We start from the raw sequence: 115,343 nt of genomic DNA on the forward strand, positions 1-115,343 counted from the left end.
AACAGTGTATATCGAGAATCGCACTGGTTTCACAATCGATGAGCAGCGTCGTCTTCACCGCCTCGAACGTGTAGTCCGTCCGTTTTGCGTAGTGCTGGCTGGCCTGGACGCGATCGACACCGGTTGCGTCGATCGCCTGTACATTACCGAGATCATACAGCTCGACGGACTGATCGAGGATCGCACGCCACTGCTTCATCGGAATCGCCTGTTTTCGTGTACATACGGTCGAGAAGTGTGGGACCGTTTCAGGCGTCAGTCCGAGTGATTTCATCACTCTCGGTATCTCACGGAGGACGTCCATCAGCTTCCGGTACGGATGGCCGAGATACTCCTTCAACCCCTGAACGGCAAGAATCACCCAATCAGCGTAGCCTTCTTCTCCCGGACGGTAGGCCGGAACTGGCGGACCAACGACGGCTTTTTGGGCGAGCGACACAACCCTCTCTGTGAAGCGGGAGGTCTTCGTGTGCACAACGAACCCGTCCCGCTTCACTTCCTAGTAGATGTGGTATTTTCACCGAGCTACTAGCACGGCGATATGAGTTCGGTCGATTCTACACTGCAAACGTTTGAGCGTCTAAACGAGGCCCATCCTCTGTATTCAGCACACCGTTTCTGACAGCTATCGGAGAGATTGATGATTTAGCCGATCGTGAGACTGACGGCGCGCGCGACGCCGGCCACAGAGTTCCGCTAGGAAAACGAGGGGTGATCCTCTCACTCTAACCTACTGCCACAACTCGTGGGGATCCTCACTCTCAGGCCCTGCAGCTACAGCCCGTTCATGGTATTGTCAAAAAAATGATAAGAGCCTAGGCCGGGATTTGAACCCGGGCTCTCATGACGGACGCAGAGAGCCGCTAACAGGGGCTTGCGCCAATGTTGCAGGCTGTGTTGGAAATCATGAGTCTGAAACCAACACCACCGCACGAAGCTAAGAATAGATTCCTCAGCGACAAGAAGCCGGGCGTCACCAAGAAGACGATAAAGAACTACCGAACAACCCTACGACAATTCTGCGACTGGCTCGGTGAGCAAAATTTGACGGATCTGAATGAGCTGGACAGTGAATTGATCCAGCGCTACAAGGAACACCGACTTTCCAAGGTCAAGGTTATCACGGCGCGACAAGATATGATGACGATCAAGCAGTTCATAGAGTTCTGTGAACATATTGCTGCGGTTCCCCGAGGTATGTCCGATATGGTTCGAATTCCCCAAACCAGTGAGAATGATGAGATATGTGACGACCTACTTACCCGGGAAGAAGCTCTTGAGTTGCTCGAATTCCTCCAAAAGTACGAGTATGCGACGAACCGTCACGTCACTCTGCTAATTTTGTGGAAAACAGGAATGCGAATGAGCGGTCTTAGAGCGCTTGACGTTGAGGATTTTGACGATGGACGGCCAGCCTTGAAGCTCCGTCACCGACCCACGACAGGAACGCCGCTAAAGAACAAAGAGAAAAGTGAACGAGACGTGCTGATCACTTCTGAAGTGGCTGGCGTTCTTCTGGACTACATTGAGAACAGTCGGGATGATGTAACCGATGAACACGGGAGAAAACCTCTTCTCACGTCTAAGAGTGGTCGTGTAGTGGAAACTACGATACAACGGTACGTCTACACAGCAACTCGTCCCTGCTATTACAACGGTGGGGAATGTCCGTTCGACCGGAAGCCCGAAGATTGTGAGGCTATGTCTTGGAATGCCTCGTGTAAGTGTCCGGGTTCAGTCAGCCCACACGCCCTTCGTCGGGGCTACGTCACGGCAGCGCGGAACGCAGGTCAGCCTAAGGATGTGACTGGAGAACGGGTGAATATGAGTGGGAAAGTGTTGGACAAACACTACGATAAGGGAACAAATGCAGAAAAAGCGGAGAGAAGACAGGGTTACTTGAGGGATATCTAATAGCCTCTAGAACCGTCTAAGAAGTGGAAGCATTTTCGATGATTACGAATAGCCTCGCAGGAAGTAAAAGGATGGCAAAGAAATAGTGCGAAAGGGAGAATACTAAAACTGCCGAATAGAACCTCGAAAGCCACGCTATCGTCTGAAATGCGAGTGATGAGAAGTAACCCCCTACAGACAAGGCAACAATTAGAATTCCGGCAACTATTAGATACATAGAGATATTCCGTGTTTGGTCTATGAGGCTTTCAGAAGGATTATTGGTGTCACTGTATCGAAGTAAGAGAATTACTGAATTGGTTAGCAGACCCACAAAGAATGAGAGAGCAGTGATTATTAGGCCCAACGCATCTTTAGTCACCATGAAATCTGAGAAAAACATGAATAGCGAGATTATCGCTGGGAGCCAATAGACGAAGAATCTGAACTTATAGGGGGCAGTCTCTTGCTTTAGCGGCCTGTGGAACTCCCTCCAAACCCCAAAGAGACTATACATTTACTCTAGCAGACTCTCTGTCTCAATCGTCTCTAGGTCATACTCCTCAAGTTGTTCATTGGCAAATTCTCGGGCTGCCTCACCAATGGTGTGCATTTTCGGCCGATGTGTTATATCGTCGTACTCAATGTCTTCATTAATCACCCTCTTCATCCTAACTTGGTCCTGTTCCAGGTCTAGTTTATTACTCCCGTCTGAGTCAATATGAGCTTGTATTTTGTCTATTTCATCTGTGTCTACTTCTGAAGGGAATATCTCAGCATATGGATAATCGCTATCCTGAATTTTGGATACTAGGGTGCGCGCTTTTTCTTCATCTAAGGCGATCTCCATATCGGTATCAATTGTGAATCTCGCTTTCGCATCTTGTGTATCACCCAGAATATTACTACTGCTTCCATAAGCAGAGGTGGGTGTATTCCTTTTAACGAGTTCAAAGCCGTGAATGTTAACTTCAGTTAGTCTTTCGACTAAGTCTTTCGAGGCGATAGGGTTTATCGAGAAGTTTAGCCCGCGATCGTCTTCAGAACCACTCTCTACATAGTCGTCAAGTAGTGGCTTCTGTAACGCGCGGTATAGCATCCCTTTGATACCTGATTGTCCCCAAGCGTGAAGGATTAGAATACCTCGGTTCTGCTTCCCTTCTGGGATGTGAAATAGGAAATACAGGCGACGGACCTCTGCTGTATTCTGTTGTCGTGCATTTGGCTGTCGAGCGGCACTGGGTGGAAGTTCTTCCTGTAATTTTTCGATATTTAGGTGATCTGCTGAACGTCCAAATTTACCATAGCCGAATACACCTTCCACAGTAACACTATCATGGTCCTCGCTGAAACTGGTAGCCTCTAATTGTCGAATCGTGAGCGATTTTTCAATATTGTCGTCAACGTAGCCACAATCTCTGAGGTCGCATAATCTGAATAAAAGCATTCCAAGAAAGGTGTCATAGTTCTTAAATCCGGACTCTGGTGACGGTAAAGAAGTTAAATTAAAATAATCCGACTCATTCACAGCAACTCCCGGTTTGTTTTTAGTCCTTAATCTAACCCAATATGGGGCCAACTTATCGGTTACCATAGATTGAGGTGTTCTACGAATGCATTATAATTTGTGGAGTTACACTAAGCAAGAACTGATATACCCCTTATTTGATTGGGCGCTGTCCTTTCCATACGAAGGACTGCTGTTGATAGCTCGTAACGACCGGAAGGGGGCATGGATACTACTAAAGATTGGTTTTCGTGAGATACATCCATACGAGAAAGGGGATAGTATTACATGTGATATCGGCCTGCTTACTCACAATGCTTATCACCACTGCGATTACGGGACTTTTTGGCATCTCAGATGTCGCATCATATCTTCGAAATTGGTCTGACTCAAAAAGAGTACAAGAGTTAGAGTCAAGCCTAAGAGAGGAATTTGAAGGACGTGAATTCGGGAAAGGTGAGAGACCATATTTCCAAATTAGCTCCTTGTCATTAGACGAATCTGGTGATAGAACGTACCGTTTTCTGCAACTAATTCCGACAGTCTCGCCAAAGGGGCATTCAATAATTCGTATTCAGTGGGTCAATGGTGAACCACCACATCCGGATGATTGGAATCATGTGGTTAGGTATATTTCAACTCATCTCTCAACCCCAGACAGAAATGACAATATTACAGTGGAATATCGGGGTCAACAGCCTAGCAGCAGTGGAATGATCACAGAAATTGAAGTGAATACCTTTGATAAGGATACTTTGAATTGGTTGTTCGCAGGGTTTCCGGGTTATATTGATCGAGTGCAGTCTACATGATGTACAATCGTCATCGAAGGAAAGCTATCTACGCAAAGGACTGCTGCCAATAGTCTTTACCAGCGGGAAGGAAGAATGATAGGGAGTTAGAACATTGACAACCGTAACCGGCAACCGTCCAAAAGCAACTCGCTCGCAAATTTTTGGGTTTTTTGAGAGTGGAAAGCCGAAATGAATTGTGAACCCAGAGAATGCATCGTGAATAATGCTGCTCAGATTGATCGGGTGAGATAAGCCATGGGTCATGTTTATAGAAGAAATCTCATAGAGGTCATTAGCACGAATGCTAAGAGGGTTAGAACTGATCTTGTGATGGGATCCGTGCTTCCGCTCGTTGCGGTGAAGTCATCTGCTGCTCCCTTGTCTTCGACAAAAGACAGGCTTGGGATGCGGTGAAAGGATGGTAGGGCTATGGGCGGTTGAATGAGAGAGAAAGGAAAGGGGACTATAGGGGATAGGATAGGGAGAGTTTGAATGATCTTTCTTTGAGAGGGGAAGGAAAGGGGATTACAGGGAAAGGAAAGAAGAGAAAGAAGGGGAAGGAAAACAAGCCTACCAATCTGTATGGTCACCAATTCAGTGCTGTGGTGACCGGCAGCATAACATGGTAGAGAGTACGTGAGAAGAATGCTGCTTATGCTGCTTGGTCAAGATGGGTATTGGGTCAGGTTAGCCTAACAAGGCTGATTAGACAACTTGTGAACGATCCTAATGAGGTCAGAAACAGATTCTAACATAGATGCCACCAGTAGTTTCTAAGTAGCTTCTGAAAGCTGGAAGGTGCAAACCTTCATTTTCCTTCCAAGGCTCCTAAAAGAGATCTCTGTTAAGCGGGAAGGGACTGGCTCACCCTTCCAGCTTTTGAGGTCTATATTGAATGTCTTTCAGGGAACTATGCTATTGAATACCACGATTTTATCAAATTGCAGAACGCCCCTTACTGGCACCCTTCAGCCGCTCTTGCTTGGGACTCTACCTAAGAGATGATACCATATCTGCGAAACGGCTACCTTTGGGTTGTATTCCCCAACATTGCCTTCAGATATGGCCTCTCACCATCCAATCGCAGCGGAGCGAGGTGTAGACCCTGTGGATCAACACCATGACCTAATACAGGTATTTGCTTAACTCACAAGTGAGGGAAATCTTGTAGCCAATAATGGTGTGAGCAACCACCGAGGCTCTTTATCCTTCTCCCTCTCTTACAAAGAATCCATAGTCTATTAAAACTTTCGATATTATGAATGTGGAAAATAAGGAGCAAGAATGTTCGTGCTAATAATGCCTATCAATCTTCATCAAGAGATGAGGTATGCCTCTGACTTTACTTACTAACTTGACCAAACCACTTGCTAAGAATCTTCTTGGTAGTCAGTTGTCCAAGAGTGGGTGGCCGGCTGGCTGTCGCCTTCCAGTCGAATGAGTACCACTGCTCTAATCAGATCTATGCAACTCGCACGAGGTGGCTCTTCGGCCCCAAATTCAGATCCGTACAGATATGGTCACCAACCAACGTGCCACAAAACTCGATCCCATTATATGATGAGTCTGAGTGATTGGTTAGATCAATAAGGATCCATCAGGCTATTGCGAGTCGCATTTTTATGTTTGGATTGAATCAATTGTCAAACTTGGATTTCCAATTGGTTCATAGCCGTCATTTATACAAGAATCGCGGAAAATAGTTGTTGCTTCATAGACATTATTTGTATTTACTTTCATTTCTACCCTTGTTTGTTTCCCATCCTGTCTTTTTACGTCACCACTCACAAGAACTGTCACAGATTTCTGATTAGGAACTTTTCCACCATCTGGTGAGGTTGTTCTACCACCTGAACCAGATTCAAGCATATAAAGTATGAGCCCAAGTGCTGGAAAAAGCCCAACGACAATAAACCAGAACGCCGGTGTTCGACCTATAGTTGGATTTGTTTTCGCGTCATTATAGACTACGTAGGCAAGCAGAAATGATAATGTCCACAGTAGAAAGATGAATTCAAACACTATACCTTCACCCCTTTATGAGAGTTCTTCATATCAGCACCTTATTTTCCCGTCATATATCTATTTTGGCTCATCAACACTTGCTTCCAGAGAGTTAGAAAACATATTTGATCGTTTAGAAAGGGCTAATAGCCCAACGAAGATTATGAGTATTCCAGCAATGGTAGCGGTGGACCATGATCCGCCAATTGTGAGAAATAGCCCTATCCAAATAACTGCTACTAACATAACGAATGCCGCCATTATTAGAAGGAAATATCGCAGAAATGTAATTCGTGGGCTACCTCTCTTAAGAGCATGAATTCCATCTAACCGAACAGCAGTCACCTCAACAGCAAGCTGCAGACCAATCAATACCGATAGTACAATGAGAAGTAATACAGATGCCCCATCCGACACATATACGTTAAATGGCTTTAAAAGCAGGTCCGACAACATTAGCAAAATGGAAAAAGATAGGATCATAACTGGGATTCCGAACAAAATAACAGTTCCTATGTACATTAAAACTGAAATACCTCCTGAGTGTGATTGGGACGCCATATTAACCGATAATCATCTAATGTATTATGTTTTGTGAATGAAAGTCTCTGTTGAAATTCCTCTTGCTGTCTTGTGGTTTCGTATAGAGGCCGATTTCTACTTTATTCCTCGTGAGTTGCTAGGGGAGTGCTTCTACTAAATATCAGCTACGAAGGTATTCAGCAGGGCTAGATAGAGAGTCTTTTTGAAGGGTGGGAAATACCATGAAGGCTTTCGCCTTCCAGCTTACCACAGTTGGCTAATTCCCTCTCATTTTCGAGAATTGCTTCCCCGCGTCGGGGGATTGCTCGCGCGGGTTTCCTTTATCCCGCTGCCGCACCGGTAAAATCACCCTCAAAACGGGTGCCCTTCCAGCTGAAAACAGCCGTAAAAACTATGCAAGAGCGCCGCTGTATGGGAATTACGGTCTGCGACGAAGGAGCAAGCCTAGGCCGGGATTTGAACCCGGGCTCTCGTCCTTACCAAGGACGCGCTTTACCGCTAAGCTACCCAGGCGCGCATCTTTTCGTTGACCGGAGTCGTCTTTATGGGTTTCGATTCGGTCGGGCCGTGCGTCGGGTTGTCTCGGCCCCGTCCCGCGGTCCCGACCGGCGATCAGGGATCGGTCGCCGACGTCGCGCGATCGGTCGGACCCTCCTCGAGCGAGCGATCGCGGGTTCGTGCGTCGAGATCGCCGAGACAGTCCGCAGCCGCGGGAAACGAGGCGCCGACGAGGTCGGCCAGGTCCTCGGCGACGGCGAGCAGGCGCGGCGATGGCGTTTCGCCGACGGCGACGGCGCCGGTGAGGACGGCGAGTTCGAGCACGTCGCGCTCGAGGTTGGCGTCGATCGCTGCGGGATCGCCGTCGGCGATGGCGGTGCCGGTCTCGAGATCGGTGCGGCGGGTCTGATCGCGACCGAACGACTGGACAGTTCGGACGGCTTTGCCGGCGGCGTCCGTGCGAGCGAGCAAGTAGAACCCGCGGGCGACGAGGATGTCGGCGGCGAGGATCGCGAGGTCGCCGTCGCTCGCGTCCGCGTCGGTCGCCGTCCACGGTTCGTCGTGGGCGAGCGAACGCGTCAGGCGGAGCCCCTCGTAAATGAGCTGGACGCCGGCCGCGTGGGTGACGACGCTATCGGGTTCGGCATCGGCGTCACCGCTGGATGCGGTCTCGCGGTCGGCCTCGACGGCGTCGGTCGGTCGTGAGACGTCCTCGAGAACGGGTCCATCGGCCGCCGTCGCTGCGGCGCTCTCTATGGTGAGCGTGCCGGGGACCATCGACGCTCGATCGAGAACGGATTCGAGGTAGTCGTGTAGCTTCGGTGGTTCGACGTCCGCGACGGCCTCGACGGCGGCACGCCGACAACTGTCGGCCTTCTCCATTAGCGGGGGGTTACGACGGGGGAGCCAAAGACCTTTGGAAACGCCCGATCGACTGCTGCCATGATCGACGTTGACACGAACGGATCGGTTCGCACCGTCACGATCGACCGCCCCGAGGCGCGCAACGCGCTCACCGTCGACGGACTCGAGGCCCTCGAGGCGGCGATCGACGACGCCGAGGAGCCGGTGGTCTATCTTCGCGGACACGGGCCGGCCTTCTGTGCGGGCGCGGACCTGAACGAGGTCGCGGCGCTCGAGGGGGACCGCGACCGCGCCGCGGAGTTCGCGCGCCTGGGCCAGCGCGTCGCCCGGACGATCGAGGACTCGCCCGCGGTCGTCGTCGCGGGAATCGACGGCCCGGCCCGCGGCGGCGGCCTCGAGCTCGCGCTGGCCTGCGACGTTCGCGTGGGCACGCCGGAATCGACCTACGGCGAGCCGGGCGTCAGCTTCGGCCTGTTCGGTGCCTGGGGCGGCACCGTCCGGCTGCCCCGCGTGCTGGGCGAGGGCGACGCCCTCGAGTTCGCGCTCTCCGGGCGGTCGATCGACGCCGAGGAGGCGCTGCGGATGGGGCTCATTTCGCGGCTCGAGAACGAGCCGCGAGCGGTCGCCGAGGAGATCGCCGATAACGCGAACGACGCGCTCACAGCCCTCAAGCGGCGGATCCGAGACGACGGGGAGCGCGCGACACAGGAGCGACGCGAGGCCGAGGCGTTCGCCGACCTCGTCGCGGCCCACGCCGACGATATCGACGCGCTGCTCGAGTGAGCAGCGGTTCGGCGTCGCTCGACGGCGGGAGAAACACTATATTCGGTGACACGTACTGGGTGAGTATGCCCGGACCGGTGTTTCTCGAGGCCGACAGCGTCACGCTGCGGCCGATCGAGGAGGAAGACATCGAATTCCTGCACGCACAGGTCAACGACCCGCGAATCTGGCGAGCGATCGGCCGCTCGAGGCCGATGAACCGCGAGCAAGAGCGCGAGTTCTTCGAGAACGACGTCTGTGGCGACGACACTATCGTCCTCATGATCGTCGCCGATTCGACGCCGGTGGGGACGGTGGGGCTCCACTCGTTCGACTGGGAGGCGGGGCGCGCCGAACTCGGGTACTGGGTCGCGCCCGAGCACCACGAGCAGGGCTACGGCTCTGAGGCGGCCGAACGCCTCGTCCAGTACGCATTCGACCAGCTCGGTCTCCACCGGATCGAGGCCCGCGTCTTCGAGCTCAACGAACCGTCGCGACGGCTACTCGAGTCGGTGGGGTTCACGCAGGAGGGCGTCCACCGCGACGTCGAATTCATCGACGGCGCGTACCAGAACGCACACTGGTACGGATTGCTCGAGACCGAGTGGCGAAGCGGACGCCGTGAGGGCGGCGACGATTAGCCCAGCGGCTCGGGCGCTGGCGGCGCGTTGCGTTTGTGGTCGCTGCGTTCGTACATGCCGCGGACCCGTTCGACGGTCGCCTCGTCGACCTCGAGCAGCCGGGCGGTCGCGGCGACCGACAGCGGGCCGTCGATATGAGTCGCCAGAATCGAGTCGAGGGTGTCGTAGCCGATCCCGAGTTCGTCCTCGTCGGTCTGGTCGGCCCACAGCTCCGCGGTGGCGGTTTTGTCGACCAGTTCGTCGGGAACGCCCATGTACCGGGCGAGCTGGCGGACCTGGCCCTTGTAGAGGTTTCCGATCGGATGGCAGTCGACGGCGCCGTCGCCGTACTTCGTGAAGTAGCCGACGGCGGCCTCACTGCGGTTGCCGGTTCCCAGGACGAGTCGGTTCTCGTGGTTGGCGACGAGGTAGTTCAGGACCGCTCGAGCGCGGGCGCGTGCGTTGCCGACGGCCTCGTGATCGCCCTCAGCTTCGGGATAGGCAGTCAGTAGCGAATCGACGATCGGCTCGATTTCGATCACGTCGTAGGTGATCTCGAGGTCCTGTGCGACCCGTTCGGCGTCACTCATGTTGCCGTCGCTGCTGACAGTCGCCGGGAGGACGAGCCCGTGGACGTCTTCGGGGCCGAGAGCCTCGACAGCGAGGTTGCCAGTCAGCGTGCTGTCGATCCCACCCGAGAGCCCGAGTACGACACCGTCTGCCCCCGCAGCGTCAACCCGATCGCGAATGAACTGCGTGATGTGATCGCGCTGTCGCGCCAGTTCCCGCTCGGAAAAACGAAGGTCGAGCATGGATCATCCTAGGGCGGGCGTGACCTAATACCCTCCCCCTACCGAAGAAAAGTGACCGTGCGTTCGATCGTCGGCCGCTCGACGATCGGTACAGCGGTGGTCGGGCGATCGTCCGAGCAAACGAAAACGAGGTCCGGGTGCGAGAATCGAACTGCGCGTCTCAACCTGCACAGGTTGAAGGATGGCCACTACCCCAACCCGGACACTGACTGCGTCTCGCCGCAGCTATCGATAGCACGGACGACCCGTAATAAGCACTGAGAGTCTGCAGGAATGCAACTCGAGGCCGGATTCATAGCCGTCGCACGAGCGATGATCGCTCGAGAGCGCTACGTTGAAGTGAGATGGGCGGGTATCCTCGAATGTCGACGCGAGCGAACGCGGTGAGTGAGCGCCGGTGGTGAACAGTTCCTTCGGAACTGCGATCCTCGGCGCGCGAGGAACGAAGTGACGAAGTGCGCCGGTGGTCCAGTGGTAGGACTCGAGCTTCCCAAGCTCGCGGCCCGGGTTCAATTCCCGGCCGGCGCATATTCTCGCGCGAGTAACTCCGCGAGCGCGAAATGTCGTCAGAGGGAATTGAATCACGCAAGACCGAACGCAGCGAGGTCTTGCCACCAGGTTCAATTCCCAGCCGGCGCATCCCTGCTCAGATACCCACGAGTCGTGACTGTGCCACGAGCGCCGCGAAAAACGAGAGCACGCGATTCGGACGGAGCGCTCGAGGGCGCTAGTAAATGCCCATCGCTTCGATCTGCTCCTGATACCGGTTCCGGATCGTGACCTCGGTCACCTGCGCGACGTCCGAGACCTCGCGCTGGGTCTTCTTCTCGTTACAGAGTAGCGAGGCGGCGTAAATCGCGGCGGCGGCGTAGCCGGTCGGCGACTTGCCCGACAGGAGCCCCTGTTCGGTCGTGGTGTCGATGATTTCGTTGGCTTTCGCCTGAACTTCCTCCGAGAGTTCGAGTTCGGAGCAAAAGCGGGGGACGTACTTCTTCGGGTTGACCGGTTCCATCTCGAGGCCGAGTTCCTGGGCGACGTACCGATAGGTGCGGCCGATCTCCTTGCGCTCGACCCGGGAGACGGCGGCGACCTCCTCGAGGCTTCGCGGAATGCCTTCCATCCGGCAGGCGGCGTAGAGGGTGCTGGTCGCGACGCCCTCGATCGAGCGGCCACGGATGAGGTCCTCGTCTAACGCGCGCCGGTAGATGACACAGGCGACCTCGCGGACGGAGCGAGGGATGCCGAGCGAGGAGGCCATGCGGTCGGTCTCGGAGAGCGCGAACTGGAGGTTTCGCTCACCGGCGTCTTTGGTACGGATCCGTTCTTGCCATTTTCGCAGGCGGCGCATCTGACTGCGCTTGTCCGAAGAAATCGAGCGACCGTAGGCGTCCTGATTTTTCCAGTCGATGGAGGTTGTCAGCCCCTTGTCGTGCATCGTCTGTGTCGTCGGCGCGCCGACGCGGGACTTGTTCTGCCGCTCGGAGTGGTTGAAAGCGCGCCACTCCGGCCCGTGGTCGATGTTCGTCCCTTCGATGATCAGCCCGCACTCGTCACAGACGAGTTCGCCCTGATCCTCGCTCTTGACGAGTGTCCCGCTCTCACACTCGTCACACGCCCGCTCACGCGTTTGTTCCTGGGTTTCGTCAGTCGTTTCAGGGGTACGTTCGCGCTGGCGGGGTGGGCTTGCCATATCATGTAGACAACGACGGTGCAAGGACTTAAGGTCTCGCCACAATTGAGGGGAGGGTTTTGAACCAGATCCAGTTCCGGTCACGCAGCGAAGCGACGCCACAGTACCTCACAAGTGGCCAAAGAGCGTTCCAGCGAGCACCACTACCCACAGTGCAGTGCCGACCAACAGCATATCGTTGACCTTCGAATCGCGCGCCGCGCGCTTTGCCGCGCCACCGGCGATCAGGCCGAGCGCGACGACGACGAGCATTCGCTGGACGATGACCTCGACGGGGAGCGCGTCCACGCCGAGCATGCCGTAGTCGAGCCAAATCGCGACCGCGAGCGAGCCCGCGGCGACGACGGCGGCGTCGAGGCGGCGCGTGAGTCCGCATGCGATAAGATAGGTCGCTACCGGGATGCCGACGCCGATCATCGGATAGAGCAGCGCGGCGATCTGATGGGGCGTGAGGAACGTCGCCTGTCGCTCGAGGTAGATGCCACCCGCCCGGACGCCGAGCAACAGCGCAATGATGGCGACCGCGAGCAGGAGGTGGCCGGCCTCGAGACGGTCGTAGGCGGCGGCGATTCGGCGACGGTCGACGTCGGTCAGGTGATCGTCGATGGCGGCGGGCGTTCGTTGGCCGACCCGCTGACCGGCCTCGCTCGAGGCGCTGGCACCGCGTCGGCCGGCGCGAACCCCGACGAGGGTCGGGAGGACGATCAGCCCGGCGAGTTCGACGAGGGTCGCCCAGCCGTCGGCGTCGGCGGAGTTGCTGTTGTCGAGATAGATGCGGCTGACGTCGTCTTGGACGTCGATCGCCGGATGGGCCATGAAGTTGGACTCGACTTTCTGCTGGGCGGCCTGCGAGCCGTGGACGCGATGGCGGAGGGTGAACCAGTCGAAGTGTTCCGAGTGCGTCTGCATGGCGACCCAGTCGTCGTCCGCGTTGGGGCTCTCGTAGAGCCGAATGTGGTAGCGCTGGCCGTAGTAGGTGCCGTCCTCGAGCTGGAGCGTCTCGGTCGTCCAGTAGCCGCTCTCGTTCGGGCCGGGGTCGACGTAGGCGTAGCGGACGCCGCCGTCGGCTTCGCCCCAGTCGAGGTCGGGAAGGCGGCCCCTCGACGGCTCCGATTCGGTCCGATTTTCGTCGGTCGCGTTGGCCGACGAGTCGTTCGTCTCGTTCGGCAATGATTCGTTGGCGGCCGTTCCGTTCTCCGCCTGCGTCTCGTTATCGGAGGCGTTCCCGCCGAAGAGGGCATACGTATCGGGACCCGCGGCTTCCTCAGATTCGTTGATTTCGGACCAGTTGCCGCCGTCGGCCTCTGTCAGAACGCGCTCGATGTCCGCAACGTCGCCGCGAACGACGACGTTGATCGGACTGCGCTTCCGGAACTCCTTACTGGGGCTGAGATACTGCCAGAAGCCGCTTTCGGAGTCCTCGAAAGTGACGAGGTCGGGCGCCGGCTTGTCGGTCGTGGAGGGAGTCGTCCCCGGTCGCTCGGTCGCGGTCTGGCCGGTCGACAGCGACAGCAGCATCGACGGCCCACCGACGAGTACGAACGCGAGGACGAACAGGACCGTCCCGATGACGAGCGAGCGACGCATCTCCCGGGAGTTGTGACGGGATACACATCAAACCGTGTGTAACGAGTTCGACAGAGCGGCTCGAGACGAGAACGACGGCCGATACGGGTCGCTCTCGATTCGGGTGATTCGGCTCGGCGAGCGGGGTCAGACGCTCGGGCCGACGGTGGTGACGGGGACGGGTGCCTCGCGGACGACCCGCTGGGAGACGCTCCCGACGACGTTGCGCTCGTACTCGTCGCCGCTGGTGCCCATGACGATCAGGTCGGCGTCGCCGGTCGCAGCGTAGTCGACGATGCACTCGGCCGGGTGGCCGGTGTCGACCGCGGTCGTCGTCTCGACGCCGCGCTCGGCCGCACGGGTCGCCGCCTCGTCGACCGCCTCGCGGGCAGACCCCTCGAGGTCGTCGCGGACGCGCTCGACGCGGTCGTCGTCGAGGACGAGAAACGCGCGGTCGTCGACGACGGAGAGGACGTGGAGGGTCGCGTCTCTGGTAGCCGCGACGTCGATCGCGTGCTCGGCGACGGTCGCCGCGTGGTCGCTGCCGTCCGTTGGGAACAGGATCGTCTCGTACATCGCTGTCTAGATGGGACTCTCGAGCGGACGCAAAAGGGTGTTCGCTCCGTTCTTCCCCGGTGGGAATTCGGCGCGCGTTGGGTCGAAACGGGGGGAGCGGTCAGATGCCGGGAATGCCGAGCGCGTCGGGCGTGACGAGACCGATCACAGCGAGCGCGTACAGGATCCCGACCGCCACGATCCAGGCGACGAATCCGATCGCGGCCGCGGATCCCCAACCGCCGGGATACCGCCAGTTGATGATGCCGACCCAGATTATTAGCATCAACAGGACGCCCAGGATCGGAATCCAGCCGACGAAGAAGCTCGTGATCGCCCAGGCGGCCGCGCCGATCAGAGCGGTCACCGCCGCGTTCACGAAGCCCGCATCTCTATCTAATACCAGCCGTGCGCCCGCGAGGATGGCGATCGTCCCGACGAGTAAACTCAGGACGAAGATCAGAATTGAGTCCGCGGCAGCCATGTTAGGGTTTCCAGCTCAGTTCGATCTCGACTGTCTCACGGTTCCCCCGAAGCATCGAGGAGCGTTCGACGGTCTCGACCGAGACGTCGATGTTGTGAGGTGGGTTGAGCGATACGTTCTTGTTCCCGACCCTGACCGAGACCTCCTCGCTCTCGCCCTCGAACTCCGTCGCGAGCTCCTGGAGATACGCGGCGAGCTCCTCTCGAGGCAGTGTTTCGTCGGCGGTCGTCCGTTGCGCCATGCGGTCATATGGCAGTCCTGCCCGCAAAAGTATGGGCAGCGAACGCCGTCATAACCCACTGTTACCCCCTCGAGCGGTCCTGTAACGTTCAACTGACCGAAACTGAGACGAGAACTGACGTTAAAACAGGTTCGCCTGTTGATAGACCGAGATCCCCTCGCCCGTGATCTCGTAGGGCTTTTTCTCCCGGGAGTGGTTCGCGTCGCGGATCTTCTGGATCTCGATCGCCAGCCGGGTCTCGCGGAAGTCGTCCGGCCGAACGTACTGCAGGACGAAGACGGCGTCCGTGAGGTACTCGACGATGCCGTACCGCGAGGCGTAGGGCGTCTCCGGCGAGACTTCGCTCGTCAAGAGGGCGGTGACGCCGGCTTCCTTCAGGCTCCGCCCGAAATCGTAGATTTCGTTGCGCCGCTTCGCCCGGTCTTCGTACATCATCTCGAGCAGGGAGACCGAGTCCAACACGAGTCGCGACGCGCCGAACTCCTCGACTAGCGTAGGGAGCTCGTTGCGGATCGACGCCAGGCTGTTGGCCATCTCGATGGGGTCGACGTCGACGACGGCGAGTTGTCCCTGGGCGACGTACTCGTCGAAGGCGTACCCCTTCTCCGTCGCGCTGTTGATGACCCGCTCGCGACTCTCCTCTAAGGTGATGCAGACGCCGCGCTCGCCCTGCTCGAGACCGCGATTGAGAAACTGCAGTCCGAAGGTGGTCTTACCGGTCCCGGCGCTGCCCATCGCGACGATGAGCGAGCGCTCGGGGACGCCGCCCTGGATCATCCGGTCGAGCCCCTCGATTCCGAGGTCGACACGCGGGAGTTCCGAATCGATCTCCTCGTCGAAGTCGGGTTCGTCGCTTCCCAGGACGAAGTCGAGATCGTCGAACCCCTCCGGCTCGGCGGCCGGGACGGCATCGTCACCGCCGACGTCGACTGCCGGCGCGCTGACGTCCTGGAGCGCCGAGCCGAAATCGTCCTCGAACAACGACTCGTCGTCCGCCGACTCGGGGCCGTCCGTAGACGAGTCGGCATCGAAGCTCGAGTCGGGATCCTCCGGCTCGGCCTCCTCCGCGTCGTCTCCTTCGCCATCGAGGGCGCGTTCGAACCAGTCGTCGGGGTCGTCACTCACGGCGACCACCTGCGGGCCGACCGGGCTGGACTCGCGCCCGAGACGGGTTCGATGGGATCGAGCGCCGCGGAGAGCCGCGGCTGACGACACCGCGGCGACGCGACGGGAGAGTACTCGAGTGGGCGAACGCCATACTGGCCACCGCGACGGGGTCGTCGCGGAAGTTCACGTGTCCGGAGTCGTTCCAGCCCGATTAACTTTGTTGCCGTCGGCCGGACAAGCGTGGCTTTTTGACGACGGGGCGGGTAGCCGCCGTCGATGGACGTCGCCGTCGGAATCGTCGCCCAGCGCGACAACGAGCGTGCACAGGAACTCGCCGCGAGTCTCGTCGACGCCCTCGAGCGCGAGGGCGCGAGCGTCGTCGTCGACGAGGCGACCGGCGGGGCGATCGGGGCGACCGCCGTCCCGGTCGATGCGATGGCCGGTCGTGATATCGTCGTGAGCATCGGCGGCGACGGCACGCTGCTGTTCGTCGCCCGCGAGGTCGGGGCCGCGCCGATCATCGGAGTCAACCTCGGCGAGGTCGGCTTTCTCAACGCCGTCGCTCCCGAAGACGCGCTCGGCGTCGTCACCGAGGTCGTCGCGGACCTCGCGGAGACGGGGACCGTCGAGGGGCGCGAACTGGCGCGTCTACGGGCGACGGGCGTCGACGACGACTGGACGCTCGAGCCGGCGCTCAACGAGGTCCTCGTCCACGGACCGCGGCGGGGTCACGGCGGCGGCGCGACGATCGAGGTACGTGTCGACGGTCAGAAGTACGTCGAGAGCCACGCCGACGGCGTCCTCGTGGCGACGCCGACGGGGTCGACGGCCTACAACCTGAGCGAGGGCGGCCCGCTGGTCCATCCGACGGCCGACGCCCTCGTCGTCACGCAGATGGCCGCGACCGAGGCGATGCCGCCGCTGGTCGTCGAACCCGACAGCGAGATTACCCTCTCCGTTACCGGCACGGATACCGGCTATGCGATCAGCGACGGCCGCAACCGGCAGCGCCTCGACCCGCCCGCGACGGTGTCGGTCTCGCTCGCGGCCGATCCCGTCACGCTCGTCGGCCCGCAAGCCAACTTCTTCGACGGCCTCGACAAACTCGAGTGAGCGGTACTACTGCCCGCCTTCGACGAGTCGCTCGAGGTGTTCCGGCGGCACCGCGCCCCGCGCGACGTGGCCGTCCGAGACGAAGGTGGGAACGCCGGTGACGCCCGTCTGCTGTGCCTCGGCGAATCGATTCTCGAGCTCCGCTCGGATGCCGTCGTCGGCGATCGCGTCGCGGATCTCGTCAGTCGGCAGGCCGATCTCGGCAGCGAGGTCGGTCAGGACGTCGACATCGCCGATGTCACGACCGTCCTGCCACAGGGCGGTATAGATCGCCTCGTCGAATGCCGCCCACTGCTCGGGGTACTCCTGTTTGACGTACCATGAGGCGACCTGGGCGTCGAACGAGTCCACGTCGGTCGCGATCTCCTGGGCCATCTCGACGTCGTACTCTTCCTGTAGCCGGCGGACGTTCTGTCTGGCCTGCTCGTAGTACTGATCGTCCTTGCCGTCCTCGGCGTCGTGATCGATCGAGCCGTCCGCGTTTCGCTTCCCGCGTCGCAGGTCGAAGGGGTGCCAGTCGACGGCAAGCGGCGCGTCGCGGCCCTCGCGGTACTGCTCGAGCGAGCGGGTTCCGAGATAACAGAACGGGCAGACGTAGTCGGCGTAGATCGTGATTCGGTCGCCCGTCGTCGGCGCGTCGTCGGCGTTGGTGTCGGCGTCGGCCATAGCAGCACTAGGGATCTGGAACGGAAAAGTCGCCGCCAACCGGCAGTCGGATCGAGCGGGGTGGCTCGAGACAGGGGGGTGCGAACGGGCAACGATGTGCCGCTAGCTCTCCGAGCCGGTGGCCGCCGCACCGTCGGCGTCGGACTCCGTCACGTCCGGCAGGTTCGGATCTCGGTAGGGATTGCGGCCGTAGGCCGGCAACTCGTCCTCGAGTTGGTCCTTCAGGACCCGGCGCAGCCGGTTCAGGCTCGTCGTATCGAGGCCGTAATCGGCCGCGAGCCGCTTGAACGTCGGCTCGTCGGTGATATCGTGGGCCCGGTACTGAGCGAACAGCTCCTCCATGCGGTCGGCCGACAGCTCCTGGGCGTCGATGTCGTCGAGTCCGAAGTACTGCTGGCGGTCGACGTCGACGACGTGGCGGATGGCCACCAGCGCGACTTTCTCGATCGCGCGCTGGCTGCCGAACTCGGTCAGGTCGATCTCGTCCATGACCCCCAGCGCCAGATCGCGCTGCCACGGCGTCACCTCGAGGGCGTTACACAGCGCCTGCGTCGTCCGTAGCCGATCCAGGTGATGGGCGCGCTCGCTGTAGCCCGGCGTCGCCGCGTGCTGTTCGTCGTGGAGACGACGCACGCTCTCCGAGAGGTCCGCGTCGGGCGACGTCGCGCGGCCGATGACCGTGGCACTCGGCGTGACGACGCCCCACTGGCGGACCGTCGAATCGCGCTGGACGTCCGCCCGGGAGAGCGACCCGGAGCCGGGCCGCGTCTCGAGGCGGCGCTCGCGTTCGGGGTCGTACTCGACGCCGTCCGCGGCGGCCGCGTCCCCCTCCGGGAAGCGACTTGGGTCGGCACCGTCGTCTTGCATCGTCTGTCGCTCGGAGGGGGAGCGTGAAAAAGGCTCGCTCCATACACGATACGTTTCAATCGGACTGACAAGGGTTCTAACAGGTGGCGGCGTGCGATCGGCCGAGTCGAAAACTGGCGGACGGCGAAGCGATCGCTCTCCGGTTGGAGATCGGTCCGCGAAATGCCCTTCGTAGCTTCACCTTGTGACCAGAGGCACTTAAAGAACTGATCGGAATTGGGACGGGTTCGACACGGATTACTGGACCGCGGCGATCAGTTCGTCGATGAACCCGTCCAGACGGTCGGGATCGGGGCCGGCTCGAGCGTGCCGGTCTGGATCGATCGCGTCCGGCGGGTGTGCAAAATCGCGGCCGACGGCGTCGGCGATCTCGACCTCGCCCTCGCCCGCCCGTTTCCGCTCGAGCAACTCGCGGGCCCGGTCGATTCGATCGGCGTCGAAAACAGCGGGCGCCTGCTCGCGCAAGAAGGTCTCGAACTCGAGGGCGGGCAGCTCGTGTGCGCCTCGCTCGCCGGTCGCCTTGAGGTAGTACGCGGACATGGCCGCCCTGAAGATCGTTAGATTTCGCTTTACCGTCGGTTTCGTCTGGGTTTCGGTGTATCGCTCGTCGTCGGCCGCGACCGTCATCGTCCCGTCGTCGGTTTCGACGACGTACCCCTCGTCGCCCGTCTCGAGGATCGGGAAGATCTCGTCGTCGGTCCGGACCAGATGATGTGAAATGTACTTCCGATAGTTGCTCGTCGCGATTCCGCGCCACGCGTGATAGAGGTCGATCGGATTGTAGCTCCGTTCGACGTACGCCGCGAGGTCGACCGGATCGTACGCGACGCGGTAGCGGATCGGGCTCCGCAACAGATCGATCGCGCCGTCGTTCGAGTCCGCGAGCAGACCCGCGAACGTCCGCGCGTCCCAGCCCTGATACTCGAACTCGCCGCGATCCTCGACGATCGTTTCGGGCGGCTGCTCGAGGTGAGCGTACCGGCGAAGATCCGTCGGCGCGTAGACGAACCCCACGTCGTAGTCGCTGTCGGGACTCGCCGCGCCCCAGGCGTGGCTGCCGCGGGCGACCGCCAGCGCGACCGCCACGTCGTGCCCGCGCTCGAGGTCCGTCAGGTGGTCGTCGACGGTCTCCCGGACGCTGTTCGGTACGGCAGTCATAGCCGGGGCTCGAGGAAATCGAAGTCGAAACCCGAGAAGGCCGGGTGACGAATGCCCTTCGTAGCTTCACCTTGTGACCAGAAGCACTTAAAGAACGCGCGGTCTCGGACCCGACTCGGGCTCGAGTCGTCCCGTCCGTCGCTGCCGAGAGATCGCGTCGCTGCCACTCGATGTTCAGACGTTCGGAACGGCGGAGAACGACGACTTCCCGTCATAGCTCTACCTTGTGACCAGAGGCACTTAAAGAGCGGACGGCTCGAGTCGTCTTGGTTCAGGTATCAGTCCGCTACCATTACAAGCGATGCCGACGACTGTGAGCAGCATGACCGCGCTCCGCTCCGCACTGCTCGAGTGGGACCTGACTCGAGCCGCGAGAATCGTTACCAGCGGGCTAGCTGTCTTTCTCGCGCTGCGCGTCACGAACGGGTTTTCACCGGAATCGGTGCGACGCTGCTCTTCCTGTTCGTACTCACCATCCCGTGGGAAGTAGCGGACCGCCTCATCGACCGATCGAACGATTCGTGAGAGGAGTACCACGAGCCGGGTCGTCCCCTCGTCGATAGAGAGGCAAGGAGCCGTGACTACCCTCCAAGAAAGCTGCAGAACGGCGATTTCCCTTCGTAGCTCTACCTCGTGACCAGAGGCACTTAAACAAGCGACGGCTCGTGCGGGTCCGCACAAGCGACTCCCGGTTCCGAAAGGTTGAATCGCCCGCTGCCCTGAATGCGGCCAATGAGTCATCAGCTGCCGGACGTGCAGGCGACGTCGCCCGACGTCACCGTGGGTCTGAGCCAGGTCGGCGTCACCGGCGTCGACAAACTCGTCAAGCTCGCTCGCGAGGGGAAGCGTCCGATCGTCCTCACCGCCGAATTCGAGGTCTTCGTCGACCTGCCCGCCTGGCGGAAGGGCGCGGACATGAGTCGCAACATGGAGGTCATCGACGAGATCTTAGAGGACGCGACCCGCGAGGAGGCCTACAGCGTCGAGGAGGTCTGCGGCGAGGCCGCCGAACGGCTGCTCGAGAAGCACGACTACACGTCGAAGGCGGAGGTCTCGATGGAGGCCGAGTTCATGCGCCGGGAGCAGACGCCCGCGAGCGACCGGGAGACCCAGCACACCGTCGACATCGTCGCCTCGGCGACTGCCACCGACGAGGGGACCCGCGAGGAGATCGGCGCGCAGGTCACCGGCATGACCGTCTGTCCCTGCTCGCAGGGGATGTCCACCGCCCGGGCGAAACAGACGCTCGAGGATCTCGGCGTCGAGGAAGAGACGATCACGGAGTTCTTAGACGAGGTGCCCCAGCCGGGTCACTCCCAGCGCGGCCACGCGACGCTGACCGTCGAAGCGAGCGGCGATCCGTCGGTCGATCTGAACGACATCATCGACATCGCGCGGGACTCGATGAGCGCGCGGATCTACAACCTCGCAAAGCGGCCCGACGAGGATCACATGACCTACGAGGCCCACGCCGACGCGAAGTTCGTGGAGGACTGCGTACGCGCGCTGGCCGAGGGCGTCGTCGACGAGTTCGACCACCTGGCCGACGACGCGGTGATCGCGATGTGCCAGTCCAACGACGAGTCGATCCACCAACACAACGCCCACGCCGAGCGCGTCGTCGAGATGGGGACCCTGCGCGACGAGGTCGGGAACTAGAACTCGAGGGGCTCCGCCTCCTCCCACCGCGGAGCGAACTCCTCGTGGACGTTGGCGGCGAACTCCGGATCCTTGAGGTCGATCATCCCGAAGGCTTCGCCCGAGGACAGCGGGTTCGGCACCTGGATACAGACCTCGACGCCGTCGATGATGTTGAACGAGCCCGTGATATCGTCGTTCGTCCGGACGTTGTAGTCGTCGCGCTGCTGTAACGTGCTCTGGTAGCGCCGACCCACGTCCTCGGACAGCGAGGCGACCATGTCGCGGGTCATCAAGACGTCGACCGAGACGCCCCGGTCGAGCGCGTCCTCGAGCTGGGCGTTGACCTCCTCACTGACCGATTTCATGTCCCACTGCGGTGACGGATCCGCCGACACCATCACGATGTCGCGATCGGCGGCCGCGAGTCGCTCTAACATGAGGTCGACCGTTTCCTCGGGGCCGACGGCGGCGGTCCAGAACTGTTCTTCGACCGGCTCGGCCGCGTCGAGTTCGTCGGCCAGATCGTCGACGATCGACTCGTACTGGTCTGCCTTCTCCTCGAGTTCGCGCTTCTTGTCCTCGAGCAGTCGGTCTAACGCCGTCGACGGCTCGACGGCGACGTACTTCTTCGGCCGGCTCGCGGTCTGGCTCCGTACGAGGTTGTACTGCTCGATGCTGTTCAGCACGTCGTAGATCCGCCCCATCGGTACGTCGCTCGCCCGCGACAACTCTTTGGCCGTTGTAGGGCCGGTGCTGAGGAGCGAACGGTAGGCTCGGGCTTCGTACTCGGAGAGCCCGAGATCCCTGAGACTGGCCATGGTAGGGACTGACCAACCGAAGAAACATAAACACTGTGGTAGTTTTGCACGATATCGTCGACAGCCGGTTCGGGCCCGAACGTCAGTCGAGAACGGCCTGGACGCGCTCGCTCAACTCGTCTGGAGTTTCGGCACGGTTTGACATGCGGGTGCCTCGCTCGACCCGCGCCGTGCCCGCCTCGAGGTCGTTCGCGTCGGGAACGACGACCTTCTCGTGATCGGCCATTCGAAGCGCGGCGCGGTGGAGGTCCGAGCCCGGTTCAGCGGCGAGCCGGATCACCAGCGGTCCCTCGAGCAGTCGAGAAACCGCCGTCGCGTAGCGGGCGATCTGGACGCCGAAGCGGTCGCTCGCACCGGCGAAGGCCTCGAGCGTCTCGCGTGCGTAGTCGCGATAGCGGTCGTCGCCGGTCAGGACGGCGAACTCGAGCAGCGCGTCGGCGAGCGTGACGTTCGAGTCCAGCGGCCGTAACGGCCGGTCGCAGAGTCCGACGCCCGCGGCGGGACCGTCGAGGAACGAGTCCTCGTCGTGGAGCCGATCGATCGTCGCGTCCGCGACCGCCGTCGCGTCCGTGAGAACGTCCGTCTCGAGCGTGCTCGCGGCCGTCGTCAGCGCGGCCAGCACGCGCGCCTGATTCGCGAGGAGGGGTGTATCGTCGTCGACATCCTCGAGCCCGTGGACAACGACGCCGCCGGCGAGCAGGTCCGCGCGGAGGGTCTCGAGTGCGCGTTCGGCGTACCTACGCGCGCGGTCGTCGTCGGTGTAGGCGTAGTAGGTCAGCAGGCCCTCGATCGCCAGCGCGTTCGGCCCGGCGAAGACGCCGTCGTCGACCGGCGGCTCGTCGGCGGTCGCCCGGTCGGTGGCGTCGAGGCTGTGGGCGTCGTCCTCGCCGGGGGCCTGACTGTTCGCGAAGGCGTCGAACTCGTCGTTCCACAGCGTCGTCGTCAGGTACTCGACGGTGCGCTCGGCGGGTTCGCGATACTCGTCCTTGCCGGTCAGCAGGTAGGCGTTCGCGAACGCGCGCACGAGCGCGCCGTTCGAATCGAGGAGCTTCTCGCGCTGGAGGCCCGACCAGTCGCGCTCGGTCGCGAAGCGGTAGAAGCCGCCGTCGTACTCGTCTAACAGGTTCGCACCGACCGCGTCGTAGGAGCGCAGCGCCATCTCTCTGTCGCGCTTTAACGCGAACTCGAGGGCGTCGGGCAGCGGGAACTTCGGGCTCTCTCCCCAGCCGCCGGCGACCTCGTCGTAGGTGTCGGTGAGGTGGCCGAGCATCCCCTGTTCGATCTCGGCCGTCAGCTCGCCGGCCGGCGGGTTGTCCTCTCGGAGGGGACGTGGAGTCCGTGCCGCGCCGCTGCCTTTGGTCTGCCACATGGTCCGGACGCTGTCGAGAACCTGGCGCATCCCGTCGGGGCCGAGATAGCCCGCGCCGGTCAGGACCTCGCCGTTCGGCGCGAGAAAGACCGTCGACGGGAAACCGCCCATGTTGTACCGATCGCGGACGCGCGGGTGGCGGTCCACGTCGACCCGCACGGGCACGAAACTGTCGTTGACGTTGGCCGCGATGCGGGGTTCAGCGTAGGTCTCGGCGTCCATCTCGTGGCAGTGATCGCACCACGTCGCGGTCAGCGAGAGCAAGACGGGGACGTCCTCGGCCGACGCCTCGTCGAAGGCGTCCTGCCCCCACTCGCGCCACTCGACGCGGGTCGTCTCGTTCATATCGGAGCGACGGGAGTCGCCGGCGTAAGCCCTTCGTTCGGCCGCGGGTTCAGCCGGGCCGGCCTCGAGTCACGGGCGGCCGCAATTCCGGCACTGGAACGAGAGTAAAGGATTTTCACCCTTCGGGCGCTAGATCAGGATATGCTCCGGTGGATCCTCGCGCTGTTGGTCATCCCGTTTCTCGATGCCGTACTGCTCGCGGTCATCGTCACCCAGTTCGGGTTCCTCAGCTGGGTCGGGATGGTGCTGCTCGTCGTCCTGACGGGACTGGTCGGCATGCTCCTCGTTCGGGCCGAAGGGCGGCGGACGATCGGCAAGATGCAACGCTCGATGGCCCAGGGCAAGCCGCCGACCAACGAACTGCTCGACGGGGGGCTGCTGATCGCCGCCGGAGCGTTCCTGCTGACCCCGGGGCTGGTGACCGACGTCATCGGGTTCCTGCTGGCGATTCCGGTGACGCGGATACCGATCCGAGCCGCCCTCAAGCGCTTCGTGATCGTCCCCTACGCGGACAAGAAAACGGGCGGGTTCGCCAGCGGCAACGTCTGGACGTTCGGCTTCCCCGATCAGGGTGGAGCCGGCGGAGCCACGGACTCGAGCGACGGCGGCACGTACGATCTCGGCGACGACGCGTACAGCGTCGACGACGAGGACTCGTACACGATCGACTTCGGCGACGATCGGACCGACGACGCGAACGACGATGGGGACGACGATCCCCTCGCCCAGTAGCGGTTCGCACGGCTCCAAGAGAAAGAAACGCTTAAACGTTCCACCGAGCAACTACCGAGTGCGAAGCGGGCCAATAGCTCAATTAGGTTGAGCGCCACTCTGATAAGGTGGAGGCTCTCGGTTCAAATCCGAGTTGGCCCACTCAGCTTCTGAACGGTTCTTAGACGTCCGGTAGCGCCGGTTTTAGCGTTCGACAGTTCCGTTCACGGCATTCGAGGAAATCGGTGCCCCCTCGATTTCGCCGCTTAGTTGATTCACTTCTGAACGCGGGTCGCCTCCGTCTCGGGATTCCGATTAGCCCATACAGTTGTCGGGATGACAAACATAGGGTGAACTAGTTGGTTATCTTATATTTGAGATAACGGAGCTCGTGCTACAGCCTCGAGCGCGTCGACCTCGTCAAGAATCTCGATGATATGTTCGTCAGTGTCTCGGAACGCGTCGATGAACGTGCTGGTCGTCGTCCCATCTCTCGAGAGGTGATTGCCGATCCCTGAGTCATGGGCGAGTCCGTGGAGCACCTCGGTTTTCGACGAGCCGGACATACAGTTCCAGTAGGCCCGGCGCACCCCGAACGATTCCGCTCGAAGCGAGCGAACCATTTCGGGACGGCCGTCGAGAAACGGATGGCCGAGAAGCGTCGGTTCGAACTCGAGCGGGCCAGCTGGCACGATGCGAGATTCGGGAACGGAACGCCGGTCGAGATCAAGAATACGATGCACGAGCACGCGGACGGCCAGCCCGGAAACTGGAAGGCCTATCGAGAGTACCACGAGAAACTCCGGTGGCACGGCGGCGGTGATCATCGAGGAACTCAACAGGCGAAAATCTCGATCGATGCTATATTTTGACAGAATGGGGTGTATGGCCTTCGGATGGGAAGTGGGGAAGAGGAGCCAGAGGCTGTTTGTTGTTTCTGGATATTTCTATTAATTATTTCAGGTGATACCATACATCCAATAATGTTATGCCGACATGATCCGAAGGGCGAGGTGGCGAGGAGCGGATTCCGTTGACTACCGACGGAATCTATCCGACTTCGAGACAGACGGACCCTCGCCACCCTGGGATCGTTCCAACGTGAAGCCAATAGCCACATTGTCTCACTCGGTCCCAGACTCATCCGGTCAACAGATCACCTTCGGATGGGGGCTCAGACGCCGGCCCCAGCCGGCGTTTCTCGAGAAGACAGACGAGAAGTGACTGCTGTCGAGTATGATCTTCGACCGTAATATCGCATTTCCTGACCATCAGAAAGTTTTGTGAAAACTGTTCATGGCCAGTTGTCTGACGCACGTCATTAGAAGAACGTCCGGTTTTATATACAAACTCCTGGCAGCGGTGCGTGTGAACATGAGTGAATCACTCAGTCTGAAAATCGTCGAGGAAATCGCCAAGCGCGAAGGGGTCCATCCGGAAGAGCTCAGCCCACCGATTCACTACTCGATCGACACGGACGCGTTGGACTCGCTTTATCAATCAAGCGACGGTGAGCGGAGTCCGTCCAAAGTCGAATTCGTCTACAAGGGCTATACGGTAACCGTCGAGAGTACAGGCGATGTAAATCTCGAAAAACAGGCGGCAGCCTTGGATCTCGATAAAGCGTCAGTGTAACCTCGATGGGCCTGTTAAAACCATCAGGTGTTGACACGGACCGGGTGCTGAATACAGAGGCTGTATTCAGAACTCAGGCTGAGAGGACAGCCAGGAGTGCAGCACCGAACGCGACGAGGGCGGCAGCGAGCAGGAGGCCCCCGTACTCGACGCTCCCAGCAGCCGCGAGTCCGGCGAAAGTGACCGGGCCGGCGGCTCGCCCGGAGAAGATCGTACTGTTGCGCAGGCTAAACGCCCCGGCGCGGTACTCCGCTACGACGCGGTTGCTCACGGCGGCGTCGACCGTCGGAAGCAACAGGCCGATCCCCGCTCCAACGATTACAAGGCCGCCGGCGACCGCGAGCGAATCGGGCACGAACCACGTGGCGAGAAACCCGATCCCGTAGCAGGCGAATCCGAGGGCGATGAGCCGGCCGTTCGAGATAGACGGCATCGTGCTGCTCGGACTGGTGATTTTCGAGGAACTCGTCGCCGATCGAACGACCTGAGCCGTGTCGAAGAGTGTCGCCGGGGGACGGTCGACGACCTCCTCTCCTCTATGCCGTTGCTCGGCCCGTTCTCCATTCGACGTCGCAGTCTCGTCAAGCCGATCCCGTGTGCCGCGCCTGGCCTGCCTGTGGTCGCCCGCGACGTCGAACCCGCCCGTCCTTACTGAGCAAGTGATCCGAAGAGGCCACCGATTTTTATTTTTAGTCCTCGTAGTGTGGCGACATACCGCAAGAAATAGACAATGACGAAAAGTCAAACCCGCTCCCCGATCCCGAAGAGTACCGATGACCGTCATCGCTGACATCACTGTCCCTGCAGACGCCTTCGAGTTAGGCCGCGTCCTGCAGGACTTTCCGAACGTCGAGGTCGAACTCGAACGGATCGTGCCACTCCAGGAGAGCATCATTCCACTGTTCTGGATCTCCGGCACCGATACCGTAGAGATCGAAGCGGCATTGACCGAGAACCAACATACGACAAGCGTCACACAACTCACCACGGCCAACGACGAGACCCTGTTCGAAGTCCGCTGGACGGACCAGATCAACGGGATCGTCGAGGCACTCATCGATACACGGGCCAAGATCCTCGAAGCGAGCGGTGAGGCCGAAACGTGGGACTTTCGATTGCGGTTCGAAACCCGCGAACAGCTCTCCGACCTCAATATGTCGCTCACTGACGCGGGCATTCCAGTTACACTGCGACACATATACAATCCGTCCGTACCGGAGGACGCATCGACGCTCTCGGAGGAGCAACGTGAGGCGCTCCTGCAGGCATACCGACGCGGATTTTTCGAGATACCCAGAGGGGTCACACTCGCCGAGTTGGCAGAAGAGATGGGAATCAGTGACAGCGCGCTTTCTCAGCGTATGCGGCGTGGCCTCGCAGTCGCCGTCGAACAGGTCGTCGTCTCCGAAGCTCTCTCCTGATGACAAACCCCAATAGCTCTGGACCAAGAAGCTCGAAGAGGGGTTGAGTGTCCTGTTCCTGTCGTTCAGAGAGTCTACCGTTTGAATCCGGCGGCCGATGGGGCGTGTTTGGATACACCGGGGACCCCGGTGAGTGGTGTGAGAGAAGCTACAGAGGCGGGGATGCGATATCGAAGGCTCTCGACGAACGGACGGTATCCTGTGGTTCGGTTTTCACGGTCGGTGCCCACGGTTCCATCGACAGGACTGAAGGCAACCCAGATCTCCCTCGCCGACTACAGGACAGTGAAGAATGTTCTCAATGAACAACTACGATACCGCGAGCGTAGCGAGGCCGAACGCACTCGTTCCACAGCGACCCGACTGTGCACAGCACAGAGCGCTCGTCCGCGCGCGATACGGAGGGGAGCAGTGATGAGTCACGAACCGAGGGGCCGGCACGCGTCGCTGTCGGAGTTCGAACCTGGACTCCAGTTAGACGAGGCGATCTGGCGAGAGGCAGAATGGGGAGAGATGCGCGTCGGATTCGAAACCTATCTCCAGGATTTCGACGACGCACCGCTTCTGAAGGGACTCCCGAACGACCGGTGTCAGTGTCCCCACTGGGGCTATCTCCTGTCGGGGCGAATGATCGTCCGGTACGAGGACCGGGAGGAAGCCGTCAAGGCGGGCGACGTCTACTACATGGCCCCCGATCACACGATAGCTGTCGATGCGGGCACGGTTCTCATCGAGTTCAGCCCGAAGGAGAAATTCCAGGAGACGGTGGCGGTCGGCGAACAGAATCTGGCGGAACTGGAAGACTCTCCGTAGTACACCCATGGAAACCACAACGGAGGGCGGAGAGACGTGACGGCCGTAACGAAAGCGTCGCCGTACGACGCGATAGCGGATCTGCCCCTCGAGATCGAAGAGTACGACGTGGAATTCCGGAAGCGGGCCTGTGCCGGTGACTTCGCCCGGATGAGGACCGTACTTGGATTGCAAGCGGTAGAGCCAGACAAACCCGGGTACACTCGGCCCTGTACCCGGTTTTCCAACCACGGGGACGGAGCGACCGGTGTCGGCGAAGACGTCACCTACGAGATCGAGGACCACCAGGCACTCGACGACAGTCCGATCGACCTCCCGCCGACCGGGTCCTACACCGTCGATTCCTTCTCCGAGGCACTCGACGGGATCGACCTCTTCCCCGGGGTGGACCCGGGCCGGGAGGCCTCACGGTCCTACAGGCGGTGGGGTATCGAGAGCGCCGCGCTCGACCTCGCGCTCAAACAGGCGGACACGGACCTCGCGACAGTGCTCGATCGGGAGTACGATCCCGTCAGGTTTCTCGTGAGCACGCGTCTCGGGGAGCCACCGACCCTGGAGCGGGTCGAACAGTGGCTCGAATTCACCCCGGAGACGGAGTTCAAACTCGACGCGACCTCCGCGTGGACGCCGGAAATCATCGACGAACTCGTCGCGACAGACTCCGTCCGGATAGTCGACCTGAAGGGGCACTACAAAAACACCGACGTCGATCAGTCGGCGGACGTCATGCTCTACCGTCGCATCATCGAAGCGTTTCCCGACGCACTCGTCGAGGATCCACGGCTAACAGACGACACCCTGCCGCTGTTCGAGGGGCACGAACACCGAATCACCTGGGACGCGCCCGTCACGGACGTCGCGAGCATCGAGGCGTTGCCGTTCACGCCGGAGTGGCTCAACGTGAAACCGTCGCGCTTCGGCAGTATCGAGAACCTCTTCGAGACGATCGAATACTGTCTCGACCAGGGGATCGGGATGTACGGTGGCGGGCAGACGGAGTTGAGCGTGGGCCGCCAGCACCTCCACGCGCTCGCGTCGCTGTTCTACCCTGCCGCCCCCAACGACACTGCACCCTGTGCGTACAACGACCCGGATCCGGTTTCCGGCCTCCCGAACAGTCCCCTGTCGCCACCGTCGAACCCGCGAGGGCTCGAGTGGATTCCGAACTGAAATTCTGAGATTGTTTAAATTACGGTTGGATTCGGTCCAATCGCGTCTCAGGCGGCCATCGCGCTGGGCGCGTCCGCAGTCTCCGGGTTACCGTCCGAGCCGACGATCTCCCCGGTCTGCAGGTGGGTGTCGAGTCCCGCGAGGATGTCTTCTGCCAGGTCACGGAACTGGCGCTTCATCATCACCTTGATCATCAGCCACCCTACTGGGCCGTACTTCGGCGCGAACGAATGGTAAACGTGACCTCGGTGCTGTTCTCGTCGAACGGTGGGTGCAGTACGACACGTTCGGCCTCATGCAGCAACTCGGGGCCGTCGACCCGCCCAGAAAATAGATACCGAAATAACCCCGCCGAACACATCGCATCAGAGGTACCGACGAACGTCATTCTTGTACTCGCGGTAGCCGTCGCCGAACGCCTTCTCCAACGAGCGTCCTTCGCGCCTCACGGTGATGTGAGTCGCGACCAGGACGACGGGAAGCAAGATGAACAGCCAGGCCGTATTGACGACGAATGCAATCCCCACGTACAGTGCCGTCCAGGCGATATACAGCGGGTTTCGGCTGAACGCGAACGGCCCTGTAGTCACCAGTTCGGACGGACTTTCGACATCTCTGTTCCCAACCGCCCCGACCGCCCACGCTCCAAGGAGGATACCGGCACCGATCAACGGCCAACCTGCAATCCATAGGAACTGCGGGTTCGTGGTGACTTGCCGAGGCACGAACGCGTGGAGAGACGCTCCCACAACTAGTCCTGCTACGTGAGCCTCGGGAACCGGGACGTTTCTCCATCGCCACGTGTCTGCTCTATTCCTCATCTTGTCACGACGGTTCCCGGAAGTCCAGTAGATCTCCTTTATTCGAATACGTATCCGTGCAGCTAACCACCCTTGAAACGGCCCTCCTCTGGGGATACTGGCTGGTGGATAGTGACGTGGCAGCATCCGCTAGCGTCCCACTAGGAGAGAGCGGCCGCGCTCCATTCCCGACCGAACGAGTGCCCGGCTGACGGTGATGGGGTGGGACAACGCGTCAACAGCTGGCCCCTGATCCCGTCGGGTTCGTGGAACACGCCAACCTGTCGGAAGACCGTGGCGCGGTCGTAGTAGATCCGTTCGCTCGCCAGTTTCCCGGCGTCGTCGAACGAGTAGACGGCACACAGAGGGAACGAGACGTGGCGACCAGTCGGCGGGAGTCCGTGGTAGTACCCCTTGTGCGTGCCGCTGATGACGACCTCGAGAACGATCTCGTCGTCGGTGACGTGTCGGTTCTGTACGTCGATCTGGAAGTCCGGTAGCGCGGTCAACAGCGACTCGTAGTACTCGCGGACCCCACCGATCCCGTCGTACATGGCCCCCCAAGATTCGTCCTCGTAGCGTGGGGCCTCCCCGAACGTCTCGAGAACTCCCTCGAGGTCGTGGTCGTTCTCCATTCGAACGTGTTCTTCGACGAGTCGAACACGATTCGCAACTTCCCGGCTGGTTTCAGAACTGGCGGCCATTTTTTCTCGTGCTCTGTAGGCGACGTGAACGTATATCTCGTTCTACCGGAATTGCGATTAAATTCGAAGATGAGACGGACAATCTTAGGGTGTTACAACGAATCCAGCTTTCGATACCAAAAGATGACGGGGACATCGCCGGCACAGCCGGGTTCGATGTCACCTCTCGTCTCCTGACAGCCTGGAGTCGAAACTGAAGGCAAAGATCGTGTCCCATCTGATCCTCTCATAGAGAAGCCATGAATGAAATCACTACCGAGGTCGAAATCGATGCGTCACCTGCTGCCGTCTGGGAGGTACTGACCGACTTCGAGAGCTATTCAGAGTGGAATCCAAGCCTGGAGATCGATGGGGAGACAGACGAGGGGAGACAGACGAGGGGAGTCAGCTTGGAGTCACGTTCACGTATCCGAACCAGCGCCCGACCACGGTGCATCCAACGGTCCTCGTCGCAGACGAACCCACCGAATTCCGGTGGCGAGGTCGATTGTTCGTCCCTGGACTCTACGACGGGGAACATCGATTCGTGCTATCCCCACTCGACGACGGAACCCGTACGAAGTTCGTACAGGCGGAAACGTTCCGAGGGGTGCTGGTCGGCTTCATCAACCGTCGAATCGGGAGCGACGTGGAGGAGGGGTTCGTCCAGATGAACGGGGCCCTGAAACGTCGCGTCGAGAATACCGACGATGGGGCGTCCAGGGAAGACGTGCAGGAGACGAAACCGGAGTGACCCTCCTCATTCCGAGCTCTGTCAAATAGTATCTGGGATACAAACGGCTCGATCGCGGGAGTACAGGGGGCCGAAGTAGGCCACCGGGCGTTTCTACCCGTCCTTTCGCCCTGCGGACGCACTCGTAGGACCCGTGCAACAGCACTTCGATACCGAAGGGAAACGGGCGAGATTCCGACACGCCCGGGTTCGATATCCCGTCTCGCCCCCCGACCGCCCGGGGTCAAAACCGAAGGCAAAGACTGTGTCCCGTCCGTGCGTCTCTCAGCCGAGTGATCGAATTGGTACCAGACCACGTACTCGACCGAACGTAGACTCCAATGTCATTAAAAAAGAAACCGATAGCGGACAGAGAGATCGACGAATTCGCGGGAACACTCCGGGGGAAGCTCCTCCAGCCGGACGACGAGGGCTACGACGAGGCGCGAACGATCTGGAACGCGATGATCGACAAACGCCCGGCACTGATCGCCCAGTGTGCTGGCGCGTCTGACGTCATCAGCGCAGTAACCTTCGCAAAGGAGCAGGACCTCCCTGTCTCGGTGAAAGGGGGCGGGCACAACATCGCCGGCAGAGCCGTCGAGGACGACGCGCTCATGATCGACCTCTCGCCGATGAAATCGGTGTGCGTCGACCCGGACGCGAAAACTGCCCGCGTCGAACCGGGCGTCGTACTCAAGGAACTCGACCGCGAAACCCAGGCGTTCGGGCTCGCCACGCCAGTCGGCTACAACTCGACGACCGGCATCGCCGGGCTGGCGCTCGGCGGTGGCTGGGGGTGGCTCTCGCGGAAGTACGGGCTGACCGCCGACAATCTCCTGTCGGCCGACGTCGTCACCGCAGATGGCGAACTCGTCCACGCGAGCGAGGACGAGAACGAGGACCTCTTCTGGGGGATTCGCGGCGGCGGCGGCAACTTCGGCATCGTCACCTCTTTCAAATTCCAGTTGCACGAGGTCGGCCCCGAAGTACTGGCGGGACTGGTCCTCCACCCATTCGAGGACACTGAAGCGGTGCTCTCGGCGTTCCGTGACTTCACCCAGGAAGCACCCGACGAAGTGACTGTCTGGAGTGCCATCATCCACGCGCCACCGCTCCCAGTTGTGCCCGAGGAGTGGCACGGGGAGAAAGTCACTATCTTCGCCACGTGCTACGCCGGCGCCATCGATGACGGCGAGGCGGCGCTGCAGCCACTGCGCGACATCGGCGACCCTATCGTCGATCTCATCGGACCACAGCCGTACGCCGACTGGCAACAGACGTTCGACGGTTCGGCCGAACCGGGTGCACGGAACTACTGGAAGTCCCACAACTTCGCCGAACTCACCGATGGAATGATCGACAACTACATCGAGTTCGGGGAGAAGCTCCCCACTGACGCCACGGAGATGGGGCTCATCCACATCGGCGGCGCAGTGAACGACGTTCCCGTCGACGCGACGGCCTACCCCCACCGCGACACCGAGTACATCATGAACCTGCACACGCGGTGGGAGGACCCCAAGCAGGACGAGGAGTGTATCGGGTGGGCACGCGACATGCACGAGGCGATGGCTTTCTACGCGACCGGCGGAGTCTACGTCAACTTCGTGCCCGAGGAGAGCGGGCAACAGCAAGCCGCCTACCGCGAGAACTACGACCGGATGGTCGAGGTCAAAAACGAGTGGGACCCCGAGAACCTGTTCCGCCTGAATCACAACGTCGAACCGACAAAATAGGCACATAATGAATCTATCGAATCGGGTGAGTGAAATCGAGACCCGGATTGGCAGCTCCCCGTGGGCCGATCACGAGTACGTCCGTGGCTACTCGGTCATGGTGGCACCGTTCTCCTCGGGCGACCTGCTTGGGCTCCGAGTCTGGTCACAGAGCGACTTCGGCCCGTATGTGTCCGTCTGGCACCGATCACCCGACGGCGATTGGTCGATATACAGCGATGGTCCGTCTTTGGAGACCACGTGCTCGCGGTACTGGAATCCGGCACTTCAGCAGGCGAGCCTTACCAACATTGACGTCACGTGGACCGGGTCGAACGAGTTACGCGTCGAGATGGAAGAGCCACAGTTCGTGTGGACGATGACGATCTCCGCCCCGCTGTTTCTCATGGCCCTGAACGCGGTGAGTTCGAAGCTCCCGCTCTGGTCGTGGAAACCCGGTCTCTTGCGGTGGGGCCGGGAGTGGATGGCCAAGCGCTTGCTCGGCATGGGTGATATCGACTTCTCGTTCACCATGCCGAGCGGTCAGGACACCATCATTATGCCAGAAGAAGTGTTCTTCATCGACGATTCGGACGCCGAACTGGACGGTCGCTCTCTCGGTGACCCGGTTCGGCTGAAAACGAACCCGACCATCGGTGGCGTTCCGCTGCCGACTCGGCCGACCTTCGTACTCGGCCAGGCACACATGGAAACGACGGACCCCGAGGAATACAGGCGAACACGCGAGCAAGCTCAGCAGTCGGGAGCTTCCTCCTCGACGCCGACAATCGAATCAGCCACTGAATAACTCCAGTGAACACGACAATGACATCCGAAACCCAACCGACCGACACCGTACTGACAGAAAATCAAACCCATGCCCTGGGAGAGCGAATTCGTGGTGGTATCCTCACTCCAGACGACGACGGCTATGACGAGGCCAGAACCATCTGGAACGGGATGATAGACAAACGTCCCGCCCTCATCGTGCAGTGTACCGGGACGGCGGACGTCGTCGCCGCGGTCGATTTCGCCCGCGAGAACGACATGGAGGTGTCGATCCACGGCGGCGGGCACAGCGTCGCGGGCAAGGCCGTCACCGACGGCGGCCTGATGATCGACCTCTCAGAGATGGACGGCGTCCGCGTCGACCGCGAGAATCGGACTGTCCGCGTCGGCGCCGGTGCGCTTCTCGGTGACGTCGACCACGAGACACAGCTGTTCGGGCTTGCCACGCCGCTCGGAGTCGTGACGGAGACCGGAGTCGCCGGACTGACACTCAACGGTGGGTACGGACACCTCGCACGAAAGTACGGCCTCGCCGCCGACAACCTGACCGAAGTCGACATCGTGACGGCGGACGGCCAGGTACGGATGGCCAGCGAGGACCGCCACGCGGACCTGTTCTGGGCGGTCCGCGGTGGCGGCGGGAACTTCGGCGTCGTGACGTCCCTGGAATACGAACTCCACGAGGTCGGACCCGAGGTGTACCAGTTCTTCGAGTGGTACCACGGTGACGAGGCTGCCGACCGACTGGCCGCCTTCCGCGAGTCGGCCGACTCGGCGCCCCGTACCGTCGGCGTCCTCCCGTTCGTCGCTCACGTGCCCGAGATCGACGAGTTCCCTAAGGAATCCTGGGGCGACCCAGCGCTCGTGTACTTCGGATGCTTCTGCGGCGATGCCGAGAGAGCCGACGACGTACTCGCATCCCTCACGGGCGGTGGCGAACCCCTCGCAGACCTCAGCGGTCCAACGCGCTACGAGGACCTCCAGGCCGCGCTCGACGAGGACTACCCGGACGGATTGCGGTACTACTGGAAGTCGATTTACCTGAACGAACTGACGGACGAAGCGATCGATCTGATGGTGCAGTACAACGACGCGGCCCCTTCCCCACTATCGACAGTCGACCTCTGGTGGCTCGGGGATGCCGTCGCGGAGGTTCCCCAAGACGCCACCGCGTTCTGGCACCGGGACAAGCCATTCATGATAACCTTCGAGGCCAACTGGGAAGACCCAGCTGACGACGATGCGAACGTCGAGTGGGCCCGCGACGGGTTCACCGCGTTCGAGGAACTGCCGGTTGCAGGCGGCCGGTACGGCAACTTCCCGGGCTTTGTCGAGGACCCGACGGACATGTTGTTCGGCGACAACTACGACCGCCTGGTCGACGTGAAGACGAGATACGACCCGGAGAACCGCTTCCACGTCAATCAGAACATCGCACCGCGAACCGGGGACGACTGATGAACCCGCACTCGCCAGACGACGATGATTCATCGGAACCCTCGACAGTGGAGCGAAACGAGCAACTCGTCCGGAAGTACTTCGAGGCCGTCTGGAACGAGGGGGACCTGTCGGTGTTCGATACGGATCTTGTGAGCGATGACTATGTCATGCACCACCAGTCCGACGTGGAGTACTCGCTTGCGGACCTCCGAACGGCGTGGACCGACTGGCACCAGGGGTTTTCCGACCTCTCGAACGAGACCGAGGACCTGATCGCGACCGAAGACCGTGTCATCATCCGGTACCGGTTCTCGGGGACGCACGACGGGCCAGTCATGGACGTACCAGCGACGGGCAGACGTGTCGAAACCGTCGGGATGGTCATCTTCAGAATCGAGGACGGACAGCTCGTCGAGGAATGGGCCATGGACGACATCTTCGGTCTCTTAGAACAGCTCGGCGAACTCGGTGAAACCACCCCCTCAGTAATATGATCAATCATCATAACGTCGTCGTCATCGGGGCGGCCAGGCGGGGCTGGCGACGAGTTACTATCTGACGGAGGCCGGCTGTGACCACGTCGTCCTCGAACGGGATCGGATAGGAGAGCGCTGGCGGAGCAAAAAGGGACTCGTTCACGTTGGTGACGCCCAACTGGATGACCGGACTCCCCGGCTTTCCCTATGAGGGCGACGATCCTGACGGCTTCCTCTCCCGCGAGGAAGTGATCGCTGTCGTCACCCGTCCGGACCCGGCGAGCCTCCTCGACCCAGAGCTCGTCGGGAAACTGTTCTTTTTCGCTGGCGTGGTCATCGTTCAACTCGGGGCCGTCCTCGTCCGGCGGAGCGGGACGTCCATGCCGATCCCGGCACTTACCGGTTGGGCGATGGTGCTCGGCGGGACCGTCCACGTCGTTCTGGCTGTCGGGATCGGCGAGTCGATCGCGAACATCCAGGTGACCCCGCTATCAGTAGCGATGGTGGTCTATCTTAGCGTCTTCATCGGGGCATTCGGGCTCGTGATGTATCTCGTGCTGATGGGCGAGGTGGGACCGTTGAAGGCGAATATAACGACATATCTCACCCCCATCGTCGCCCTGGTGATCGGGTGGATACTCCTGGGCGAGCGCATTCATCCACTCACGCTCGTTGGCTTCGGGATCATCGTTGCCGGGTTCGCACTCCTGGAGAGCCGGGAGATCAGCGCCGAAATCGTCAAGTACCGCAGCCTGTATCGGTGATGGAATTGGCCCGCTGGTAGCATCGTCGACGAGGAACCAACGTCCGTCTGTGAACCGAGCTAATGAGTTAGGTACCACCGACTTCGTCCATGATGAGTATGCAAGATACGCGCTTTGTATTCAGCACGACTCTTTGAAGAGATACGCTGATTGGTAGGAATCCTAGCGGTCGATAAGCACATGTATTGAACAGGATGTTCGGAGAAGTCGAGGGAGAATAAAGCGTCCTGCTACCGTGGGCACGAGGGATTTCCACGCCCTCCCCAGCCGATTTCTGCTCACGGGCGCTGCGGGACGGTTCCACCGTCCCGACAGTCGCGGCGCGTTGCGCCGCGCACTGCCCGTTCGCATGGTTCGCGGGACCGTCGGTCCCACGCTAACGTTCGCTCCCTACGGTCGCTTCACTCATCCCTCGCGCACCGTTGGGCCGCGGCGAACCGATCGGTTCACCGCGGCACAGCGTGCGCCACCCGGACCGGCTACTGGGGGTTGAAATGATACGTACCGTCCCTGTGCCGTCCTGTTATAGAGGTTTCCCCACGAAGACCCAATCGGGACTGTGATTCCCGCCTCGTGGGATTCTAGAGCAGGAGGATATATTCCGGGCACGTATTTCTGAGTATGGCAACCGATGATTCGCTCGTTCGGACGGTCTTGATCGTCATCGCCGCAATCCTGCTCCTGCCGGTTCTCATGATGGTCGTCATGATGCCGATGATGGGACTGTGGGGATGGGATCACATGTGGACCGGGAGCGCATGGGACGGAACTGGAGCGACGTGGATGTGGCTCGTCATGTCGCTCGTTCCTGCACTCGTACTCCTCGGTATCGGATACCTCCTGTACAGTGTGACTCGCCAATCGAGTACCCAACAAAACGACCCGGCATTCGAAGCGTTGCAGACTGCCTATGCTCGTGGCAAACTCTCCGACGAAGAATTCGAAGAACGGAGCGAACGTCTCCAACGCGGGGTATAAACTGTAGCTTCTTTTTTATCAGTAGTTGGTAGCACGGTTTCTTTATTCAGCCATACTATTGAAACTGGGTCGGTCGGTTGGGTAACTGCATGCGCTTACTGTGAAGTTTTCCAATCTACGATGGATGAAAGAAATACCTTCTGAAGGGTTGTATGATGCCCTCATATCGCTGTGCTCCCATGAAGTACGGCTTTGGACTCCAAAGGAGTGCTCCGACAGAAGTACAGCTTCAACTGACCTCACAATACCAGCCAGAATTACCAAATCACTCTCGATTTCCAAATTGAACTCGGCCATAAACCTCAGCATCCAAAATCAATGCCGAGAATATGAAGGACTATTGAGCGGAAACTGCAATGAAAAATGTCCCCGTATCACTAGACAAGATGGCAACATCGGACAACGATGCGTCTCTACGACAGGAGCAACAGCAAGAAACCGATCTTACAGTAAGTGCAACTGGTGTCGCTAAGACCTACGACTCTCGAATCCCATTCACAAACTCCGTTACCGTTCTAGACAACGCAACTCTAGAGGTGAAGCGTGGAGAGGTCGTCGGCATCATGGGCGAAAACGGGAGCGGCAAGTCAACGCTCATGCAAATCCTCGCTGGCGTCCTTGAGCACGACGCCGGCGATGTGAGCCGTAGCGGCACAGTTGGGTGGTGCCCTCAAGAACCACGTCTCTACGACCGACTGACCGTCGACGAAACGTTCGAGCTATTCGGACGCGCCTACGGGATGGCCGACACCGAGATCGAAGATGCACGCAACTGGCTGACCGACGTGCTCGACTTCAAGAAATTCCGCGACCGGCAAATCCGCAACCTAAGCGGTGGGAACCGGCAGAAGGTGAACCTCTCAGTCGCACTCATGCACCAGCCCGACCTCCTCTTGCTAGACGAACCATACACTGGGTTCGACTGGGAGACATTCCTCGCGTTTTGGGATCTCACTGAAGAACTGCGTGAGCGCGGGGTCGGAGTCGCAATCATCTCACACATCATCAACGAACGTGATCGGTTCGACGTCATTTACGAACTCCACGACGGCCACCTCCACCGACAGGAGATCGGTGAAGACGTCACTGTGAACCCGGAACCGACGGCTGATGGTGTCTCCTGTGAGCGGACGGCAACGTTCTTCGACCGGGACGAAGCAGCCGGCTCCGGCCAGCGCGCCGCAAACACGGAGGAGATGTAGATGAGTACGAATCGACGAGTCCTCGCGGGCATCCATGCCAGCACGCTATCGTTCTTCAGGGAACCACTCAACATCGCGCTGTTGTTGATACTGCCTGCGTTGTCCATCCAGATTTACGGCGTGAGCCTTAGCCAGTTCCCGGACATCGGGATGTTCGCTGCCTCGGGGTCACTCACGACGACTGGGCGGATTACCGGCGCTGTCTTCGCCACGGGAGCGCTTGCAGGCGTCCTCGGCCTCTTCCAAATGATTAGTGCACGGAACGCGGACCACCGGCTCGTCATCTCTGGGTTCCGCCCGAGCGAGCTGGTCGTCTCACGATTCACCACCCTCCTTGTCGTTAGCCTTGCCATCAGCGCAATATCAACAGCCACGCTCGCCTGGTTACTTTCGGATACCTTTGGAGCGCCTCTTCTCGTATTCAGTGGTCTCGCACTCGCAGGCGTCATCTACGGGCTCTTGGGGATGCTCGTCGGGACGATCCTCCCGCGAGAACTCGAAGGGTCACTTCTCCTCGTAATTCTCGCAGACATGGACAACGTGTTTGCGAGTGGCCTATTCAACATCGATGAGAGCATCACTCGGTTCGCACCGCTCTCTCACCCCCACGAGATCGTTTCTCACGCCATCATTGATGGGGCACTCGCAACAGCCCATGTCCTCCCAACAATTGCGTTTATCGTCGTGTTCGGACTGCTGAGCGTCGGAACGTACTCCTACACCGTCAGCGGAGGTGACGCCTGATGGAGCGACGAACTACGACTGCGGTCAAGATGAGTATGCATGAGTTCGCCCGAACACCCGTCTTGATTGCATTGCTGGCGTTCCTTCCCGTGTACATGATCGGCGTGTTCGTCTGGCTCGTTCCAGATTCGACCATCCCCCTAACGATTGGTGGAACAACGGTGACTGCTGAGATGTCAGCGTTCGCAGCAGCGTTCATGACGCCAGTTACCGTGGCCGTCCTTTCCGGGATTGTTGGGCTATTCCTCATGCAGACTTCGCAAATGGCCGATAGTCGCTTACGACTTGCAGGTTATCACGCCCGGGAACTGGTCACCGCCCGGATCGGACTGCTTACCGTTGGAAGCGTCATTGTGACTGGTGCGTCGCTGACCGTTGCACTCGTCGTATTCACTCCTGAAAACGTGGCGGCGTTCGCTGGGGCAGCAGTTCTCACGGGGATAACCTACGGTATCTTAGGCGTTATCGTTGGAATCGTCCTTGACCGTCTCCCGGGAGTTTACGTCATGCTCTTCGCACCGATGGTTGACATCCTCATGTTCCAGAACCCGCTCGCAACGGAGTCACCGACTTGGACGACGGTTCTTCCAGGCCACTTTGCGACGAACGCACTCATGGATGCCGCGTTCACATCCGGGGGCGGCCTCAACGATTTTCTCGCCGCAGGCGGGTACGTCTTAGTGCTCCTGTCCGTCGGGGTCGTCGTCTTCTACCGGGCGACGATGACTGACTGAAGCCTGCTGTCAAAAGAACCGATTTGGCTTCCGCCATCGCGCCTCCTCTCCACATGCCAGTAGCACGATCTCCAGTGGACCGGGTCAGTTACGTACTCCCAGATCTCTTCGGGACTGGCGTCGATGACGATTTCCGCTTTGTCGGTGACGTACATGGTAGTGTCTCCAATCTTACTCTGCTCTCATCGTTCGAACGCGTTGTACAACACGCGAAGGCGTACACGAGAACGAAACTAATGACAGCTGCCTCTACCATGCCCGCCACGGTTCCGACGACAGTCGGTTCGAAGAACAGGTGCCACTGTTCCATCGCTTCGACTGCACCCTCATAGATACCGATCGCTCCGAACACACCGAGCAGGAGCATCACGACGGCGGAGTACAGCTGCAGCTCCGGCGAGCGCCAGCGCGTCGAGGCGCATCCCACTGGCAGTGGAGTCCATTTCGTACGTATCTTGGTTTGTGGTATTAGTACTCATGACTAGAGATATGCTCGACTCCTTCATACGGATTTCTCTTAGGAACTTTAGGGCCGTGAACAGCCTTGACCTACTGAACTAGACTACTTCCGTGACGTTGGAGGGGCTAATGGGCTCTTTGCCCTTGTCCTCGCCATCTCTATCCTCATTCATGTTTTGTGTCATAATCTGATTTGATTGATCCTAGTTCCGCAGATTCGAGATACGAGCGTCGCTGCTCTAGCTTTACCTCCTCTGATCGTCGGTCGTAGTGCTTATCTAGGATTTTTCGGCTGACATCCATCCGATCCCCGACGACTTCGGTCGGGACGTCCTCTGTTAGAAAGTGAGTGATACTTCCTCTCCGTACAGCGTGAGGCGTCACCGATTCCGAACACTTCGCCTGGGTTCCGCGCTGACAATCCGGGCACTCCAGATTACGGAAACAGGGGGCAGTGACGTCGTAGACGTACCGCCGGACGCTACTCTGAGAGAGGCGAACCTGACGACTTGTCAGCAGCGGTTCGCGGCCGAAATCGTCGGTCTGTTCGGGGCGCGTGTTCTCCATGTAGTCCTCCAGCAAGTACGCGAGATCGGATGAAATCGCTACGAGTCGTTCCCCACCAGCGCCGTTCTTCAGTGGGGTACCTGTCTCTGGTCGATGCTTGAGGGTCAAAAATTGATCCTCCAGATCGATGTCTTTCAGATCGATGGACCTAGCAGCACCGATCCGCATACCCGTCTCCCACAGCAACGCGAGTAGGACGTGTTTGATCGACGCGTAGTGGAACTCCGAGAGGTACGCGAGGATTTCCTCTGCGCGGTCGGCTTCGAGTAACTCGTCGCGTTGTTGCTCCTCCGGCGGCACTTGCGAGACCATCACTTTGGTGTGGAGGTCCGGATCAACCGCCTCGATGGATCCGCACCAGCGGAGAAACACGCGGATCGTACACATCTGCGTCTGGAGTGACACGGTGTTGAGGTCACCATCCTCCTTTCGCCAGAGGCGATACTCGTGAATGTCCCGCCCCGCGAGGTCGTTCATGTTGTCGATGTCCGTCTCGTCGCACCAACGGACGAAGTGGTTCGTCCGGTAGCGGTGGCCGCGGACCGTCCACTCCATCGACTGCGTCTCTTTGCGGTCGAGGTACAGTTCCTGCGCAGTGCGCGGATCGATCAGATCGAGATCGTGATTTCCGTCTTTCGACATGGTTTTCCTCGGAACCCCAATACAGAGTAAACCACCCGACTGCGGCATCTTACAGAAGCGTTCAGCCACTGAACGGACCTATAGTCCGTCTGAACCATTTCCGAGTTGGCCCACGTGTTGCGGAGCAGCGACTGTGATCGACGCTACCGGTGTTTCTCGTCGAGATTTACCGAGATGTTTTTCGTCTGGAGATACGATTCGAGCGCTTCGACACCCTTCTCGCGACCGATCCCGCTCTTTTTCGTCCCGCCGAACGGCGTTTCGATCGAACCGCCGAACCACTCGTTTACGTAGACGCTCCCCGCGTCGATATCGCGAGCCAGACGCAACGCCTGCTTGATGTCTCGAGAGAACACGCCACCCGTGAGTCCGTACTCGGTGTCGTTCGCAATGCTGATCGCCTCCTCGCGATCGGCGAACGGGATCACCGAGAGCACGGGACCGAAGATTTCCTCCCGAGCGATTCGCATCTCCGGCTCGACAGCGGTGAAGACCGTCGGCGGAAGGAAATAGCCGTCTCGGTCGAGCGGTTCGCCACCGGTCTCGAGGGTAGCCCCTTCGGTTACGCCGGTGTCGACGTAGTCCAGAACGGTCTCGAAGTGGTCGGCGTGGTTGAGCGGCCCCATATCCGGATCGTCGACGCCGGCGTCGAGCGTATACGACTCCGCTCGGTCGACGAGTCGGTCGACGAACTCGTCGTAGACTGATTCGTGAACCAGGGCTCGATCGGCCGCCGAGCAGATCTGCCCGGCGTTGGTGAAGATCCCGGTCGCGACCCAGAACGCCGCCTCGTCGAGATCGGCGTCGGGCATCACGATCGCGGGATTCTTGCCGCCTAACTCGAGCGTCACGGGAGTGATCGTCTCGGCGGCAGATTTCATCACCGCCTCGCCCGTGGGAACGCTTCCGGTGAACGTGAGCTGGTCGACGTCGTCGTGCGACGAGAGCGCGGCCCCGGGTTCTGCGCCGCCGGTCACGACGTTGACGACTCCGTCCGGAATGCCCGCTTCCCGACAGAGTTCGGCGAAGTGCAACGCGGAAAGCGGTGTCGTCGGCGCCGGTTTCACCACGACCGCGTTCCCGGCGACGAGCGCGGGTGCCACTCCGCGGGCGGTGATACTCAGCGGGAAATTCCACGGGGTGATCTGCCCACTGACCCCGTAGGGCTCGCGGCAGGTCATATCGAACGTCTCCGACCCCCTCGGGACGCTCTTGCCCTCGAGTTTGTCGGCGACGCCCGCGTAATACTCGAAGTAACGGACCGCGTCGTCGACGTCGCTGCGTGCCTGATCGAGGGGTTTTCCCTGATCGAGACTTTCGATTCGCGCGAGGTCGTCGGCGTGCTCTCGAACGAGCTCCGCGACCCGGTGCACGATACGACCGCGTTCGACGGGGGAGTTCGCTTGCCACGCCGAAAGCGACTCGCGAGCCGCCTGGACCGCACGATCGACGTCCGCGCTGGTCGCCGCCGCGAACTGCGCGATGGGAGTACCGGTCGCCGGATCCGCGGTCGTCATGGATTGCTCGGTCGATGCCTGAACGAACTCGCCGTCGATGAACAGCAGGTAGTTATCCTGGGCTTTCATCGTCATAGATTCATTACTGGCATTGTATTTCGGATTTCTTCCGAAATAGTTCGCCTGTAGTCGATCGAATGAACAGGGAGACAATAACGCTGTTCATACTCGTCCGTCGATAGTAACTAGAGATGGTTTCAAAGCCGCGTCGAAGGGGGGTAATTGTGGGCGAATATAGTTACCCACACGTCGCTTCCGAGAGGGATAGCAGGTCACACGCCGCCGTTCATCGCCCCCGAGAAACTCGGAAAGACTTCGGTCCGGAGCACGTCGCAGAAGACCTCTTGATCGGGGCTGTGGCTCTGATAGACGATGTGATCGAAGCCGGCATCGACGTACTCTGACGTCACGTCGATGATGTCTTGGGGATCGGTCGTGATGGTCATCCGGTCGGCGAGGTAATTGGGATCGACCATGTCCCCGTGGCGCTGAATCGTTCGCGGGTCGGCGACGTCGGCTTCGAAGAAGATGTCCAGCATCGTCCCCCGCCACGGGAGGCAGGGCTCGAGCGCAGCGGTCTCGCTGTCGGGATCGTAGGAGACGTGGAGGTGGATCGAGCGATCGAGGTCCGACAGCGACTCGTTGCGATCGGATTTCTCGATCCCGCGCTCGACGGCCGGAAACAGGTCCTCCCGGACGCGGTCTGGAGACTCGTAGACGGTGACGTAGCCGTCGCCGAGGTCGCCGGCCATCCGGGCGAACGTCGGTCCGTTGCTCGCGATGTAGATCGGCGGGGCCTCGTCGGGACCCGTGTAGAGGTTCGCCTCGTCGAGCGACCAGAACTGGCCGTCGTAGTCGACGAACTCCCGTTCGAAGAGCGCGCGAATTATACGAACCGATTCCGCGGTTCGTCGGGCACACTCGCCGAATTCGGGCATCGGCAGGCCCAGCGGGCTCTCGTTGAGCGCCTCTCCCGATCCCAGTCCGAGGAAGATCCGGTCGGGATAGAGATCGGCCAGCGTGGCCAACTGGTGGGCCACGTTGGCGGGGTGATACCGGTGAATAACGGCACTGACGCCGGTGCCGATCACGAGGTCGTCGGTCCGCTCGAGCGCGGCGGGCAGCCACGCCCAGCAGTTCCCGCCGTTGGCCGGCGAGCCGTCCGCGAGGTGGTCGAACCAGGGGTGGAAGTGGTCGTTGACCCACGCGGTGTCGAAGCCGGTCTCCGCGGCGAGTTCGACTTGGCGGAGACACTCTGCGGGCGAGAACTCCTCGAGCGAGGCGAACCATCCAAATCGGACCATATGCGTACTATATGCCACCGCCTTCTATACATAGTTTCCGTGGTGAAACTAACAACAGAGGTAGTAACCGTCCCGGAGCCAGATAGCGAGTAGCAGTCACAGAATAGATAGAACTACCCATTCTATATTATACCATAGAATCAGACATTTTTCAAAGTTCGTTTCGATAGCTAGAATGGTAATAGTTATCAACAATAGTCGGCATTCCAGGCTCTATCCCAACATTTCGGGCCGTATTTCGTTTATCGAGCGACGCGATCGACGAGAGTACCGATGTGTCAGCCTCGAGAACCGCTCTATCCCGGAATCCGTCTTCGATGCCTGGAGCCGGCGAAATTGTGCATTCTGGTGCACGGAAGAGAGCGAACACCGATCATCGCCGATCATCGAATTAATTATCAAACTATAGGTAGTAGATCCAAACAGACTAATTCTATATCTTTCCTTTGTGAACCAAACGGTAGCAGGTACCGACGATTCGGCTGTCGGAATCGATCGGGCGACGCCGACCGAGCGCCGGTCAGTGCGGAACGAGCTGTTTTCGAGCGAACGGTCCGCCCCTACTAGGATTACAGCGATATGAATGTAATCCAAAGTCGAGCTCCACCGCCACTCGAGCAGCGTCCCGAAGAGGGAGCCGGATACCGACGGCCGATGCGTCGGCCGTCACGGCTCCGAGAACTCGATACCGTCGACCTGGATGAGTTCGGCCTCGACGTCCTCGAACAGCGCACCCCACGCACCGATCGAGACGATTCCGTCGTCGGTCTCGAGAAAGAGCGTGACCTGCCCGGCGAGGTCCGTGTAGGTGGGATCGCGCGGAGGTTCGAGCTGGCCGCCCCACGTCGCCCGAACGAGGTCCCCGCGAATATCGACTCGCTCTCCGGTCTCGATCCAGCGACCGATTACGTGTAGGGTCATCGTCGCGCCGTCGCGAAGAAGCGACGCGGCGTCGTAGACGAACCCCTCGATGCTCACGTACGTTGGGGCCCAGTCACGGTCGAGGGCGAGGCGCTCGTTATGCGCTCAGAGACACGTCCGGAAGTACCAGTGCATGATGAACGAGAGGATCTCGTCGCCGATCGTGATCCCGTAGGAGCGGTCGCTGTGGACGTTCGGGGCGAAAAACGCGTACCGACGGTCGACGATCGCCAGAAACGGTCCCGGGATGGGGCAGCGACGAAGTTCGAGAGCGCCCTCGATATCGGGGATATCGGCGGTACCAGCGTCGTAGACGGCGATCTGGATCACCACGTCGTTCTCGGCGGCCGTCTCGAGCGTCGGTCGGAGCTCCCGGAGCTGGGCTGGCGTCGCGGCCAGCGCGATGGAGACGGTCGACTCGGCGATCGCATCCGCTGTACTTCGGAGAACGGTTTCGGTCCGCTTGAGCACGCTAACCCGTGACTCTCGCGGATCCGGCCGTTCCCAGCGGTCTTCGATCTCGCCCGCGGCGTCCGCGAGCAGTTCGCTCTTCTGGCGCAGTCGGTTGAGCACGTCGACCGGTTCGCGAGGCCGAGCGTGCAATCGATCGCGCTCGAGCGTCTCCACGAAGCCTTCCTCCTCCAGCGAACGGACGACATCGTAAATCCGAGACGAGGAGACCGACGACTGCTGGGCGATTTCGACGACGGGCGACGACCCCGCTTCGAGGAGCGTCAGGTACGCCTCCGCCTGCTGGCCGGTCAACCCGGCGTCCTCGAGCACCCGACGGAGCGTTTCGTACCCATACTTGTGACTTCTTCATGATCGGACAAAAACGTATGTCTGCGAAGTAATCTCGACAATAATTCGATAATTTCAAACACATAATTGTGCTATGTGTTTTCCGTTCGAGGAGTTTCCGGTACCTCGATTGTAGTCTATCGATTCGTTGTTCACGTGATTACACACAAATAGAACGTCATTTTTCGCACGCCGACTGAGTCGGAACACAAGTCGATCGATCATCGAGCCGCTGACTCCCTCTCTCCTCGGTGACTCGGCCACGACGAGTGGCCGCTGAACGGAGTGGCGTAATTCGAGTGACAGTCGCCGGTTAGCGGCGCTCGCCGGAGCGCTTGACGGTGACCGTCGTCGAACGCTCCTCACAGGAGAGTTCGAACGTGCCGGGTTCGACCCTCGTTCGGCTTCGGGAGTTGGTCACGGCGAGCGCATCGGTGGGAACCGTCACGTCGACGGTGATCGACTCGCCGGGCTCGAGGTGGACCCGCGCGAAGCCGACGTGTTCGCGGACGGGTCGGACTCGCGAACTCACCTCGTCCCGCAAGAAGCAGTCTACTGCTCGGGTTCCCGACCGGTCGCCGACGTTTTCCACGGTGATCGACGCAGTGATCGATTCGGCGGGACCGATCCGCGACGCGTCCACCGACAGGTCGGAAACCGAAAACTCGGTGTAGCTCTCGCCGTGACCGAACTCGTAGCGGGGGTCGTACGTGCCGGGGTGTTCGTCGGCACCGATCGGCGTCGGATGAGCGAAGTGGTTGAACGTCGTCGGCAGATGCCCCGACGACCGCGGAACGCTGATCGGCAGTCGGCCCGACGGATTGTACTCGCCGAACAGCACGTCCGCGATAGCTTCGCCGCCTTCGCTTCCCGGATAGTACGAGTAGAGCAGCGCATCGGCGTTATCGGCGGTCCAGGACAGCGCTAGCGGTCGACCCGCGATCGTTACGACTGTCAACGGCGTTCCGGTTTCGTGGACCGTCTCGAGCAGTTCGCGCTGGGCGTCCGGCAACTCGAGTTGCGATCGGGTCGGAAAGCTTCCCGTCGGGCCGCCGAGCCGCTTCCGCTTCGGGCCGAACTCGTGGTAGTACCAGCCCTCGCCGACGCCGACGACCGCCGCGTCCGCGTCGGCCGCCGCGTCCGCGACCGCATCGAGATCTCGCCGGTCCCGAACGGTCGACCCGAGCTCGTACCGGACGGTCGTTCCGTCGGAGACGTGTGCCCTGATCCCGTCCAGTACCGTCGTTCCGGCCGTCGACTTCGGCTCCTGAACGCTCCACCCGCCGTACTGGTTGCGCAGGGAGTCCGCGGTCGGCCCTGCGACGAGGATCTCGTCGAGATCGTCCGAGAGCGGCAAGGCGTCGCGATTCTCGAGGAGCGTCTGGGACTCGCGGGCCGCCTGCAGAGCCGCCGCCCGGTGGTCCGGCGCGCCGACCGTCGTCCGGACCGTCTCGACGTCACACTCGAGGACGGTCAGCGTCGAGTCCAGTTCGTTGCTGAGGTAGCCGACACTCCCGTCGGGGGCGAACGCGAGGTGGCGCGGTCCAGCGCCGTCGTGGATTTCGATCGTCGGACCGAGAGCCGGATCGAGCGTCCCGCGTTCCCGGTCGAGTTCGTAGCGTTCGACGCGATCGATGCCGAGATCGGGGACGAAGACGGTCCGGTCGTCGGGTCCGGGAACGACCGAGTGGGGATGTGGACCCGTTTGCCACTCCGGGTGAACGCTCGAGCCCGCGTGTTCGGCTACGTCCGTCGGCGTTCCGAGACGGCCATCGGCCTCGATCGGGAGGGCGGCGACGCTGCCGCCCGTATAATGAGCAACGAGAACGAAGCTGCCGCTCGCGTCGACGGCGAGGTGACAGGGGCCAGCGTCGCCGCTCGGCTGCCGGTTCAGCCGCTCGCGGGAGCCGGTTTCCCGATCGAATTCGAACGAGACGACGGCTCCGTCGGCCGTCTCGGAAACCGCGTACAGAACGTCCCGATCGGGGTGGAGGGCCAGAAACGACGGGTTCTCCGCAGCGGCGACGTCGCAGTGAACCGCTTCGTTCCGGTCGATGTGCTAACTCGAGAGTCCTGTCGCGCCGTCGCCCGTGTACGAGCCGACGAACGCGACGAGTGACGCGGTCATGACCGTCTGTTCGCGATCGACGCGCTTTGTTTTTTCTCCTCGACGCGTGGATCGGATGCCGGTGGCGATCGTCTCGAGACGGGCCGTCTCGGTCAGGGCAAGACCGGAGCCAGTAACGGTTCGCGAGACAATAGGAGTACGACGTTGTTACTCGCAAAGAGCGCATAGAGGACGACGACGGTGGTCACGAAGGCTATGTCGAACGGTTTCGAGAGGACGTAGCCGATACCGATCACGAATCCGGCATAGATGAGGGCGGCGAGAACGACACCGGCGAGACCGAAAATGTCGTGGAGAAAGACCGTGACGGGATTTATTTCGGTAGCATATGGGACCACAAAGAACAGGACCGTGGCGACGAGATCGATGAACCAGAAGCTGAAAAACGTGGCCCGTAACCCGGTGGTACCCGGCAAATCGAACCGCGTGTCGTGTCCGATTGCGTTTATCATAGAATCTAGCACGGGTTTGCGAGGGTTAGGAGTGCTACTTGCGGATTATGGCAGTGTTGGATGCTACTCATCCCCAAGAAGTAGCCGATCCGCTTGCCGGCGTCGGCACGAAATCAACAGTCGGTAGAACTCGAGGTACCGCTCGCGGTCAGCGACACGTCGGACTGCCCGCTCGCCGACGCGGGCGGGCCGAGGTCGGTCCGACAGGCGACCGTGGCTATGCGTCCGATGATCGCACCTCCGAGACGACCGGTTCGTCGGCGCGTGTTCGGTACGGTCGTAACACGAGAGCACGAGCACAGAATGTATACCGAACTGAGGTTTCCGAGTATATGTTACTTCCAATATTAGAATTAGCGAGATCAGCGAACGCCCGGCAATTCAGACCCAGCAACGTCAAGTGCCGTACTCTGGAGTTGTAGTCCCGATCTCGAGCGAGTTGGATCAGAAACGCGGGATCGAGCACGCAAAATAACCCTTCTCGCCGTGTGTTACTGCAAATATACCGTCTGAAGGAGTGTTTACCACCAATTTCGTTGAATTATTTATGGTCCCACTGGTCACTGTATCAGTTCACTGGTCGGAGCGATTATCAAATAGACCAATTACATCGTTATACGATACTACTAGGGGTATATCACTGAAAGAATCAGAACGACGAACGGGACGGAAGAGGAACGCATGACAACAGTACGGTTGTTACGGCTTTCGGACGAGTACGTCGGCGTACTCGAGGGCGGACGTTACGAGTCGTAACACTCGCAGGCACCACTCTCGAGCAGTGCCGCCACGTCGTACTGCCGGCCGCACTCCTCACAGAGGACCTGCACGTCGGCGAGGACCCGATGGGAGCCGAGCCGCAGCCGATCGGTGTCGCACAGTCGGTCGAGTTTGCTCTCGGTGACGGCGACCGTCCGCTGCCGGAGCCCCTCGATGGCTTGCGAGTCCGTCTCCCGGCTGTCGTCGTCCGTATCCGGGAGCGACGCGTTTCGGTGGCCAGTAAGGTACGACCTGATCGCCCCGTAGGAGACGAAGTCGTCCGTCAGCGTCTCGACGTCGAGCCCCGCTCGCTCGAGCCGACGGCGGGCCGCGGTCTGTTCGCCGCGGCTACCCGCGTCGCCGTCGAGCAGCGCGTACAGCCGACTGACGTCGTCGGTAATCGTCTCGACGTCGGCGTCGGCCAGTGCGGCCCGAAGGAGTCGTTCGTTGAACGCGTCGGCGAGCGTTCGCAGGCTCGTTCGGTCCTCGGGACGGGTCCACCGCTCCTCGAGTTCGTCGCCGACGCCCTCGAGGTCGTACTTTCGGATGAGACGCAGTACTTTCGGGTCCGGTCCCGGTCCCGTAGATCGCTCGTTCATTGTACGGAAATGCGACGGATCCGGGAAAGAAATTTCGGAGACGATCGATCTCAATTTCGTTCAGCGAAACTTCTCGCCCACATGCCGAACGGATCGTCCCGAATGAAGATGTTTCCGCCGACGGATCGCGCGCAGACATCGATCCGTCCGATGTCGTTTCGATCGGCGAAACGGTCGGGGCAGCGGTAGACGACGGACGTCGTTCGAAAGGAGCGGCCAGCAATCCCGTCAGCCGTACGCGAGCGTCACTCTGATCTCGCCGGCCTTGTCACGAAGGCGAGTCGGGAGGTCGTCGTGAACGTAGTCGTCGGTGAATCGGCTGGTTGGCCCGAACGCGGCCAGCGCGCCGAGGAACTCGTCGTCCGGCGTGTAGACGGGGACGGCGACGCCCCGGAGGCCGTCCATGTGTTCCTGATTGTTGACCGCGTATCCGCGGTCGCGAATCACGTCGAGTTCGTCGAACAGCGTGTCGGCGTCCGTGATCGTGTTCGGCGAGATCGCTTCGAGACCCACATCGTCGACGTAGTCGGCGACCGCGTCGTCGTCCCACTCCGCGAGAATGATCTTGCCCGAAGCCATCGAGTGAAGCGGCCGGCGCTGGCCGATCATCGTGTTCGAGAGGCTCCCGTATCGGTGGACGTAGACGGCTTCGTTGTCCTCTTCGACGATGAAGACGGCGCGCTCGTCGGTCTCCTGACCCAGTTCGAACACCGCTCGTTTGGCAGCCGTGTATCCCACCTTCCGGGAGCGTGCCTGTTCGCCGAGTTCGACGAAGCGAAAGCCGACGTAGTACTGGCCGTCGCGCTCGATCACGTAGCCGAGGTCGGTAAGCGTCTGCAAGTGGCGGTAAACGGTACTCTTGGGGAGATCGGTTCGCTGGGTGAGCTCCGCGATCGTGATCCCCTCCTCGGCTTTGAGCGCCTCGAGGAGTGCGAACGTCTTCCGCGTCGTCGAGACGCCGCCCCGATCGGTCTCGGATTCGTCTCGATCCGTGTCCATACTCGATGCTGTTCGTAGGACGCAATTAATGTTCCGGAAGATGGGACGGTCGTATTGACAGTCGGAACGGCTCTCCCGTGCTCGAGCCGACAGCGAGAAAAAGAGTAGCGAACCGTCGGCCGCTCGTTACTGGTACGCCTGCAGCCCGGTGAACTCCTCGCCGAGGACGAGCGTGTGGATGTCGTGGGTACCCTCGTAGGTGTAGACCGTCTCCATGTTGGCCATGTGGCGCATCGGCGAGTAGTCGGTCGTGATGCCGTTGCCGCCGAGCATCTCGCGAGCGACCCGCGCCTGATTGCGGGCCATTCGGACGTTGTTTCGCTTCGACATCGAGACGTGCTGTGGTCGCATCTCGCCGCGCTCTTTGAGCTCGGCGAGGCGGTGTGCCAGAAGCTGGGCAAGCGTGATCTGGGTCCCCATCTCCGCGAGCTTGCGCTGCTGGAGCTGGAACCGACCGATCGGGCCGCCGAACTGGTCGCGGTCCTGGGCGTACTGGCGGGCCTCTTCGAAACAGTCACGCGCCGCGCCGATCGCGCCCCAGGCGATACCGTAGCGGGCCTGGGTGAGACACGACAGCGGGCCCTTCATACCGGAGACGCCGGGGAGGACGTTCTCCTCGGGGACGTACACGTTGTTGAGACCGATCTCGCCCGTGATCGAGGCGCGCAGCGAGAGCTTCTCCGTGATCTTGTTCGTCGAGACGCCGTCGCGGTCGGTCTCGACGAGGAAGCCCCGCACCGGCGAGTCCTCGGCCGACTGGTCGCGCGCCCAGACGATCGCGACGTCGGCGATCGGCGAGTTCGTAATCCACGTCTTCGAGCCGTTCAGGACGTAGCCGTCGCCGTCACGCTCGGCGCGGGTCTCCATCGCCGACGGGTTCGAGCCGTGTTCGGGTTCCGTGAGGCCGAAGCAGCCGATCGCCTTGCCCTCTCCCATGTCCGGCAGCCACTCCTCTTTCTGTTCCTCGCTCCCGTAAGCGTGGATCGGGTACATGACGAGCGCGCCCTGGACCGACGCCATCGAGCGGAGCCCCGAGTCACCGGCCTCGAGTTCCTGCATCAGAAGCCCGTAGGCCGTCTCGGAGACGTTCGGCGAGCCGTAGCCCTCCAGGTTCGGGGCGTAGAAGCCGAGTTCGCCCATCTTGGGAATGAGCTCTTTCGGGAACGTCCCGTTCTCGAAGTGTTCGCCGATGTCGGGTTTGACGTGCTCTTCGACGAACTCCCGGGCCGTATCCCGGATCATCCGCTCTTCCTGGTCGAGATCTTCCTCGAGCTGAACGAAATCCAGCATACCTAGACCTATTCGAATGGCACAATAGGCGTTGCGATACAGGTTGTAACATAACCAACCACTACGCCGAGACGAGGAGCCGTGCTGAGCACCCGTGGGGTGTTCACGTGTGGTCCGGACGACAGCCAAGATGCTATCGTGGCGGGCCACGGCAACGACTCGGTGTCAACGTAAGGACGGCACGACGGGTCCCTGTCGCCGTTAGTGAAAAACATCCTTCACTATGGTAGTCAATTTACATATATTTTGTCAGAGAATATGCTCTAAATAGCGATTACAGCGCGTCTCAAGCCCCATTTCGGCAGGGCGGGAACAGTTACCTTGGATGAAAGAGTTTATCATGGGTTACTGTGAACGGAGTTTCTATGTCTGGAAGCCATGACAACAGCGGCAGCCGTCGGCGAACGTTTCTGAAAGGCAGCATCGGTGCAGTCGGCCTCACGTCCCTCGCCGGCTGTTTCGAGAACTCGAGCACCTCCGGCGGTAACGGGGGATCGGTGCCGGGTGAGGACGGCGAGATGATCATGACCACGTCCTCGGAGACGACCGCGGCCTACTCCATGAGCCAGGTCATCGCCAACGCGGTGTCCCAGAACTCCGACCTCGAGGTGCAGGCCCGGCCGAGCGAGGGCACGAACGCCAACATCGGTCGCCTCCAGCGCGACCAGTCCGACATCTCGTACATCCAGAACTGGACGGCGAGCAAGGTCGCGAACGGGGAAGACCCCTTCGGCGATCTCGACTACACGCCGTATCAGGTGTTCCACCTGTACGACCTCGCGTGGTTCCTCTGTACCGCCAACGACGACTGGACGAGCATCGCCGACATCGGATCGGGTGACCGCATCTCGCCGACCCCGAGTGGCTCCGGGACCGCCGAGATGCTCGAGTACGCGCTGAGCTTCGTCACGGAAGGCTACGAGCGCGTCAGCATCGACTACGGTAGCCAGGGCGGTGCCATGAGCGAAGGCCGCCTCGACGCCGGTGCGGGGACGTTCATCAACGGCAGCGTCGAGCCGGGGTGGCTCCAGCAAATGAAAGGAACGGTCGGCCTGCGTCTGCTCCAGTGGCCCGACGACGCCGTCTCGGAGCTCGAAGAGGACCCCGCCGTCATCATGAACTCGGTCGACACGACCGGACTCGACAACTACGAGTACGCGCCCGACACGCTGAACACGCCGGGCCTGTCGTACAACTTCGTCGTCCGCGACGACTTCAGCGGCGAGACGCTGAAGACGTTCCTCAACACGCTGTGGGAGCAGCGCGAGGGTCTGGGCGAAGAGAACGCGCTCCTCGGCTCGATGGCCGAGGGCGACCACTGGATGAAAAACAGCTACACGACCCTGCCGTTCCACCCCGCCGCCGCGGAGTTCTACCAGGAGAAGGGCGTCTGGAACGACGAGTACGAGGTCGGCGAGTAAGACGAACCACAGCGCGAGAGCACAACCGACCACCGTCCACAGTCTCCATCGTTTCACCACATCATGAGCGAAACTTCGACAGAGCCCGACGTACCACAACCCAGAGAGGCGTTTGCCGCGTTCCGGCAACGACCATCTATCGAACAGCTACTGGTCGCCGTCATCACCGCGATGGGCATCGCACTGACCACCGGGACGCTCTATTTCGCCTACGTCCGTCCGATCGTCCGGATCAAGTTCGCGGTCCTGTTCTTCGGCGTCGGCATCTGCCTCTACTACCTCTCGCAGTCGCTCGCGCTGATCGAGAACCCGACGGACGCGAGCGCCCGAAGCCGCATGACGGACTGGATGAGCGACCGCCAGTTCGGCCTGATTCGGCGAATCGATGCCGTCGTCTGCGTCGTCTCGGCCGTCGCGGGATTGGCTGCGGGCTATTACACGTACAGTAACTACATGCGGCTGTCCCAGGACGCCATCGTCTTCGGGTTCAACAACACCGATCTCTACGTCGGCCTCGTGGTAATCGCGCTAACCATCGACGCGACCCGTCGCGCGTACGGCTGGTCGATCTCGCTGGTCGCGCTGGCGTCGGTGCTGTACGCGCTCTACGGTGAGTCGATGCCCGGTTTCCTCGCGCACCCGGGTTTCTCGCTGACCGATATCGTTACGTTCGGTGCGATGCGCATCTCCGGCGCGTTCAGCTTCATCATGGAGGTCGGGGCCACCTGGGTCGCCGTCTTCATCATGTTCGCTGGGCTCGCCCGCGCCTACGGTGCGCTCGACTTCATCCTCGGCCTGGGAGAGAAGCTCGGCAACAATCTGCGAAGCGGTGTGGTCCACATCGCCGTCATCTCGAGCATGGCGATGGGGTCGATCACCGGTAGCGCGGCGGCCAACACCGCGACAACCGGTTCCTTCACGATCCCGATGATGAAACGCCAGGGCGTCCGCAAGGACTACGCCGCTGCCATCGAGAGCGTCGCCTCCTCCGGGGGACAGATCATGCCGCCGGTGATGGGTGTCGCCGCCTTCCTGATGGCCGACATCATCGGCGTCTCCTACGTCCGAATCATCCAGGCGGCGCTCATTCCCGCCGTCCTGTTCTACTTCAGCGCCGGCATCGCCGTCCAGTTCGCCGTCCTCCGGTTCGGCTGGACGACCGAGCGAGTCAACGAGGGCGGCATCCTCGGCTCGTTGTTCAGCCTCGAGACGATGACGTCGGTGTTCTACTTCGCGCTCGCCGGCGCCGGCTTCTATTTCCTCCGCATGGAAGGCGCGCTCGTGCTCGTGACGGCGGCCGCCACGGGCCTGACGCTCGCCGTCGTCCGCTTGTTGCAGGCGGTCGCGGCGACCAGCGGCGAGAGCGTCACCGACGAATTCTTCGGCGCCGTCCGCTCGTTCTTCGGCGGCGCGCACTTCGGCATCCCTATGGGTGTCCTGCTGGTGACGCTGGTCGTCCAGCGGCTCTCGCCGATGGCCGCCGGGCTCTACACCATCCTGGCGCTCGTCGGAACGATGATCGTTCGCGACCAAGCGCTCGTCCTCGGTCGGGCGGTTCGCGGGTCGGACGAAACCGACGGCGAATCCAGCGCCGACGAGCGGTCCTCGAGCTATCCCGAGGAAGCGGTCCGGAAGTTCGCACTGACGGGATATACGACGCTCAAGGGCTTCAAAGACGGCGCGCTCGACATGACGCCGCTGGTGGGCGTCCTGGCCGCGATGGGGGTCATCATCTCGATGTTCACCCAGACCGGACTCACCTCCGAGATTAGCGTCCGGATGGTGTCGCTGGGCGGCGGCGTGTTGCTCGTCGTCCTCATACTGGCGATGATCACCAGCATTCTGTTCGGGTTAGGGATGCCGACGCCAGCGGCGTACATCCTGGTGGCGACGCTGCTGACCGCGCCGCTGCAGGACCTCGGCGTCGCCGAGATCACGGCTCACCTGTTCGTGTTCTACTTCGCGATGCTGTCGGCGATCACGCCGCCGGTCGCGGTGGCGGTCGCCGTCGGCTCGCGCATCGCCGACAGCGGCTTCATGTCCGCCGCGAAACAGGCGCTGCGCATCGGCGCGGCCGGCTTCCTCATCCCGTTCGCGCTGGTCGCCAACGACAGCCTCGTGAACTGGTCGCTGACGGCCACGCCGATCGCCACGTTCGCCGTCTTCGTCGGCGTCGTCGCGCTGACGGCCGTCACGATCGGCTACGACGGCTGGAACGTGCTCAGCCTGCCGCGGCGATTCGTCTACCTCGTCCTCTCGTTCACGGCGATGTACGCGCCCGCGCTGAGCTACGTCCTCGGCGATAGCATGGCGATCATGGTACAGGTGGCCGCAGCGGTCCTCGCACTCGGCGGATTCGCGATCTCCTATATGGGCCGATCGCCGGCCGCGGTCGCGTCAGCCGCACAAGGTAGGGAATAGCTGACGCGGAATCTGCTATTATTCCCCTGTCACTGACGTTGGCCGTAACGACGATCGAGTCCGAGGGTGCCCAGTTTGTATCTAGACCGCAGTATCTACGTCGCCCCTCGATCAATCGCACTGTCGACCGTTCCGAGTATAGTTTCGAGGAGAACGCGTCAGCGGACTCGTAGCGAAACCGAGATGGGCTTCTCCTTCTTTCCCGCGTAACGGCGATTAACCGAATTCGATCGGAGATTCAGCCGTCGGTCGCCGGGTCGAACGAGCGAGGCCAAATCGACGTCTCGCCGTTCGAGTGACCCCTCAGAATTTCTGTACAGCATTCGTCCGCTTTAATTTTCAATTGGAAGTTCATTTCGCCGTTTGCCTTCCATCGTTAGCGTTATTACCCCTCGTCAGAGGGATTCATATCATGGTAGATGACAGCAACCGCATGCAAGAGTTCACGAACCGTCGCACGTTCCTCGCAGCCGGAGTCGGTACTACGGCTGCGATGGCGGGCTGCCTCAATTCCCTGGACAAGAGTCTCGGTGAGGGAAGCGACGGCTCGAATCTGACGATCGTCACCGCAGCGTCGGAAACCGGAACGTACGCGGCCAGTCAGGGAATCGCTGCAACGGTGGACAAACACGCCGAACAGATCACGGTCGAAGCACAGCCGAGCGAGGGAACCGAGGACAATATCGGTCGACTCGGTCGGGGCGAGGCCGACATCGGGATGATCCAGCACCGCTCCGCTCAGAAGATCCTGAACGGTCAAGAACCGTACGGCGATCTCAGTTACACGCCTCAGCAGATTTTCCATTACAACGACCTGCCGTGGTTGTTCGTGACGAACAACGACTGGACCTCGCTCGCAGACGTCGAATCCGGCGCTCGGATATCACCGACACCGGGCGCGTCGGGAACGCGTGAGACCCTCTCCGAAGCGCTCGATACAGTCGTCGACGATTACGAGCAGATTAGCGTCAGCTACGGCGAGCAGGCCGGAGCGATGCAGGAAGGTCAGCTCGACGTCGGCGCGATCACGATCTCCAACTTCGACTTCGAGGCGTCGTGGATTCAGGAAATGAAACAGACCGTCGACACCCGCGTTCTCGAGTGGCCCGACAGCGCCGTCAGCGAACTCGAGAGCAAAGAGGGCGTTCCGGTCGAACCGGTCGATATGACCAAGTTCGACGGATACGCGCACGCGCCTGAGGAGGCGATGGGGATCAACATCCCGTATAACTTCGTCGTCCGCAGCGATCTCGAGTACGACCACGTCTACGACTTCCTCGAGACGATGCACGAGCACCGCGAGGAGATGAAAGAGGACCACCCGTACCTCAGTTACTACATGGACGACGAGTGGTGGACCACGCGGATGTACGACGAGTTCCCCTTCCATCCGGCTGCGGCCGACTTCTACGAGGAGATCGGCGTCTGGAGCGACGAGTACGTTCGCGGTGACGAATAGCGAGGCGCAGGTATGAGCACTGTTAACCTTCGCGACCGTATCCGCCACCGGCTCCCCTCGCCTCGGGAGGTCACCGTCGTGGACGTACTGACCGGGCTGATCTACGTCTTCGGCGTCGCACTCACGGTGTTGACCATCGACTACGCGCGCACGCTACGGTTCGCTGAGCCGATCAAGTACGCGAACGTCTTCCTCGGTATCGGGCTGGCTCTCTACTACTTCATGGAAGCGCGGGAGTATCTCGTCGACGATCCCTTCGCGGGGAGAGTGCTCAGCAGGCTGGTTCCCGACTCGCCGCTGGTTCGCCGAAACGGCGCTCGGCTCCTCGCGGCATTGGCGGTCGTCATCGCGCTCGCGTCGCTGTTCGCGACCGGCTACGTTCACTTCCACTTCGGCCGCCTGCAGTCCGCCTACACGGTCGGATACTCGACCCTCGACATTCTGGTCGGGCTGTTGATAATCTTCGTCGTGACCGACGCGACCCGGCGGGCGTTCGGCTATCTCTTCACGTCCGTCGTCGTGTTCTCGCTGGTCTACGCTTTCGTCGGCCCGCTACTACCCGGTATCTTCCACCACAGCGGAATGAGTATCAGTCGGATCGCCCGCGAGAGTGCGATCGGGCTCATGGGGACGTACAGCTTCATTCTGCGCATCGGCTCGACGTGGGTCGCGATCTTCATCATGTTCGCCGGCATCGCGAAGGCGTACGGCGCGCTCGACTACGTCCTCGGTGTCGGCCGCGAGATGGGGACGAGCCTCCGGACCGGCGTCGTCCAGATCGCCGTCGTCGCGAGCATGATCATGGGATCGATCACCGGCAGCGCGGCGGCCAACACCGCAACGACCGGCAGCTTCACCATTCCGATGATCAAAGATCAGGGCATCCGCGAGGACTTCGCGGCCGCCATCGAGGCGGTGGCCTCGAGCGGCGGACAGATGCTCCCGCCGGTGATGGGCGTCGCGGCGTTCCTGATGGCCGACATCCTCAATGTGTCCTACTTGCGGATCATCCGCGCCGGGATCATCCCCGCGGCGCTGTTCTACATCAGCGTCGGCGTCGCGGTCTACCTGCTCGTCCTCAAGTTTGGCTGGACGACCGACGATATCGAGCCGTTCGACTACACCGTCCTGCTCTCCGGGCTGCACTTCGCGATCCCGCTGGCCGTGTTGATGTACACGCTCGTCGTTCTCCGGTACACGCCGCTTGCAGCGGGGTTGTACACGGTCGCGACCATCGTCGGCGTGATGTACGTCCGAAACATCCTGGTCGGCGTCTTCGGCGTGGAGTACGCGGACGGGAGCGTCCAAGCCGACACCAGCACCGTCTCCGCCGGCGATGTCGTCTGGAACGTTCTCGGGACGACCAGACAGACGCTAGACGGCTTCAAACAGGGCGCCGTCGAGATGGCCCCGCTTGTCGGTATTCTGGGCTCGCTGGGAATCATCCTCCGGATGGTTCAGGGGACCGGCCTCTCTGGGGCACTGAGCCAGCAGATGGTCTCCATCGCCGGCGGCGTGCTCTTCTTCCTGCTTGTGATGGCCATGATCGCGAGCATCCTCTTCGGACTCGGGATGCCTACGCCGGCAGCGTACATCCTCGTCGCGATGCTGATCGTTCCCAGCGTCATCGCCGTCGGCGTGCCGAGGATCACCGCCCACATGTTCGTGTTCTACTTCGCGATGCTGTCGGCGATCACGCCGCCGGTCGCAGTCGCCGTCGCGATCGGCTCGAGTATCGCCGACGCGAGCTTCCCGCGGTCGTGCGTTCAAGCGCTTCGGATCGGCGCACCGGGATTCGTCATTCCGTTCGCGTTTATCACGAACAACAGCCTCATCTACTGGTCGCTGCCCGAAACGCTGATCGCGTTGCCGCTCGTCCTCGCTGGGACGACCGCACTCGTCGTCGTGACGATCGGCTTCGACGGCGCTCACGAACTCTCGTATCCGGTCCGTGCGCTCTATCTCGTCGCGGCTCTGGGCGCCATGTTCGGGGCGGCGCCGCTGGCGCCCGTCCTGAACCCGACCGGTACCGTCGGCTTCGGAGTCCAGATCGCCGCCGGAATCGTCATCGCCGTCGGTCTCGGTTACGCGAATCTGATCGTCGGCTACGATCACGAGCGTGCGGCGGCGACCGGAGCGACCTCTCTCGAGGGCGACTGAAGCCGGCTCCGCGATCCGTCTCTTTCTGTCGTCTGTCGCGCCCGCGCGGAAGTAACAATCCTTTTGTGAATGCGTGCGACACACACCCAGAGGATGACGAATCTTGTAACTGACGTCGCCGAGACCGTCGACGAGCACTCGGACTCGGCCGCGATCGTCTACGAGGGGACCGAGCTGAGTTATGCGGAATTCTGGGAACGCGCCGGCCAGTTCGCGCAGGCGCTCGAGGACCGCGGCATCGGCGAGGGCGACCGCGTCGGAATCTATCTGCCGAACCTCCCGCAGTTCGTCACGGCCTTCTACGGCACTCTGCGCGCCGGCGGGATCATCGTCCCGATGAATCCGCAGTACAAGGCCCGCGAGATCAGCCACCTGCTGGGCGACAGCGGGGCGAAAGCGGTCGTCTCGCTGGCCGACAACGTCCCGAACGTCCTCGAGGTGCTCGACGATACCGACGTCGAGGAGGTCGTCAGCGTCGGTGCGGACGTCGACGGCGCGACCGAGTTCGACGACTTCCTCGCCGACGGGACGAAAGACATCGTCGAACGCGCGGACGACGACGTCGCCGTCCAGCCCTACACGTCGGGGACGACCGGCACGCCGAAGGGCGTCCTGCTGACCCATCACAACATCGGCTGGACGACGCGAGCGAACGCGGACGTCCCGCCGGGCGGGTTCCAGGCCGCCGACCGGCTCGTCGGCACCCTGCCACTGTTCCACATTTACGGGATGTCCGTCGTGATGAACGGCGCGATGTACAGCGGCGGCACCTACTACCCCGTCCCCGAGTGGGACGCCCCGACCGTGATGGACCTCCTCGAGGACGAGGAGATTACCATCATGTTCGGCGTGCCGGCGATGTTCAACGACATGATCAACCAGCCCGACGCCGAGGACTACGAGTTCGAGGCGCTGCGCTTCGCCAACTCCGGCGGCTCGAGCCTACCGATCGAGGTCCTGGAGCGCTTCGAGGAGCTGTGGGGCGTCGAGCTCTACGAGGGGTACGGCCTCACCGAGACGAGCCCGGTCACCCACGCTAACCGCGAGAACGCCCGTCGGAAGGGCAGCATCGGTCGGACGCTCGAGGGCGTCGAAGCGAAAATCGTCGACGAGGACTTCGACGAGCTCCCGCGAGTCGAGGAAGGACCGATCGACGAGGACGAGGCCGCAATCCACGAGATTACGGGCGAGCTCGTTATCCACGGCCCGAACGTGATGCAGGAGTACTACGGGCTGCCCGAGGCCAACGACGAGGCCTTCACCGAAGCGGGCGGCAAGCGCTGGTTCCACACCGGCGACATCGGCTACTGGGACGAAGACGGCTTCTTCTACGTCGTCGACCGCGAGAAGCACATGATCGTCACCGGCGGCTACAACGTCTATCCGCGTGAAGTGGAGGAACTCCTCTTCGAACACGAGGACGTCGCCGACGCCGCCGTCGTCGGCGTGCCGGACGAGCGCCGCGGCGAGACCGTCAAGGCGTTCATCGTTCCCACGCCCGACGCCGAGGCGACGCCCGAAGACATCAAACAGTACTGTCTCGAGAATCTCGCGGAGTACAAACACCCCCGCGAGGTCGAGTTCGTCAAGGAACTCCCGCGGACGACCACCGGCAAGGTCCAGAAGTTCGAACTCCGCGACGAGGAGTAACGGCGTCACCGCTCGACTTTCGTTCTCGAGGCGCGAGGTGGTCGCCCCGGACCGTCCTCCCCCGGGTTCGATCCGCCCATCAGGCGAATGAGCCCGCGTAAGGGGGCCGCAGCCGTCGGTCTACCGAACGCATTAACATCGTTAGAAAGGAAAGGGTGATCTTTTGCAACTGTTGAATATATCGAAGCTATTTTGGTACCGCTCTCCTAGTGATTGTATATGGCATTCACGCTGTCCGACGAACACAGGGCGATTCGCGAGGCCGTGCGCGAGTTCGGCGAAAACGAGATCAAGCCGGTGGCAGAGGAACACGACCAGGAGGGCAAGTATCCCGAAGACCTCCGCAAGACGGCTGCCGAGTACGACTTCGTCGCACCGAGTATTCCCCTCGACTACGGTGGTGCCGGGATGGACAAGATCGCCTCGACGATCGTCACCGAGGAACTCTGGCGTGCGGATCCGGGGATCGGCTCCGCGATCGGCAGCGCCGGCTTCGGCTCGAACATGATCATCGAGTTCGGCGACGAGTGGATGAAAGAGGAGTGGTTGCCCAAGATCGCAAACGGCGAGACCGCGTCCGTGTCCATGATCTCCGAGCCCGCACACGGCTCGAACGTCGCCGGGATGGAGACAGTCGCCGAGAAGGACGGTGACGAGTACGTCGCCAACGGCAACAAGATGTGGATCACCAACGGCACCGTCGCCGACGTCGGCGTCCTCATGGCCAAGACGAACCCCGGTGAGGGACACCGTGGCATCACCGCCTTCCTCGTCGAGATGGACTGGGACGGCATCAAGACCGAGAAGATCGACAACAAACTCGGTATCCGCGCGTCGGATCTCGCCGAAGTCATCATCGACGACGTCCGCATTCCCGAGGAGAACGTCATCGGCGAAGTCGACAAGGGCTTCTATCAGTTGATGGAGTTCTTCGCCTCTGGCCGAACTAACGTCGCCGCCCAGGCGGTCGGCGCCGCTCAGGGCGCCCTCGACGCCGCCATCGAGTACGCCAACGAGCGCGAGCAGTTCGACCAGAAGATCTCCGAGTTCCAGGCCATCCAGCACAAGATCGCCGAGATGGCCACCAAGGTCGAAGCCGCCCGCTCGCTGACCTACCGCGCCGCCTCACAGGTCGAGAAGAACAACCAGGACGTCGCCGCGCAGTACTCGAGCATGGCGAAGTACTTCGCCTCCGAAATCTCGGTCGAGGTCGCCGACGAGGGCATCCAGGTCCACGGTGGCTCGGGCTACGTCACGGACTACCCCGCCGAGCGCTACTACCGCGACGCCCGGATCACGAAGATCTACGAGGGCACCAGCGAGATCCAGAAGAACATCATCGCCGACCAGATCCTCTAGGCAGGTCCGAACCGACAGCTCTGGCGTCGAATACTCGGTATTTTTGCAGGCCGCGATCGGATAGGTGACGCGCTCGGATCGGGCTCTTCCGCCCGAGTACCGTACTCGAGGTTTTACTCGGGGTTGAATGTGAACGCTGTAGAGAACCGTATCGAGGCGAGCCGTGCTTACTGCTCGGGGACGCGGAATTCGACGGCCGCACCCTGACCATAGCCGACGCACATCGTCGAGAGCCCCAGCCCGCCGCCCCGACGCTGGAGTTCGTGGATCAGCGTGACCGGCAGGCGGGCACCCGACGCGCCCAACGGGTGGCCAATCGCGATCGCGCCGCCGTTGACGTTGAACTGCTCGTCGTCGAAGCCGAGTTCGTCCCGGCAGTAGATCGTCTGGCTGGCGAAGGCCTCGTTGAGTTCCACGAGGTCGTAGTCGTCGGCCGAACGGCCGTTTCGCTCCCAGATGCCACGTACCGCGGGCACCGGGCCGATGCCCATGACAGTGGGGTCGACGCCGGCGACGTTGTGGTCCTCGATCTCCGCCATGATCTCGAGGCCGCGATCCTCGGCGAACTCGCGGCTCGTGATGAGAACGCCCGCCGCGCCGTCGGAGACCTGCGAGGCGTTGGCGGCGGTGACGGTGCCGTCCTCCTCGAACGCGGGCGGGAGGCCGGCGATCTTCTCTCTGGTCGTGCCGGGACGGAGCCCCTCGTCCTCGGTGACGGTGCCGTCCTCCGTCTCGATGGGGACGATCTCGTCGTCGAACTTCCCGTCCTCGGTGGCCTCGCAGGCTCGTTGCTGACTGCGAGCGCCGTACTCGTCCTGTTCCTCGCGGGAGATATCGTACTCTCGAGCGACTTTCTCGGCGGTCTGGCCCATCGCGAGGCCGGCCGCGTCGTACTGCTCGGCGATACCCGCGTAGGAGTCGATCCCCTTCCGGCGCTCGTTGCGGGACATGTTCTCGACGCCGCCGGCGACGATGGCGTCGCGCTGGCCCGCCCGGATGGCGTCGCTGGCGCTCATGACCGCCTCCGCCGAGGAGGCACAGAGCCGGTCGATGGTCGTCCCGGGGACGCCCTCACCCAGCTCCGAGAGCAGCGCGATGACCCGCGCGATGTTGTTGCTCTGCTCGTTGACCTGCTTGGCACAGCCCCAGCGCACGTCGTCGACGTCCTCGCCGGAGAGGCCCGTCCGCTCGAGCATCTCGTCGACGAGCGGCACGGAGAGCTGCTCGCTGGGCGTCTCGGCGTAGACGCCGCCGTGTTTGCCCTGCGGAGTCCGGACTGCCTGCACGATAACTGGCTGCCGATCGCTCATTGGTAGGCGGTAACTCGCCCTCCGGCGGTAAAGTAGCTCCGCTCTATCGCTCGATTTCGCGCCGCCCCGTCGACGGTGTCCCGCGCTCGAGGCGACCGTCCGGCGACCGCAGACGCCATCCGGTATCATCGCGCTCGTTCCGCGGTATGGGAACGCTTTTGGCCGTTTCCGCCGAGGTGTCGCACATGCAAATCGCAGTTCTCGGAGCCGGCAGCATGGGACACGGAATCGCACAGGTCTCCGCGATGGCGGGCCACGACGTGGTCCTCCGGGACATCGAGGAGGAGTTCGTCGAAGACGGCCTCGAAGGGATCCGCGAGAACCTGCAGGGCGGCGTCGACCGGGACAAGCTCAGCGAGGAAGAGATGGCGGACGCTCTCGAGCGCATCGAGGGGACGACCGACCTCGAGGCGGCCGTGGAGGACGCCGACCTGGTAGTCGAGGCCGTCCCCGAGGACATGGACCTGAAGAAGGACGTCTTCTCGGACGTCGAGGACGCCGCGAGCGAGGACACGATCATCGCCTCGAACACCTCCTCGCTGTCGGTGACCGAGATGGCCAGCGCCCTCGAGCACCCGGAGCGGGCGGTCGGGCTCCACTTCTTCAACCCGCCCCACATCATGGACCTGGTGGAGATCATCATCGCCGAGCAGACCGACGAGCGAACCGAGGAGTTCGCCGTCGACTACGTCCGGGACATCGAGAAGGAGGACGTCGTCGTCCGGGACACGGCCGGCTTCGCCACCTCGCGGCTCGGTCTCGCGCTCGGCCTCGAGGCGATCCGGATGGTCGAGCAGGGCGTCGCCAGCCCGGCCGACATCGACGAGGGGATGTCGATCGGCTACGGCCACCCGATGGGCCCCCTCGAGTTGACCGACCACGTCGGCCTGGACGTGCGCCTGCACATCGCCGAACACCTCCGGGAGGAACTCGGCGAGCGGTTCAAGCCGCCCCAATCGCTGCGCCGGAAAGTCCGGGCGGGCAAGCTCGGTAAGAAGACCGGCGAGGGCTACTACGTCTGGGAGGACGGCGAGCGCGTCGGCATGAGCGGCGACTGGGGCGACGACGCGTAAGGCGGGGAGCGGATCGACACATACGGCAGGGAACGGATCCGAAGTCGAGCGACTGCCCGCCGGCCGGTCTCGGCAATCCCAACTAGTTAGGCGTTCCGCTTGTTATATTTCCCTGCTTACAATCAGATACCGCCCGAGTCATCGGGCGGCGGCCCCGGGGGCGCACGTGGGAAAACGACGGGGCCACTTTCGGACTCGGTCACCACTCCCAGCATCGGAACGGCCCGCGTGCCGGCCGGGCGGTTCGAGATCCGCCGTCTGGCCAACCTGTTCTCGAGCGGACTGCCGAACGCAGACGCCGCGGTTCGCGACACATCCCAGTCGACGTGGCGACGCGCGGCGACGCCGTGAGCGGACGGACGAGTGGCGGTCGTTCGGCCGCACCTCGTCGTCGGCCCGCGATCGGTAATGCGGGCACTTTTAGCCGCCGCTGAGCAAGGAATCGATATGTCTCTGGAACCGAGCGCCGACCCGGCTGCCGACCGGCGAGCGAACTACGACTACCGGAGCGACGACGTCGACCGCCCGGCGCTGGTCGCCGACCTCGAGGACCTCGTCGACTGCGAGGTTCGGGCCGACTCCTACTCCCGTGAGCTGTACGCGACGGACGCGAGCCCCTACGAGATGACGCCGATCGCCGTCGCCTTCCCCGAGTCGACGGCCGACGTGGCGGGGATCCTCGAGTACTGCGCCGCCCGCGAGATTCCGGTCCTCCCTCGGGGCGGCGGGACGAGTCTGGCCGGCCAGACGGTCAACCGGGCCGTCGTGCTCGATTTCAGCCGCCACATGAACGAGATACTCGATATCGATCCCGACGGCCGTATCGCGACGGTCCAGCCCGGGACGATCCTCGGGACGCTGAACGAGGCGCTCGCCCCCCACGACCTCAAATTCGCTCCCGACCCCGCGTGGGGCGACAAGAGCGCCATCGGCGGCGCGATCGGCAACAACTCGACCGGCTCGCACTCCCTGAAATACGGGAAGACCGACGCCTACATCGAGGCAGTCGAGGCTGTCCTCGCCGACGGCACCGTCACCCGTTTCGGCGAGGTCACCCTCGAGGAGATCGCCGAGCGAGCGGACCCTGACGGCTACCTCGAGGAGCGGATCTACGCCGAAGTCGACCGGATCCTGCGTGAAGACGCCGATCGCATCGACGAAACGTATCCCGATCTCAAGCGTAACGTGTCGGGATACAACCTCGACCGGCTCGTCGCCGAGGCTCGCGGCGACGAATTGCCGGGCGGCGAGGAGACTGGAGAACCCGGCACCGTCAACCTCGCGCGCCTGCTGGCCGGCAGCGAGGGCACGCTGGCGGTCGTCACCGAGGCGACGGTCTCGCTCGAGCCCGTTCCGGAGACGAAGGCGGTCTCCCTCCTTTGCTATCCCGATCTCCACGAGGCGATGCGGGACGTGGAGCCGATCCTCGCACACGAGCCATCGGCCGTCGAGGTCCTCGACGACGTGCTGATCGACCTCGCGCGTGACACCGCGGAGTTCGGTCCCGTCACGGAGATGCTGCCGGAGGGGACCAACGCCGTACTCCTCGTGGAGTTCTACGCCGAGGACGCCGACCACGGCAAAGAGCAGGTCGCCGGCTTGCTCGCCGACCGGGTGCCGTCGGCGACGCCAGCGGGCGAGCCGGCCGCCGACGCGCCACACAGCGGGGCGGAGACGCTCGCGCTCGAGGCGCTCGAGGCCTACGACGACGCCGAGCGCGCGAAGCTCTGGAAGCTGCGCAAGTCCGGCCTGCCGATCCTGCTCTCGCGAACCACGGACGCGAAGCACATCTCCTTCATCGAAGACACCGCGATCCCGCCCGCCCAGCTTCCCGAGTTCGTCGAGCGCTTCGAGGAAATCCTCGAGGCTCACGACACCTACGCCAGCTTCTACGCCCACGCCGGCCCCGGCGTGCTCCACGTCCGGCCGCTGGTCAATACGAAGACCGAGATCGGGCTCGAGCAACTCCACGGCATCGCGGACGACGTGACGGACCTCGTCGTCGAACTCGGCGGCTCGGTGTCGGGCGAACACGGCGACGGGCGCGCCCGCACGCAGTGGAACCACAAACTCTACGGCGACGAACTCTGGGAGACGTTCCAGGAGCTCAAGACGGCGTTCGACCCCGACTGGATCCTGAACCCGGGACAGGTCGTCTTCCGCGAGGACGACCCGACGGACCTCCGCGAGCACCTGCGGTTCGATCCCGACTACGAGTTCGAGACGGGCTTCGAGCCCGCCCTGAACTGGGACAACGACAACGGGATGCAGGGTATGGTCGAGCTCTGCCACGGCTGCGGCGGCTGTCGCGGCGAGCAGTCGACGACCGGCGGCGTGATGTGTCCGACCTACCGGGCGAGCCGCGAGGAGATCACGGCGACCCGCGGCCGGGCGAACGCGCTCCGGCAAGCGATGAGCGGCGACTTACAGCCCGACGAAGCGTTTTCCGACGAGTTCGTCGAGGAGGTGATGGACCTCTGTATCGGCTGCAAGGGCTGTGCCATCGACTGCCCGAGCGAGGTCGACATGGCGAAGCTCAAAGCCGAGGTGAGTCACGAGTACCACCAGCGAAACGGCGCGTCGCTGCGCGATCGGCTCTTCGCCAACGTCGCGACCCTCTCGAGATGGGGGTCGTGGCTCGCGCCGTTCTCCAACGCCGCACCGAAACTGCCGGGGGCGCGGAAGTTGCTCGAGGCCGTCGTCGGAATCGATGCCGATCGGCCGCTGCCGACGTTCCACGCGAAGACGTTTCGGGACTGGTTCCGCGAGCGAGGCGGGTCGAGGATCAGCGAGGGGGAGGCCCGGCGCACGGCCCTCCTCTACCCCGACACGTACACTAACTACAGCCATCCCGAGGCCGGCAAAGCGGCCGTCCGCGTGCTCGAGGCCGCGGGCGTCCGCGTCGCCGTCCCCGACAGTCTCGGCGACACCGGTCGGCCGGCCTTTTCGAAGGGTTTCCTCGAGAAGGCGCGGGACGCGGCCCGCGAGAACGTCACCGCGCTCGCGCCGCGGGTCGAAGACGGCTGGGACGTGGTCGTTATCGAGCCCTCCGACGCGGTCATGTTCCAGTCGGACTACCTCGACCTGCTCTCGACCGAGGCGGCGGAGACGCTGGCGGCGGCGACCTACGGCGTCTGCGAGTACATCGATACCTTCCGGCTGGACGAGGAGATCGACTTCGACCCCGCGGCGGTCCAGCAGGACCTCGTCTATCACGGCCACTGCCACCAGAAGTCGGTCGCGAAGGACCACCACGCGGTCGGCGTTCTCCGACGGGCAGGCTACGCCGTCGACCCGCTCGATTCGGGCTGTTGTGGCATGGCCGGCAGCTTCGGCTACGAGGCCGAACACGCCTCGATGAGCGATGCGATCGGTGAGATTCTCTACGAACAGGTCGACGAAAGCGACGGCGACCGCGTCGTCGCACCCGGGGCCTCCTGTCGCACGCAACTCCAGAACCGCCCGGGTGCCGGTTCGGAGCCGCCGACGCCGATCGAAGTCGTCGCGGCGGCGCTCGAGGGGCCACGGTAGCGCCGCCCACACAGCGCTCGCCGATAGCTCGTCACTTGCAATCCGGACCGTCGAATCGACTGACGTCGCAGTATCTGTCGCTTCTGAAGAGCGAAATCATTTATTAGGGTCGTCGACAAACCACGAGACGCTTCCGGTAACGGAAGCCGCTGTGTGAGGGCCTAAACGGTAGGTGGTGTGCGACCCTCACACATGGCGCACCTCGCGGTGCACTCGTCCATTCGGACTCGAATTAAAAGAGACTATCCCCTGTTAATTTGGTCACCAGCGAACAGTCGCGTCTGACTGAGTTTCGGCGACGCCGACAGCCACCGACGGCGTAGCTGCCGGCCGACGGTCGCGGCCGTCAGATACCGATCAGTTCGTCGTATCGCGCGCCCGTCTGCTTCAGCGTCTCGGTCGAGTAGAGCCGTTCGTGGTCGACGGGGAGGTAGTCGGCCGCCAGTTCGTCGATCTTCTCGTCGACGGCCTCGGGATCCCGGCCGTGGATCATCGTAAACAGGTTGTACGGCCACTCCTGATCGGGTCTGCGCGGTCGGTGGTAGCAGAGCGTGACGTACGAGAGCCCGCCGGCGCGTTCGCCCCACTCGTCGAGGCGGTCGTCTGGCACGTTCCAGACGACCATGCAGTTGGCGTCGAAGCCCGTCACGACGTGGTTGACGATACAGCCGATGCGCTTGATACAGCCGTTCTCGAGCAGGCGCTCGACCGCCGCGAGCACGTCCTCGACTGCGTATCCCAGCCGTTCGGCGGCGTCGCGGTACGGCGTCGCCGTCAGCGGGAAGCCGTCCTGGATCTCGAGCAACAACTCGGCCTCGAGCGCGGAGAGATCGCCGGTCGCCGCCTCGCTGATCCGGGTGGCCGAGGAGTCGGTGCGTGCCTCGAGGGATTCACGCGCAAAGCGGTCGGCGTTGACCACGGGAAACTCGAGGTCGATGTAGTAGTCGGTCAGCATCGGCAGGTTCAGCACGGTACAGCCGGTCCGTTCCTCGATCTCGGCGAGGATCTCGTCGCGGGTCTCCCGCGAGCCGGCGGTGACGACGAACCACATGTTCCACTCGTGGTCACGGGCGTAATTGTGGTTGACCTGTCGGTAGTCGTTGACGATCGCCGCGATCTCGTCGAATCGGTCCTCCGGGGCCTGTACCGCGGCAAGCGTCGACGAGCCGATGACGGGCGGGTTGAGGACGGCACCGAACCGCCGGACGATCCCCGCCTCTTTCAGCGCGCGGACGCGGTCGACTGCGTCCGACTCCTCGAGGCCGATTTCGGCACCGACGCGACGGAACGGGCGCTCGACGACGGGGAAGCCGCTCTGATAGCCGTCGATCAGCGCCGCATCCGCGTCGTCGACCGTCTCGCGCCAGTTCCCCGTCAGGCTACTCATTGGTGGCCCTAGGGAGAAGGGGGCTGTATCGTTTTCGGGTCCGCCCGGTCGCTGGGAGCGGGTCGATTCCTGTGGTTCCACCGTCGAGCGGCACGAAACCCACCATTTGACGGGCGAACGTCCGCCGGAAGCGGGAGACTTTTGCGCGATCCAGCCCAACGCTCGCACGATATGGCGCAGGCAACCCAGGAATTCGGCGACTGGCCGCTGAAGCGGCTCATGACCGAAGTCGTCGGCTCCGGCCCGAAGTCGGCCGACGACATGACCCGCGAGCAGGCCCGCGAAGCCTTCCAGCGCATTCTGGCGGGCGCGCCCGACCCGACCACGCTCGGTGCGTTCTGGCTGGCCAACCGCTGGAAGCGAAACAACCCCGAGGAGCTGGCGGCCTACACCGACGTCATGCGCGAGGAGTCGGTCGTCACCGCCGAACCGGACTGCGATCCGGTCGACTGCGGGGCGAACTACGACGGCAAGCACACCTCCGCCGTCCTCGGCGTGGGAGCCGGCATCGTCGCCGCCGCCGCGGGAACTCCCGTCGTCGTCCACTCCGGGGACCGCGTTCCCACGCAGAAGGCGACGGCGTACAAGCACGTCCTCGACGAACTCGGCGTTCGGACCGATCTCGAGCCGGCCGAGAGCGCCGACATGGTCGACGAAACGGGCTTCGGCTTCTACTACCAGCCCGCGTTCAACCCCGGCGTTCAGGACCTCTACGACCGGCGCGACGAGATGGGCGTGCGCACGTTCGTCAACACGATCGAGACCATCGCGAACCCGGCGAACGCCGACGTCCACCTCGGCTCGTTCTACCACCTCGCGTTCGCGAAGAAAATGGCAAATACGCTCGTCGAGAGCGAACGACTCGACTACTCGCGGGCCATCTTCTTCCAGGGAATGGAGGGGTACGACGATATTCGGCCCGGCTACACCAAAGTCGCCGAATGGGACCAGGGTACCGAGGGGCTCGAGGACTACGAGATCGAGACCGCCGAGTACGGCATGGAGATGGAGGCCGAGGACCTGGAAGTCGACGACGTGACCGCCGATTCCGCGACGATCACCGAGGAGGTCCTCGCCGGCGAGCGCGAAGACCACTTCACCGACGCGATCGCGTTAAACGGCGCGTTCCGGATGTACGCCCGACAGGACGTCGACAGTCTCGAGGACGGGCTCGACCGAGCCCGCGAGATCATTTCCGACGGCAGCGCGGAAGCCGTCCTCGAGGATCTGCGGGCGTTCTGAGCGGCGCGCTCCCGTCTCGCGTCGTCCGTTCGGGCTGAACGCGGTGTCTACTGGCGCTCCGTTTTCGTTCGTCGAAGCGTGTCGTCGCGTGGAGCAACAACGAGCCTCGCGGCTCGAACAGCGGTTGCTGAGCGTCCGCGCCTTCTGATTCCCATCGGATTTCATTCATACATGTGTTTTTGGTATTTCATACGTTCCGGAGCGAGGTATCGAGAGACCGACTGTCGAAGACACGGCACATCAGGCTGGCGTCCCACCGACCCGTTCAGTGCCACTTCTGGCTGTAAACAGCAGTCAAACGGTTATCTCCGGCCGCTCTCGAGCTCGGCGGGAAAAGACCTGACCTACTCCGTTCGTGTGATTACGGACCCATAGCAGGTTGTTAGATGACACATTATCCGAACTAAATGAGACCGCACCAGATATATTTCGTATATCGTCCTCGAAGGAACCATCCCTAAGTCACGGCCGTGGGATCGACCCCGCTCGAATCGTTGATCGCCCCCGCGAATTCGCCGCCGAACGTACCTTTTTGATCGTTGCCCGTGACCGTCCTCTATGGACGAATCACTGGACACTGTCCTGGTAGAGTACGACGAGGACCGCGGCGTCGGCACGCTCACGATGAACCGGCCGGACGCGCTGAACGCGCTGAGCGCCCAGCTGCGAGACGACATCGTCGCCGGCCTCGAGCTGCTCGAGGAGCAAAACGAGGGCGCAGACGGCGTCGCCCTGCGCGCAGTGGTGCTCGAGGGGGCCGGCGAGAAGGCCTTCTGTGCCGGCGCGGACATCGGCGGCTTCTCCGACGAGTCGTCCGGCGGCTCCTCGGCGCGCTCCCACTACGATTTCATTCGCGACTTCCCGGCGCCCGTCATCGCGAAGATCGACGGCTACTGTCTGGGCGGCGGCCTGGAGACCGCGCTCGCCTGTGACTTCCGGCTAGCGACCGAGAGCAGCACGTTCGGCTTCCCGGAGGTCAACCTCGGCATCCTGCCCGGCGCCGGCGGCGTTCAGTACGTCGAGAAAATCGCCGGCCCCGCCGTCGCCAAGGAACTGGCCATGTTCGGCGACCACATCTCCGCCGAGCGAGCCGCCGACGAGGGCATCATCAACCGCGTCTACGACGACGACGAGTTCGACGACGAGGTCGACGAGTACGTCACCGACCTCGCCGGTCAGGCCCCGCTGGCCGTCCAGGCGATCAAGAAATCCGCGGACATGGCGGTTCACAGCGGCCTCGAGGAAGGACTCGAGTACGACCGCCAGCTCTTCGAGGGGCTCCTCCAGACCGAGGACCACGCCGAGGGCGCGGCCGCGTTCGGCGAGGACCGCGAACCCGAGTTCGAAGGGAAGTAACGCCTTCGAACCGATAGCTTCCGTTTTGCGCCGTCCGACAAACCGACCTGTGGTGGCGCGCGCTGTCGATCGGTCGGAGCGGTAGCGACGGCCGGTCGATGACACTGCGCGAGGGATGAACGAGTGAGTGAAACGAACGAGTGAATCGGCTGGGGAGGACGTGGAGTCGTTAGTTGTCACGATAGCAGCCCACTCTCCTCTCCGCTCCGGTCGAAAATAATCCGCTGAACCGTTTTAGAATCGACAGCGGGGAGGGTCCTACTACCGTGACTGCACGGAATCACCACGCCCTCCCCAGCCGATTTCTACTCACGGGTTCTGCGGGACGATTCCACCGTCCCGATAGTCGCGGCGCGTTGCGCCGCGCACTGCCCGTTCGTACGGCTCGCGGGGCCGAAGGTCCCGCGCTAACGCTCGCTCCAAAGTCGCTCGTTCATCCACTGGAAGACGCCTCGCATCTTCCATGCAGTCGCTCGTTTCACTCGCGACGACCTCGCGCAACGTCTCCGCGTCTCACTGTCGGTTCGCCGCGGAACAGTGCGCGCTACCGCATACCGTTCTGTCAGTCCCACTCCTCACCGAGGCCGGCCAGCGAGAACGGGCCGACGGGGAGGTTGTATCCGTCCTCGAGCGCCTTGTCGACCTGCTCTTTCGTGGCGATGCCCTCGTCGACGATCTTCTGTGCCTCCTCGCGCATCGCCGCGTGACAGCGGTTGGCAAGGAAGCCGTAGGAGCCGGGGTCGTCGTCGATCGTGACGCGCGTCTTCCCGAGTTCGTCGACGAGTTCCTCGGCGCGCTCGACGACGGCCTCGTCGGTTTCCGGTGCCCGGACGATCTCGACCATGTCCATGACCGCGACCGGGTTGAAGAAGTGGGTCACCGCGACGCGGGAGGGGTCGGAGACGGCGTTGGCGATCGAGGTCACCGCGAATCCGCTCGTGTTCGAGTACAGCGGCTGGTCGTCCGTGACCTCGTCCAGGTCGCGGAAGACCTGGCCCTTGATGGCGAGGTCCTCCGTCACCGCCTCGATGACGAAGTCGGTGCCGTCGGTCGCCTCGTCGAGGTCGGTGGTGAACGTCAGCCGGTCGAGGACCTCCTGCTTCTCGTCCTCGGAGAGATAGCCACCCTCGACGGCGTCGTCCAGCCCGTAGTTGCCCGAGACGATCCGTTCCTCCGCTTCCTCGGCCAGTTCCTCGTTGATCTCGCGGACCGAGACCTCGTAGCCGTTGCGTGCGAGTACCTGTGCGATACCGGCGCCCATGATGCCGCCACCGACGACGGCAGCACTCTTTTGTGCCATGCCAGCACCCTTCACGGGTATCGACTTAGTTCTTATCAACGTTCGTGGAAACCGGCACCGACCGCAACGCGCAGCCGATCGATGGGAGGCGCCTTCGCCGGTTGTCAACCATCCGAAGATATTTTACCCGCGGTATGGTGGGTCATGACATGGCAATCGGACAGTACCGCGACGAGCCGTCGGAGATGGACGACATCGAGCGCGAGGTCGCCGCGGCACAGTACCCCGAGGGCGGGCTGGTGGTCGGCCTCGGACTCGGAATCGCTCTCCCGCTGCTGACGGTCCCGGCGTTGCTGGTCGTCACGCCGATTCTCGGGGGCGTCCTCGGGTTCGCCCTCGGGCGACGGGTCCGCGACGCCGCCGTTCGACGCCGGCGGGCCGATCGGTCGACGGCGGAATGAGCGGCTCCGACGGCGGAGACGCGGAGACGCTCTCCTCGAGTATCGGTATCATCGGCGTGCTCGCTTTGCTCGTTGGGAACGCGATCTCGGTGCCGATATTCGTTCTGCCGGGACCGCTGGCGGGTGCCGCAGGGCCGGCGCTCGTGCTCGCGATCGTCCTCGCGGCGATCCCGGCGTCGTTCGTCGTCCTCTACAACGCCCTGCTCGGTTCGGCGATGCCGGTCGCCGGCGGCTTGTACGTCTACATCTCTCGGCTCACGGCACCGTACTGGGGATTTCTGGTCCCGTTTACGATCCCGCTCGTCGCGTGGGCGTCCCTGCTCATCACAGCGACCGGCTTCGCCGAGTACACGCGGATCTTCGTCGACGTACCGTCGACGCTACTCGTGTACGTCCTGCTCGCGTTCGTCCTGTTCGTCAATCTGATCGGACTCAGAGTCGTCGCACAGGTCCAGCTCGTCTTCTTCGCCGGCCTCGTGCTCGCCCTGCTGACGTTCATCGTTCCCGGCGCGACCGCGGTCGACGCCGCCAATTACGCGCCGTTCTTCCCGGATTACGGCGCGTTCGGCCTCGCGGTCGTCGCCCTGTTCTACCCGTTCCTCGGCTTCGGACTCCTGGTCGAACTCGGCGAGGAGATCGACGAGCCGGAGCGAACGATTCCGCTGGTACTGGGTCTGGGCATCGGGATCGTCGCCCTGTTCTACGTGGCGCTGATCGCCGTCCTCGTCGGAGTCGTTCCCTACACTGAACTCGGTAACGAAGCCGACCTCGCGCTCGCCGCCTCGAGGTTCCTCCCGTGGTGGGGCGAGTACGTCGTCGCCGCAGGGGCGGTCTTCGCGGTCGTCACGACCGTGAACACGACGCTGCTGGTCTTCTCACGGACGCTCATGCGCGCGAGCCGCGACGGGATCCTCCCGGCCTCGCTGTCGCGGATCCATCCGCGGTTCGACACCCCCCACTACGCCGTCGCCCTCCTCGGCGTGCCGCCGTTCCTGCTCGTTCCGATCGCGAACGAGATCGTCGGCCTCTCGGTGTTCATCGGACTCGCCAGCCTCACCGCGTACTTCTTCTGTGCGATCGGCCTCTGGAACCTCCCCCGGGAGTTTCCGGCCCACTACGCCAACGCCCCGTTCAAACTCCGACGGTACCGCGGCCTCCTCCTCGCGGTCCTCGGGGGCGCGCTCGCAACCGGTGCGTTCTGGGTGGTCACGCTCCTCCAGCAGCCGATCGTCGGCGTCGTCCTCGTCGGCTGGTTCGTCGTCGCGTACGGGTATTATCGCTACCGGCTCTCGAAGACCGATCGGATCGAGACCTATCGGACGATGACCTCCCTCGACCGACACGAGCGCGTGGACGGGGACACCGGCGAGCGAAGTGGCGACTGACCGCCCGAGCGGGCTGGGCCCGCGTTCGACCGAGTGACAGAGACTGCACATTTAATAGTCGCGACGAGGAGTATGTGATATGGCAACGGAATACACGCCGACGGAGATGATGGAACGGGAGTCCAGATCGAACCGCTACTACCGCAACGCGGTCGAGCGCCACTGGGATCCCGGCGAGATCGACCTCGAGCAGGACGTCGAGAACTTACTCGAGTTCATCGAAGGAACGGACTCGTACGATCGCGAGTCGTGGTACGGCACGCTAAACGGCATCGCGAAGTTCGGCGCGGGCGAGGACGCGGTCACCGAGGACCTCGCGCCGCTGGCCGCGGTACTCGATAACATCGACGACCAGCTGTTCCTGACGACCCAGATGTACGAGGAGGCCAAACACGCGGACTTCTTCGACCGGTACTGGCGGGAAGTCGTCTGGACGGTCGAGGACGAACTGGACTGGGAGCGGTCGAACCCCCGCCACGAGCGCTGGTTCAACGAGCCCTACATCGAGCTGTTCGATCGCAACCGAAAGGCGCAGTTCCGGCTGCTCGAGGAGGACACTCCCGAAAACCGTGCGAAGGCGTACTGCCACTACCACCTCACGGTCGAGGGCATTCTGGCCCAGACGGGCTACTACGGGATGCAGACCTCCTACGGCGGCGAGTTCGAGGAACTGCCCCACCTGCCGGGGCTCGTCCAGGGCTTCACCAAGATCCGTAGCGACGAGGGCCGCCACGTCGGCTTCGGGATGAACCAGCTCAAGAAGCTCATCGCCGAAGGCGTCGATCCGAAGCTCATCGAGGAGACGGTCGACGAGCTTCTCCCGCTCGTCCAGGGGATCACCGAGGACGAGCGGTTCCAGCCCGACGACCCCGACGAGCGCGTCGGTCTCGAGGAGGGGAAACTGGCCGCCTACGCCGTCGACAAACACACCGACCGGATGCAACAGATCACCGACGCGGCGGCCGACATCCCGGACGTCGACGAACTCGTGCGACTCGAGGGCGACGACTGACGCCGCAGCGACGATCTCCTCGATGGCACGGGCGGAAACCGACAGTAGGCTTTTGAAACGCGGCCGAGACGTGGTACCATGCAGCTCGATTCCGTTCGAGTACTCGACCTGTCTCGTCTGCTTCCCGGGCCGTACGCGACGCAACTGCTCGCCGACGCAGGCGCGGACGTCGTGAAAATCGAGGACACCGACGCGGGCGACTACGCCCGCTATACTCCGCCAACGACCGAGCGCGGCGTCGGCGGGCTGTTCGATAGCGTCAACCGCGGCAAGCGTAGCGTCGCGCTCGACCTGAAGTCGGAGGCAGGCCGCGAGGCGTTCTACCGACTCGTCGAGGCGGCCGACGTGGTCTTCGAGCAGTTCCGGCCCGGCGTCGCCGAGCGCCTCGAGATCGACTACGAGACGCTGTGCGAGTACAACGAAGAGCTGGTCTACTGCTCGCTGTCGGGGTACGGTGGGACCGGGCCCTACGCCGAGCGCGCGGGCCACGACCTCAATTACGTCGGCGTCGCCGGACTGCTCGACATGACCCGCGAGGACGAGGACATGGCCCCACAGATCCCGGGCTACCAGATCGGCGACCTCGGGGGCGGGCTGTTCGCGGCCTTCTCGATCGTCGGCGGCCTGCTCTCGCGCGAGCTCGGCAACGGCGGCGAGTACGTCGACGTAGCCATGACCGACGTGGTCGCCTCCTTCTCGCAGGCCGTCGCCCACGAGGCGCTGACCGGCGGCGATCCGCGGCCAGGCGAAACGGCACTTACCGGTGGGGTCCCCTGGTACGACGTCTACGAAACCGCCGACGGGCGGTACGTCACTCTCGCGGCGCTCGAGCCGAAGTTCTGGCAGGCCTTTTGCGAGGAGACCGGCCGCGAAGACCTCGCGGACCTGCACGGAACGGACGATCCGGCCGAACTCGAAGCCGTCCGCGAAGAACTCGAGAGCCTGTTCGCGAGCCGCGAGCGGGACGCGTGGCTCGACGAGCTGAGCGACGAGACGATGACCGGACCGGTCTGTACGCCGGCCGAGGCCGTCGAGCACCCCCAGCTCGAGGCCCGGGGGCTGGTCGAGCGACCCGACGACGCGCCGCCGCGGGTCGGCTTCCCCGCAGTGGGGTCGAACTTCCCCGAGAGTCACGACGAGTCGGTCCCCGACCACGGCGAGCACACGGACGAACTCCTCGCCGCGGTCGGATACGACGAAGACGAACTGGCCGACCTCCGCGAGGCCGGTTCGATCCTGTGAGCGGCGCAGTCGGCGGGGCGCGACCGGTCGTCACGCCGCGAGCGCGGAGCGCTTGATCTTCCCGCTGGCGGTCTTCGGGAGCGCGTCGAGGAACTCGATCTCGCGGGGGTACTCGTGTTTCGAGAGCTCCGCGCGGGCGAACTCGCTCAGTTCGTCCGCGAGGTCCTCGGACGGTTCGTGGTCGCCGACGAGGGTGACGTACGCTTTGACGATCTGGCCGCGAGTCTCGTGGTCTTCCCCGACGACGGCGGCCTCCTCGACCGCGGGATGGTCGAGCAGCGTCTCCTCGACCTCCGCGGGGCCGATCCGATACCCCGCGGAGATGATGACGTCGTCGGCCCGGCTGACGTACCAGAAGTAGCCGTCCTCGTCCTGACGCGCCAGATCGCCGGTTCGGAGCCAGGGCCCGGTGAAGGTCTCGAGGGTCGCCTCGGGGCGCCCCCAGTACGACCCCTGCGCGTCCTCGTCGCGTCTGATCGCGATCTCGCCGACCTCTCCTTGATCGACCTCGTTGCCGTCGTCGTCTAACAGCGCCACTTCTTCGCCGGGCGTGACCTTCCCCATGCTTCCGGGCTTCACTTCCCAGTCGTCGAACGCGTAGTTACAGACGACCATACCGCCCTCCGTCAGCCCGTAGGCGTCCTGTGGCGGCGCGCCGAGTCCGTCCTCACACCAGTTGACGGTCTCCTCGTCCAGCGATTCGCCGGCCGAGATCAGCACCCGGAGGTCGATGTCCCACGCGTCGAGGTCGATCCCGGCGGCCCGGGACTGTCTGAGCGCCGTCGGCGGGATCATCGCGTTGTCGACGTCCCACGCCTCGAGCGTCTCGAAGAACGCGTTCGGGTCGAACTGACCGCGGTAGCAGCCGATGGCCGTCCCGCGGACGCCGGACATGATCGTGCCCATAGTGAGGCCGTAGGACCACGACGGCGACGCCGCGACGAGGTAGACGTCGTCCGGCCGGAGGTCGACGACGTACTCGGTGTAGGCGTAGAGTTCGATGGGGCCGCGGTGGCTCGTCGGGACGCCCTTCGGCGGGCCGGTCGTCCCCGAGGTGTAGGTCAGCGAGTAGGGGTCGTTCGGATGGGTCTCGACGGCCTCGAACTCGTCGTCGTGGGCGCGGACGGCGTCGTACTCGTCTACCGTCGCGTCACCCGCGACCGCCTCGCCACCGTCGACAGTCCCGCTACCGGCGTCTCCATCGTCGAGCGTGACGACGCGCTCGAGCGCCGGCAGATTCCCGTCGACGGCCTCGCAGCCGTCGGTCGTCGTGAATAACGCGGCCGCGCCGGAGTCCTCGAGTCGGTAGTTCAGCGCGTCGGGGCCGAACACCGGCGCGAGCGGGAGGTAGATCCGCCCTGCCTGGATCGTTCCGAAGACGACGGCGTAGAGCTCGAGCTGCGTCGGGAGCATCGCGCCGACGCGGTCGCCGCGCTCGGTGTGTTCGACCAGATAGTTGCTGACCCGGTTCGCGGCCGCCGCGAGTTCGGCGAAGGTGTACGTCTCGGTCTCACCGTGCTCGAAGTCGCGGATACGAAGGCCGGTCTCGTCGGAATCGGCGTGACGGCCCAGCGCCTCCTCGGCGATGTTGAGCGACTCCTCGTCGCCGACGTGGACGTGTTCGTCCCATCCCATCCCCGACTCGTACCGGTCGGCGACCGCCTCATATATACTACCGTATGACATGAGCCACCGCTCCACGACCGCGAGTATAACTCTTCGGCTACGTTGACAGGGTTTCGGCGGCGAAATTTAGGTAGTGGCCACGAGAACAGACGCCCACGAGCACGGGATTGAGCACGTGACGAGGCGGGTAGTGGCCCGCTCGAGGGGCTTTGGGGACCGGGATCGACCCAAACCATAAGTCCCTGGACAGAATCACTCCAGACGACTATGATGGGTGCCCAGTTAACACTTGACAAGATGCTCGAGCGGGCGGTCGACCTGTTCCCCGACCGGGAACTGGTGACGAAACTGCCCGACGGGAGCGTCCACCGGTATACGTACGCCGACGCGTACGATCGGATCAACCAGCTCGCGGGCGCGCTCGACGACCTCGGACTCGAGGAAGGAGACCGGGTCGGCGTCGTCGCGACGAACCACTACCGGCACTACGAACTCTACTTCGGACCGACGTGTTCGGGGCGGTCGATCCACATGTGCAACATGCGGCTGCCCGATCACCACTTCGTCCACACGATCGACGACGCCGAGGACCGGGTGATCTTCGTCGATCCGGGGCTCATCGAGAAGGTCGAGGCCAACGCCGACGAACTCGACACCGTCGAACAGTACGTCGTCCTCGACGACGAGGTGCCCGAGACGAGCCTCGAGCCGGTGACCGACTACGAGTCGCTTCTCTCCGGCCAGTCGACGGAGTACGACTGGCCAGACATCGACGAGGACGCGGAGTACGGGATGTGCCACACCTCGGGAACGACGGGGCTGCCGAAGGGCGTCGCCTACTCCCACCGGGCGATGTACCTCCACAGCGTCATGGGCGGCCACGTCGACGCCAACGCGATCGGCGAGCGCGACACCGTGCTCCCGGTCGTCCCGATGTTCCACGCCAACGGCTGGGGGATCCCCTACGGCGCGACGTTCGTCGGGGCGAAGCAGGTCTTCCCCTCGGTCCACACCGATCCCGAGACGATCGCCCGGCTGATCGACGAGGAGGACGTGACGTTCTCGGCCGCAGTGCCGACGATCTGGCTCGAGATGGCCGAGTTCCTGGACGAGAATCCGGAGGTCGACATCTCGAACATCGACCGGCTGACGGTCGGGGGGTCCGCGCCGCCCGAATCGCTCATCCGAAAGTACGACGAGGAGTACGACGCGCCGATCATTCAGGGCTGGGGGATGACCGAAACCTCGCCGCTGGGCTCGCTCAGCACGCTCCGCAAGGAGGTCGCGGAACTACCCAGCGACGAGCAGTACGAGTACCGCGCGAAGGCGGGACTGCCCGTGCCGGGCATGCAGATCCGCATCGTCGACGACGACGGCGAGGAAGTGCCCCACGACGGCGAGACGATGGGCGAACTGCAGGTCCGCAGCCCCTGGGTGACCGACGGCTACCACAACCGACCCGAGGAGAACGAGCAGTCGTTCACCGACGACGGCTATCTGCGGACCGGCGACATCGCTACGCGAGACGAGATGGGCTACATCGACATCGTCGACCGCGACAAGGACGTCATCAAGTCCGGCGGGGAGTGGATCTCGTCGGTCCAACTCGAGAACGAACTCATCGCCCACGAGGACGTCCGCGAGGCGACGGTGATCGGGGTCGATCACGAACGCTGGCAGGAGCGGCCGCTGGCCATCGTCGTGCCGACCGCCGACGCGGACCTCGACGAGGACGATCTCGAGGCCCACCTCTCGGAGACGTTCCCCTCCTGGTGGCTGCCCGACGAGTACCGGTTCATCGAGGAGATTCCGAAGACCTCGACGGGCAAGTTCGACAAGAAATCGCTGCGCGACCAGTTCGACATCGTCCTCGAGGCCGAGGACGACGAGCCGGCGGCGCACCAATAAGTACGTGGAGTGAGAGATCCCACCATGGGAGTAAACACTACCGGCGGCGTGAGTTTCGACACCGACGAGGAGACCGAGCTGATCCTCGATAGCATCGACGAGTTCATCGAGCGCGAGGTCGAGCCGATCGTCGAGGACCTCGGCGATACCTACACCAATCCGCGGAAGGGCCACCACGAGAACGGCCGCTGGACCGACGAACTGCTCGAGGCCCGCGAGGAGATCAGGCGGAAGTCGGCCGAGGCCGGCTTCTACGCGATGAACCTGCCCGAGGACGCGGGCGGGGACGGCATTTCGCCAGTGACGTGGTACCGAGCGAAAAAGCACCTCGCGACCCACGGTGGCGGCCTCGAGCGCTACGTCCTCGCCGGCCCCGAGGGGCCGAAGCCGCTGCTGTTACAGGCCGAGGGCGACCAGCGCGAGAAATATCTCGAGCCCACCGTCCGCGGCGAGAAGTCGACGGCGTTCGGCCAGACCGAGCCCGGCGTAGGGTCGGATTCGCCGAACATGGAGACTACTGCCGAAAAGGACGGTGACGAGTGGATCATCAACGGGCGCAAGCAGTGGATCACCAACGCGCCCTACGCCGACTTCGTCCAGCTCTTTGCGCGGACCACGCCACAGGAGGAGGTCGGCCGCTACGGCGGTATCACCTGCTTCATCGTCGAGCGCGACGAGTACGAGATCGGCTCGTACAACAACGCCGTCGGCGCGGAGGGATCGCAGGCCGAAATCATTCTCGACGGCGTTCGCGTCCCCGAGGACCGCGTCCTCGGCGAAGTCGACGAGGCCTTCTACGCCGCGATGGAGTTCCTCTCGCTGGGCCGACTCGAGCTCGGAGCCGAGGCCGTGGGGTACTCGGAGTACCTGCTCTCCGAAGCCGGCGAGTACGTCACCGAGCGCGAGGCGTTCGGGCGGTCGATCGGGAACTTTCAGCAGGTCTCCGCGAAGCTCGCGGAGGGGCGAGCGAAGACCTACGCGGCCGACGCGGCGGGGCTCAAACTCGCCTGGAAGATGGCTCAGGACGAGCGGACGATCATGGACTCGTCGGTGCTGAAGTGGTTCGCGACGAACGTCCTCTGGGAGGTCGCCGACGCGGCCGTGCAGGTCAACGGAGCCAACGGGCTGGCCGAGGAGAGCCCCTACATGGATCTGGTCCACCAGGCGCGCATCCTGCGGATCGTCGAGGGGACCGACGAGATTCAGCTGAACACGATCGCGAAGTCGATGGGGATCACGGACTGACTCGAGGCCGCGTCCCGAGGTTTCCCGTAGACGAACGTTTTTCACTCGGTACGCTGATACGTCATCGTATGGTAACACGGCTCACAGACCGGACTGCCGCGGGGCTCGCGAGAGCGATTCGAGACGGCGACCGCTCGCCCGCCGAGGTCGTCGAGTCCACCCTCGAGCGCATTCACGAGCGAAACGATCGAACGAACGCGTTCGTGACCGTCACGGACGATCTGGCTCGCGAGATGGCCGAAGACGCCGAACGAGCGATCGCCGAGGGCGAACCGCTCGGGCCGCTGCACGGCGTCCCCGTCGCGATCAAGGACCTCGACGACGTGGAGGGAGTCACGACGACTTCGGGATCGCTGCTCTTCGAGGACCGCGTCGCCGACTCGGACTCGCCGTTCGTCGCCCGGCTCAAGGAAGCGGGCGCGATCGTGGTCGGGAAGACGAACACGCCCGAGTTCGGGCTCGGCACGACCACCGACAACCGCGTCGCCGGACCGACGGGAACGCCGTTCGATCCCGATCGGGTCTCGGGTGGCTCCTCCGGCGGAGCCGGGGCGGCGCTGGGCGACCGGCTCGTGCCGCTGGCACCCGGCTCCGACGCCGGCGGCTCGGTCCGGATTCCGGCGAGTTTCTGCGGCGTGTACGGACTCAAGCCCACGCAGGGTGTGATACCGAACGTCAGCCGTCCGAACGCGTTCGCCAGCCACACCCCGTTCTCCACGAACGGACCGCTGGCCCGGACGGTCGAAGACGCGGCGCTATCGCTGGACGTGATGGCCGGAACGCATCCGCGCGACCCCTTCTCGGTCCCGAAGCACGGTGAGTACCGCGACGCAGTCGACCGTCCGATCGACGAGTTAGACGTCGCGTACAGCCCCGATATGGGGATCTACCCCGTCGATCCGGCGGTGCGCGACGCCCTCGAGGACGCCGTCTCGGCGCTCGAGGACGCCGGCGCGACCGTCGACGCGGTCGACCCGGACCTGGGGATCGACAACGAGGACATCCTGGACGCCTACTACACGATGGCGACCGTGCGGTGGCAGTCGCTGCTCGACAACCTCGAGGACGAGGGCTTCGATCCACAGGGCGAGGACCGCGACCGCCTCCGGCCGTATCTCGTCGACCTCATCATGGACGCCGAGGAGCCGACTACGCGAGAGTACAAGCGCGCTGATGTCGTTCGAACGCGGCTTCTCGACGGCCTGGAAGACCTCTTCGCGGAGTACGACCTCCTCGTGACGGCGACGTGCGGGACGACGCCGTTCCCACACGGCGAGGAGCCCGCGGAGATCGACGGCGTCGAGATCGAACCGTACCGCGGCTGGGTGCTCACGCAACCGTACAACCTCACCGGTCATCCGGCGGCCTCGGTTCCGGCCGGCGTCGTCGACGGGCTTCCGGTCGGCATGCAGATCGCGGGCCGCCGGCACGCCGACGACGACGTGATCGCCGCCAGTGCGGCCGTCGAGCGCCACAGGCCGTGGCACGACGCGTATCCCGAGTAGGGATGCACCCGGCGGGTTCGGGGGCGACTCCCCGTCCCCGCGATCAGAAACTGAAGAGGTCGATGCCGCCGGTGACGCCGACGATCTGCCCCGTGACGTAGGAAGCCTGCTCCGAACAGAGGTAGGCGACCATGTTGGCCACGTCCTCCTCCGTCCCGAGGTGGCGCATCGGCGTCGCCTCGGCGATCCGGGCGTAGTACTCGTCGACGTTCTCCCGGAGTTCGTCGGGGCTCATGTCGGCCCACTGGCCGACGACGATGTTCGGCGCGATCACGTTCGAGGTGACCCCCGACTGGGCCCCCTCGAGCGCCATCGTCCGGCCGACGCCGATCATGGCGGCCTTCGTCGCCGAGTAGGAGATCTGGCCGAAGCCGCCGTACCAGCCGGCCATCGAGGACATGTTCACGACGCGACCCCAGCCGCGGTCGCACATCTCCGGGAACACCTCCGCGCTGATGTTGTACGTGCCGGTGAGGTTGATCTCTACGTCGCGGTTCCAGATGTCGTCGTCGTAGTCGGCCAGCCGCGAGCGCGCGTCGACCATCGCGGCGTTGTTCACGAGGATGTCGACGCCGCCGAAGGCGTCGCGGACCTCGTCCATCGAGTCCGCCACGTCCTGTCGGTCGGTGAGATCGCACTCGAGGGCCATCGCCTCCCCGCCGTCGGCCGTCTCGTCGATCTCGTCGGCGACCTCCTGTGCGCCGTCCGCGTCGACGTCGAGGACGACGACGTTCGCGCCCTCCTCGGCGAGCGTTCGACAGTCGGCGCTTCCGATACGTCCGGCCCCGCCGGTGACGACGGCGGTCCGATCCTGAATACCAAAGTCCATGCCCGAGCGAATACTTCGTTATCTGACTTAACCATTGGGGAGCGGTACCAGATTTCACTGCCAACTGAAGGAAAGATTCGACCGTACAGTCTCCAACTCCCTCGATCACGAATTTATGCACAACCTCTATGAACGATGATGGAATACTCACGTGTACGTCATGAACTCCGCAGTCATCGTCGACGCCGTCCGCACGCCGTTCGGCAAGCGGGGCGGCTCGTTCCGAGACACACATCCGCAAGATCTGGCCGCCGAACCGCTCGAGGCGCTGCGCGAACGCAACGGCTTCGAGCCGGAGACGATCGAGGACGTCATCTACGGCTGCGTGACGCCCGTAGACGAGCAGGGGCTCAACATCGCCAGGATCGCGCCGATGGTCGCGGGCTGGGGCGATATCGTCCCCGGCGTCCAGCTGAATCGGATGTGTGGCTCCGGCCAGCAGGCGGCCAACTTCGCCGCGGCGAACGTCATGGCCGGCCAGCACGACGTACTCGTCGCGGGTGGGGTCGAACACATGACCCGCGTCCCGATGGGATCGGACGACGCGGACGGGGCGGACAGCGGCGACAGCCTCACCGACACCTACTTCGAGCACTTCGACGAGGTGACCCATCAGGGCGAGGGGGCCGAACGGATCGCCGAGGAGTACGGCTTCTCGCGCTCGGAACTCGACGAGATCGCCGCCGACTCCCAGCGCCGCTGGAAGGAGGCCTGGGACGAGGGCCGCTACGACGACCAGATCGTCCCCGTCGAGACCGAACTCGACGGCGAGGAGGTCGTCGTCGAACAGGACGAACACCCGCGGCCGGGGACGGACGAGGAAACGCTCGCCGAACTGCCGCTGTCGTTCCGCGAGGAAGGCAACGGCTTCCACCATCCCGGCAACTCCTCCGGCATCGTCGATGGCTCGGCCGCATTGCTGATCGCGAGTGAGGAGGCCGCCGAGGAGCACGGCTGGGAGCCGATGGCCCGCATCGTCCAGACCGAAGTCGTCGGCGTCGATCCGATCACGATGCTGAAAGGGCCGATTCCGGCGACCGAGAACGTCCTCGAGCAAGCCGACATGACGATCGGCGATATCGACCTGTTCGAGGTCAACGAGGCGTTCGCGTCGGTCCCGGCGGCCTGGCTCGAGGAGACCGGCGCATCCTGGGAAGACGTCAACGTCAACGGCGGTGCGATCGCCCACGGTCACCCGCTCGGCGCGACCGGCGCGATGCTGCTGACCAAACTGGCCCACGAACTCGAGCGCACCGGCCAGGACACGGCGCTGTCGACGATGTGCATCGGCTTCGGTCAGGGCGTCGCGACCATCCTCGAGCGGGTCTGAACCGCTCGACCGGGGGCTGACGCGGCGGGTCGCGACGGGGACAGGCGGGGGAATCGAAGCAGACGAGGGGTGGCGACAGGTCTCGAGGAGCCGATAGTCTCGTTTTCGCTTGCCAATTAATGCGATCCGTTACCTATAGCTTTACAATGCTGTATGCGATCATGGATGATATGGAGTACCACGACTCCGAGAAAGCCACGGAGGTTGCGGGTCGCGTAGAGGAATTCATGGACGAAGTCGTCATCCCGCGCGAGCGCGAGGCGCTGGCCACGGGTGAGGAGATCACGATGGACGAAATCCACGAGATGTGGGACATGGCCAAGGAGCGGGACCTGTTCGCGCCACAGGTCCCCGAAGAGTACGGCGGTCAAGGCCTCGATTTCAGCGACATGCTGCCCTCGTTCGAGCAGGTCGGCCGCTCGCTGATCGGCGCGCTGGCGATCCGGGCCAACGCGCCCCAGGAGGGTAACATGCACACCCTCGAGATGGTCGGCACGGAAGAGCAGAAAGAGGAGTGGCTCCGACCGCTCGTCCAGGGCGACATTCAGACGGCGTTCGCGATGACCGAGCCCAAGGTCGGTGCCGGTTCGGACCCGAAGATGCTCCAGAGCACCGCCGTCAAAGACGGCGACGAGTGGGTCATCAACGGCCACAAGTGGTGGACCTCCGACGGCCTCGGCGCGGACTACTATCTGGCGATGGTCCGCACCGATCTCGACGCCCACCCCTACGAGGGCACCTCGATCATCATGGTGCCGCGCGACGCCGACGGCGTCGAAGTCCAGCGGAACATCCCCCACCTGGGCGGCCACGGCATCACCGAACGCGAGGGCGGCCACGCCGAAGTGAAGTTCGAGAACGTCCGCGTCCCCGTCGAGAACACCATCGGCGAGGAAGGCGAAGGCTTCCGGATCGCCCAGATGCGACTCGGCGGCGGTCGACTCACACACTGCATGCGCTACTCCGGCATGGCCGAGCGCTCGCTGGACATCGCGAAGGCCTACCTCCAGGAGCGCGAGGCCTTCGGCTCGAAACTCGAGGAGAAGCAGGCGCTGCGCCACCGCATCGCCGACGCCGAGACGCAACTCCACGCCGCGCGAACGATGATCCGCCACGCTGCGCGTGAACTCGACCGCAGCGACGCCCGCATCGAGGTCGCGATGTCGAAGATGTTCACCGCGAACGTCACCAACGAGACCATCGATCTCGCCCTGCAGTGCTGTGGCGGCAACGGAATCGGCAAGGACCTGCCGATCGCCCACTTCTACGAGAACGTCCGCGCGTTCCGCATCGTCGACGGGGCCGACGAGGTCCACCGCCGCTCGATCGCCCGCTGGGCCTTCGAGGACGTCGACGAGGCCGAGATCGAGAACACTCTGCAGTTCGACGAAGACCTGCGCATCGACAAACTCGACGAGTAACGTCGCACGCTCGCGGTCGAGTGCCGATCGCTCCGCTCTTATTTTCCTTCGACCGACAGAGACGACGCGCCAGCGGTCGCAAGCGACGCGTCTCGGCCGCGAGCGACCGAATAGACGGTTTCGAAGTCGGTCGTTCTGCATCGCGAATTACCGCCGTTCGCGTGAGCACGTCGCTCTACGCTGTTTGTGGGAAGGTTTAACATCACATGGCTGAACGCTAGTATCGCTGTCACGAGTGATACACGATGATGCTAACCGACGAACAGCGGATGATTCGCGATTCGGTGCGGGAGTTCATGGACGAGGAGATCGAGCCGGATCTGCCCGAGGCCGACCGGAAACCGCTCTCGAAGGACGACGCGATCGGCTATATGCAGCAAATGGCCGAGATCGACGTGGGCCCCTACGCCGAGGAGAGCTTCGACGACCCGGTGACGAGCACGATCGTCAGCGAGGAGGTCTCGCGGGTCTGGCCGAGCCTCCAGGTGACGATGGGCATGTCGCTGCCGGTGACCATGTTCGAAATCTTCGCCGAACGCACGCGGGACGCCTACGCCGCCGAGTACGAGCGTGACGAACTGGTCGGCTGTTTCGCCATTACGGAACCCGACGGCGGCTCCGACACGAAGGTTCCGAACACGACCGCACGCAAGGACGGCGACGAGTACGTCATCGACGGCGAGAAAACCTGGGTCTCGAACGCGCCGATCGCCGACCTCGCGCTGGTCGTGGCCTGGGACGAGGCCGAAGAGCAACGCGATATGTTCCTCGTCGACGAGAAAACGGGCGGCTTCGACACTCGAGAACTCGAGAAACTGGGGTGGAAGGGCTCTCCGACCGGCCAACTGTTCTTCGACGATTGCCGGGTACCCCGCGAAAATAAGCTCTCGGTGGCCGTTCTCGAGGCGCTCGAGGACGGGCGGCTCGATCCAGAGGAGTCGTCCCTCGCGGGCGGTGGCCCCGGCGGGAACCCGCTGAACAGCATGTTCGCCTCGATGCGAAACGGGATGGCAGCCATCTCGGTCGGGATCATGCAGGCGGCCTACGAGGCCGCGCTCGACTACGCGACCGACCGCGAGGTCTTCGAGAAACCGATCGGCCAACACCAGCTCGTCCAGGAGAAGCTCTACGATATCCGCGCCGGCCTCAAGACGGGCCGGCTGCTGACCCGCCACACCGCCCAAAAGATCGCCGAGGGGGATCCGGAGGCTCGCATGCTCTCGTCGCTCTCGAAAGGCTGGGTCTGCGAGAAATCCGTCGACGTGACCGACGCGGCGCTGCAGGTCTACGGCGGCAACGGCCTCTCGAAGGACTACCCGCTCGAGCGCTACTACCGTGACGCCAGGACGATGACCATTCCCGACGGGACCACGGAGATCCAGAAGCTGATCGTCGGCTACGAGCTGACCGATCTACAGGCGTACAAGTGAGGCGACGAGCCATCGCCCTCGTACCGACGACACTCGAGTACTCGAGTGCGACTCTCGTCCGGTGCGACGCCTACGTGAGAGATCCGCGGGAGAGACCGGCTTCCCGCCACCCACAGCTATATATGGCCTGCTGGCAATGAATGGCACACATGAGTGGAAGTACGACGCGGAGTGCCTCGGAAGAGGGCGGTCTGGAAAACATCCGCGAAGCGTCGGACGCGGTGGAGAAGTCCACGACGGAGATAACCCTCGAGAAGGCCGTCGAACGGTGGCGAACCGTCGGCACCATCGCCGTGCTCGTGGCGGCTAGCGTTCTCCTGGTCCGCGTGGACGGCTACCTGTCGATCGACGCGCAGGTGTTCGGCGGAATCGCCATCCTCCTGCTGATCTACTTCCTCGCGACGCTCCGCACGGACGTCCGCATGGAGTGACCGAAGCCGACACCGATCCGCCGAAATCGGCCGAAGGGCAGGTATTTTGTACGCGCCAGTAAATGACTCCGCCATGAACGGCGGAACGGTGATGCTGTGATCGACTGGACATTGGACGGGTTCTTGCCGACGCAGCGGCAACCAGCACCGGTACTGGAGACCGCGGACGACTTCGACGTGATCCTCGCCCGCGGCGCTGCGGCGGCGATCGACCTGTTCGTGTGCTTCGCGCTGATCGAATCGCCGGTGCTCTACGTCGCGAGCGTCGTGTTCGGCGACGCGTACGAGGCGCTGGGAGCGGCCATCGTTCCCCTCTCTCTGCTCGCCCTCCTGCCGATCTACGCCACTTACTCGTTCGCCCTCGAGTGGCGCTACGGCCGGACGCCGGGGAAGGTCAATCGCGGCCTGCTGGTCGTCATGGCGGACGGTCGCGAGTGCACCTACCGCGCCAGCGCCGTGCGGAATCTCCTCCTGTACGTCGACCTCCTCGGGATTCCGCCGCTCGTGGTCGGCCTGGTGACGGCCCTCGTGACCGACGGCCGTCGCCTCGGCGACCTCGCCGGCGGGACGGTCGTCGTTCGCTCGACGCAACCGACGGATCGCGACGAGGCGGTCTCGGCGGACACGGATACGAGTGCTGCCGCTCGAGCGAGTGAAAAACGAGAGAACTGAACGACTCGATGGACGACTCAGGCGATTCGGACGCCGGAGTCGTTGTCGAACAACTGGATGTACTCGTCCTCGAAGACGAGGCTGTACTCTTTGCCTCCGCCTTCGAAGTCCGGATCGGTGACGACGACGACCTCGCCGAACTCCGTCTTGAAGAAGCTGTGCGTCGAATCGCCCAGCGGTTCGTCGAGCAGATGCGTCGCCGGAATGCCGTCGTTGGGGTCGTCGCTGACCTGAATGTACTGCGGCCGGAGGCCGACGCGGACGTCCTCGCCGGCCCAGCCATCGAGGCCGTCGCGGGCGATGTCGTACTCGTAGCCGCCGACGGCCAGTTCGGCGGTCCCGTTGACCGACCGGACGTTCCCCTCGAAGAACTGCGTCGAGGGCTGGCCGATGAACTGGCTGACGAACTCGGAGCTCGGTTCGTCGTAGATTTCCTTCGGCGGGGCGACCTGTGCCAGTTCCCCGTCGTTAATGACCGCGACGCGGTCGGACATCGTCATCGCCTCCTCCTGGTCGTGGGTGACGTACAGCGTCGGACAGCCGATCTCGTCGGTCACCTTCTCGATGACCGGGCGCAGCTCGGCCTTGAGCTTGGCGTCTAAGTCCGACATCGGCTCGTCGAACAGGAACACCTCCGGGTCGCGCACGAGCGACCGGCCCAGCGCGACGCGCTGTTGTTGCCCGCCGGAGAGCTCCGAGGGCATCTTCTCGAGCTGGTCGGTGATCTGGAGCAACTCGGCGGCCTCTTCGACGCGGGCCATGCGCTCTTCCTTCGAGAAGCCGGTGATCTTGAGGCCGTAGGCGATGTTCTCCTTGACGCTCATGTGCGGGTAGAGCGCGATGTCCTGGAAGAGCAACGCGATGTTGCGCTCCTGGACCGGCTTGTCCGTCACGTCGCGGTCGCCGAACTTGATCGTGCCGCTCGTGGGTTTGTTCAGCCCCGCGACACAGCGCAGCGTCGTGGTCTTCCCGCAGCCCGACGGCCCCACCAGCGTCACGAACTCGCCGTCGCGGATCGTCAGGTCGACGTCGTCGACCGCGATGATCTTGTTCCCCGATTCCTCGTACACCTTGGTCAGGTTCTGAATTTCGATGTCTGGCATATGTTGTTGTGGTAATTGTGAATGATAGTTGGAAAGCGATGCGTTCTCAGAGCGCTCTGACTTGGAACCCTTTCAGCAGGTAGCTCTGCATGAAGTAGGCGAACAGCAGCGGCGGCAGCGTCATGGCCAGCGAGACCGCCATCAGGTAGGCGTCGGGCAGGAACTGCGACTGGTTCATCTCCCGGAGGACGCCGGGGGCGAACGTCGTCGTGTCGGTCGACGGTAGGAGGATCTGTGCGAACGTGAAGTCGTTCCAGGCGAGCGCGAAGGCGAACAGGGCCGCGGCGATGATCGCCGGTCGGCACTGGGGCACGACGACGTCGCGGAAGCCACGCCAGCGCGAGGCGCCGTCGACCCACGCGGCCTCCTCGTGGGCCTCCGGAATCGTCATGATGTACTTCCACATCAGCCACACCGCGAACGGCATGGAGATGGCCGACAGCGCGATGATGAGCCCGATGCGGGTGCCGAGCAGCCCGATGCTCCGCCAGATCTGGTAGAGCGGGATGCCGATGACGATGGGGCTGAAGAGGTAGCCGATCAGGAGGACCCGCGCGAAGTTCTCCTTCTGCGGGAAGTCCAGCCGCGCGAGTCCGTAGCCCGCCACCAACGAGACGATGATGACCGTGACGATGGTCCCGATGGCCACCACGGTCGTGTTGAAGATGTACGTGTACATCTCCGGATCAGTCAATATATTGAAGTTATCGAGGGTGAATATGTCGGGCGTTGGGAAGAAGGTGATGTCGTTCGAGACGACCTCGTACTGAGTGAACGCGAGCTGGGTCATCCAGTAGATCGGCCAGACACCGACGAGAACGATGATCGCGGTGCTGACGAGCTTTGCCGCCTCGAAGAACTGCATTTCGCTGTCGTATGAGAGGCCGAAGACGCCTCCCGGTGGTTCGCTCTGACTCATGCTGTCGTTTCTACCTCCTCACTCGGGTTGAAGACCATGAAGTAGCCGATCGCCGCCACGAGCAGGAACAGGAACATGACGACGGAGATCGCGTTCGCAAGCCCGTACGCCTGGTCGGTGTAGACGGTCTTGTATGCGAGCACCGGCAGCGTGGTCGTGGCGTTCCCGGGACCGCCCTGCGTGAGCTGCCAGATGATGTCGAACTTGTTGAACATGAAGACCGACCGGAGCAGCACGACGACCAGGATAATCCCCATGAGACGCGGTAGCGTGATGTCCCGGAACATCTGCCACCGGTTCGCACCGCACACCTTCGCCGCCTCGTAGAATCGGTTCGGAATCGCGCGTAGCTGCGCGAGCGTGAAGATCGTAATGAAGACCGAGAACTTCCAGGTACCGATGAGAATCAGCAGGGGCATCGCCCAGTCCCGCGATCCGAGCGGTGCCTCACCGGCCGCCCACAGGCTGAACCAGTCCGCGCCCATCATCTGCAGCACGCCGCCTCGCGGGTCGAACACCCGCAGCGCGATCAGCGAGACGATGATCGTCGGGATCAGGTAGGCCGTGAAGACGACCGCGGTGAGCAGCTTCTGGCCGTAGGTGATCCGGTTTAGCACGAGGGCCATCCAGAGGCCGACGGCGAGCTGGATGAGCGTGCTGCCGACCATGTAGACGATCCCTCGCCACAGCGATCCCCAGAACCGGGACAGCTCCATGACCTCGGAGTAGTTCGAGGTGCCCGCCCACTCCCAGACGGGGTTGAGCGTGTGGATGTTGTGTAACGATGCCCAGAACGCGAACGCGATCGGGAGCGCCGCGATAAGTATGTACAGGACGGCGACCGGCAGGATCGTTCCGATCCCGACGACGGTCTCCCGACTCACCGGCAGGTCGTCCCACGGGATGAACGCCCTCCCCGGTCGAACCGATTCTCCAGTTTCACCAGCCATGTTTAGGTTTCCTCTGCATCCGTGTCTGTTGATCTCATGGTTGTCCGTGTGCGATTCTCTGCATCCATGTATGTTAATCTCACGGTTGTTAGTGACCGACTTGCTCCACACCCAACGTCGCTAAATGAAGGGACGATGTCGATTTGCCGACTATCCGCCGAACTGCTCTTTCGCCTCCGAAAGTGACTCCTCGAGTTTGCCCTGGCCCCACTCGTAGGCTTCTTGGACGGACATCGAGTCGGTGATCACGTTGTTGACCATCTCGCCGTAGAACCACTGGCGCTGCATGTACAGCGCCACGGGCGAGGAGGTGTTGGCCGCGTCGACGCTGCCGTAGTGGTTGCCCCAGATCTCGTCTTGGACGTACTGGAGCTTCTCGAGCAGGTGGGGGTGGGCCTGCATGAGGTCTTGGTTCTCGAACGCGTCGGAGCCCAATATGTCGGAGTAACTCGGCAGGAACCGTCCCGGGTCGGCCGCGTAGAACTGCACGGTCTTCTCCACGCTGTCGGCGTAGAGCCACTCGAACCAGTCCTTCGCGGCCTGCGTGTTCCCGCCGCCCGAGAAGACGTGGTAGCCGTCGGGCGCCGGGGCGCTCAGCCAGTTCTCGTTCTTGTCGATTCCCTCCCACGTCGGATACGCCATGACCTGAGAGGCCTCGGCCAGCCCGCGTAGCGCGTCGCTGTCCTGGGCCTCGGCCTGCGCGGCGGCGAGTCCGACTGGCCAGGCGTTGAGGTGGTACTGCTGGCCGTACTGACCCTGGAGCCACCCGCCGAGCGACTCCGCCCAGCCGATGCTGGTCGGGTCGGGCGAGTACTGAGCGAGGTCCTTCATGTACTGCAACACCGTCGTCACTTCCTCTTCGGGCCAGTACATCTCGAGTTCGTCCTTGGCCTCGGGGTCCTTCCAGCGAACTCCGAGTCCGGAGACGCCCGCGCTCGCCAGGAGGACCTGGAACTCGTCCTGACTCTTGCCGGTCGGCATCCCCGCGAGCCCGTAGCCGCGCATGTCGGAGTAATCGCCGCCGGCCTCGTCGATGGCCCTGGCGTTGTCCAGCACGTCCTGGAAGGTCTGCGGTTCCGACAGGCCGAGCTCGTCGTAGACGTCCTGCCGGTACACGAAGTCGGAGACGTACACGCCGTGCGAGACTTGGAATATGTCGTCCCCACCGAGGAACGCCCCACCGACGTTCAGTTCACCGTTGACTTCCTCGATCGACGAGACCACGTCGCCGACGGAACTGAGCTGGTCCGTCGCCCAGATGTCGGCCACCTGGTCGAACGTGGAGGTGTTCGCGTCCGGCGGATTGCCCGCCTGAATCAACTGGGCGAGCCGGCCTTCCTGCGTACCGGACATTCCGCCCTCCTCAATGTTCAAACTGTGATCAGTGCTGTCCTCGAACTGGGACTGCATCTCCCCCCAGAGGCTCTCCCAAGAGGAGTTGTAGTAGTCAGTGATGAAGTGAATGTTTTCGTCACCACCACCCCCACCGCCACCGATGCAGCCTGCCATCGCTGCGGTGAGTCCTGCACCAGCACCCGTTAGCACCCTTCGCCTGTTGATGTTATCCCGTGTCATTGGTTCACAATCACTCTTGTCCATTGCTATCATCCTACTACAGCCATATAAACGTTCACGTTTTTTTCAGACGTTTCCCGAGAGTGTTTTTTAACATCAGTATATTTCGGTCCTTTATGTTAACCAACGTAAGTGAGTAACGACCACTCGAGTCACCGGGCCTATCTGCGGGACGGAAGTCGAACGAGGATAGTGGGACGGGGGCGGTCGAGTGACGGCTGCGGTAAAATCTTCATTGCGGAGTCACGGTTTCGGAAACCCAACCGGTAGCGCCGTCGGGCTTCGGCCCCTCTTTGTCCGGAATCTGGAGGGTCCCGTTCTCGTCGCGGGCACGGACGATCACCTCGTGTTCCCCGGTCGCACCGTACTCGTGGCGCCACTGTCTCCAGACGTCGTCGCCGGGGAGTGGCTCGGATATCTCGGCCTCAGTCCACGTATCCCCGCCGTCGGTCGAAACCTCGACGGCCCCGACGCCTCGAGTGCCGGCGTAGGCGTGGCCGGCCACCTCGATCCGGCCGCCGCCCAGGTGATTGACCTGCCAGAGTTTGGCCACGGTGTGGACCGGACCGGTCCCGTGCCAGCCCCGGTGCTCCCAGTAGCCCATCGTCTCCTCGGTCCGAACCTCGATCTCGGTCAGCCACTTCACATTGATTTCGCCCCAGTGGCCCGGAACGAGCGCGCGAACCGGCGCGCCGTGTGCCCGCGGCAGCGGCCGTCCGTTCATCCGATAGGCGAGCAATCCCGGCCACAACGCCTCGATCGGGAACTCGTTGTAGTAACTGTCGGCCCCGTGAAGGACGACGTAGTTGCCCTCGGGACCCGCCGCCTCGAGCAGCGACCGAACGGGGACGCCGCTCCAGAGGGCAGTGTCCATCTGGCGACCGTTGAGTCGGTCGCCGACACAGCGGAGCGTGACGAACCGATCTTCGAGGGCCATCGACTCGATGTCGGCGATGTCGTAGTCGACTTCCTCTTCGACGGCCCCGGTGATCGAGAGCGTCCACTCCTCGCGGTCGACGACGGGATCGACGTTGCCGATATCGACCTGATAGAAATCCGTACTGACCAGCGGCTCAAGTCCGTCCACCTCGAACGACTGGTCTTTCGCGCGCGTAAGCAGCGTTCGAACCTCGGGCCGGGCGTCCGCGGGAATCTCGAGCGGCGACGACACGGTTTCCGTGTCGGTCCCGCGGACGAACAGCCCGAGCGCGCTCAGGCCGATCGCCGAGCCGACGGCACCGAGGACGCGCCGACGGCCGAACGAACTGGGGGTAGCGTCCCCTCCCGCAACGAGTCCGACACCGATCGTCGCCAGCAGCACGAGGGCGGCACCGGCCGCGACACCGGCGCTCGAACGTGGTGACCGCGTCAGTCCGAACGCGACGGCGGTCGGCAGGACCGTTCCGACGATCGCGCCGGCGGCGATCGACGCGCGACGCTGGCGGAGGAGGCCGCTGTCGACGGAGACGTAATCCAGACAGATCGCGACGCCGGGCAGCGCCGCGAGCCCGAAGAGAACGCACGTCAGCGCGATGGCCGTCAGGAAGGCCACCTGATGGCCGAGGGTGCCGAGTTCGGTAATCGCGAAGGTCACGAGCGCCTCGGGACTGAGGGTAATGACGAGCCGATCGATCGGCGTCACGACGAACGCCGGCCGTCGGCCGACGGACAGATACGACCCCCCAACGGCGGCGAGTCCTGCAGCGAGCGCCACGGCGATCGGTGGAAGCCACGGGCGGACACGGGCGGCTGCCGTCCGTATGGGAGACATTATATAGCAATATGGTGTAAACGGTTATGAAAGCTTCGCGGCCGCTAGTTCTTCGCGAGGGCTCTCTCGGGCTGACGGCCCCGTCGACGAAACTCGGCCGCCGATCGAGTCTTCAGTCGGCTTTCACCCCCGTCCGGGTGACCTCGGGGTTTCGCAGGAGGGGAAGCGAGACGATCGTCAGACAGCTCGAGACGAGCACCGCACAGAGGACGTACGTGAACTGGTAACCGAACCAGCTCTCGACGGCCGGAATCGCCAGCAGCGGGCCGAGGCTAAGTCCGATATCCCCCATCACCTGATAGGCACCGCCCATCCGCCCCAGTTCGTCACCGGGCGTGAGATCGCCCATGATCGCGAGCAACGACGGCGCGGCCGCGCCCATCCCGCCGCCGACGAGGACGATCGCGCCGAGCAGCGCCTCGATCGTCGGGACGTAGGCGATGACCAGAAAGCCGACCGCCATCGCCAGGAACGCCGGCACCGTCAGGATCGTCCGATCGTCGACCAGATCCGACGCCCAGCCGGTGACGATCGTCAGCGAGCCCGAGGTGAGCACGCCCAGCCCCATCACGATGCCGCTGATACCCGCCGCCTCGAGGAAGGATAGCTCGAGGCCGTTGACGCTGGCGTAGCTCGCGAGCGTCGAGAGGATGACGCCGCCCCAGAGGAACCGCACCGCGAAGTTCCCGTAGCCGACGAGGACGACGGTCGGGTTGTCGGCCAGCAGCGCGGGGACCTCGCGGAGGCTCACCGATCGGCCCTCGCCGCCCGCACCCGCGTGAACGTCCGGGAGGACGATCGTCGCGACGGTTCCGGCGAGTAGCGCGAGCGCACCGGCGACGAGAAACGCCGTTTGCATGTCGGCGAGGTCTGTCAGGATGCCGCCGAGGATGAGGCCGGTCGGGAAGCCGAGCGACTGGCCGCCGCGCATGTACCCGACCCACCGGCCTCGGTTGTTCGTCGTCGTGACGTACGTGATCGTCGCGAACGCGCCGATGAAGACGAACGCGCTGCCGACGCCCCAGAACAGCCGCGCCGTGACGAAGACGAGGCCCGGGAGCGAGACGCCCCCGAGCAACGGCACCGCGCCCAGTTCGATCGGCGGCGTGTGGAGGCCGACGATGTAGCCGAAGGGAGCCAGCGCCTGCGTGAACAGCCCGAAGATCATCGGTTTGCGCGAGCCGATCCGATCGATGATCGTCCCCGCGGGCGTGTTCATGAACAGCCGCGCGATGCGGTTGGCAGAGAGGATCACGCTCAGCATCACCGCGCTGATCACGAGCTTCTCGTCGAGCAGCGGCAGCGTCGGGAAGGCCACGCCGGTCGCGACCCCGCCGAAGAAGATGCCGGCGATGACCGCGAGCGCGATCGTCCGGATCTCCCCGTTCGAGTACGTCTGGTCGGCGGTCTCGTCAGTCATCGGGCGTAGCGAGCGGTCGCCGAGGTCGGTCGCGGACAGCGCGGCGTCACACTCCGCCCGGCGGTACCTCGAGAGATCGATCGCTCACGTCCCATCACGATTCCATCCCGTGTTCCTCGACGAACTCGTCTTGCAGTTCCGTCTTGCGGATCTTGCCGCTGCCGGTCTTCGGGAGTTCGCGCCGGATCTCGACGACCCGGGGGTGCTTGTAGGGGGCGAGTTCCCCGAGGACGTACTCCTCGACGTCGTCCTCGGTCAGCTCCGCGCCGTCCTTCGGCGTGATCGCGGCCGCGACGGTCTCGCCGCGGCGCTCGTCTGGGAGCCCGAAGACCGCCGCCTCGTGGATGTCGGGGTGCTCGTAGAGCAGGTTCTCGACCTCGCGCGGGTAGACGTTGTACCCCGCGGTCAGGATCATCTCCTTCTCGCGGCCCTTGATGTAGTAGTAGTTGTCCTCGTCCCGCATGCCAATGTCGCCCGTCCGGAAGAAGCCGTCGTCGGTGAAGACCTCCTCGTTCGCCGCGGGGTTCTCGTAGTAGCCTTTCATCACCTGCGGGCCGGCGATGAGGATCTCGCCTTCCTCGCCCGCGCCGAGTTCGTTCCCCTCCTCGTCGACCACCTTCGAGCGCGTGTGGCCGACCGGCTGGCCGACGCTCCCGGGCCGGTTGCCGAGCGACGACCACCGGATCGTGTGCGACGTCGCGGTGGTCTCGGTCAGTCCGTACCCCTCGGAAAGCGGGACGTCGAACGCCTCCTCGAACTGCTCCTGTGTCGGTTTCGGAAGCTTGTCCCCGCCCTGCCCGGCCTTGATCAGCGTCGACAGATCGTACTCGTCGGGGTCGTAGGCGTCGAGCAGGTCGACGAACATCGCGGCGACGCCGACGAAAGTCGGAATGTCGTGCTCGTCGAGCTTCTCGAGGACCAGTTCCGGGTCCCACTGGTCGGGACGGAGCAGGTGTAGCGTCCGGCCGCCACACAGCGAGGCCATCATGCCGAGCATCCCGGTGATGTGGTACATCGGCAGGACGATGATCCCGTCGCCCTCGATCGGTCCGGCGCTGTAACTCGAGACGCTCTGGGCGATCTGGACCCGGAAGTTGCGGTGGGTCAGCAGGACGCCTTTCGGCTTGCCCGTCGTCCCCGAGGTGTAGGGCTGGAGCAGCACGTCGTCGTCCTCGCGGTCGACCACGTCCGGGTCGGCGTCGGCCGCGCCGAGGTCGGGCAGCGACCGGTAGTCGCCGCCGGGCGTCGCGCTGACGATCTCCGTCTCGAGGTCGGCGACGGCCTCGACGACGTAGTCGTCGGGCTCGCCCTCGACGAGGACGGCCTTCGCGTCGGCGTGCTCGAGCTGGTATTCGATCTCGCGGCGGCGGTACTCGGGGTTCAGCGGGCTCGCGATGATTCCGGCGTGACAGCAGGCCCAGACGGCGGTACAGAACGGAATCCCGTTGGGCATGTAGAGCCCGACCCGATCGCCCGCCTCGAGGCCGAGTTCCCGGAGGCCGTCGGCGAACCGCCCGACGCGGTCGCCGAACTCGCGGTAGGTGATCGTTTCGCCGGCGTGTTCGATCGCGAGTTCGTCGGGCTGTTCCGCGACCGCTCGCTCGAGTAGGTGTGCGACATTTCCATCGTAGGGAGCCTCTAAAAGCGTCTCCGCGGGGACGATATCGAGTTCCATGTGCTCCGCGTTTGTCGCTCGGGATGAAAAATATACGGGTGGTGGTAACAGAGGACGTGTTCTCGGTCTCGCAGACGGTACGTCTCGAGTCCGGTCGGATTACTCTCCGAGTCGCGGGATTCCCTTGATCTCGACCGTCTCGCCGACCATATACGAGGAGGCCGGGCTGGCGAGGAACTGTGCGAGGTCGGCGACCTCCTCGGGTTTGCCGATGGTGCGGTCCGGCGAGGTGCGAGCGATCTCGTCGGCGTCGTCCTCGACGCCCATCTGGGTGCGGACGCCCTCGGTCGCGACGAGACCGGGCGCGATGCAGTTGACCCAGATGCCGTCCTCGGCCCAGTCGGCCGCGGACGAGGTGGTGAAGTTGACGACGCCGGCCTTGGCCGCGCCGTAGTGGCTCATCGTCTTCGAGCCACGGGTGCCCGCGACGCTGGCGAAGTTGACGATCCGGCCGCCGCCGTTGTCGCGCATGTACTCGACGGCCAGCTGCGAGCAGTGGAAGGTGCCGTGGAGGTTGATGTCGACGATCGTCTTCCAGCCGTTCTCGCTGATCTCCGAAGGCGGGGCCTGAAAGCTCGCCCCCGCGTTGTTGATCAGGATGTCGAGGCCGCCGAATTCGTCGACGGTCTCGTCGATCATGTCCTGAACCGCCTCGCGGTCCGTCACGTCGCACTCGATGGCCAGCGCCTCGCCCGGCCGCTCGCTCTCGTTGATCGCGTCGGCCACCGGCTCGACGTTCTCCATCTCCCGCGAGGTGACGACGACGTTCGCACCGTCGTCGGCGAACCGCTCGACGATCATCTTCCCGATCCCGCTCGAGGAGCCCGTGACGATCGCCGTCTGGCCCTCGACGCTGAACTGGTCGGTCGTCATCGCCGTCCCTCCGTGTTCGCTGTGGTCTCAGCAGCCGATACGCCGGTCCCAAGGGTGACAGTGACTGGCATTCGCGTCTACGGGTTCATCGACGTTCATTATAAGCTATTCGACCAGACGCCGACGTGCGGTGGCGCGCGCTGGATCGCGGTGAACGACCAGTGAACCGCGGTCCGACGCTGCGCGAGGGACGAGTGAGGGAACGGAGTGACCGAGCGAATCGGCTGGGGAGGACGTGGAGAACCCCTGTGTTCGTGCGAGCAGGACACTCAGTCGTCCGCTCGAGGTGTCGGACCGATGGATGACTACTCACCGTCTACCACAGACCGAGACGAGTTCCGGGAGAGGTACTGTTATGCCGGTCGTGCCCAAACCGTGTGGCGATGAACGGCGGAGACGGACCCGACCGACAGCGCAGGACGACCGAACGACCGGCGATCGCGCGGCCGACCGACACCACTACGGAGGCGACTCGAGATGCCGAATAGACCGATCGAGGAACTCGAGGCGATGGTCGGTGACAGCCGCGTCACCGTCGAGGAGTTTCGCATCGAGGCCGGCAAGGTCGAGGAGTTCGCGCGTGCGATCACGTCCGACGACCCGGTCTTCCGCGACGAGGCGGCGGCCGCCGATCGGGGCTACGACCGCGTCCCCGCGCCGCTGACCTACAGTCAGGTGGGGCGGTTCCCGCGGTACACCCCCGATGACGTCGACGGGAAGGGCTTCGACCTGGGCTTCCAGCCCGAATACGTTCTCCACGGCGAGCAACACCACGAGTACGAGCGCCCGATGGCCGTCGGCGACGTACTCGAGGGGACGACCACGCTCGCGGACGTCTTCCAGCGCGAGGGGCCCCGTGCGGGGACGATGACCTTCGCCGTCCTCGAGACCGAGTACCGAAATCGGGACGGCGAACTCGTACTGACCGACCGCTCGACTGCGATCGAGACCTCCGGCGCGGTCGACGAGGACGCCAGTGACGAGGAAGGCGACGACGCCTCGAGCGAGCCCGCCGAGACCGCGACGAACGGCGGCACCGCCGCGGTCGAGTCGGACGTCCCGCCGGCGACCGTCGGCGACTTCGATCGCGTCCACGATCTCGCCGACATCGCGGTCGGTGACACCGGTCCGAACGTGGTCGTCGAGGACCTCGATCGCCAGCAGTTCGTCAAGTACGCCGGCGCGAGCGGCGACTTCAACCCGATCCACTACGACGAGCCCTACGCTACGGCCGCGGGCAACGAGAGCGTCTTCGGGCAGGGAATGTTCACCGCCGGGGTCACCTCCCGCGTCGTCGCGAACTGGTTCGAACTGCGGGACGTGACGAGCTTCGGCGTCCGATTCCAGTCGCGGGTCTTCCCCGGCGACACCGTCGTCGCCAGCGGCGAGGTCGTCGAGATCGACGAGGACGAAGGAACGGTGGAAACGGAACTCGAGGCGTGGACCGACGACGGCGAGACGCTGCTCACCGGCACGGCGACGGCCGACCTCGAGTAAAAACGCACGCCCTTTTCGCGGACAGTTCGCGCGCGCTGTACCGAACGATCAGTGCGGCGTCGAGCGCCGTCTCGACGCTCACTCCGGCACGAACACCGGCATGGCGGCTTCGTCGGAGAGCCGCCAGAACCGCACCGCGACGGGCATCTCGACCTCGAGGTCGTCGGGATCGGCGTCGATCATCGCGAGCAGGCGCGGGCCCTCGGCGAGTTCGATCGCGCCGACGGCGTACGGAGTCCGGTCGCCGAAACCGGGTTCGCCGGGGACGTGGCAGACGGTGTAGGAGTAGATCGTCCCGACGCCCTCGCTCGGTTCGAACGGGGGGTCCTCCGCGCCGCAGGCGGTACAGACCGCCCGCGGGTAGAGCTGGCGGTTACCGCACTCACACTTCTGGTACAGCAGGTCGCCCTCGAGCGTCGCCTCCCAGAACGGTTCCGTCGCGCCGGTCGGGACCGGGACCGGCCCCGCCCACTCCTCGCGGCAGTCTTCGACGGGCGCGCTCATGCTTCCCTCCGGAGGACGACTGTACTACTCGACGACAGGATGCCGCCGGTTCCATGGGCGACCGCGACCTCGGCGTCGTCGACCTGACGCTCGCCCGTATACTCGCCTCGAAGCTGGCGGACGGCCTCGATGAGGACGAAGACGCCGAAGTGGCCGGGGTGACAGTAGGAGAGCCCGCCGCCCTGCGTGTTCATCGGTAGCTCGCCGCCGGGGGCGGTCGTCCCGCCAGAGACGAACTCGCCGCCCTCGCCCTTTTCGCAGAACCCGAGATCCTCGAGCGTCACCAGGGCGGTGTAGGTAAACGAGTCGTATATCTGGGCGACGTCGACGTCGTCGTGGGTAATACCGGCTTGCTCGAAGGCCTTCGGTCCCGTTACCGCCGCCCCGGTCGTCGTCATATCGGGCATTTCGCTGATATCTTGCCGGTGCGTGCTCGTCGAGGCGACGCCCGCGACCGAAATCGGGGGAACGCCGAGTTCCGCCGCCTTCTCCTCGCTGACGAGGACGACCGCGCCCCCGCCGTCGGAGACCAGACAGCAGTCGAGAAGGTTGAACGGCTCGGCGATCCGCCGGGATTCGAGTACGTCGTCGACGGTAATCGGATCCTGCTGTGCGGCTTTTGGGTTCATCGACGCCCACTCGCGGGTCGCGACGGCGATCTCGGCGAGTTGCTCCTCCGTCGTCCCGTACTCGTGCATGTGCCGTTTAGCGGCCATCGCGTACGCCCCCGGCGGGCGGAAGAGCCCCGTCGGACGAACGAAGCCGTCGACCGGATGGGTGACCTCGAGGGACTGATCTCTGCCGGGACCGGTCTTGCTCGTCGAGCCGTACGCGACGACCACCACGTCGGCCTCGTCGCGGGTCATCGCGTCGCGAACGTGACCGCAGAAGTGTTCGAACGACGAGCCGCCGATCTCGGTCCCCTCGAGGAACGAGGGCTCGTCGAGGTCGAGGTACTCCGAGAGCACCAGCGCCGGCATGTAGTCGTCGCCGCCGGCGACTGCGACGCCGTCGACCTCGTCGAGGGCACAGCCGGCGTCCTCGAGAGCGCGGACGGTCGCGACCGCCGCGTTGTCGAGCCAGTTCCGGTCGGGGGTCTCGCCGAGGTCGCTCTCGGCGACACCCGCCAGGATCGGTTCAGCCACGGGTATCCCTCCGTCTCACGGACCGTGTCATCGTCTCCCGATATCGTAACCGAACGCAAATAGCTTGTGGTAGAGGGTACCAATGCACGTATTCCTGTGGCCGGGTGGGTCCGCGTGACTGCGGGCGGTCTCGAGCAGCGAGGCGCGACGAGGCGGTGAGGCCACGTCACACATGGATACTATTTTATATCATTCCATGATATCATCCCACATGGATTTGGCAAGTGTTAGCGAGGGTGCCAGAGACGGCAACGTCGCGCGGCTCCACGACGAGACGGTGCGCCACCACGGCGACGCACAGGCGATCGAGTACCACGGGCAGACGTTGACCCACGAGGACCTCCAGGCCGCGAGTTCGCGCTTCGCCGGCGGGCTGGCCGACCTCGGGATCGAACCCGGCGACGTGATGCTGCAGTACCTGCCGAACTGCCCGCCGTATCTGATCGGCGCGCTCGGGGCGTTCAAAGCCGGCGCGATCGTCTCGCCGGTCAACCCGCAGTACCGCAAACGCGAACTCACGTACCAGCTCGAGGACACCGAGGCCGCGGCCGTCCTCACCCACGTCGCGCTCGAACCGTATCTGGAGGAAGCGCTCGAGGCCATCGACTGGGATCCGGTCGTCATCTCCGTCGACACCGAGAGCGAGGGCATCCACGCCTTCGACGACGTTCGCGGCGAGGAGACGTTCGTCGAGCGGGCAGACGACGACGTGGCGCTGCTGCCCTACACCTCGGGGACGACCGGGAAACCAAAGGGCGTGCAACTCACGCACCGCAACTTCCGGGCTCAGACGTTCTCGATCCTCTCTCAAGAGCAGGCGCTCGACGACGAGGACGTGCGCAGCCTCGTCTGGCTGCCGCTGTACCACATCACCGGCTTCACCCACACCGCGTGGCAGCCCCTCGTTCGGGGCGGGAGCGTCTACCTCCGGAGCGCGGCCAACTGGGACGGCGACGCCGCGATGGAACTGATCGAGGAGGAAGGCATCACCCACTACGTCGGCGTCACCGCGATGTACGTCGACATGATCAACAGCGAACGGTTCGGCGACTACGATCTCACCAGCCTCGAGTCGGCCGGCGAGGGCGGCGCGAAGATGTCCGTCGCGGTCCAGGAGGAGTTCGAGGAGACCGCGGGCGTCGAGATGGCCGAGGGGTACGGGCTCACCGAGACCAACGGCGCGACCCACTCTCAGAGCGGGTCGACGTTCGGCCTGCGCCACGGCACGATCGGCCAGCCGACGCGGATGACCGAGGCCAAGATCGTCGACGAGAGCGGCGATACCGTCGCTATCGGCGAAGAGGGCGAGCTCCTGGTTCGGGGGCCGCAGGTGATGAAAGGCTACCACGGGATGCCCGAGGCGACCGAGCGGGCCTTCACCGACGACGGCTGGTTCCGGACGGGCGACATCGCACGCCGCGACGAGGACAACTACTACGAGATCGTCGACCGGAAGAAGCACATGATCAACTCCGCCGGTTACAACATCTACCCGAGCGAACTCGAGGAACTCCTCTCGGAACACGAGGCCGTCGCGGAGGGCGCGGTCGTCGGAATCCCCGACGAGCGGCGCAACGAGGTGCCGAAAGCGTTCGTCGTCACCGCTCCGGGCGTCGAACCCGGCGACGACGTGACCGCCGAGGAGATCAAGGAGTACTTCCTCGACAACGTCGCCTCCTACAAGCACCCCCGCGAGGTCGAGTTCATCGCCGAACTCCCGCGGACGACGAGCGGCAAGATCCAGAAATACAAGCTCGAGGACGCCGAGGAATCGGAGGACGCCTGACTCGTGACGGTCGTCGTCAGTCCCCACATCCTCTCGGGCGGCGGGCCGCGGCTGGTCGCCGCGATCCGCGAGCGCCGGCCGGAGATCGACCTCGAGCACGTCGAGGACGAGGACGAACTCCCGGCGGCCGTCGCCGACGCCGACGTACTCGTCACCCACCGGCTCCCCGACGAGGTGCTCGAGGCGGCCGCCGATCTCGAGTGGGTGCAGGCGCTGAGCGCCGGTACCGATTTCTTCGATCGCGACGCGCTGGCAGACCGCGGCGTGGCGCTGACGAACGTGTCGGGGATCCACGCGAAGCCGATCGGTCAGCAGGTGCTGGGCTACCTGCTGCACTTCGAGCGCGGCTTCGACCGCGCGGTCGCCCAGCAACACCGCCGGGAGTGGGAGCGGTACATGGGCGGCGAACTCGGCGATCGGACGATCGGCATCGTCGGCGTCGGTGCGATCGGCTCTACAGTCGCCGACTACTGCCAGACCTTCGACGCCCGCGTGATCGGGACCAAACGCGATCCGACCGACGCACCCGGCAGCGTCGACGAAATCTACGGGGCGGACGAGCTCGAGTCCGTCCTCGAAGCGAGCGACTACCTCGTGCTGGCCTGTCCGCTGACCGACGAGACGCGGGGGCTGATCGACGCCGACGCCCTCGCGACGCTCCCGGACGACGCCGTGCTGGTCAACATCGCCCGGGGGCGGGTGGTCGATCAGCCCGCGCTCGTCGACGCGCTCGAGGCCGACGAACTCGGCGGGGTCGCGCTGGACGTTTTCGAGGAGGAGCCGTTGCCCGAAGAATCGCCGCTCTGGGACCGCGACGACGTGCTCGTGACGCCGCACATGGCCGGCAGCACGCCCCACTACTGGGAACGCTGCGCCGACGTCTTCCTGCGGAACTACGACCGATTCCGCGAGAACGAGGCGCTCGAGAACCGCGTCGTCTGAGCCGGGGACCGGCGCTTGTTTTGGGGTCGTAGACGCGAAACGCGGCCATAGATTGAAGCCCCGTCACGTCGAGCATCGTGTATGTCAGACCTTCGCATCGACGCGATGGTGCCCGGCTTATCGACCGACTCCGGCGACGCTGCCGCACGCGCCGAGGAACTCGGGTTCGACGGCGTCTGGACGCCCGAGATGGACAACGACGCGTTCCTCCCGCATCCGCTGATCGCGGACCGGACGGACGAGATCCAGCAGGGAACCCGCATCGCGCTCTCGTTCACTCGCAGCCCGATGGCACTCGCCTACACCGCCTGGGATCTCGCGCGGTACTCCGACGGGCGGTTCGTCCTCGGGATCGGTACGCAGGTCAAGGGCCACAACGAGCGCCGCTTCAGCGTCGACTGGGAGTCCCCCGGGCCGCGGCTGCGCGAGGTCGTCGAGTCGCTCCGGCACATCTTCGACGTGTTCCAGGGCGAGGCCGACCTGGACTATCAGGGCGAGCACTACTCGTTCTCGCTCATGACGGACAACTTCAACCCGGGACCGATCGACCACCCCGACGTGCCCATCTACATCGCGGGCGTCAACGAGTACAACATCCGACTCGCGGGCGAACTCTGCGACGGACTGGACATGCACGTCTTCAACACCCCCGGCTACACCGACGACGTCATCGCGCCGACCGTCGCCGAGGGAGCCGACCGCGGGGACCGCTCGCTCGAGGACGTGTCGCTCTCGGCGAGCCCGTTCGTCGTGACCGGCGAAACCGAGGAGGAGCGCGAGCAGTCCCGCGCGGAGGTGCGCCGGCGCATCGCCTTCTACGGTAGCACCCGCACCTACCACGACGTGCTCGACCACCACGGCTGGCGCTCCGTCGGCGAGGAGCTACACGAACTCTCGAAGGATCAGCGCTGGGACGAGATGACCGATCTGGTCACCGACGAGATGGTGGCGACGTTCGCGATCGAAGCGCCGCCCGAAGAGTTACTCGCGGAGGCAGAGGACGTCTACGGCGGCATCGCCGACCGTATCGTCCTCCCCCTCGATCACGGCGAGGCTTTCCTGACCGAGTAGTCGCGGACGCCGTCGCGCTCTTTGTACTGGATGCGATCGCGCCCCTCGAGCGTGCCGAGCGCGCCGAGCGTGTCGAGCAACTGCGCCGGGTACCGGACCTCGCCGGCGCGGTGGCGCGTGATCTCCATCGGCGTCGCGGGGCCGACGCTCGCGACCGCCTGAAACGTCTCGCCGGTGAGCGACTCGAGTGCCGACCGCGTGCTCTCGATCACCCCCTCGTAGTCGGTGAAGACGGGACCGTGACCGGGGTAGACCCGGTCGACGTTGCGGCCCTCGAGACGGTCCATCGCGCGGTGGAACGCGTCGACGGCGTCGTAGGCGCCGTAGTCGATGCCGACGTGGATCGCACCGGGCCGGAACGGCTCGATGAGGGCGTCGCCGCTGAACAGCGCGCGCTCGCCGTTCAGGACCGTCGCGAGGCTCGCGTGGTGGATCTGGTGACCGGGCGTGTGCAGGGCCTCGAACTCGCGGCCCGCGACGGTAAACGGCTCGTCGAACTCGAAGGGGACGGCCTCGTCGGGCGTGAGCAACCGCCGGTTGCGCTCCAGTGACGACTGGGCGCGCTCGACCTCGCGTGCGATCGCCTCGCCGTGGTAGCCCGCCGAGCGGCCGATATCACGGACGCCGTCGGCGAGGTCGTCCGGGTCGCGCTCGAGTTGCTCGAGGACGGGCCGAGGCGCGTGGATCGTCGCCCCGGCCTCGCGCAGCAACGGCACCTGTCCGATGTGGTCGCTGTGCGGGTGGGTGACGACGACAGCCTCGACGTCCCCGGGGTCGTACCCCTTCGCGGCCAGCCCCTCGCGGATGGTCGCTTCGGCGCGGTCCTCCGGGTCGCCGGTGTCGATCAGGATCGGGGCCGGTTCCTCGACGAGGTAGGCTGCGGCGTGTTTCGGCGGCCACTCGATATCGAAGTCGAGCCGGGAAACCTGCGATGTGGCGGCCTTCGTCCGCTGTTCCGTCGGGTCGTCCATCGTCGACCCTTATATGAGTTCGCGGGCGATCGTCCGTTTCTGGATCTCGTCGGTCCCCTCGAAGATGCGGAAGACGCGGGCCGAGCGGTAGTTGCGTTCGATCGGGAGGTCCTTCATGAAGCCGGCGCCGCCGTGGACCTGCATCGCGATGTCGGCGGCGTCGTTCGCGAGCTTCGCGCCGCGGAGTTTGGCCATCGATTCCTCCTTGCGGGCGCGCTCGCCGTTGTCCATCTTCCAGGCGGCGTAGCGGTAGAGCTGGCGGACCTGCTCGATGTCGGTCGCGAGCTCGGCCAGCTGGAACGAGACACCCTGCCGGTGGCCGATCGGTTTGTCGAACGTCTTCCGCTCGCGGGCGTACTCGACCGACATGTCGAGCAGGAACTGCGCCGTCCCGACGGAGCCGGCGGCGATGTTGATCCGGCCGCCGCCGATCCAGTCCATCGCGGACTGGAAGCCCTTGTCGACCTCGCCCAGCACCTGGTCCTCGCCGACGCGGCAGTCGTTGAAGTACAGCTCCGAGTGCGTTCCGGGGGTCATCCCCATCGCGCGGTGGATCTTGCCTACCTCGAAGCCCGGGTTGTCGTCGTCGACGAGGAAGCACGTGATGCCGCCGAGATCGCCGTCGTCGCCGCTCGTCCGGGCGAACACCATCGCGAAGTCGGCGTACGGGCCGTTCGTGATGTAACACTTCTGTCCGTTGATCACCCACTCGTCGCCGTCTTTCTCCGCACTGGTGTCCATGTAGTGCGCGTCGCTGCCGTGGCCCGGCTCGGTCAGCGCGAAACAGGTCGTGATCTCGCCGTCCATCAGGGGGTCGAGGTACTCCTCGCGCTGTCGGTCGTCACAGGCGAGCAGGATGGGCGTCGGGCCACCCGCACCGCCGAAGATCGAGCTGTGGAAGCCCGGCGGCCGGTTCGACATGTGCTCGCCAACGATCGCTCGAGTGAGGATGTCGACGTCGCCGCCGCCGACCTCTTCGGGCATCGTCATCCCGTAGAAGCCCGCTTCGACGGATTTCTGCCGGATCTGTTCGACGATGTTGCGATACTCGGGGACCTGCCGATGCTCGTCGTCGACGATCTCCTTCTCGTAGTCGGCACCGAGGAACTGATCGTACTCGTTCTCGAGGGGAGCGACTTCCTGATCGATGAAATCGTCGAGCGCCTTCTTGATCTGCACGGCTTCGGACGGTTCGCTGAAGTCCATAGCCTATGTCACATAACGTACTACTTAAGCGTTACCGTGTGATTGGCTTTCAATGTACATAGAAACGGTGGGTCGCCGGATATCGATCGATTCGATGCCGAGCGAGAGGGAATTCGAATCAGAGGGATTTTTTCGGCTGCGATCCGCGTTCAGCAGAGCGGAACAGTTTTGGGTCGTTTCGTCGAATGAGACGTATGGCAACAACGGACACGAACGGGGGAAGCCGGGTGGCGGCAGTGGTGAAAACCCTCGACATCCTCGAGGCGCTGTGGCAGGCCGGGGGTGCCGGGGTGACGGAACTCACCGAGCGAACGGACCTCGCCAAGAGCACGGTCCACGCCCACCTGACGACGCTTCGCTCGAAGGGGTACGTCGTCCAGGAAGGCGACGAATACCGCCTGAGCCTCCGGTTTCTCTCCTTCGGAGAACACGTCAAACACGCCGAGCCGCTGTACGCCGCGTCGGAAACGCCCATCGACGAACTCTCGACGGAAGTCGGCCAGCGAGTCCTCTGTTCGACACACCAGAACGGACTCGGCACCGTGCTCAACGTCAGCGAGGGGAGCCGATCGTTCACCAGCGACATCGACATCGGGACGCACGTCTATCTCCACAGTTCGGCCGGCGGCAAGGCCATGCTCGCTCACTTCCCGGACGAGCGCGTCGACGAAATCATCGATCAGTGGGGTCTGCCGGCCTTCACCGAAAAAACGATTACCGACAGAGAGGAGCTCTTCGACGTGCTCGCGGCGGTTCGCGAGGAGGGAGTCGCGTACAACCGCGGGGAGTATCTGCCCGGAATCAGCGCGATCGGCGCGCCGATCCTCGACAACGACGGCACCGTCTACGGGGCGGTCACCGTCACCGGTCCCGAACACCGACTCGAGAACGAGTGGGAGGAAAACGACCTTCGTACCCAGTTACTGTCGACGGCGAACACGATCGAAGTGAACATGATGTTCTCCTAACTGTTCAGCTCTGCTGAACGGGCGTGTAGATCGTCGACAGGGGTCAGACGGTGTTCGTCCCGTCCACCGTTCCTGTTCGACGCGGGAATTCGGCTGGTACTCGAGCAGTCACTGGGCACGACCGCGACCGGCCGAGGAAAGTATTACAATCGTATGAGTGTAAAATCCAGAGGATCGCTCACACGGGCGGTGAACCCCCCTCGCGTTCGCGACGAGTGAACGGCGAACAACCGACGGAGCGTTTGGAGGACACCGATGGAAGCGAGCGGTATCGATCAGTCGGACGCGTCGGCTCGCTCGGCCATCATCGCCGCCGCGGTCTCCGCCCAGTCGCCGCGGACGAATCCGACGCCGACGACGAGTACCCACCAGACGTAGTTCAGCACGATCCCCGCGTAGATGCCGGCCAGCCCGTAGCCGAGGGCGATCGCGGTGAGGTACGAAAAGGCGAGCAGGAATCCGAACGTACCGGTGAACCTGGCGTAGAACGGCGTGCGCGTCTCTCCCGCACCACGGAGACAGCCCGACAGCGGGAAGAAGAGACCGAAGGCGACCATCGAGACGCCGAAAACGCGAGTGAAGACGACGGCGTACTCGAGCGTGGCCGCATCGCTCGTGAACAGCCGGGCGATCGGCCGCGCGCCGACGACGAGAACAGTCGCTGACACGGAAAGCGCGAGGAGGCTCAGGGCGGTGATGGCGAGGGCGGCAGCGCGCGCATCGGTTGGCCGGCCCTCGCCGAGCGTCTGCCCGACGACGATGCTCGCGGCGACGCTGGCCGAGCGGTACAGCGGGCCGCTGAACTGCTGGTAGGCCCGCCGGCCGATGTAGTACGCGGCCGTCACCTCGGTCCCGAAGGTGAGCAGGAGGGCATTGAAGGGGAAGTTCGCCAGCGAGGTGCTCATCCCCTCGGCGAAGTTCGGCAGGCTCACCGCCACGAGCTGGCGCGTGATCACCGCGCTCCGCGGGCGAGCGAGGGAGAGGGCCGTTCGCCCGCCGGCGATCGCAGTCGTCATCGCGACGGCCTCGAGCGTTCGACTGATCGCCGTCGCAAGCCCGACGCCGACGATTCCCAGCGCGGGAAGGGGGCCGAGGCCGAGTCCAAGACCGACCGTCGCCGCGATGTTGAGGCCGTTCGCGGTGCCGTTGACGACCATCGGCGTCCGCGTGTCGCCGGTCCCCTGCAGCGAGCGCGCGCCCACGATCCCGACGATTCGCATCGGCGCGGCGACGAAGAGCAGGGTGAGATAGCGCCCGCTCATCTCGACCACGCCGGGGTCGGCACCCAGGAGGGCGATCAGCGGCTCCGACAGCGTCAGTCCGGCGACGGTCAGCGGCAACCCCGCCACAAACCCGATTCCGAGCGCCTGCGTGATCGCGGCGTCGCGAGTCGCCTCGGCTCCGCGGCCGGTGTCCTGGCTCGAGAGGGCGATCGCGCCCGTCCCGAGTCCGAGCCCGATCCGGAGGGGAAGCTGCGCGTAGAGGTCCGCCAGCCCGACCGCGGCGACGGCCGCCGGCGAGAACAGGCCGGTGACGAGGATATCGACCGTCCGCATTAGCGTGTTGAGCGTCTGCTGGACCGCGATCGGCCACGAGAGCGCCACGGTCCGTCGCCACACGTCGCGGACCCGAACCCCGGAATCGGCCATACGTCGTTCGAAGACGGGAACGCGTCGAATGAAGGTATCGGTGCGACGCGTATAAATACGGGGTGTCATGGAGATTTATATATTTCATATACAGATATCTAATCATATATGTTAGCGAGACAGACCTCCCATCGTCGGAACTGAAACGAACATCGCTCGATACTCGAGGAACATCGACATGGCATCGTTCCTGGACCTATCGACGTCTGAACCTGCCTCTCGCACGATCCTTCGTTCCCAACGGTCGGTTTCTGTTTGCCGTCCTCGACCGATCGTCTCGACGAGAAACGGAAGCGTGGCGGCACGGGGCGGGCAGACTGGGCTTACACGTCGATTTCCGTCGTTCGACCGTGGTGAGGCTACGAAGTGACGATCCACGGTCGATTTCGTATTCGGGTACCAACATATCCGACATATACTATGAGTTTTGACACTACAGGAGTCGCGATAGTTGCGATGGCCGTGTCCTCGCCGGACGAATGTGAACCGCCCGTTGCTCGAGCGGCGGCGAAAGGGGACGGCCGAGTCGCTCGGAACACGGCCCCACTAGAGCCTTACCACTGTTCGATCGAAGGCGGTATTTGCCGAACAGTACCAACCAAACTGGAGGATACCATGAACGAACTTATGTAGCAGCCGTTCGATACGGGAGCTATGCGACTCGAGAACGAGACGGTAGTTATCACGGGTGCAGCATCTGGAATCGGGCAGGCGACGGCCGAGCGCTGCGCCGAGGAGGGTGCGCGCGTTATCGTCACCGACGTCGACACGGAGGGCGGGCAGGCGGTCGCCGAGGCCATCGAAGACGACGGCGGCGAGGCCGAATTCCACGAGCTCGACGTGACCGACAGCGACCAGTTCCACGCGGTCGTCGACGCGATCGCCGAGGAGTACGGGCTGGACGTGATGGTCAACAACGCCGGAACCGGCCACCCCGGCGGCAGCCTCGAAGAACTGGACGACGAGGTCCGGGATTTCGTCATCGACATCAACATCAAGGGCGTCTGGAACGGCTGTCACGCGGCGCTGCCCCACATGAAAGAGCAGGGCGAAGGTTCGATCGTCAACGTGGGCTCGCTGGCGAGCATCCTCGGACTCCCGAAGCAGGCCGCCTACTCGACGACCAAAGCCGCGGTCCTCAACATGACCCGGACGATCGCCGCCGAGGCCGGCCCCTACGGCGTCCGCGCCAACGCCGTCTGTCCCGGCTTCACCGAGACCCAGATGCTCGAGGGCTACCTCGAGGAACAGAGCGATCCGGAGGCCGCCCGCGAGGCGATGGCCGAAGACTATCCGCTCAAGCGCCTCGGCAAGCCCGAGGAGATCGCGAACGCGATCCTCTTCCTCGCCAGCGACGAGTCCTCGTTCGTCAGCGGTCACGGGCTCGTCGTCGACGGCGGGTTCTCGACCTGCTGAGCCGCCGTCACTTACGCTTCGCGGATCAGTGCGACGCTCGCGAGTTGGTCACCCGCGGTGACCGTCGCCTCCTGGGTGAGCGCGTAGAGGATCCCGCTCCGATCGGCCGACGCCTCGTGGAGGGGTTCGTACGTCGTCGGATGGTAGATCGTCCCGATCGACGTCCCCTCCTCGATCGACTCCCCTACCTCGAGCGACGGATTCGGCCGGAAGAGTCCAGAGTCGTCGGCCGTGACCTGGCCGAGGTGATTCCGGGCGAGCGGCTGGTCGCGTTCGGGAACGTCGCCCGGGAGCAGATCGAGGTACCGACAGACGTCGAGCAGGCCTTCGACGCCCGCCTCGACGACCTCCTCGAGGATCTGTTTGTTGTACGCGAGTTCGGGTGTAATCGATGGGATCCCCTCGTCGGCGGCGACGACCCGGAGCTTGCTCGCGAATCCTCGTCGGTGCCACTCGTCGGGGGCGTCATCGTCGGCCTGTTCCGACAGCAGGAGGTCGGTTCCGAAGGCCTCGCCGAGACGCCGGGAGCGGTCGTCGCCCTCGCGGTAGACGACGTGCGGGAGCATGTCCGGACTGCCCGTGTGGAGGTCGACGAGAGCGTCGGCCGCCGTGACGTACTCCCAGAGACGG

Annotated in this window: 98 protein-coding genes, 4 tRNA genes and 3 pseudogenes (1 of these 105 running past the window's edge); 53 read left to right on the forward strand and 52 right to left on the reverse strand. The window is 63.2% G+C overall.

Features of this window, described 5'->3' with window-relative positions; translation table 11 throughout:
* Positions 1–496, reverse strand: a pseudogene (locus tag NDO75_RS26960) (IS5/IS1182 family transposase); the annotation flags it as partial.
* A 316-nt stretch (positions 497–812) separates the two neighbouring features.
* Positions 813–931, reverse strand: a tRNA-Gly gene (locus NDO75_RS26965).
* Between NDO75_RS26965 and NDO75_RS26970 the strand changes: the two genes are divergently transcribed.
* On the forward strand, positions 913–1,914 hold the full coding sequence (locus tag NDO75_RS26970) for a tyrosine-type recombinase/integrase (RefSeq protein ID WP_310909731.1): 1,002 nt from the start codon (positions 913–915) through the stop codon (positions 1,912–1,914). The two genes, NDO75_RS26965 and NDO75_RS26970, sit on opposite strands and share 19 nt — an antisense overlap.
* Positions 1,915–2,410: 496 nt before the next feature.
* Here the strand turns inward: NDO75_RS26970 and NDO75_RS26975 are convergent, their stop codons facing one another.
* From NDO75_RS26975 to NDO75_RS26995, 5 genes are all read right to left on the reverse strand, one after another.
* Positions 2,411–3,487 (reverse strand): hypothetical protein, encoded by a 1,077-nt coding sequence (locus tag NDO75_RS26975; protein WP_310909630.1) that lies wholly within the window; start codon positions 3,485–3,487, stop codon positions 2,411–2,413.
* A 2,327-nt stretch (positions 3,488–5,814) separates the two neighbouring features.
* The gene (locus tag NDO75_RS26980) at positions 5,815–6,216 is read right to left on the reverse strand and encodes a hypothetical protein (RefSeq protein ID WP_310909631.1); all 402 of its coding nucleotides are present in this window, start codon (positions 6,214–6,216) and stop codon (positions 5,815–5,817) included.
* A 60-nt stretch (positions 6,217–6,276) separates the two neighbouring features.
* A complete protein-coding gene (locus tag NDO75_RS26985; protein WP_310909632.1) occupies positions 6,277–6,759 on the reverse strand; it encodes a hypothetical protein in 483 nt (160 codons plus the stop codon).
* A 423-nt stretch (positions 6,760–7,182) separates the two neighbouring features.
* A tRNA-Thr gene (locus tag NDO75_RS26990) sits at positions 7,183–7,254 on the reverse strand.
* Positions 7,255–7,353: 99 nt separating this feature from the next.
* Positions 7,354–8,121 carry a hypothetical protein gene (locus NDO75_RS26995; RefSeq protein WP_310909633.1) on the reverse strand — a complete coding sequence of 256 codons (768 nt, stop codon included), beginning with the start codon at positions 8,119–8,121 and terminating at the stop codon, positions 7,354–7,356.
* 60 nt (positions 8,122–8,181) lie between these two features.
* On the opposite strand from NDO75_RS26995, the gene NDO75_RS27000 reads away from it, so the two are divergent.
* Positions 8,182–8,886, forward strand: coding sequence for an enoyl-CoA hydratase/isomerase family protein (locus tag NDO75_RS27000; RefSeq protein WP_310909634.1), 705 nt, complete (start codon positions 8,182–8,184; stop codon positions 8,884–8,886).
* A gap of 65 nt (positions 8,887–8,951) precedes the next feature.
* A complete protein-coding gene (locus NDO75_RS27005; RefSeq protein ID WP_310909635.1) occupies positions 8,952–9,506 on the forward strand; it encodes a GNAT family protein in 555 nt (184 codons plus the stop codon).
* Here NDO75_RS27005 and NDO75_RS27010 read toward each other — a convergent pair.
* Positions 9,503–10,297 (reverse strand): NAD+ synthase, encoded by a 795-nt coding sequence (locus tag NDO75_RS27010; protein ID WP_310909636.1) that lies wholly within the window; start codon positions 10,295–10,297, stop codon positions 9,503–9,505. The two genes, NDO75_RS27005 and NDO75_RS27010, sit on opposite strands and share 4 nt — an antisense overlap.
* A gap of 457 nt (positions 10,298–10,754) precedes the next feature.
* Here NDO75_RS27010 and NDO75_RS27015 point away from each other — a divergent pair.
* Positions 10,755–10,825: transfer RNA gene (locus NDO75_RS27015), tRNA-Gly, on the forward strand.
* Positions 10,826–11,024: 199 nt separating this feature from the next.
* Here the strand turns inward: NDO75_RS27015 and NDO75_RS27020 are convergent.
* The 6 genes from NDO75_RS27020 to NDO75_RS27045 all read right to left on the reverse strand — a co-directional run bounded on the left by NDO75_RS27020 (position 11,025) and on the right by NDO75_RS27045 (position 15,967).
* Positions 11,025–11,987 (reverse strand): transcription initiation factor IIB, encoded by a 963-nt coding sequence (locus tag NDO75_RS27020; protein ID WP_310909637.1) that lies wholly within the window; start codon positions 11,985–11,987, stop codon positions 11,025–11,027.
* Between the two features lie 108 nt (positions 11,988–12,095).
* Positions 12,096–13,574 (reverse strand): hypothetical protein, encoded by a 1,479-nt coding sequence (locus tag NDO75_RS27025; RefSeq protein ID WP_310909638.1) that lies wholly within the window; start codon positions 13,572–13,574, stop codon positions 12,096–12,098.
* 126 nt (positions 13,575–13,700) lie between these two features.
* Positions 13,701–14,129 (reverse strand): universal stress protein, encoded by a 429-nt coding sequence (locus tag NDO75_RS27030; RefSeq protein WP_310909639.1) that lies wholly within the window; start codon positions 14,127–14,129, stop codon positions 13,701–13,703.
* A 100-nt stretch (positions 14,130–14,229) separates the two neighbouring features.
* A complete protein-coding gene (locus NDO75_RS27035; protein WP_310909640.1) occupies positions 14,230–14,592 on the reverse strand; it encodes a hypothetical protein in 363 nt (120 codons plus the stop codon).
* A gap of 1 nt (position 14,593) precedes the next feature.
* Positions 14,594–14,833: an amphi-Trp domain-containing protein gene (locus NDO75_RS27040; RefSeq protein ID WP_310909641.1), complete on the reverse strand. Its 240-nt coding sequence runs from the start codon at positions 14,831–14,833 to the stop codon at positions 14,594–14,596.
* A 120-nt stretch (positions 14,834–14,953) separates the two neighbouring features.
* Positions 14,954–15,967 (reverse strand): KaiC domain-containing protein, encoded by a 1,014-nt coding sequence (locus NDO75_RS27045; protein ID WP_310909642.1) that lies wholly within the window; start codon positions 15,965–15,967, stop codon positions 14,954–14,956.
* Between the two features lie 249 nt (positions 15,968–16,216).
* Between NDO75_RS27045 and NDO75_RS27050 the strand changes: the two genes are divergently transcribed.
* Positions 16,217–17,053, forward strand: a complete 837-nt coding sequence (locus NDO75_RS27050) for an NAD(+)/NADH kinase (protein WP_310909643.1) — start codon at positions 16,217–16,219, stop codon at positions 17,051–17,053.
* 6 nt (positions 17,054–17,059) lie between these two features.
* On the opposite strand, the gene NDO75_RS27055 is transcribed toward NDO75_RS27050, so the two are convergent.
* From NDO75_RS27055 to NDO75_RS27065, 3 genes are all read right to left on the reverse strand, one after another.
* A complete protein-coding gene (locus NDO75_RS27055; protein ID WP_310909644.1) occupies positions 17,060–17,719 on the reverse strand; it encodes a DsbA family oxidoreductase in 660 nt (219 codons plus the stop codon).
* A 102-nt stretch (positions 17,720–17,821) separates the two neighbouring features.
* The gene (locus NDO75_RS27060) at positions 17,822–18,586 is read right to left on the reverse strand and encodes a DNA-directed RNA polymerase subunit epsilon (protein WP_310909645.1); all 765 of its coding nucleotides are present in this window, start codon (positions 18,584–18,586) and stop codon (positions 17,822–17,824) included.
* A gap of 237 nt (positions 18,587–18,823) precedes the next feature.
* Positions 18,824–19,744: a nucleotidyltransferase domain-containing protein gene (locus NDO75_RS27065; protein WP_310909646.1), complete on the reverse strand. Its 921-nt coding sequence runs from the start codon at positions 19,742–19,744 to the stop codon at positions 18,824–18,826.
* A 732-nt stretch (positions 19,745–20,476) separates the two neighbouring features.
* Between NDO75_RS27065 and mptA the strand changes: the two genes are divergently transcribed.
* Positions 20,477–21,403, forward strand: coding sequence for a GTP cyclohydrolase MptA (mptA, locus tag NDO75_RS27070; protein ID WP_310909647.1), 927 nt, complete (start codon positions 20,477–20,479; stop codon positions 21,401–21,403).
* On the opposite strand, the gene NDO75_RS27075 is transcribed toward mptA, so the two are convergent.
* Positions 21,400–22,203 carry a TrmB family transcriptional regulator gene (locus NDO75_RS27075; RefSeq protein WP_310909648.1) on the reverse strand — a complete coding sequence of 268 codons (804 nt, stop codon included), beginning with the start codon at positions 22,201–22,203 and terminating at the stop codon, positions 21,400–21,402. The two genes, mptA and NDO75_RS27075, sit on opposite strands and share 4 nt — an antisense overlap.
* Positions 22,204–22,285: 82 nt before the next feature.
* A complete protein-coding gene (locus tag NDO75_RS27080) occupies positions 22,286–23,917 on the reverse strand; it encodes a DUF255 domain-containing protein (protein ID WP_310909649.1) in 1,632 nt (543 codons plus the stop codon).
* Between the two features lie 141 nt (positions 23,918–24,058).
* On the opposite strand from NDO75_RS27080, the gene NDO75_RS27085 reads away from it, so the two are divergent.
* The 4 genes from NDO75_RS27085 to NDO75_RS27100 all read left to right on the forward strand — a co-directional run bounded on the left by NDO75_RS27085 (position 24,059) and on the right by NDO75_RS27100 (position 26,263).
* Positions 24,059–24,649 (forward strand): FxsA family protein, encoded by a 591-nt coding sequence (locus NDO75_RS27085; protein ID WP_310909650.1) that lies wholly within the window; start codon positions 24,059–24,061, stop codon positions 24,647–24,649.
* A gap of 67 nt (positions 24,650–24,716) precedes the next feature.
* Positions 24,717–24,790, forward strand: a tRNA-Ile gene (locus NDO75_RS27090).
* Between the two features lie 485 nt (positions 24,791–25,275).
* Entirely contained in the window at positions 25,276–25,500 is a 225-nt protein-coding gene (locus tag NDO75_RS27095; protein WP_310909651.1) for a hypothetical protein, read from the forward strand.
* A gap of 502 nt (positions 25,501–26,002) precedes the next feature.
* A complete protein-coding gene (locus tag NDO75_RS27100) occupies positions 26,003–26,263 on the forward strand; it encodes a HalOD1 output domain-containing protein (RefSeq protein ID WP_310909652.1) in 261 nt (86 codons plus the stop codon).
* A 73-nt stretch (positions 26,264–26,336) separates the two neighbouring features.
* Here NDO75_RS27100 and NDO75_RS27105 read toward each other — a convergent pair whose 3' ends face one another.
* Positions 26,337–26,696: a hypothetical protein gene (locus tag NDO75_RS27105; RefSeq protein ID WP_310909653.1), complete on the reverse strand. Its 360-nt coding sequence runs from the start codon at positions 26,694–26,696 to the stop codon at positions 26,337–26,339.
* A gap of 340 nt (positions 26,697–27,036) precedes the next feature.
* On the opposite strand from NDO75_RS27105, the gene NDO75_RS27110 reads away from it, so the two are divergent.
* The 3 genes from NDO75_RS27110 to NDO75_RS27120 all read left to right on the forward strand — a co-directional run bounded on the left by NDO75_RS27110 (position 27,037) and on the right by NDO75_RS27120 (position 29,667).
* Positions 27,037–27,684: a helix-turn-helix domain-containing protein gene (locus NDO75_RS27110; RefSeq protein WP_310909654.1), complete on the forward strand. Its 648-nt coding sequence runs from the start codon at positions 27,037–27,039 to the stop codon at positions 27,682–27,684.
* Positions 27,685–28,098: 414 nt separating this feature from the next.
* A complete protein-coding gene (locus NDO75_RS27115; RefSeq protein ID WP_310909655.1) occupies positions 28,099–28,497 on the forward strand; it encodes a hypothetical protein in 399 nt (132 codons plus the stop codon).
* A 36-nt stretch (positions 28,498–28,533) separates the two neighbouring features.
* On the forward strand, positions 28,534–29,667 hold the full coding sequence (locus NDO75_RS27120; protein ID WP_310909656.1) for a hypothetical protein: 1,134 nt from the start codon (positions 28,534–28,536) through the stop codon (positions 29,665–29,667).
* A 47-nt stretch (positions 29,668–29,714) separates the two neighbouring features.
* Here the strand turns inward: NDO75_RS27120 and NDO75_RS27125 are convergent, their stop codons facing one another.
* The 3 genes from NDO75_RS27125 to NDO75_RS27135 form a co-directional block, all read right to left on the reverse strand.
* Complete coding sequence (locus tag NDO75_RS27125) at positions 29,715–29,861, reverse strand: hypothetical protein (RefSeq protein WP_310909657.1); 147 nt, start codon at positions 29,859–29,861, stop codon at positions 29,715–29,717.
* Between the two features lie 171 nt (positions 29,862–30,032).
* On the reverse strand, positions 30,033–30,614 hold the full coding sequence (locus tag NDO75_RS27130; protein WP_310909658.1) for an isoprenylcysteine carboxylmethyltransferase family protein: 582 nt from the start codon (positions 30,612–30,614) through the stop codon (positions 30,033–30,035).
* Between the two features lie 14 nt (positions 30,615–30,628).
* Positions 30,629–31,171 (reverse strand): ester cyclase, encoded by a 543-nt coding sequence (locus NDO75_RS27135; protein ID WP_310909659.1) that lies wholly within the window; start codon positions 31,169–31,171, stop codon positions 30,629–30,631.
* 239 nt (positions 31,172–31,410) lie between these two features.
* On the opposite strand from NDO75_RS27135, the pseudogene NDO75_RS27875 reads away from it, so the two are divergent.
* From NDO75_RS27875 to NDO75_RS27185, 11 genes and pseudogenes are all read left to right on the forward strand, one after another.
* Positions 31,411–31,500, forward strand: a pseudogene (locus NDO75_RS27875) (SRPBCC family protein); the annotation flags it as partial.
* A 197-nt stretch (positions 31,501–31,697) separates the two neighbouring features.
* Positions 31,698–31,904, forward strand: a complete 207-nt coding sequence (locus NDO75_RS27140; RefSeq protein WP_310909660.1) for a hypothetical protein — start codon at positions 31,698–31,700, stop codon at positions 31,902–31,904.
* 320 nt (positions 31,905–32,224) lie between these two features.
* Positions 32,225–33,622, forward strand: a complete 1,398-nt coding sequence (locus NDO75_RS27145) for an FAD-binding oxidoreductase (protein ID WP_310909661.1) — start codon at positions 32,225–32,227, stop codon at positions 33,620–33,622.
* 25 nt (positions 33,623–33,647) lie between these two features.
* The gene (locus NDO75_RS27150) at positions 33,648–34,409 is read left to right on the forward strand and encodes a hypothetical protein (RefSeq protein WP_310909662.1); all 762 of its coding nucleotides are present in this window, start codon (positions 33,648–33,650) and stop codon (positions 34,407–34,409) included.
* Positions 34,410–34,426: 17 nt separating this feature from the next.
* Positions 34,427–35,848, forward strand: a complete 1,422-nt coding sequence (locus NDO75_RS27155; RefSeq protein WP_345784935.1) for an FAD-binding oxidoreductase — start codon at positions 34,427–34,429, stop codon at positions 35,846–35,848.
* Positions 35,848–36,324 (forward strand): ester cyclase, encoded by a 477-nt coding sequence (locus NDO75_RS27160; RefSeq protein WP_310909664.1) that lies wholly within the window; start codon positions 35,848–35,850, stop codon positions 36,322–36,324. Before NDO75_RS27155 ends, NDO75_RS27160 begins: the two co-directional genes overlap by 1 nt.
* A 164-nt stretch (positions 36,325–36,488) precedes the next feature.
* Entirely contained in the window at positions 36,489–37,070 is a 582-nt protein-coding gene (locus NDO75_RS27165) for a DMT family transporter (protein WP_310909665.1), read from the forward strand.
* 621 nt (positions 37,071–37,691) lie between these two features.
* The gene (locus NDO75_RS27170; RefSeq protein ID WP_310909666.1) at positions 37,692–38,048 is read left to right on the forward strand and encodes an SHOCT domain-containing protein; all 357 of its coding nucleotides are present in this window, start codon (positions 37,692–37,694) and stop codon (positions 38,046–38,048) included.
* A 386-nt stretch (positions 38,049–38,434) separates the two neighbouring features.
* Positions 38,435–39,250: an ABC transporter ATP-binding protein gene (locus NDO75_RS27175; RefSeq protein ID WP_310909667.1), complete on the forward strand. Its 816-nt coding sequence runs from the start codon at positions 38,435–38,437 to the stop codon at positions 39,248–39,250.
* Positions 39,251–39,994: a hypothetical protein gene (locus tag NDO75_RS27180; protein WP_310909668.1), complete on the forward strand. Its 744-nt coding sequence runs from the start codon at positions 39,251–39,253 to the stop codon at positions 39,992–39,994. It begins immediately after the preceding gene.
* On the forward strand, positions 39,994–40,728 hold the full coding sequence (locus NDO75_RS27185; RefSeq protein WP_310909669.1) for a hypothetical protein: 735 nt from the start codon (positions 39,994–39,996) through the stop codon (positions 40,726–40,728). Before NDO75_RS27180 ends, NDO75_RS27185 begins: the two co-directional genes overlap by 1 nt.
* Here the strand turns inward: NDO75_RS27185 and NDO75_RS27190 are convergent.
* The 6 genes and pseudogenes from NDO75_RS27190 to NDO75_RS27215 form a co-directional block, all read right to left on the reverse strand.
* Positions 40,704–40,883 carry a hypothetical protein gene (locus NDO75_RS27190; protein WP_310909670.1) on the reverse strand — a complete coding sequence of 60 codons (180 nt, stop codon included), beginning with the start codon at positions 40,881–40,883 and terminating at the stop codon, positions 40,704–40,706. The two genes, NDO75_RS27185 and NDO75_RS27190, sit on opposite strands and share 25 nt — an antisense overlap.
* A 469-nt stretch (positions 40,884–41,352) precedes the next feature.
* Positions 41,353–42,309, reverse strand: a complete 957-nt coding sequence (locus tag NDO75_RS27195; protein WP_310909671.1) for a site-specific integrase — start codon at positions 42,307–42,309, stop codon at positions 41,353–41,355.
* Between the two features lie 230 nt (positions 42,310–42,539).
* On the reverse strand, positions 42,540–43,988 hold the full coding sequence (locus NDO75_RS27200) for an aldehyde dehydrogenase family protein (protein WP_310909672.1): 1,449 nt from the start codon (positions 43,986–43,988) through the stop codon (positions 42,540–42,542).
* Positions 43,989–44,185: 197 nt separating this feature from the next.
* Entirely contained in the window at positions 44,186–45,217 is a 1,032-nt protein-coding gene (locus NDO75_RS27205; RefSeq protein ID WP_310909673.1) for an LLM class flavin-dependent oxidoreductase, read from the reverse strand.
* A gap of 666 nt (positions 45,218–45,883) precedes the next feature.
* Positions 45,884–46,921 (reverse strand): annotated as a pseudogene (locus NDO75_RS27210) (TrmB family transcriptional regulator).
* Between the two features lie 331 nt (positions 46,922–47,252).
* A complete protein-coding gene (locus NDO75_RS27215; protein WP_310909732.1) occupies positions 47,253–48,428 on the reverse strand; it encodes a glycoside hydrolase family 3 C-terminal domain-containing protein in 1,176 nt (391 codons plus the stop codon).
* Here NDO75_RS27215 and NDO75_RS27220 point away from each other — a divergent pair.
* On the forward strand, positions 48,357–49,058 hold the full coding sequence (locus NDO75_RS27220; protein ID WP_310909674.1) for a hypothetical protein: 702 nt from the start codon (positions 48,357–48,359) through the stop codon (positions 49,056–49,058). The genes NDO75_RS27215 and NDO75_RS27220 overlap by 72 nt on opposite strands.
* Before the next feature lie 101 nt (positions 49,059–49,159).
* Here NDO75_RS27220 and NDO75_RS27225 read toward each other — a convergent pair whose 3' ends face one another.
* The 4 genes from NDO75_RS27225 to NDO75_RS27240 form a co-directional block, all read right to left on the reverse strand.
* Complete coding sequence (locus NDO75_RS27225; protein ID WP_310909675.1) at positions 49,160–49,519, reverse strand: hypothetical protein; 360 nt, start codon at positions 49,517–49,519, stop codon at positions 49,160–49,162.
* Positions 49,520–50,262: 743 nt separating this feature from the next.
* Positions 50,263–50,877, reverse strand: a complete 615-nt coding sequence (rdfA, locus tag NDO75_RS27230; protein WP_310909676.1) for a rod-determining factor RdfA — start codon at positions 50,875–50,877, stop codon at positions 50,263–50,265.
* Positions 50,878–51,105: 228 nt separating this feature from the next.
* Positions 51,106–51,876 (reverse strand): IclR family transcriptional regulator, encoded by a 771-nt coding sequence (locus NDO75_RS27235; protein WP_310909677.1) that lies wholly within the window; start codon positions 51,874–51,876, stop codon positions 51,106–51,108.
* 126 nt (positions 51,877–52,002) lie between these two features.
* Entirely contained in the window at positions 52,003–53,166 is a 1,164-nt protein-coding gene (locus NDO75_RS27240; protein ID WP_310909678.1) for an acyl-CoA dehydrogenase family protein, read from the reverse strand.
* 365 nt (positions 53,167–53,531) lie between these two features.
* On the opposite strand from NDO75_RS27240, the gene NDO75_RS27245 reads away from it, so the two are divergent.
* From NDO75_RS27245 to NDO75_RS27270, 6 genes are all read left to right on the forward strand, one after another.
* Positions 53,532–54,587, forward strand: a complete 1,056-nt coding sequence (locus NDO75_RS27245; RefSeq protein ID WP_310909679.1) for a TAXI family TRAP transporter solute-binding subunit — start codon at positions 53,532–53,534, stop codon at positions 54,585–54,587.
* 63 nt (positions 54,588–54,650) lie between these two features.
* Positions 54,651–57,008, forward strand: coding sequence for a TRAP transporter fused permease subunit (locus NDO75_RS27250; RefSeq protein WP_310909680.1), 2,358 nt, complete (start codon positions 54,651–54,653; stop codon positions 57,006–57,008).
* Positions 57,009–57,420: 412 nt separating this feature from the next.
* Positions 57,421–58,467 (forward strand): TAXI family TRAP transporter solute-binding subunit, encoded by a 1,047-nt coding sequence (locus NDO75_RS27255; RefSeq protein WP_310909681.1) that lies wholly within the window; start codon positions 57,421–57,423, stop codon positions 58,465–58,467.
* Positions 58,468–58,479: 12 nt separating this feature from the next.
* Positions 58,480–60,627 (forward strand): TRAP transporter fused permease subunit, encoded by a 2,148-nt coding sequence (locus tag NDO75_RS27260; RefSeq protein WP_310909682.1) that lies wholly within the window; start codon positions 58,480–58,482, stop codon positions 60,625–60,627.
* A gap of 93 nt (positions 60,628–60,720) precedes the next feature.
* Positions 60,721–62,277 carry a long-chain fatty acid--CoA ligase gene (locus tag NDO75_RS27265; protein ID WP_310909683.1) on the forward strand — a complete coding sequence of 519 codons (1,557 nt, stop codon included), beginning with the start codon at positions 60,721–60,723 and terminating at the stop codon, positions 62,275–62,277.
* Between the two features lie 219 nt (positions 62,278–62,496).
* On the forward strand, positions 62,497–63,636 hold the full coding sequence (locus NDO75_RS27270; protein WP_310909684.1) for an acyl-CoA dehydrogenase family protein: 1,140 nt from the start codon (positions 62,497–62,499) through the stop codon (positions 63,634–63,636).
* Between the two features lie 167 nt (positions 63,637–63,803).
* Here NDO75_RS27270 and NDO75_RS27275 read toward each other — a convergent pair whose 3' ends face one another.
* Positions 63,804–64,946: a thiolase family protein gene (locus NDO75_RS27275; protein ID WP_310909685.1), complete on the reverse strand. Its 1,143-nt coding sequence runs from the start codon at positions 64,944–64,946 to the stop codon at positions 63,804–63,806.
* A 185-nt stretch (positions 64,947–65,131) separates the two neighbouring features.
* Here NDO75_RS27275 and NDO75_RS27280 point away from each other — a divergent pair, with 185 nt between their 5' ends.
* Together NDO75_RS27280 and NDO75_RS27285 are read left to right on the forward strand one after the other, a co-directional pair.
* Positions 65,132–66,019, forward strand: a complete 888-nt coding sequence (locus NDO75_RS27280; protein WP_310909686.1) for a 3-hydroxyacyl-CoA dehydrogenase family protein — start codon at positions 65,132–65,134, stop codon at positions 66,017–66,019.
* A 447-nt stretch (positions 66,020–66,466) separates the two neighbouring features.
* Positions 66,467–69,550 carry an FAD-linked oxidase C-terminal domain-containing protein gene (locus tag NDO75_RS27285; protein ID WP_310909687.1) on the forward strand — a complete coding sequence of 1,028 codons (3,084 nt, stop codon included), beginning with the start codon at positions 66,467–66,469 and terminating at the stop codon, positions 69,548–69,550.
* 346 nt (positions 69,551–69,896) lie between these two features.
* On the opposite strand, the gene NDO75_RS27290 is transcribed toward NDO75_RS27285, so the two are convergent.
* Positions 69,897–70,937: an Lrp/AsnC family transcriptional regulator gene (locus NDO75_RS27290; protein WP_310909688.1), complete on the reverse strand. Its 1,041-nt coding sequence runs from the start codon at positions 70,935–70,937 to the stop codon at positions 69,897–69,899.
* Between the two features lie 171 nt (positions 70,938–71,108).
* Between NDO75_RS27290 and NDO75_RS27295 the strand changes: the two genes are divergently transcribed.
* Both NDO75_RS27295 and NDO75_RS27300 read left to right on the forward strand, forming a co-directional pair.
* Positions 71,109–72,179 (forward strand): anthranilate phosphoribosyltransferase, encoded by a 1,071-nt coding sequence (locus NDO75_RS27295; protein WP_310909689.1) that lies wholly within the window; start codon positions 71,109–71,111, stop codon positions 72,177–72,179.
* Between the two features lie 558 nt (positions 72,180–72,737).
* Positions 72,738–73,535 (forward strand): enoyl-CoA hydratase/isomerase family protein, encoded by a 798-nt coding sequence (locus NDO75_RS27300; protein ID WP_310909690.1) that lies wholly within the window; start codon positions 72,738–72,740, stop codon positions 73,533–73,535.
* Positions 73,536–74,097: 562 nt separating this feature from the next.
* Here the strand turns inward: NDO75_RS27300 and NDO75_RS27305 are convergent.
* The gene (locus tag NDO75_RS27305) at positions 74,098–74,835 is read right to left on the reverse strand and encodes a 3-hydroxyacyl-CoA dehydrogenase family protein (protein ID WP_310909691.1); all 738 of its coding nucleotides are present in this window, start codon (positions 74,833–74,835) and stop codon (positions 74,098–74,100) included.
* A 149-nt stretch (positions 74,836–74,984) separates the two neighbouring features.
* Between NDO75_RS27305 and NDO75_RS27310 the strand changes: the two genes are divergently transcribed.
* The 4 genes from NDO75_RS27310 (at position 74,985) to NDO75_RS27325 (ending at position 78,875) form a co-directional block, all read left to right on the forward strand.
* Positions 74,985–75,236: a hypothetical protein gene (locus NDO75_RS27310; RefSeq protein ID WP_310909692.1), complete on the forward strand. Its 252-nt coding sequence runs from the start codon at positions 74,985–74,987 to the stop codon at positions 75,234–75,236.
* Positions 75,233–76,621 carry an amino acid permease gene (locus NDO75_RS27315; RefSeq protein WP_310909693.1) on the forward strand — a complete coding sequence of 463 codons (1,389 nt, stop codon included), beginning with the start codon at positions 75,233–75,235 and terminating at the stop codon, positions 76,619–76,621. Before NDO75_RS27310 ends, NDO75_RS27315 begins: the two co-directional genes overlap by 4 nt.
* A 79-nt stretch (positions 76,622–76,700) precedes the next feature.
* Entirely contained in the window at positions 76,701–77,633 is a 933-nt protein-coding gene (locus NDO75_RS27320; RefSeq protein WP_310909694.1) for a ribonucleoside-diphosphate reductase, read from the forward strand.
* Between the two features lie 78 nt (positions 77,634–77,711).
* Complete coding sequence (locus NDO75_RS27325) at positions 77,712–78,875, forward strand: CaiB/BaiF CoA-transferase family protein (protein WP_310909695.1); 1,164 nt, start codon at positions 77,712–77,714, stop codon at positions 78,873–78,875.
* A 30-nt stretch (positions 78,876–78,905) separates the two neighbouring features.
* Here NDO75_RS27325 and NDO75_RS27330 read toward each other — a convergent pair whose 3' ends face one another.
* A complete protein-coding gene (locus NDO75_RS27330) occupies positions 78,906–80,561 on the reverse strand; it encodes an AMP-binding protein (protein WP_310909696.1) in 1,656 nt (551 codons plus the stop codon).
* A gap of 210 nt (positions 80,562–80,771) precedes the next feature.
* Here NDO75_RS27330 and NDO75_RS27335 point away from each other — a divergent pair, with 210 nt between their 5' ends.
* From NDO75_RS27335 to NDO75_RS27345, 3 genes are all read left to right on the forward strand, one after another.
* Complete coding sequence (locus tag NDO75_RS27335; protein ID WP_310909733.1) at positions 80,772–82,409, forward strand: long-chain fatty acid--CoA ligase; 1,638 nt, start codon at positions 80,772–80,774, stop codon at positions 82,407–82,409.
* 24 nt (positions 82,410–82,433) lie between these two features.
* The gene (locus NDO75_RS27340) at positions 82,434–83,654 is read left to right on the forward strand and encodes an acyl-CoA dehydrogenase family protein (RefSeq protein WP_310909697.1); all 1,221 of its coding nucleotides are present in this window, start codon (positions 82,434–82,436) and stop codon (positions 83,652–83,654) included.
* A 68-nt stretch (positions 83,655–83,722) separates the two neighbouring features.
* Positions 83,723–85,159 (forward strand): amidase, encoded by a 1,437-nt coding sequence (locus tag NDO75_RS27345; RefSeq protein WP_310909698.1) that lies wholly within the window; start codon positions 83,723–83,725, stop codon positions 85,157–85,159.
* 43 nt (positions 85,160–85,202) lie between these two features.
* Here the strand turns inward: NDO75_RS27345 and NDO75_RS27350 are convergent, their stop codons facing one another.
* On the reverse strand, positions 85,203–85,988 hold the full coding sequence (locus NDO75_RS27350) for an SDR family NAD(P)-dependent oxidoreductase (protein ID WP_310909699.1): 786 nt from the start codon (positions 85,986–85,988) through the stop codon (positions 85,203–85,205).
* A gap of 160 nt (positions 85,989–86,148) precedes the next feature.
* On the opposite strand from NDO75_RS27350, the gene NDO75_RS27355 reads away from it, so the two are divergent.
* The 5 genes from NDO75_RS27355 (at position 86,149) to NDO75_RS27375 (ending at position 91,272) form a co-directional block, all read left to right on the forward strand.
* Positions 86,149–87,318, forward strand: a complete 1,170-nt coding sequence (locus NDO75_RS27355; RefSeq protein WP_310909700.1) for a thiolase family protein — start codon at positions 86,149–86,151, stop codon at positions 87,316–87,318.
* 170 nt (positions 87,319–87,488) lie between these two features.
* Entirely contained in the window at positions 87,489–88,739 is a 1,251-nt protein-coding gene (locus NDO75_RS27360; RefSeq protein WP_310909701.1) for an acyl-CoA dehydrogenase family protein, read from the forward strand.
* Between the two features lie 245 nt (positions 88,740–88,984).
* A complete protein-coding gene (locus NDO75_RS27365) occupies positions 88,985–90,169 on the forward strand; it encodes an acyl-CoA dehydrogenase family protein (RefSeq protein WP_310909702.1) in 1,185 nt (394 codons plus the stop codon).
* A 149-nt stretch (positions 90,170–90,318) separates the two neighbouring features.
* The gene (locus tag NDO75_RS27370) at positions 90,319–90,600 is read left to right on the forward strand and encodes a hypothetical protein (protein WP_310909703.1); all 282 of its coding nucleotides are present in this window, start codon (positions 90,319–90,321) and stop codon (positions 90,598–90,600) included.
* A 96-nt stretch (positions 90,601–90,696) separates the two neighbouring features.
* A complete protein-coding gene (locus NDO75_RS27375) occupies positions 90,697–91,272 on the forward strand; it encodes an RDD family protein (RefSeq protein ID WP_310909704.1) in 576 nt (191 codons plus the stop codon).
* Positions 91,273–91,289: 17 nt separating this feature from the next.
* On the opposite strand, the gene NDO75_RS27380 is transcribed toward NDO75_RS27375, so the two are convergent.
* The 8 genes from NDO75_RS27380 to NDO75_RS27415 all read right to left on the reverse strand — a co-directional run bounded on the left by NDO75_RS27380 (position 91,290) and on the right by NDO75_RS27415 (position 101,558).
* Positions 91,290–92,375: an ABC transporter ATP-binding protein gene (locus NDO75_RS27380; RefSeq protein WP_310909705.1), complete on the reverse strand. Its 1,086-nt coding sequence runs from the start codon at positions 92,373–92,375 to the stop codon at positions 91,290–91,292.
* 46 nt (positions 92,376–92,421) lie between these two features.
* Complete coding sequence (locus NDO75_RS27385; protein WP_310909706.1) at positions 92,422–93,294, reverse strand: carbohydrate ABC transporter permease; 873 nt, start codon at positions 93,292–93,294, stop codon at positions 92,422–92,424.
* Entirely contained in the window at positions 93,291–94,244 is a 954-nt protein-coding gene (locus NDO75_RS27390) for a sugar ABC transporter permease (RefSeq protein WP_310909707.1), read from the reverse strand. Before NDO75_RS27390 ends, NDO75_RS27385 begins: the two co-directional genes overlap by 4 nt.
* A 150-nt stretch (positions 94,245–94,394) precedes the next feature.
* Entirely contained in the window at positions 94,395–95,819 is a 1,425-nt protein-coding gene (locus tag NDO75_RS27395) for an ABC transporter substrate-binding protein (protein WP_310909708.1), read from the reverse strand.
* 232 nt (positions 95,820–96,051) lie between these two features.
* Positions 96,052–97,590, reverse strand: a complete 1,539-nt coding sequence (locus tag NDO75_RS27400) for a molybdopterin-dependent oxidoreductase (protein ID WP_310909709.1) — start codon at positions 97,588–97,590, stop codon at positions 96,052–96,054.
* 112 nt (positions 97,591–97,702) lie between these two features.
* Positions 97,703–99,010: an MFS transporter gene (locus NDO75_RS27405; protein ID WP_310909710.1), complete on the reverse strand. Its 1,308-nt coding sequence runs from the start codon at positions 99,008–99,010 to the stop codon at positions 97,703–97,705.
* 94 nt (positions 99,011–99,104) lie between these two features.
* A complete protein-coding gene (locus NDO75_RS27410; protein ID WP_310909711.1) occupies positions 99,105–100,685 on the reverse strand; it encodes a class I adenylate-forming enzyme family protein in 1,581 nt (526 codons plus the stop codon).
* A gap of 99 nt (positions 100,686–100,784) precedes the next feature.
* Positions 100,785–101,558, reverse strand: coding sequence for an SDR family oxidoreductase (locus NDO75_RS27415; RefSeq protein ID WP_310909712.1), 774 nt, complete (start codon positions 101,556–101,558; stop codon positions 100,785–100,787).
* Positions 101,559–102,035: 477 nt separating this feature from the next.
* Here NDO75_RS27415 and NDO75_RS27420 point away from each other — a divergent pair, with 477 nt between their 5' ends.
* Positions 102,036–103,055 (forward strand): MaoC family dehydratase N-terminal domain-containing protein, encoded by a 1,020-nt coding sequence (locus NDO75_RS27420; protein WP_310909713.1) that lies wholly within the window; start codon positions 102,036–102,038, stop codon positions 103,053–103,055.
* 78 nt (positions 103,056–103,133) lie between these two features.
* Here NDO75_RS27420 and NDO75_RS27425 read toward each other — a convergent pair whose 3' ends face one another.
* On the reverse strand, positions 103,134–103,559 hold the full coding sequence (locus tag NDO75_RS27425) for an OB-fold domain-containing protein (RefSeq protein ID WP_310909714.1): 426 nt from the start codon (positions 103,557–103,559) through the stop codon (positions 103,134–103,136).
* A complete protein-coding gene (locus NDO75_RS27430) occupies positions 103,556–104,704 on the reverse strand; it encodes an acetyl-CoA acetyltransferase (RefSeq protein WP_310909715.1) in 1,149 nt (382 codons plus the stop codon). The genes NDO75_RS27425 and NDO75_RS27430 overlap by 4 nt, the downstream gene beginning before the upstream one ends.
* A 211-nt stretch (positions 104,705–104,915) precedes the next feature.
* Between NDO75_RS27430 and NDO75_RS27435 the strand changes: the two genes are divergently transcribed.
* From NDO75_RS27435 to NDO75_RS27445, 3 genes are all read left to right on the forward strand, one after another.
* Complete coding sequence (locus NDO75_RS27435; protein ID WP_310909716.1) at positions 104,916–106,490, forward strand: AMP-binding protein; 1,575 nt, start codon at positions 104,916–104,918, stop codon at positions 106,488–106,490.
* Between the two features lie 3 nt (positions 106,491–106,493).
* Positions 106,494–107,432: a D-2-hydroxyacid dehydrogenase gene (locus NDO75_RS27440; protein WP_310909717.1), complete on the forward strand. Its 939-nt coding sequence runs from the start codon at positions 106,494–106,496 to the stop codon at positions 107,430–107,432.
* 81 nt (positions 107,433–107,513) lie between these two features.
* Positions 107,514–108,503: a TIGR03617 family F420-dependent LLM class oxidoreductase gene (locus NDO75_RS27445; protein WP_310909718.1), complete on the forward strand. Its 990-nt coding sequence runs from the start codon at positions 107,514–107,516 to the stop codon at positions 108,501–108,503.
* On the opposite strand, the gene NDO75_RS27450 is transcribed toward NDO75_RS27445, so the two are convergent.
* The gene (locus NDO75_RS27450; protein ID WP_310909719.1) at positions 108,476–109,474 is read right to left on the reverse strand and encodes an MBL fold metallo-hydrolase; all 999 of its coding nucleotides are present in this window, start codon (positions 109,472–109,474) and stop codon (positions 108,476–108,478) included. The genes NDO75_RS27445 and NDO75_RS27450 overlap by 28 nt on opposite strands.
* A gap of 9 nt (positions 109,475–109,483) precedes the next feature.
* A complete protein-coding gene (locus NDO75_RS27455; RefSeq protein WP_310909720.1) occupies positions 109,484–110,680 on the reverse strand; it encodes an acyl-CoA dehydrogenase family protein in 1,197 nt (398 codons plus the stop codon).
* A 194-nt stretch (positions 110,681–110,874) separates the two neighbouring features.
* On the opposite strand from NDO75_RS27455, the gene NDO75_RS27460 reads away from it, so the two are divergent.
* The gene (locus NDO75_RS27460) at positions 110,875–111,648 is read left to right on the forward strand and encodes an IclR family transcriptional regulator (RefSeq protein WP_310909721.1); all 774 of its coding nucleotides are present in this window, start codon (positions 110,875–110,877) and stop codon (positions 111,646–111,648) included.
* Positions 111,649–111,923: 275 nt separating this feature from the next.
* On the opposite strand, the gene NDO75_RS27465 is transcribed toward NDO75_RS27460, so the two are convergent.
* The gene (locus NDO75_RS27465) at positions 111,924–113,297 is read right to left on the reverse strand and encodes an MATE family efflux transporter (RefSeq protein WP_310909722.1); all 1,374 of its coding nucleotides are present in this window, start codon (positions 113,295–113,297) and stop codon (positions 111,924–111,926) included.
* A gap of 654 nt (positions 113,298–113,951) precedes the next feature.
* Between NDO75_RS27465 and NDO75_RS27470 the strand changes: the two genes are divergently transcribed.
* Positions 113,952–114,713 carry an SDR family NAD(P)-dependent oxidoreductase gene (locus NDO75_RS27470; RefSeq protein ID WP_310909723.1) on the forward strand — a complete coding sequence of 254 codons (762 nt, stop codon included), beginning with the start codon at positions 113,952–113,954 and terminating at the stop codon, positions 114,711–114,713.
* An 11-nt stretch (positions 114,714–114,724) separates the two neighbouring features.
* On the opposite strand, the gene NDO75_RS27475 is transcribed toward NDO75_RS27470, so the two are convergent.
* On the reverse strand, positions 114,725–115,343 hold the 3' portion of the coding sequence (locus tag NDO75_RS27475; protein ID WP_310909724.1) for a succinylglutamate desuccinylase/aspartoacylase family protein. Its footprint extends 353 nt past the window's final position; only the last 619 of its 972 coding nucleotides appear in the window; its start codon lies off the right edge, out of view; it ends in the stop codon at positions 114,725–114,727.

The organism is Natrinema sp. 1APR25-10V2 (genome assembly GCF_031626495.1).
In the GTDB taxonomy this organism is placed as follows: Archaea; Halobacteriota; Halobacteria; order Halobacteriales; family Natrialbaceae; genus Natrinema.

What these genes read in the sequence shown, in the direction of transcription:
- NDO75_RS27330 (WP_310909696.1), bottom strand. Translation starts at nt 80,561, where the DNA reads ATGTCATACGGTAGTATATATGAGGCGGTCGCCGACCGGTACGAGTCG.
- NDO75_RS27145 (WP_310909661.1), top strand. Translation starts at nt 32,225, where the DNA reads ATGTCATTAAAAAAGAAACCGATAGCGGACAGAGAGATCGACGAATTC.
- NDO75_RS27255 (WP_310909681.1), top strand. Translation starts at nt 57,421, where the DNA reads ATGGTAGATGACAGCAACCGCATGCAAGAGTTCACGAACCGTCGCACG.
- NDO75_RS27335 (WP_310909733.1), top strand. Translation starts at nt 80,772, where the DNA reads ATGGGTGCCCAGTTAACACTTGACAAGATGCTCGAGCGGGCGGTCGAC.
- NDO75_RS27285 (WP_310909687.1), top strand. Translation starts at nt 66,467, where the DNA reads ATGTCTCTGGAACCGAGCGCCGACCCGGCTGCCGACCGGCGAGCGAAC.
- NDO75_RS27060 (WP_310909645.1), bottom strand. Translation starts at nt 18,586, where the DNA reads ATGCAAGACGACGGTGCCGACCCAAGTCGCTTCCCGGAGGGGGACGCG.
- NDO75_RS27470 (WP_310909723.1), top strand. Translation starts at nt 113,952, where the DNA reads ATGCGACTCGAGAACGAGACGGTAGTTATCACGGGTGCAGCATCTGGA.
- NDO75_RS27025 (WP_310909638.1), bottom strand. Translation starts at nt 13,574, where the DNA reads ATGCGTCGCTCGCTCGTCATCGGGACGGTCCTGTTCGTCCTCGCGTTC.
- NDO75_RS27265 (WP_310909683.1), top strand. Translation starts at nt 60,721, where the DNA reads ATGACGAATCTTGTAACTGACGTCGCCGAGACCGTCGACGAGCACTCG.
- NDO75_RS27195 (WP_310909671.1), bottom strand. Translation starts at nt 42,309, where the DNA reads ATGGAGTGGACGGTCCGCGGCCACCGCTACCGGACGAACCACTTCGTC.
- NDO75_RS27420 (WP_310909713.1), top strand. Translation starts at nt 102,036, where the DNA reads ATGCCGAATAGACCGATCGAGGAACTCGAGGCGATGGTCGGTGACAGC.
- NDO75_RS27280 (WP_310909686.1), top strand. Translation starts at nt 65,132, where the DNA reads ATGCAAATCGCAGTTCTCGGAGCCGGCAGCATGGGACACGGAATCGCA.
- NDO75_RS27160 (WP_310909664.1), top strand. Translation starts at nt 35,848, where the DNA reads ATGAACCCGCACTCGCCAGACGACGATGATTCATCGGAACCCTCGACA.
- NDO75_RS27380 (WP_310909705.1), bottom strand. Translation starts at nt 92,375, where the DNA reads ATGCCAGACATCGAAATTCAGAACCTGACCAAGGTGTACGAGGAATCG.
- NDO75_RS27345 (WP_310909698.1), top strand. Translation starts at nt 83,723, where the DNA reads ATGGTAACACGGCTCACAGACCGGACTGCCGCGGGGCTCGCGAGAGCG.
- NDO75_RS27450 (WP_310909719.1), bottom strand. Translation starts at nt 109,474, where the DNA reads ATGGACGACCCGACGGAACAGCGGACGAAGGCCGCCACATCGCAGGTT.
- NDO75_RS27400 (WP_310909709.1), bottom strand. Translation starts at nt 97,590, where the DNA reads ATGTCTCCCATACGGACGGCAGCCGCCCGTGTCCGCCCGTGGCTTCCA.
- NDO75_RS27465 (WP_310909722.1), bottom strand. Translation starts at nt 113,297, where the DNA reads ATGGCCGATTCCGGGGTTCGGGTCCGCGACGTGTGGCGACGGACCGTG.
- NDO75_RS27405 (WP_310909710.1), bottom strand. Translation starts at nt 99,010, where the DNA reads ATGACTGACGAGACCGCCGACCAGACGTACTCGAACGGGGAGATCCGG.
- NDO75_RS27115 (WP_310909655.1), top strand. Translation starts at nt 28,099, where the DNA reads ATGAGTCACGAACCGAGGGGCCGGCACGCGTCGCTGTCGGAGTTCGAA.
- NDO75_RS27005 (WP_310909635.1), top strand. Translation starts at nt 8,952, where the DNA reads ATGCCCGGACCGGTGTTTCTCGAGGCCGACAGCGTCACGCTGCGGCCG.
- NDO75_RS27305 (WP_310909691.1), bottom strand. Translation starts at nt 74,835, where the DNA reads ATGGCACAAAAGAGTGCTGCCGTCGTCGGTGGCGGCATCATGGGCGCC.
- NDO75_RS27370 (WP_310909703.1), top strand. Translation starts at nt 90,319, where the DNA reads ATGAGTGGAAGTACGACGCGGAGTGCCTCGGAAGAGGGCGGTCTGGAA.
- NDO75_RS27435 (WP_310909716.1), top strand. Translation starts at nt 104,916, where the DNA reads ATGGATTTGGCAAGTGTTAGCGAGGGTGCCAGAGACGGCAACGTCGCG.
- NDO75_RS27050 (WP_310909643.1), top strand. Translation starts at nt 16,217, where the DNA reads ATGGACGTCGCCGTCGGAATCGTCGCCCAGCGCGACAACGAGCGTGCA.
- NDO75_RS27010 (WP_310909636.1), bottom strand. Translation starts at nt 10,297, where the DNA reads ATGCTCGACCTTCGTTTTTCCGAGCGGGAACTGGCGCGACAGCGCGAT.
- NDO75_RS27415 (WP_310909712.1), bottom strand. Translation starts at nt 101,558, where the DNA reads ATGACGACCGACCAGTTCAGCGTCGAGGGCCAGACGGCGATCGTCACG.
- NDO75_RS27290 (WP_310909688.1), bottom strand. Translation starts at nt 70,937, where the DNA reads ATGAGTAGCCTGACGGGGAACTGGCGCGAGACGGTCGACGACGCGGAT.
- NDO75_RS27185 (WP_310909669.1), top strand. Translation starts at nt 39,994, where the DNA reads ATGGAGCGACGAACTACGACTGCGGTCAAGATGAGTATGCATGAGTTC.
- NDO75_RS27425 (WP_310909714.1), bottom strand. Translation starts at nt 103,559, where the DNA reads ATGAGCGCGCCCGTCGAAGACTGCCGCGAGGAGTGGGCGGGGCCGGTC.
- NDO75_RS26985 (WP_310909632.1), bottom strand. Translation starts at nt 6,759, where the DNA reads ATGGCGTCCCAATCACACTCAGGAGGTATTTCAGTTTTAATGTACATA.
- NDO75_RS27395 (WP_310909708.1), bottom strand. Translation starts at nt 95,819, where the DNA reads ATGACACGGGATAACATCAACAGGCGAAGGGTGCTAACGGGTGCTGGT.
- NDO75_RS27155 (WP_345784935.1), top strand. Translation starts at nt 34,427, where the DNA reads ATGACATCCGAAACCCAACCGACCGACACCGTACTGACAGAAAATCAA.
- NDO75_RS27245 (WP_310909679.1), top strand. Translation starts at nt 53,532, where the DNA reads ATGTCTGGAAGCCATGACAACAGCGGCAGCCGTCGGCGAACGTTTCTG.
- NDO75_RS27225 (WP_310909675.1), bottom strand. Translation starts at nt 49,519, where the DNA reads ATGATAAACGCAATCGGACACGACACGCGGTTCGATTTGCCGGGTACC.
- NDO75_RS27095 (WP_310909651.1), top strand. Translation starts at nt 25,276, where the DNA reads ATGGCCGAGAAGCGTCGGTTCGAACTCGAGCGGGCCAGCTGGCACGAT.
- NDO75_RS27110 (WP_310909654.1), top strand. Translation starts at nt 27,037, where the DNA reads ATGACCGTCATCGCTGACATCACTGTCCCTGCAGACGCCTTCGAGTTA.
- NDO75_RS27410 (WP_310909711.1), bottom strand. Translation starts at nt 100,685, where the DNA reads ATGGAACTCGATATCGTCCCCGCGGAGACGCTTTTAGAGGCTCCCTAC.
- NDO75_RS27130 (WP_310909658.1), bottom strand. Translation starts at nt 30,614, where the DNA reads ATGCTGCCACGTCACTATCCACCAGCCAGTATCCCCAGAGGAGGGCCG.
- NDO75_RS27270 (WP_310909684.1), top strand. Translation starts at nt 62,497, where the DNA reads ATGGCATTCACGCTGTCCGACGAACACAGGGCGATTCGCGAGGCCGTG.
- NDO75_RS27350 (WP_310909699.1), bottom strand. Translation starts at nt 85,988, where the DNA reads ATGGACTTTGGTATTCAGGATCGGACCGCCGTCGTCACCGGCGGGGCC.
- NDO75_RS27455 (WP_310909720.1), bottom strand. Translation starts at nt 110,680, where the DNA reads ATGGACTTCAGCGAACCGTCCGAAGCCGTGCAGATCAAGAAGGCGCTC.
- NDO75_RS27085 (WP_310909650.1), top strand. Translation starts at nt 24,059, where the DNA reads ATGCTCCGGTGGATCCTCGCGCTGTTGGTCATCCCGTTTCTCGATGCC.
- NDO75_RS27300 (WP_310909690.1), top strand. Translation starts at nt 72,738, where the DNA reads ATGGACGAATCACTGGACACTGTCCTGGTAGAGTACGACGAGGACCGC.
- NDO75_RS26995 (WP_310909633.1), bottom strand. Translation starts at nt 8,121, where the DNA reads ATGGAGAAGGCCGACAGTTGTCGGCGTGCCGCCGTCGAGGCCGTCGCG.
- NDO75_RS27365 (WP_310909702.1), top strand. Translation starts at nt 88,985, where the DNA reads ATGATGCTAACCGACGAACAGCGGATGATTCGCGATTCGGTGCGGGAG.
- NDO75_RS27340 (WP_310909697.1), top strand. Translation starts at nt 82,434, where the DNA reads ATGGGAGTAAACACTACCGGCGGCGTGAGTTTCGACACCGACGAGGAG.
- rdfA (WP_310909676.1), bottom strand. Translation starts at nt 50,877, where the DNA reads ATGAACGAGCGATCTACGGGACCGGGACCGGACCCGAAAGTACTGCGT.
- NDO75_RS27445 (WP_310909718.1), top strand. Translation starts at nt 107,514, where the DNA reads ATGTCAGACCTTCGCATCGACGCGATGGTGCCCGGCTTATCGACCGAC.
- NDO75_RS27385 (WP_310909706.1), bottom strand. Translation starts at nt 93,294, where the DNA reads ATGAGTCAGAGCGAACCACCGGGAGGCGTCTTCGGCCTCTCATACGAC.
- NDO75_RS27030 (WP_310909639.1), bottom strand. Translation starts at nt 14,129, where the DNA reads ATGTACGAGACGATCCTGTTCCCAACGGACGGCAGCGACCACGCGGCG.
- NDO75_RS27190 (WP_310909670.1), bottom strand. Translation starts at nt 40,883, where the DNA reads ATGTACGTCACCGACAAAGCGGAAATCGTCATCGACGCCAGTCCCGAA.
- NDO75_RS27065 (WP_310909646.1), bottom strand. Translation starts at nt 19,744, where the DNA reads ATGACTGCCGTACCGAACAGCGTCCGGGAGACCGTCGACGACCACCTG.
- NDO75_RS27460 (WP_310909721.1), top strand. Translation starts at nt 110,875, where the DNA reads ATGGCAACAACGGACACGAACGGGGGAAGCCGGGTGGCGGCAGTGGTG.
- NDO75_RS27080 (WP_310909649.1), bottom strand. Translation starts at nt 23,917, where the DNA reads ATGAACGAGACGACCCGCGTCGAGTGGCGCGAGTGGGGGCAGGACGCC.
- NDO75_RS27235 (WP_310909677.1), bottom strand. Translation starts at nt 51,876, where the DNA reads ATGGACACGGATCGAGACGAATCCGAGACCGATCGGGGCGGCGTCTCG.
- NDO75_RS27075 (WP_310909648.1), bottom strand. Translation starts at nt 22,203, where the DNA reads ATGGCCAGTCTCAGGGATCTCGGGCTCTCCGAGTACGAAGCCCGAGCC.
- NDO75_RS27105 (WP_310909653.1), bottom strand. Translation starts at nt 26,696, where the DNA reads ATGCCGTCTATCTCGAACGGCCGGCTCATCGCCCTCGGATTCGCCTGC.
- NDO75_RS27295 (WP_310909689.1), top strand. Translation starts at nt 71,109, where the DNA reads ATGGCGCAGGCAACCCAGGAATTCGGCGACTGGCCGCTGAAGCGGCTC.
- mptA (WP_310909647.1), top strand. Translation starts at nt 20,477, where the DNA reads ATGAGTCATCAGCTGCCGGACGTGCAGGCGACGTCGCCCGACGTCACC.
- NDO75_RS27125 (WP_310909657.1), bottom strand. Translation starts at nt 29,861, where the DNA reads ATGATCAAGGTGATGATGAAGCGCCAGTTCCGTGACCTGGCAGAAGAC.
- NDO75_RS27040 (WP_310909641.1), bottom strand. Translation starts at nt 14,833, where the DNA reads ATGGCGCAACGGACGACCGCCGACGAAACACTGCCTCGAGAGGAGCTC.
- NDO75_RS27180 (WP_310909668.1), top strand. Translation starts at nt 39,251, where the DNA reads ATGAGTACGAATCGACGAGTCCTCGCGGGCATCCATGCCAGCACGCTA.
- NDO75_RS26975 (WP_310909630.1), bottom strand. Translation starts at nt 3,487, where the DNA reads ATGGTAACCGATAAGTTGGCCCCATATTGGGTTAGATTAAGGACTAAA.
- NDO75_RS27035 (WP_310909640.1), bottom strand. Translation starts at nt 14,592, where the DNA reads ATGGCTGCCGCGGACTCAATTCTGATCTTCGTCCTGAGTTTACTCGTC.
- NDO75_RS27275 (WP_310909685.1), bottom strand. Translation starts at nt 64,946, where the DNA reads ATGAGCGATCGGCAGCCAGTTATCGTGCAGGCAGTCCGGACTCCGCAG.
- NDO75_RS27315 (WP_310909693.1), top strand. Translation starts at nt 75,233, where the DNA reads ATGAGCGGCTCCGACGGCGGAGACGCGGAGACGCTCTCCTCGAGTATC.
- NDO75_RS27135 (WP_310909659.1), bottom strand. Translation starts at nt 31,171, where the DNA reads ATGGCCGCCAGTTCTGAAACCAGCCGGGAAGTTGCGAATCGTGTTCGA.
- NDO75_RS27205 (WP_310909673.1), bottom strand. Translation starts at nt 45,217, where the DNA reads ATGGTCCGATTTGGATGGTTCGCCTCGCTCGAGGAGTTCTCGCCCGCA.
- NDO75_RS27175 (WP_310909667.1), top strand. Translation starts at nt 38,435, where the DNA reads ATGGCAACATCGGACAACGATGCGTCTCTACGACAGGAGCAACAGCAA.
- NDO75_RS27200 (WP_310909672.1), bottom strand. Translation starts at nt 43,988, where the DNA reads ATGACGATGAAAGCCCAGGATAACTACCTGCTGTTCATCGACGGCGAG.
- NDO75_RS27260 (WP_310909682.1), top strand. Translation starts at nt 58,480, where the DNA reads ATGAGCACTGTTAACCTTCGCGACCGTATCCGCCACCGGCTCCCCTCG.
- NDO75_RS27325 (WP_310909695.1), top strand. Translation starts at nt 77,712, where the DNA reads ATGCAGCTCGATTCCGTTCGAGTACTCGACCTGTCTCGTCTGCTTCCC.
- NDO75_RS27100 (WP_310909652.1), top strand. Translation starts at nt 26,003, where the DNA reads ATGAGTGAATCACTCAGTCTGAAAATCGTCGAGGAAATCGCCAAGCGC.
- NDO75_RS27165 (WP_310909665.1), top strand. Translation starts at nt 36,489, where the DNA reads ATGACCGGACTCCCCGGCTTTCCCTATGAGGGCGACGATCCTGACGGC.
- NDO75_RS27240 (WP_310909678.1), bottom strand. Translation starts at nt 53,166, where the DNA reads ATGCTGGATTTCGTTCAGCTCGAGGAAGATCTCGACCAGGAAGAGCGG.
- NDO75_RS27390 (WP_310909707.1), bottom strand. Translation starts at nt 94,244, where the DNA reads ATGGCTGGTGAAACTGGAGAATCGGTTCGACCGGGGAGGGCGTTCATC.
- NDO75_RS27310 (WP_310909692.1), top strand. Translation starts at nt 74,985, where the DNA reads ATGGCAATCGGACAGTACCGCGACGAGCCGTCGGAGATGGACGACATC.
- NDO75_RS27355 (WP_310909700.1), top strand. Translation starts at nt 86,149, where the DNA reads ATGAACTCCGCAGTCATCGTCGACGCCGTCCGCACGCCGTTCGGCAAG.
- NDO75_RS27250 (WP_310909680.1), top strand. Translation starts at nt 54,651, where the DNA reads ATGAGCGAAACTTCGACAGAGCCCGACGTACCACAACCCAGAGAGGCG.
- NDO75_RS27020 (WP_310909637.1), bottom strand. Translation starts at nt 11,987, where the DNA reads ATGGCAAGCCCACCCCGCCAGCGCGAACGTACCCCTGAAACGACTGAC.
- NDO75_RS27055 (WP_310909644.1), bottom strand. Translation starts at nt 17,719, where the DNA reads ATGGCCGACGCCGACACCAACGCCGACGACGCGCCGACGACGGGCGAC.
- NDO75_RS27360 (WP_310909701.1), top strand. Translation starts at nt 87,489, where the DNA reads ATGGAGTACCACGACTCCGAGAAAGCCACGGAGGTTGCGGGTCGCGTA.
- NDO75_RS27320 (WP_310909694.1), top strand. Translation starts at nt 76,701, where the DNA reads ATGGCAACGGAATACACGCCGACGGAGATGATGGAACGGGAGTCCAGA.
- NDO75_RS27000 (WP_310909634.1), top strand. Translation starts at nt 8,182, where the DNA reads ATGATCGACGTTGACACGAACGGATCGGTTCGCACCGTCACGATCGAC.
- NDO75_RS27170 (WP_310909666.1), top strand. Translation starts at nt 37,692, where the DNA reads ATGGCAACCGATGATTCGCTCGTTCGGACGGTCTTGATCGTCATCGCC.